Source organism: Amycolatopsis sp. NPDC004169 (assembly GCF_040610315.1).
Taxonomy (GTDB): Bacteria; Actinomycetota; Actinomycetes; order Mycobacteriales; family Pseudonocardiaceae; genus Amycolatopsis.
In genome coordinates, this window is the sequence record NZ_JBEXMD010000032.1 from 1 (window position 1) to 112,933 (window position 112,933).

Here is a 112,933-nt window from a genome sequence, read left to right on the forward strand (position 1 = left end):
CCAGCCGCCGCCTGCCGGTGAGGTGGTCGTCGATCTTGACGTAGAGTGCGGTGAGAAGGGTGTTCAGGTCTGTCGTCACAAACGGATCTTGAACATCCTTCGCCCGTCTCCGGTCACCACCCAGACTTACGCATTACTCGTCTAGCGGCCGGTCACCCCGTCGATCAGCTCCCGGCCGATGTCGACGTGCCCGGCGTGCCGGGCGAAGTTCTGGACCAGGTGGCACAGGACCCACGCGAAGGTGGGGTGCTCTTCGGCACCGCCGCGGCGGGTCGTGCGGGCGGCGCGTGCCCCCAGCGGTGTGACGGCGGCGAGCCTGGCGCAGTTTTCGCGCTCCGCGAGGAAGAAGGCGGTGAGGTCGGCCGAGGGTTCCTCCGGCGCGACGAACCACTCCTGCTCGGCGGTGCGGGGCCAGCTGAAGTCGACGTCCTCCCCGGCGAAGACGTACCGGATCCAGAACCGTTCGGTGCACGCCAGGTGCTTGACCATGCCCAGCGGCGTCCACCCCGAGGGCACCACGCTCCGGCGCAGGTCGTGTTCGGAGAGACCGTCGAGCTTGCGCAGGACGGCGGCGGCGCTGTGGCCGAGGTAGCCCACCAGCAGCGCACGCGGATCGGCCAGGGTCGGCGGGGGTTCGGGCGTCTCGACCATGATCGAAAAGGTACGGGCGGCCGCCCGCGACACCGGGTTCCCGCGCCCTCACGACGGGGTGACCGGCAGTCCCCTTGGCCCCGCAAACCCGGGAGCTATCGAACCAACGACATACTCCTCCCATCTCTGTCGTCATCGGAACGCCATTGCGTCTTCTCGACGGTCGCAACGAGTGCTACGTTCCACGGGAGGAGCCGGATCGAGGCAGAGGAGCGGCGATGAGGCTTTCTCCCAGCGCCCACAAGGACTCGTTCTGCCGCGACCGGCTGCCGCCGGCCGAGCAGTGGCCGCGGCTGGTCTTCGACCTGCCGGAGCTGCACTACCCCGACCGCCTCAACGCCGCGACGGCGCTGCTCGACGAGACCACCGCCCGCCTCGGCCCGGACCGCCCCTGCCTGCGCTCACCGCACGAGACGTGGACCTACGGCGACGTCCTGGCGCGCGCCAACCGCATCGCGCACGTCCTCACCGCCGAGCTCGGTGTCGTGCCGGGCCACCGCGTGCTCCTGCGCGGCACCAACACGCCGTGGCTCGCCGCGTGCTGGCTCGGCGTCCTCAAGGCCGGAGCGGTCGCGGTCACGACGATGCCGATGCTCCGCCGCGGCGAGCTCGACAAGATCGTCGACCGGGCCCGGCCCACGGTGGCCCTCTGCGACGAGCGCCTCCTCGATGAGCTGCCGCCGGACCTGCCTGCCGTGGCCTACGGCACCGAGCTCGCCGAACGCTGCGCCCGCCACCCGGCGACCTTCGCCGACGTGCCCACCGCTGCCGACGACGTCGCCCTGCTCGCCTTCACCTCCGGCACCACCGGGACACCGAAGGCCACCATGCACTTCCACCGCGACCTGCTCGCCATCGCCGACACGTTCTCCCGCCACGTCGTCCGCCCCACCGCGGACGACGTCTTCTGCGGGACACCGCCGCTGGCGTTCACCTTCGGCCTGGGCGGCCTCCTGGTGTTCCCGCTGCGCGCGGGCGCGTCGGTCCTGCTGGTGGAACGCGCGACCCCCCGGGAGCTGGCCTCGATCGTCGCCCAGCACGGCGTGACGGTGCTGTTCACCGCCCCGACCGCCTACCGCGCGATCCTCGGTGCCGGCGACGGCACCCTGCTGGCCGGCGTCCGCCGCGCCGTCTCCGCCGGGGAAGCCCTTCCCGCCGCCGTGGCCGAGCGCTACCGCGACACCGTCGGATCGCCGTTGATCGACGGCATCGGCAGCACGGAGATGCTGCACGTGTTCATCTCCGCGGCCGGCGACGACGCCCGCCCCGGCCGGACCGGCAAGGTCGTCCCCGGCTTCCGCGCCGCCGTCCTGGACGCCGACGGCCGGCCGGCGCCGGACGGCACGCCCGGGCTGCTCGCCGTCCAGGGCCCCACCGGCTGCCGCTACCTCGGCGACCCCCGGCAGACCGACTACGTGCGCGACGGCTGGAACATCACCGGCGACACCTACGTCCGCGAGCCCGACGGCTACTTCCGCTTTGTGGCGCGCAGCGACGACATGATCGTCTCCTCCGGTTACAACATCGCGGCTCCCGAGGTCGAAGAAGTGCTCCTGACGCACCCGGACGTCGAGGAGTGCGCGGTCGTCGGCACGCCCGACCCGGATCGGGGTGCCGTCGTCACCGCCTTCGTCGTGCTCCGGCCCGGCGTCGCCCCGGGCCCGGACGTCGTGCACGCCCTGCAGGAGCACGCCAAAGCCGTTGCCGCGCCGTACAAGTACCCGCGCCGGGTGCGCTTCCTCGACACGCTGCCGCGCAATGCCGGCGGCAAGCTGCAGCGATACCTGCTGCGCGAGCGCCGACGGGGGTGACGGGCCCGCTGCCGAGGTGGGGTGGCGGTGGGCCCGTCACGTCTGAGGGGGGTCGAGGACATGGCACAAGCGTAGCCGAGGATTCGAACACATGTTCAGGGCCGTTCGGGTGGATTGCAACTACGAGCGGTCACCGAAGGCCGCGACTTCTCCCGCGTTGCAACACTTCCGAGTGACAAACAGTCCTCAGTGGACACTGAACGACCACCGCAAACGAGCCGACACCGCCGCGCGGGACGTCGTCACCCGGACCGCCGCAAGCCGCCCGATTCCCCCGCCGTCACCGGCGAAACTCCTCACACCGCCGTGACCTGCACCGAGGACCATCACCCTGGCGTGCCGCCGAGGCGGTGGAAGCCCCGGAGACCCGACCCCATAAAGTCTTCGCGCAGCCATCGGAGGTGACCACCCGCGTGCCCGACGTCGACTACTACGAGGTGCTCGGCCTCCGCCGCGACGCCACGGCGGCCGACGTCAAGACGGCCTACCGCAGGCTGGCCAAGACCATGCACCCGGACGGCGGCGGCACGGTCGGCACGTTCCGGCTGCTGCGCGAGGCCTACGAGGTCCTGGGCGACCCGGTGGCCCGCGCGCGCTACGACGCCGTCGGCGCGGCCGTGGTGCCGGTGCCGGTCCGGCCGCGGCCCCGGCGGCGCTTCGGCGACGAACCCGGCTTCGTCCCCGACCTGCCCGAGCTCGACGCCGAGGACCTGAGCTGGTGGCACTTCGCCGGCGAGGACACCCGGATGCGCCACGGCCGCCGCCGCGGGCCGGGGCACACGCCGGTGGTGGTCGCGGTCGCCGGGATGGTGCTGGTGCTGCTGCCCCTGGTCACCGGGGTCGGGTTCAGCACCCCGGTGCTCATCGTCTGGCTGCTGCTGACCGCGGGCACGGCGTTGCTGGTCCAGCGGCTGGCCCGCGGGTACCTGCGCGCGGCGAAGGCGCGCGAGGCGTACGCCGAGGAGTTCGGCGGCCGCACGGTGTTCGGCTCCCCCGGTACCGAGCGCGACGAGCTGGCCGAGCGGCTCACCGCGGACCTGCTCGAGGGCTACCTGACCCGGCTGCCGGGCGCGCGCATCTTCCACGGCCTCGCCTGGCCGGGCTCGGTGTTCGCCGACGTGGACCACGCGGTGCTGTGCGGCAAGCGGCTGGTGCTCATCGAGTCGAAGCTGTGGCTGCCGGGCCACTACGAGACGGCGGAGGACGGCAGGCTCCTGCGCAACGGCCGCCCGTTCCGCGGCGGTGGCAGCCGGCTCACGGAGAGCCTCGCGGCCTACCGCGACCTGCTGCCGGGCGTGACGCTGCGGGGCGTGATGATCGTGTACCCGAGCCGCAGCGGCGAGCTGACGACGGCGGATCCCGGTGACCTGCCGGTGGCCCCGATGACGCCGGAGGAGTTCCTCCACGAGATCGGCGAGTGGCTGGCCGCCGATCCGTCCACTGTGGACCACGAGACGCTGCGCACGATGCGCGACCAGGTGGTCGGCGGCGGCCGGGCGGCATGAGCAGCCCCCGATTTCCACGCTACCGGAACGCACCGACAGTTCCGGGGCCGGCGGGTCGCGCAGCTCCGAAGTTCACGCATGACCGCGGCGCCGCCGCAACCGGCGAACGCGGCCGCGCGGCGTGAGCCCGGCCGCCACCCTCGGCACCGTCCTCCTCGCCTACCTCCTGGCCGCCGTCTCCCCCGGGCCCAACTTCGTGCTCATCGCGCACACCGCCGCGGCCGGCACCCGTCGCGCGGCGGTCGCCGTCGCGCTCGGCGTCGTCGCCGCCGGCGGGCTGCTCGCTTCCGTGGCCGTGTTCGGGCTGGGTGCCGTCCTGGCCCGCGAACCGTGGCTCGCGACCGCCCTCCGCGTCGTCTGCGGCGCCTACCTGGCCTGGCTCGGTCTCCGCCTGTGGCTGACCGCCCGGAACGCGGAAACCGCGCCACCCGACGCCCACGGCAGCGCCTTCCGCCGCGGCGTCCTGAGCAACCTGACCAACCCCAAGGCCGCGGCGTTCTTCGGCAGCGTCCTCACCGCGACCCTGCCGCCGTCCGAACCCACCGCCGTCAAAGCCGCCGCCGTCGCGCTGATCGTCGCCGCGTCGGCCGCCTGGCACCTGAGCGTGGCGCTGCTGTTCTCCTCCCCCACCACCCAGCGCTGGTACACCCACGCGAAACCGGCCCTCAACCGCGTTGTGGGCACCGTTCTCGTCGTCCTCGGTGTCACCCTCGCCGTAACGCCGTGAAGGCCTCCCCGCGGCAGCGGGGAGGCCTTCACGAACCGGATCGGAACTACCGGGTGCCACCCGAAGCGCGCTGCTTCTGCGCGTGCGCGGAGCGGGTGCAGACCTCGCCGACGTCGACCGTCTGGCCGCGGTCGGCGTAGACGTCCGCCACGCCGACGAGCTTGCCGCTCGGCGAGGAGCAGGTCAGCTGGTAGGCCTCCTTCGTGCCGTACGTCGGCGGGGTCGGCGACGAGAACGAAACGTCGCCGGTCCAGTCGTCGACCGCACTCGGGTCCGCCTGGTCGTAGTTGACCACCACGGCCTTGTAGTCACCCGCGGGCGGGTCGAACAGCACGGCGTGCTCGGACGTCGTGCCGCCGTTCGCCGACGAGCTGACCAGGTTGCCCGCCGAGTCGTAGATGAACAGGTCCCAGTCGGTCGACGTGCTCGCCCAGTTGATGTTGACGCTGAACTTGCCGTTGTCGACCTTCGGCAGGCCGTCGACGTGGAAGGTGAACGTGTCACCCGCCGGGTCGGCCGGGTAGTTCTGGTTGATCGGCGGCACGCCTGCCGGGTTGGTGACCGGGAAGCCCTGCTGCGCCGGACCCTGCGGGTCGCGCCCGTACCGGCCGGCCACGTACGGCCGCGTCGACGGGTTGACCGACCAGGCGAAGCGCCCGCCACTGGCGGTGAACTTCGAGTTCAGGTCGTCGGTGATGTAGATCGGCGGCTTGGTGGAGCCGTCGGGCTGGATCACCGGCGACGTCGGCGTCTGGAACGTCTTGTGCAGCTTGAGCTGGTAGTTCTTCGGCGCCGAGCCGATCAGCGTCGAGTGCTGCTGCGGGTCGGCCGCGTTGCCGAGCATGTCCAGGAACGCCTGGCGGTTGCCGCCCTTGCCGGCACCGGCCGCGGGGGCCAGGCCCTCGTACTCGGCCACGACGCTGTCGGCGTAGGGGCCGTGGAAGCCGTTGCCGCCGACCTCGATGGTGAAGCCCCAGCCGCCGGTGGCCCAGTACGACCAGTCCTCGGTGGTGCCGGTCGTGTCGTAGAGCGCCCAGCTCGGCTCGCTGGTGTAGCCGTTGCGCGAGGCCAGCTTGTCGCCGAGGGCCTTGTAGGCCGGCTCCTCCAGCGGCGGCCGGACGTCCGCCACGCCCGGCGGGCGCAGCACCAGCGCGGCGACGGTGTGCATCGTCAGCAGGTTCGTCACCTGGCGCGAGGACACGATCGAGCGCACGTTCCGGACCTCGGGCTCGCTGAACGGCGCGGACCCGCGGAAGGTGTCGCCGCTCCAGGCCAGCTCGGCGCCGTTGCCGCCCCAGAAGCCGCCGTAGTTGCGGTTCGGGTCGGTGCCGCGCACGCGGCCGCCCGGGTTCGCCTTGCAGACACCGGTCGCGAACTGCGGCGGCGAGTCGTTGACGTTGCAGTTCTTGCGCTTCATCTCGTAGTCGAAGCGCGTGAAGTCACCCTTGGGCTCGGCCTCGCGGGAGATCTCGAAGCCGTCCGGGTTGATGATCGGCACGACGATGTTGCGCGTCTTGCTCACCAGCGACCGGATCGCCGGGTCCTTGGCGTAGCCGTTGATCAGCTCGTACGCCCATTCCATGACGTGCTCGCCGGCCGGCCACTCCCGGGCGTGGTGCACACCCATGGTGAAGTTGACGGGCTTGCCGTCGGTCACGTTCTTGACGTCCGTGGCGATTTCGACGCCGACGACGTCCCGGCCCTCCCACGTCGATTCCGGCATGGTGAACGCCGAAACCAGGCTGGGGTTCTTGCGGGCCAGCTCCTTCATCTCGAAGTTGTACTCGTAGAGGTGCCGGTAGCTGGTCCGCCCGGACGGCAGCGCCGAAGCGGCGGTCTTCGCGGCGTACTGGCGGTCGGTCTTCGCGTCCTGGACCGACTTGGCCGACAGGTCCGCTTCGATGACCTTCGACTTGAAGCCGCTGTCCTTCAGCGTCTTGCGGTCGGCGTCACCGGCGAGCACGACCTCGACCCCGGTCGCGTCACCCTTCTCCGTGACGTCGAGGCCGAGTGCGGTCAGCTTGTTCTTGTCGGCGCGCGTGGGCGTCTCGACGCGGACGAGCTCCGCGCGCTGCGCGGCCGCGGCCGCACCGGTCGGCGTGCCCTGGGGCGTCAGCGCCAGGAAGTCGACGCCGAGCTGGACCTGCCCGGCCGAGCCGCCGTACCGGCAGCCCTGGACGACGAGCTCCTGCCCCTTCTTCACGAAGCTCTCGGCGAGTTCGTGGCTGCGCAACGCGGCCGAAGCGGCGACGACCGCGCCGGTGGCCTTGTCGAAGACGGCGACGTCCCAGTCGCCCTCGGCGCCCGGCGTCGCCTTGAGCCGCGCCTGGACCAGACCGTCCACGGTGGAGGTCAGCTCCCGGCGATCGGTGCCCGAAGTGCCCTTGGGCAGCACTTTTTCGAAGCACGAGCGGGCCACCGACTTGTCGGCGCGCAGGATGTTCTGCGCCGCACCCGCCGTGCCCGACGGCAACGCGACGAAGGTGCCGGCCAGTGCGACGGCCGAAGCCAGCATCACCAGCCGTCTTGGTGAATTCCCCACAGGTAGAGACCTCCTCGACACCATGCCGGCACGCACGGACGTACCGGAACCGAGCGACCATAGTGGAGGAAATCCGGCTGCGGACACCGCCGTAAGTCGTACAGCGTTCAACCCGCTCCGCCCGTTTCACGGGAGTTCAACCACCGGTCGGCTACCGTCGGTCCATGGTCACGTTCCCTGCGCGACGATGGTCGGTCGCGGTTTCGCTGACGGGCATCGCGGCCTTGGTGCTCGGCGCGGCTCTGGTGCTGCTGCTGCAGGTCATCCCGCCCACGGACGAAATCAGCGTCACCCGCCGCACGATCAGCGAATACGGCCTGTCCGACCACAAGTGGGTCTTCGACCTCGCGGTGGTCCTGGTCGCACTCGGCTCGGCGGCCGGGCTGGCGGTGCTGCGCGGCCAGCGGCGGCTCCCGCTGCCCGCGGCCATCCTGGGGACACTGTGGACAGTCGGGCTCCTGGTCATCGTGGCGTTCCCCAAGCCGGACTGGGCCACGGTCTCCCGCGCGGACTTCGGCGGCACGCTGCACCGGATCGCCAGCGTGGTGGCGTTCGTGGCGCTGCCACTGGCGGTGCTGGTCGCGGCGCGCACGGCGTTCCCCTCGTCACCGCGCCGCCGCTGGACGGCGATCGTGCTGGCCCTGCTGTCACTGTGCTGGTTCGCGGTGATCCTGGGCGCGGTGGTCGTCGCGGCGGCGGAAGACGGCCGGTGGTGGACGTTGATCCCACTCGGCCTGGTGGAGCGCGGGATGGCGCTGACGGAACTGCTCGCGCTGGGCGTGCTGCTCGCGCCGGACGGGCAGCAGTCAGGACAGCCCGCGCCCGGCCGTCGATAACCTACACTGTAGGTACGCCGACGGAGGGGGATGTCATGACCGGAGCCCTGGCCTGGACGAAGCCCGTGGTGCGCTGGGGGCTCGGCCACGCGCTCCCCCGGACCGTGCTGCGCCGCGGCGCCAAGCGCGGGGACCTGCAGGGCCGGATGGTGGTCGCCGCGGCCGAAGGGCAGGACCTCACCGGGTTGTTCGAGGAGATCCGCGGGGCTGGCCCGCTCGCGCGCACCCGGTTCGGCTGGATGACCACCACGCACGCCGCCGTCCGGGAGGTGCTCTCCAGCGAGGACTTCCGCGTCGGCGTCCTCGGGTCCGACGGCTCGGCGCTCGGCCGGCTCGTCGAGTGGTCGGCGGGCGAGCACCTGCACCCGGTGCGGCCGCCGTCGCTGCTGGCCGTCAACCCGCCCGAGCACACCCGCTACCGCAAGCTGGTCACCGGCGTGTTCACCGTGCGCGCGGTGGAGCAGCTGCGCGGCCGGGTGCAGGAGATCGCGGACGGCCTGCTCGACGCGCTCGACCCCGGCGCCCCGCTCGACCTCGTCGAGTCCTACTGCGGCCTGCTGCCGGTGACGGTGATCAGCGAAATCCTCGGCGTGCCGCCGTCCGACCTGGGCAAGGTGCTTTCGCTCGGGGCGGCCGCGGCGCCCAGCCTCGACCTCGGGCTCGGCTGGCGCACGTTCCGCGACGTCGAGACCGCGCTGGCCGAGTTCGACACCTGGCTCGGAGAGCACCTCGACCACCTGCGCCGCCACCCCGGCGACGACTTGTTCAGCAAGCTCGTCGCGGCTCGCGACGGCGGCGTCGGCCTCACCGAGACGGAGCTGAAGTCCACCGCGGGCCTGGTGCTGGCGGCCGGGTTCGAGACGACCGTCAACCTGCTCGGCAGCGGTATCGCCCTGCTCGCGCAGGATCCCGGGCAGCTCGCCGTGCTGCGCGAACGGCCGGAGCTGTGGGGCAACGCCGTCGAGGAAGTGCTCCGGTACGACCCGCCGGTGCTGCTGACCGGCCGGGTGGCCACGCGCGCGACCGAGGTCGCCGGGGTGCCGTTGCCCGGCGGGGCGTTGGTCACGACCGTGCTGGCGGGCGCGAACCGCGACCCGGGCGTCTTCGCCGATCCGGGCGTCTTCGACGTCACCCGGTCCGGGGCGCGCGACCACGTGTCGTTCGGCGCCGGCCGCCACCACTGCCTCGGCGCGTCGCTGGCGCGCATGGAGGGCGAGATCGGGTTGCGCACGATCTTCGACCGGTTCCCCGGCCTGCGCGTGCTGCCCGGTGGCCGCCGCCGGTCGACGCGCATCCTGCGTGGCTACGAAACCCTGCCGGCGGTGCTGACGCCGTGACGGCCCGCCGGGGCCGGCCGCCCCAGAGCGTCCTGTCACGCGAACGGATCCTGCTCGCCGGGCTGGCGCTGGTCGACGAAGAGGGCCTGGCCGCGGTGAGCATGCGCAAGCTGGCGCGGCGGCTCGATGTCGACCCGATGAGCCTGTACAACCACGTCGACGGCAAGGACGCGCTGCTCGACGGGATCGCCGAGGTCCTGCTCGCCGCGATCCCGGCGGCGCCGGCCGGGGCGGACCTGCGGGAGACGATGTCGGCGCTGGCGCACGGCTTCCGCGCCGCGATGCTCGGCCACCCCCGGGCGGCGCCACTGGTGCTCACCCGCCGGCTCGCGTCGCTGACGGCGCTCACCCCGCTGGAGGCGGTGCTGGCGCCGCTGCTCGCGGCGGGCTACCCGCCGGACCGGGCGGTGCACGGGCTGCGGGCGGTGCTGGCGTTCCTGATCGGCACGCTGATGCGCGAGGTCGACGCCGCACCGACGTTCGGCGGCAGCGTCCAGCGGCTCGCGGACCTTTCGGCGTCCGGGCTGCCGGCGGTCACCGTGGCGGCTCCCTACCTGGCGGTGTGCGACCACGAGGCGGAGTTCGAATTCGGCCTGCGGATCATGCTGGACGCGCTGGAGAGGCCCTAGCGGATCCGTTCGTGCAGCGCGGCCATCCGCCGATCGAGGTCGGCCGCCGTCCGCGCCGCGGCGGCGAGTTCGCCGGCGAAGTCGGCCGGGACGCTGTCGCGGTACTTGTAGGAGAGCTTGTGCTCGACCGCGGCCCAGAAGTCCATGGCGATGGTGCGCAGCTGGACCTCGACCTTGACCTTTTCCACCCGGTCGGAGAGGAAGACGGGGATGCGGACGATGAGGTGCAGGCTGCGGTAGCCGTTCGCCTTGGGGGTGGCGATGTAGTCCTTGGTGCGCAGCAGCTCGACGTCGTCCTGCGCGGTGAGCATCCGGGCGACTTCGTGCACGTCGGAGACGAACGGGCAGACGACCCGGATCCCGGCGATGTCGTCGAGCACGTGCGCGGCGGACACCCAGTCCCCGCCGAGCCCCCGCCGGCGCACTTTTTCCTTGATCGCCTCCGGCCGCTTGACCCGGCTCGTGATGTGCTCGATCGGGTCGTGCTGGTGGACGAAGTCGAATTCTTCGGAGAGGATCCGCAGCTTCGTCATCAGTTCTTCGATGGCGAACTTGTACATCAGCAGAAAGCGCGGAAGCTGCCCGGCGACGGCGAGCTCGTCGGCCGCCTCGCGCAGGTCCTCGGCCGCCGGGTCGGTGGTCACTGAAGCCTCGTGGTGCTGTCGTCGGTCGTTGTCCGGGCGCCAGGGTACTGCGCTCTGTGGGGAGAACGAACGGGGACGGGGTGAAGTTTCCGCGGGTCACCGGATCGGGTGGCGGGCCGTTGCTGCAGTGGGCTCGGCCACCGGGCTGCTGCTGAAAGCCCCCGGCCCGGACCGGGGCGTGGGGCCGCCGGTCCGGGGTTCGGGGTCGGTCAGCGTCCCGCGGGTGCCTTTCCGGCCGCGGCCACCGCCTCGGCGACGCACTGGACCGCGGCCGCGCCGGCCTGTTCGGCCTCGTCCCCCTTGGTGCCGGCTTTGTTCTCGGCCTTGTTGTTCTGGGCGTTCATGTCCTGCGCACCCTGGTCCTGCGCGTTCTCGTCCTTGGCCTTCTCTTCGGCGGCCATCCCCTGCTGCGCCGCGGCAGCGGGGTCGGCGGCCTGGGCGACGCAGTTCAGGATGCCCGCGCAGTCCTGCGCCGAGAGGACGATCCGGCCCGCGCCCGGCTGCTCGCCGGCCATGCCGTTCTGCTTCGCCGCATCCTTCTGACCGGCGGCTTCCTTCTCGGCGGCCGTGCCGTTGTCCGCCGCCATGCCGTTCTCGGCGGCTGCACCCTGCTGGTCGGCCATGCCGTTCTCCGCGGCCATCCCCTGCTGGTCGGCCATTCCGTGCTGACCGGCCATGCCGTTGCCGTTCGCCATGCCGTTCTCGACGGCGGCGCCGTTCTCCTCGGCCTTGCCGTTCTGGTTCGCCATGGCGTTGCCGTCCGCCAGGGCCGCCGCCTGGGCCACGCACTTCTGGACCACCTCGCAGGCCTGGGCGGCCGCAGCGTTCTGATCGGCCGCCTTCTTGCCCGCGGCCTTCTTGTCGGCCGCCGCCGCTTCCTTGCCCGCCATGCCGTTCTTGCCGGCGCCCATACCGTTCTCGGCGTCCGCACCGCTTCCGGCCGCCATCCCGTTCTCATCAGTGGCGCCGTCGGCCATCCCGTCCTCGGCCGCGGCGCCCTTCTTGCCCGCGGCCTTCTTCCGCCCAGCCGCGTCCTCCCCCGCCACGTCCTGCGACGCCACCACCGCCGCGCACTGCACCGCCACCTCGTTCGCCGCCAGCTGGTTCCCGCACCCCGCCGCCTTGCGGCGTTGCTCCAGCTGGTCCACCGCCGCCTGGCGGTTCGCCATCCGCGCCTCCGACTGGGCGTCCGGAGCCGTGCGCTGGCTCGCGATGAACGTCAGGTTGTTCTGCACCGCCGCGTCGAGACCGCCGCACTGTTCCGTGGCCGCGTTGCTCGCCGGGCTGGTCAGGGCGATGGCCGCGGCCGTTGCTCCGGCCACGCCCACCAGTGCGGCGAGTCCGATCGTCGCGGGTTTGCGGTGTCGTCCGGTCGTGCGCACGTGGGGCATCAGCCCCTCCTCTCGGGTCGCCACCTCACCCGTCCACACGGACAAATCGGCGAAGCGGTTCACCCGGAAGGAAAATTCCTCACGTGTCCACTGTGGACGTCAGAGTTCCGCCAGCTGGGGCACCGTCGGGGCCATGCCCTCGATCCACGCGGCAGGCGAGCCCGTCGTGGGCGTGACGATCGCCGTCTGGATGCCGAGTTTGGCGTAGTCGGCCATCGACCGGACGAAGTCGTCGCGGGTTTCCGGGTTGGGGCGGGGGTTGTTGGCCAGGATCGTCTTGCGGATCGCGTCGTAGTCGCGGCCGACGTCGTCGCAGTGGCGGCGCAGCACGTCCAGCTTGTGCGCGACGTCCTCCGGCGATGACCCGAACAGGTTGCAGGCGTCACCGTATTGGGCGACCAGCCGCAACGTCTTGCGTTCTCCCGAACCGCCGATGAGCACCTTCGGCCGGTTGATCGGCTGCGGCGAGCACAGCGTCTCGGCCAGCTGGTAGTACTTGCCCTCGAACGGGCCGTTGTTCGCCGGGTCCCACATCTGCGCGCAGATCCGCAGCATCTCCTCCAGCCGCTCGAACCGCTCGCCGAGCGGCGGGAACGGCACGCCCATCCCCCGGTGCTCGCGCTCGAACCACGCGGCCCCGACGCCGAGCACGGCCCGGCCACCCGAAAGGACGTCGAGCGTCGTGACGATCTTCGCCAGCAGGCCCGGGTGCCGGTAGGTCACGCCGGTGACGAGCAGGCCGAGGTCGATCCGGGACGTGTGCGCGGCGAGGTAACCGAGCGTGGTGTAGCCCTCCAGCATGTTCGACTCGGCGGGCAGGCCGGTCGGCTCGATCTGGAAGTAGTGGTCCATGAAGGACAGCCAGGTCGCCCCGGCCTCCTCCGCCGCGGCGCCCACGCGGGCGAGTTCGCCCGCGATCGCGGGCGTGCCGCCGTCGATGTCGAAGATGGGCAGGTGGAAACCGAGTTCCATGGAACGCACTCCTGACGTGGTCGGTGTGCCCCCACGCTAGGACCTGGAGCGCACTCCAGGGCAAGTCTCATCCCACGGCCGAGGCGAAGAAGTCCGCGACCGAGCGGTCGGACACCGGGCCTTCGGTCACCGGCACCCCGGCCGCACGCAGGCGCGCCGCGAATTCCGCCGACTTCCGGCCCCCGTTGCCCAGCAGGAACGGCGGTGCGCCCGGGCCGGCGTACGTCAGCGGGCTCGCCGCCTGCCACGTCGAGGGCGCGCGCCCCAGCGCCATCAGCACCGAAGCGCGGGTGAGCGGGTCCTGGCCCGCGAGCTCGAACTCCGCCGGGGCCGCCAGCGCCGCCACCGCGCGGACCGTGCTGTCCTGCCCCTGGTACGGGCCGCTGTCCCGACCTCGCGCGACGCCGAGCAGCGACGCCAGGGTGCCGCCCGTCCCGGTGCCCGCCACCGCGATCCGGGCCGGGTCGATGTCGAGCGCGGCCGCGTTGGCCTTGAGGAACCGGACCGCGCACCGGGCGTCGGCGAGCGGGGCAGGCCACCGCGCGGCGGGCGCGAGCCGGAAGTCGATCACGGCGACCGCGAAGCCGCGCGCCGTCAGCTCGTCCCGCAGAGAGCCGAACCGCGAGCCGGAGAGCAGCGCGCCCGGGCCGGTGAGCTTGCGGTTGCCGAGGACGAGCCCGCCGCCGTGCAGCAGGAGCACCACCGGGGCCGGCGGTCCGCCCGGGCTGCGCCGGTGGATGTCCATGGCCAGCGGGATCCCGTCGGCGCGGCAGTACTCGTACGTGCCGGGGCCGGTGTCGAGCAACGTCGACGCGGCGGGCCCGGTGCTGCTTTCGCCGGCCGCGACGGTGCCCGCCACGCCGGTCGCGAGCACCGCCACGAGCAGGGGGAACAGCACGATCCACGCCGTCACCCGGCGCGCCGTGGACGGCCAGGGGTGCGCTCGCCGCCGGGCCACCACGAGGAAGCCGAACAGGGCGAGGCCGGCCAGCCCGGCCACCACGGCGTCGGTGAAGCCCACCACCGTGTCCGCAGGCTGCCACGGGTCGAACCGCGTCAGCAGCCCGAGCGGCCGGCTGATCACCCACACGGCGAGCGCCGCGGCCGCTGTGAACGCGCCGAAGTGCGCCGTCTTGCGGGTCGGCCACCCCAGCGCCGCGACGGCGGCGACCAGCCCGACCGCGGCCACGAGGCCGAACAGCATCGCGTACAGCTGCCAGACCCGCCACAACGCGGGCAGCGCGGCCGCCGTGGTCACGGCCCCGCCGAGAGCGGCGAAGACGGCCGTGACCAGCAGCGGACCGCGGCGCAGCGCGGCCGGCGGGCTCGTCGGCGGGCGGCGCGTGCCGGGATACCCGTCGACGACCTTCATGCCGCCAGTGTCACCCTCGCCGGGCGAACGCGCACCCTACTTGCGCGCCGCCGTGTAGTTGCGGAACAGCAGGTAGGTGTCGAGGATGTCGGACGACGCGCTCTGCACCGACCGGTAGATCCCCCACTTGGGACGGACGTAGTCGCCCTGGTCGGGCAGGTTCACGTTGCTCATGCTGCCCTGCGCGGCGACCGGCGCGCTCGCCCCGGTGCCGTTGCGGATGACGCAGGCCGCCTTGCCTTTCGAGCCCGGCGTGAACGTCCACTCGACGGTGATCCACTTGTCCCGCAACGGCGCCAGGTCGGTGACCGCGATGCTCGGCGACCCCGAGTTGGCGTACGCGCGCGCGTTGAGCTGTTCCTTGCTGCCGCTGCGGGTCAGGTCGAGCGTCACCCACGGGCCGCCGTTGGTCGACGGCGTCTTCGTCTGGAAGATGTGGGTGAACTTGCTGGTGCCGTGCAGGGACGCGGGGATGTACATCTCGTAGGAGAGCGTCCAGGTTTCGCCGTTGTGCATCTTCAGCGTGGTGCCGTTCTGCACCATGCCCTTCGACTCGGTGCGCTGGCGGTCGCCGCCGCCGGTGGTGTCGCGGTCGTCCTTCCAGATGTTGAACCGGTAGTGGTCGCCTTCGACCACGACGTACTTGCGGTCGGGGTGGTGGTTGCCCCGGTCGGCCTCGATCCCTTCGAAGGCCTTCAGGCCGTCGGTGGCGGGGTTCGGGTGCCACAGCGGGGCCGCGTCGGCGGGCAGCGCCGCGCTCAGGACGAGCGGGACGGCGAGAGCGGAGACGGCGAGCGAGCGCAGGGCCGCCCGGCGGGGGAATTCCGGCATCGTCGGTGTGTCCTTCCTGACGAGCTGTTCGGCAGGGGTGCACATCGGTCGGCGGACGGACCCGGAAAACCGGGCTGGACATCCGATGTCTTACGCCATGAAGCTAGAAGAGGCAGCGCTTTCTGTCAATCCCACCCCGGTTGCCGCCCTGGTTGGCCAAGAATTCATCGGATGCCATAGCCGGCTCAGCCGTAGCACTCGGCCAGCGCGCCGAACGCCGCCTTCGGTTCCCACGGGACGTCGGGGTACACCTTTCCCGTTCCCTCCTCCAGCACCTTCACCACGCCCCAGCTGGCCATGTCCAGGTCGGTCCGCGGGTCGGCCCGGTGCACCAGGCCGTAACACACGAACGTGCAGGCGAACGCGGCGTCGACACCTTCGTCCGTGAAGATCTCCACCAGCTCGCGGAGGTACCGCGCCTGCTCCTCTTCGTCCCGCGTGTACTCGCCCTTCAGCCGGACCGGGACGTCGCCGTCGTACTCGAGGATTTCGCCGCACCGGGCGCCCAGGTCCGCCGCGCCGCGGTAGGGCGTCACCCCGAACTCGGTGATCGCCACCGGTTTGCCCGCCGCGACCAGGTTCCGGACGCCCTCGCGGTAGATGTGCTCGACCTCCTTCGAGCGGTGCGCGTCCACCGAGACGATGTCGAAGGGCGCCCAGTCGACGCGCTCCAGCGGAACCGCCGCGTACGTGACGCGGCCGCCGAACCGGGCCCGGACCACCTCGACCGCGCGGGCCAGGAACGCGTTGACCCGCTCCGGCAGCCCGGCGACGAGTTCCCGTGACGCCAGCAGGTTTTCCAGCCGCTCGGGAAGGCTGCCGCCCGGCAGGAAGCCCCGGCAGAACAGGCTCAGTTCGGCGCCGGTGACGAACACGATTTCGGCGCCCGCCTCGCGGAGCCGCTCGGCACGGGCGGCGCCGTCGGCGAAGAGGGCCAGCAGCTCGTCTTCGTCGCGTTCCCAGGGGAACGGCGAGAACCACACCTCCAGTCCGAGCGCCGCCGCCTCGCGGGCGGCGAACTCGATCCGGTCGAGGTCGGTGCCGATCAGCCGCACCGCCGTGCAGTGCAGGTCGTCGCGGATGATCGCCAGCTCGCGGCGCACCAGGTCCGGGTCGAACGGGCGGTTGAACCGCCCGCCGGTCTCGAGTCCGGTGTCGTAGCCGATGCCCTTGGCCCGCATGTCTGCCTCCCAGATTTAAGGTACGGTCCGTACCGTACCGTACAGCGCTAGAGTAGCCCCATGGCGACACCGAAGACCCGGCGCCGGGGCACCGAACTGGAAGAGGCGATCCTGCGCGCGGCGGCGGCCGAGCTCGCCGAAACGGGCTACCCCGGGCTGACCGTGGGACGGGTCGCCCAGCGCGCCGGCACGAACAAGAACACGATCTACCGCCGCTGGCCGAACCGCGCCGCCCTCGGCGTCGCCGCGTACCGGCACCTGGCCGAGGACACGCTCAAGCCGCCCGACACCGGCAGCCTCCGCGAGGACGCACTGGCGCTGCTGCGCGCGATCAACTGCGGCCAGACCTCGCCCGCCGCGCGTGCGCTCCGCGGCCTCCTCACCGGCGTGGGCGACGAACCGGAGCTCCGCGAGCAGCTGCACCAGCAGGCCGCCGAGGGAGGCGCGGCCGCCTGGCTCACCGTCGTCGGCCGCGCGGTGGACCGGGGCGAGGCCCGGCCGGGCGCGCGGCACCCCCGCGTCGCCACAGTCGCCCTCGTGCTGCTGCGCAACGAATACCTCACCCACGGACTGGCCACAGTGGACGACGACGTGCTCGTCGAGCTCGTCGACCTGGTCTACCTGCCGCTGGTGCGCGCATGACCGACCGGCTCACCCGGCACGACCGGCTCGCCGCCGCACTGGCCGAAGCCGGCGACGACCTCCTCGCCGGGGCACGTCCGCTCGGCACCGGCATCGGCGGGTCGTCCTGGCTGCTGCGGGTGGCCGGGGAACCGGTCTTCGTCAAGCGGGTGGCGCTCACCGACGTCGAACTCGCGAACCCCCGTTCGACGGCCGACCTCTACGGGCTGCCGCCGTGGTCGCACTACGGCGTCGGGTCCGCGGGCGGCGGCGCCTGGCGCGAGCTGGAAGCGCACCTGATGACGACCGCGTGGGTCCGCGGCGGCGAGTGCGCGAACTTCCCGCTCCTGCACCACTGGCGGATCCTGCCCGGCCTGCCCCGTCCGCGCGGCGACATCGACGCCGACGTCGCGTTCTGGCACGGCGACGCCGGTGTGCGGCGCAGGCTGGAAGCGCTGGACGGCGCCACCACCGATCTCGTGCTGTTCCTCGAGTACCTGCCGCACGACCTCGCCGGGTGGCCGGGCGACGACCTCCCGCTCGAAGAAGACCTGCGGCACATCACCGGATTCCTGGCCGCCCAAGGCGTCCAGCACTTCGACGCGCACTTCGCCAACATCGTCACCGACGGCGAACGGCTCTACCTCACCGACTTCGGCCTCACCGTGGCTTCGCGGTTCGACCTCTCGGACGCCGAAGCGGAGTTCCTCGCCGACCACGCAACCCACGACCGGGCCTACGTACTGACCCACCTGCTCAACCGGCACGTCCGCGGCCTGCGCGCGTGGCCGGATGCCCGCTCCCGCAACGACTTTGTCCGCGCGTGCGCCGCCGGCGAGGTGGCGGACCAGGCCCCGCTGCTCCGCCGGTACGCGCCGCTGGCCGCCGTCGTCAACGACTTCTACTTCGCGCTCCACACCGAGAGCCGGAAGACGCCCTACCCGCGTGAGGCGATCGCCGAGCTGCTGGCCCGCCGGCCGCAAGGCTCTTGACCAACGGGACCACGCCGACCTAGAGTCAGCGTACCCGAATCATGTTAACGTTAACATGCGCAGGCCCCGAAGGAACCGACAACGATGAAGTTGTTCTCCCCGCGCCGTTTCGGCGTCGTGCTGGCCGTCGCGGCCGCCCTCGTCCCCCTCGGCAGCGCCGGTGCCGGTGCGGCTCCCGCCGCCGGCGGCAGCGTCCGCGCCGCCGCGAACACGCTGACCGTGACCGGCCTCGACGACGTCCGTGGCAACCTCACGCTGCCGACGAGCGGCCCCGGCGGTACCAGCGTGGCCTGGACGTCCTCCGCGCCGTCGGTGATCACCCCGACGGGCGAGGTCGCCCGGCCGGCGACCGGCGCGGCCCCGGCCGAGGTCGTCCTGACCGCGAAGGTCAGCCTCGGCCGCGAGAGCACCACGCGGCGGTTCACGGCCACCGTCGTCCCCAAGCCGGTCCAGGAACCGTTGGCCGGCTACAGCTTCTTCTACTTCACCGGCGAAGGCACCTCCGACGGCGAGCAGATCTACTCGGCGCTGAGCAAGGGCAACGACCCGCTGAACTGGACCGAGCTCAACAACGGCAGGCCGGCGCTCAAGTCGAGCCTCGGCGAACTGGGCGTGCGCGACCCGTTCATCCTGCGCTCCCCCGACGGCGACAAGTTCTACCTGCTGGCCACCGACCTGCGGATCTACGCCGGCCGCGGCTGGGACGCCGCCCAGCGCACCGGCAGCCGGTCGATCATGGTCTGGGAGTCGACCGACCTGGCGCACTGGTCCCGCCAGCGCAGCGTCGAGGTGTCCCCGCCGACCGCGGGCAACACGTGGGCCCCGGAGGCCTTCTGGGACGCCAAGCGCGGCACGTACGTCGTCTACTGGGCGTCGAAACTGTACGCGGAGAACGACCCGAACCACCTCGGCGACAGCTACAACCGGATGATGTACGCGACCACGCGCGACTTCGTCACCTTCAGCGCGCCGAAGGTGTGGATCGACCCGGGTTACTCGGTGATCGACTCGACGGTGATCGAGAACCAGGACACCTACTACCGGTTCACCAAGGACGAGCGCAACAACACCTCCTCGACGCCGTGCAGCAAGTTCATCACCGAGGAGAAGGCCACCGACCTGCTCGACCCGCACTACGGCTTCGTCGCCGACTGCATCGGCAAGGCCACCGCGACCAGCCCGGGCCTGTCCGCGGGCGAAGGCCCGACCGGGTTCAAGTCCAACACCGAGAACAAGTGGTACCTGTTCATCGACGAGTTCGGCGGCCGCGGGTACGTCCCGTTCGAGACCACCGACCTGGACTCGGGCAAGTGGACGATGTCGACCGGCGCGCACCTGCCCGCGTCGCCCCGGCACGGCACCGTCCTGCCGGTCACGCAGGCCGAGATGAACCGGCTGAGCGCACCCCCGGCGCCGGCGAAGGCCGACGCGAACGGCCTGGTCGCGCACTGGCCGCTCGACGCGAAGTCGGGCACGGTCGCGGCCGACACCACCGGCCACGGCTACGACGGCGCCCTCGCCGGTGACGTCGGCTGGAGTGACGGGGCACTGGCCTTCGGCGGCAAGAACGGGCACGTCCAGCTGCCGAACAACCTGCTCACCGGCGCCTCCGCGGCGACCGTGTCGGCCGACGTCCTGGTCGATCCGAACCAGCAGACGCCGTACTTCCTGTGGGGCCTGGGCAACACGGCCGAGGACGGCACCGGCAACGGCTACCTCTTCACCACCGGCGGTACCGCGAGCGGCGGCTTCCGCGGCGCCATCGCCACCGGCAACTGGACCACCGAGCAGGCGGCCGACGCCGGCGGCGGGCTGCCGCGCGGGGTCTGGAAGAACGTGACCCTGACGGTCGGCAACGGCGTCGAGGTGCTGTACCTGGACGGCGTCGAAGTGGGCCGCAACCAGAACGCCACGATCAAGCCTGCCGACCTCGGCGGCGGCGTCACGGCGGCGAACTACCTCGGCCGCTCGGTGTACGCGGGCGACCGGACGCTGACCGGCAAGATGAAGGACGTGCGGCTGTACAACCGGGCGCTGTCCGGGCTCGAGGTCGCCACGCTCCCGTCGAACAGCACCGCGATCCGCTCGGTGCAGCTCGACGCGCTCAAGACGCCGGCCGTCGTCGACGCCGGCGCCGGCACGGTCGTGCTGCCGGTCAAGCCGGGCACCGACCTGCGGCGGCTGTCGCCGAAGTTCGACCTGGCGCCGGGCGCGAGCATCAGGCCGGACAACGGAAAGCCGGTCGACCTCAGGTCGCCGAAGCAGTTCACCGTGACCGGTGCGGGCGGCGAGCGTCGCGTGTGGACGGTCGAGGCGCACGAGGTGCGCAGCCCGGTCCTGCCGGGGTACCACGCCGACCCGAACATCGTCGCCTTCGGCGACACGTACTACCTCTACCCGACCACCGACGGCTTCGACGGCTGGAGCGGCACGAAGTTCTCGGCGTGGTCGTCGAAGAACCTCGTCGACTGGACGGACGAGGGCGTCATCCTCGACCTCGGCAAGGACGTGAGCTGGGCCGACAAGAACGCCTGGGCGCCGACCATCGCCAAGCGCGGCGGGAAGTACTACTTCTACTTCTGCGCCGAGGCGAAGATCGGCGTCGCGGTGAGCGACTCCCCGACCGGCCCGTTCACCGACTCCGGCAAGCCGCTGATCGCGAAGAACCCCGACGGCGGCCAGGCCATCGACCCGGCGGTGTTCATCGACCACAGCGGACAGCCGTACCTCTACTGGGGCAACGGCAACGCCTACGTCGTCCCGCTCGACGAGGACATGGTGTCCTACGACCCGGCGAAGATCACCCGCCTCGACGGCCTGACCGACTTCCGCGAGGGGCTGTTCATGGTGGAGCGGAAGGGCACGTACTACCTCAGCTGGTCCATCGACGACACCCGCAGCCCGGACTACCGCGTCGGCTACGCCACCGCGCCGAGCCCCACCGGGCCGTTCACCAACCGCGGCGTGATCCTGAGCAAGGACGCCCACCTGGGTGTCCTCGGCACCGGGCACAGCTCGATGCTGCAGGTCCCTGGCACCGACGACTGGTACCTCGCCTACCACCGCTTCGGCATCCCCGGCGGCGACGGCACCCACCGCGAGACGACGATCGACAAGCTGACGTTCCGCCGCGACGGCACGATCGCCCCGGTCGTCCCGACGCTGGAAAGCGTGCGGCCGCAGCGGATCCCGTGGCACTGCGGGGCGGTCCGGGCGAGCTGATCACGGGTGGGCCACTCGATCGGGTGGTCCACCCGATGCGGTGAGACGGAGATCACCAGCGGCAGCGTTTACCCCGCTTCGAGCGGGGTAAACCTCCGCCGTTCGGGTTGCTTCGCCGCTTTCCGCCTCAGGAGTCGTTTGATGACCAGCGTCCTGACCGACAACTTCGGGAACTCGCGTCCGGTGCCTCGGCCGCGCCCGCGTCCGGTCACGTCCGACACGCTCGCGGAACTCGCCCGCCTCGCCGCGCTGGCCGAGCTCGCCCGCCGCTCGTCCCCGTCCCTGATGCACCACGCGATCCTCGCCGGCACGTCCCCGGCCACGGTGGCGGCAGCCGCGAACGTCGACGTCGCCGAAGCCCACATCCGCTGGCACGAATGGGCCGACACGGCAGTCGGGCGCGAAGAGTACCTGCGGGTGCACACCGCGTTCGCCGCGGCCGTGGTCGCCCGCCACGAGGCCCTGGAGGAAGAACCGTGCCCGTGAGCACCGAAGAGACGACCCTGGCCGACCTGGCCGCACTCGGCGACGCGGCCACCGAGCTGCTGGCGGAGATCACCGAGCAGCTGGCCACCGTGGGTTCACGCCGCTGACACCCGCCGGCCTGGCCACGCCGGGGCCGGCCCGGCGCAGCCACGGCGCGTCCGGCTCACAGGACGTCGTCGAGGCGGATCGGGAGCCGGTGGTGGCGCCGGCCGGTTGCGTGGTGGACCGCGTTGGCCACCGCCGCCGCGACGCCCACCATCGCCACCTCGCCGAGTCCCTTGACCCCCACCGGGTTGAACCGCAGGTCGGGCTCGTCCACGAAGTCGACGTCGATCCGCCCGACGTCCGCGTTGACCATGACCGGGTATTCCTCCAGCGTGGCGTTGAGGAAGCCGCCGGTGCGCGGGTCGGCGAGGCTTTCCTCGCGCAGCGCCCCGCCGATCCCCCACACCACGCCGCCGCGGACCTGGCTCGCCGCGGTCACCGGGCTCGCGACCCGGCCGCAGTCGACGACGCTGACCACCCGCGGCACCCGGATCCGGCACGTCGTGGGCTCGACGCGGACCTCCACGAAGTGGGCGACCCAGCTGAACGTGCTGAACTCCGGGTAGACCGGCCCGGAGATGGCCAGGTGCCCGGCCCGCGCCTGCCCGACGGCCTCCGCCGGTTGCCCGGGCCCGACCGTGGCCGCTTCGACCTCGACCGGGTGCCCGATCCGCGCGACGGCCGCGGCGACGTCGACCGCGCCGGTGCCGGCCGCGTCGAGGTGCTTGCGCAGCTCGCGCAGGCCGGCGTGCACGGCGGGCAGCGCGGTCGCGGTGCCCCACGAACCCGCGGTGAGGTGCTGCGCGGCGTACCGGGTGTCGCCGACGCGGACTTCGACGTCCCGGACGTCGATCTCAAGGTCGGTCGCGACGAGCAGCGCGATCGCCGAGCGGATGCCCTGGCCCATCTCGTGGCCGTCGACACCGACCGTGACGCGGCCGTCGGCGGTGGCGGTCAGGTGGGCGACGGCGGGCGCGATGTGGCCCGGGTAGCAGCCCACGGCGACGCCCCAGCCGACGAGTGAACCGTCGTCGGCGCGCATCGAGCCGGGCCGCGGGTCACGGGCGGCCCAGCCGAACCCGGCAGCGCCCCGGCGGAGGCATTCGGCGAGGAACCGGGTGGAGAACGGCCGTCCGGTCACCGGGTCGGTCAGCGTGTCGTTGGCCAGCCGCAGCGCGACCGGGTCCTGGCCGGTGACGTGGGCGAGTTCGTCGACCGCCGACTCGAACGCGAACACCGCCGAGCTTTCGAACGGCGCCCGCATGTAACCCGGTGTCTGGACGTCGGTCTGCACCAGCCGCTGCCGGCCGCGGAAGGCCGGGAAGCCGTACAGCCGCGAGGTGACTTCGGTGTGCATGGCCGGGAACAGGTCGTGGCGGGAGGTCTGCTGGTCGACCTCGTGCACGGCGGCGAGGATCCGGCCGGTCTCGTCCGCGCCGAGGCGGACGCGGTGGCGGGTGGCCGGGCGGAAGCTGCCGTTGTGGAAGGTCTGGCTGCGCGTCAGCACGAGCTTGACCGGACGGCCGAGCCGCTTCGCGACCAGTGCGAGCGGGGCCAGGTGCGGCTGCAGCGAGTTCTTCTGGCCGAAGCCGCCGCCGACGAACGGCGAGCGCACCTCGATCGCGGCCGGGTCGAGGCCGAGCTGCCGGGCGAGCCCGTGGCGGACCGCGGCCGCGTTCTGCGTGCCTTCGTGGACCACGAGGGTGCCGTCCCGCCACTCGACGACGCCGCCGTTGAGCTCCATCGGGACGGCGTGCTGGGCCGCGTGCTCGGAGGTGTGGTCGATCCGGACCGGGCTGGCGGCGAAGGCCGCGTCGGCGTCCCCGACCTTGATGTCGGCCAGGAACGGCAGCGGGATCGCCTCTTCCTGCACCAGGGTGGTCGCGCCCTCGGCGTCGAGGTCGACGGCGACCGGCTCGGGTTCGTAGTCCGCGGTGACCAGCTCGGCGACCTCGGTGGCCGCGACCGGCGTCTCGGCGACCACCAGGGCGATCGGCTGCCCGCGGTAGGCGACGCGGTCGTCCAGCAGCGGCTGCAGGCTCTGGAAGGAGAAGCCGCCGCCCATGATGAAGCCCGGCCCCGTGAGCTCGGCCTCGTCGAACCGGGTCACGACGAGCAGGACGCCGGGCACGGCCTCCGCCGCCGCCGTGTCCACCCGGGACACCCGCCCGCGGCCGATCCGCGCCGGGACGAGGGCCGCGTGGGCGAGGCCGTCCGGGACGCGGTCGGTGCCGTAGGCGGCCCGGCCGGTGACCTTCTCGACGGCGTCGGCACGTGGTGTCATCGGGCAGCCCTTTCCCCGGCCGTGCGCACGGCGTCGGCGACCGTGCGGATGCCGAGTTCGATCCGGAATCCATTGTGGGTGCCGGGACGCGCCCCGGTGAAGGCGATTTCCCCGGCGCGGCGGGCGTTCCCGGGCGTGAGCGGGGCGCCGCGGAGCACGCGCTCGGCCTCCGTGGCCCGCCAGGGCCGCGTGGCGACGCCGCCGAGCGCGATCCGGCAGTCGCCGACCACGCCGTCCTCGACGGTCAGGGCGACGGCGGCCGAGGCGAGGGCGAAGGCGTAGGACTCGCGGTCGCGGATCTTCAGGTACGTCGAGCCGCGGCCGGCGGGTGTCACCGGGACGCGGATGCGGAGGATCAGCTCGTCGGCGGCCAGGGTGTGTTCGCGGGCCGGGTCGTCGCCCGGCTCGACGTGCAGGCCGGCCAGCGGGACGGTGCGGTCACCGCGCGGGCCGGCCACGTCGACGACCGCGTCGAAGGCCAGGAGGGCGATCGCCCAGTCGCCGGGGTAGGTGGCGATGCAGGCGTCGCTGGTGCCGAGCAGGGCGTGGGTGCGGTCGTGGCCGCCGCGCGCGGCGCAGCCGCTGCCGGGTTCGCGCTTGTTGCAGGGGAAATCGGAGCCGCCGCGGAAGTAGCTGCACCGGGTGCGCTGCAGCAGGTTCCCGCCGACGGTCGCCATGTTCCGCAACTGCTGCGACGCGGCCCGCCACAGCGACTCGGCGAGCGCGGGGTAGCCGTCCCGGACGGCGGGGTGCTCGGCGACGTCGGCCATCCGGGCGCCGGCCCCGAAGACGAGTTCGCGCTCGCCGGCGTCGATCGTGGCGAGTTCGGGCAGCCGGTGCACGTCGATGACGGCGGGCGGGGTTTCGACGCCGAGCTTCATCAGGTCGTAGAGCGTGGTGCCACCGGCGAGCACCCTGGTCCCGGGAACGGCGTCACGCAGGGCGGCGACGGCTCCGCTGAGGCTGCCGGGCGCGAGGTAGGCGAAGGGGCGCATCAGGCCTCCCCGGCGGCTTGCCGGACGGCGGCCACGATCCCGGCGTAGGCCCCGCACCGGCAGAGGTTGCCGCTGAGGTACTCACGGGTCTGGTCGTCGTCACCGGCGTGGCCTTCGGCGATGCAGGCGAGCCCGGACATGATCTGCCCGGGCGTGCAGTACCCGCACTGGAGGGCGTCGTGGTCGACGAAGGCCTGCTGCAGCGGGTGCAGGCCACCGTCCGGGCCGGCAACGCCTTCGATGGTGGTGACGTCCTGGTCCGCGGCCTGCACGACAGGCGTCAGGCAGGACACGACCCGGCGGCCGTCGAGGTGCACCGTGCAGGCACCGCAGTGGCCCTGGTCGCAGCCCTTCTTGGTGCCGGTCAGCCCGAGCCGTTCCCGCAGCACGTCGAGCAGCGACTCCCGGGGATCGACGGCCAGCCGCACGGCCTCGCCGTTGACGGTGAGGGCAACGGGGGTTTCTGGAGTGGACACCCGGCGACGCTAACGGCTGCGGCCCGCGCGGCGCTTTCCCGTGATTGCTGCCGGGGACACCGTTTATTGCTCTAGCCGCGCACCGCGGCCCGGTACGCCGAGGGCGACTGCCCGATCTGCGCGCGGAAGGCCGCCGCGAACCGCGACGGTGTCGCGAAGCCGCACGCCTGCGCGATCTCCGTCACCGACAGCTCGCCGCGCTCCAGGTGGCGGCACGCCCGTTCGACGCGGACGCGGGTCAGGTAGCGGTACGGCGTCTGTCCGGTCGCCGCCTTGAACACGCGGAGGAAGTGGAACGGGCTCAGGTCCGCCGCGGCCGCCATGTCGGCCAGGGTCAGCGGGAGGTGGTGGTTGTCGCGGATGAACCGGACCGCGCTGCGCGTGCGCAGCTCGTCGCGGCCGGGTGCGCGCGGCGGGGGCGCCGCCGTGTGGTGGGTCAGCAGGTGGACGGCCAGGAACGCGGCCGCCGACTCCGCGTACAGCTCGTCCGCGCCGGCCACGGCCGCCGCGCCCAGCGCCGTCGCCACCGACGCCAGCACCGGGTCCTCGACGCGGAGGGCGTCCGGGCGGCCGAGGCGGCTCGCGTCGCGGCCCCAGAGGTCGAGGGCCGTGCGGTCGATCAGGGCGGCAGGCAGGTGGATGTGGGTGGTCCGCGTGCGGCCCTCGCCGCGCCAGCGGATGCGGGCCGGGTGGCCGGGCGCGGTCAGGCCGATCGAACCGGGTCCGTAGTCCGCGCGCCGCCAGCGGGCGCCGTGGCGCGACTCGATCGTCTTGGTCCCCGCGCTGACCAGGACCAGCACCTGCTCGTCGACAGACGGCAGGTCCACCTCGGCCACCGCGGCGTTGTCGAGCAGCCGCACGCTCAGCGACGGCCAGCGGCCGCTGAACCGCACGCGGGCGCCTGGGTCGATCGCCTCCGTCACGACCCGACCCTAACTTCAGCCGGCCAGTTCGGGCAGGACCAAGGTGTGGTGGGTGTGGCGGACCTTCGCGTCGAGGTACCGCAGGTTGTCCGGGGTCGCGTGGACGCCGGTGGGCACCGTCCCGGCGACCGTGACACCGCGGTCGCGCAGCTGCCGGACCTTGTCCGGGTTGTTGGTCAGCAGGTCCACCTCGGCGATGCCCAGCGCGGCGAGCATCTGCGCCGCGGCGGTGTAGTCGCGGGCGTCTTCGGGCAGGCCCAGCGCGGTGTTCGCTTGGTAGGTGTCGAGGCCCGCGTCCTGCAAGGCGTAGGCGTCGAGCTTGGCGTACAGCCCGATCCCCCGGCCCTCCTGGCGCAGGTAGAGCAGGACGCCGCCGGCGCCCTCGATGCGTTCGACGGCCTCGCGCAGCTGCGGTCCGCAGTCGCAGCGGGCGGAACCGAACACGTCCCCGGTCAGGCACTCCGAGTGCAGGCGCACCAGCGGCCGGACCGGGTCGCCGAACACCAGGGCGACGTGCTCGGCGCCGTCGGCCAGCCCGTCGAAGGTGACGACTTCGGCCGTCGCCGAGTAGCCGTCGGCGAAGCGCAGCGGAACCCGCATGCGGGTGCGGACGGTGGCGACGGGGATCATGGCGGCTCCTGGGCGTTCAAATTTGAACCTCAAGCCGACCGTACCCCTTGAGTTCGAATTTGAACAACAGGTACCGTTGTGACATGGGTCGTGCGCGGTGGCTGAACGCCGAGGAGAAGCGCGCCTGGAACGCGTTCCTCGGCACCTACGAGCTGCTCAACCGGCGGCTGGACCAGCAGCTGAAGCAGGACTCCGGGATCTCGCACCTCCAGTACGTGATCCTCGCCCGGCTCAGCGGGGCCCCGGACCACGAGCTGCGGATGACCGAGCTCGCCTGCGCGGTCTCGAACACCAAGAGCGGGCTGACCTACCAGATCGGCCAACTGGAGCGAGCCGGCCTGGTGCGCCGCCGGGCCTGCGAGAACGATCCCCGCGCCGTCTACGCCGTGCTCACCGACGAAGGACTGGCCCAGCTGGAGCAGGCCGCCCCCGGGCACGTCGCCCTGGTCCGCGAGCTGCTGATCGACGTCCTCACCCCGGACCAGCTGCGCTCGCTGGCCGACGGCCTCGGCGAGGCGAACCGCCGCATGCTCGCGACGGGCGACACCGCCGAGGGCTGCCCGTGAGTGACCTGTCTCACTTTCCCGCCTGAGCCACCCCCATTCCGGAACCCACCCCGCGCCGCCGGAGAACAGCCCATGACACCGGCTGGATCGAAAGGCGGGCGATGACCCCGGAAGACACCGATGCCGACGACGACGCGAGCGTGATCGCGCGGTCGCGGCACGAGCCGAGCCTGTTCGCGGTCATCTTCGACCGCCACTCGCGGCACATCCACCGCTACCTGACCCGGCGCCTCGGCCCGACGACCGCCGACGACGTCCTCGCGGACACGTTCCTGATCGCCTTCGACAAGCGCGCGAAGTTCGACCCGGCGCGGTCCGACGCCCGGCCGTGGCTCTACGGCATCGCCACGAACCTCGTTTCGCGGCAGCGGCGGACGGAAGTGCGCGAGCTGAAGCTCCGGCAGGCCGTCGGGCCGCCGCCCGCCGAGGAAGGACACGCCGATCGGGTCGCCGACCAGGTCAGCGCGCAGGCACTGGGCGTGCGGCTCGACCGCGCCCTGGCCGCCCTGCGGCCCCGCGAACGGGACGTCCTGCTGCTCACCGCCGCGGAGGGCCTGGGCTACCAGGAAGTCGCCGAAGCGCTCGGCATTCCCGTCGGCACCGTCAAATCCCGCCTCAGCCGGGCCCGCGGCCGCGTCCGCGCCGAGCTCGGCGCCTTCGACCTCGTGAAGGAGACCTCGGGTCATGGATGAACTGGACCTGATCCGCGACCGCGCGGAAACCGTCGGCTTCGCCCCGGCGGAACACCTCGCCCCGGCCCGCGAGCGGCTGCTGGCCGCCGCGCGCGGCGAACGGCGGCACCGGTCACGCCGCTGGGTCTGGGTCGGCGGCGCCTCGGTCGGCCTGGCCGCCGCGATCACCGCCGTCGTCACGCTGGCCCCGGCCGACCAGGTCGGTGTCGGGCCCGCCGTGGCGCACGCCGACCCGGTCAAGGTGCTCACCGCGGCGGCGGACACCGCGCTGAAGGACCCGGGGAAGCCGCCGCGCCCCGACCAGTTCCTCTACGTGAAGACCGAATACACCATTCCACCCAACCGCGAAGTCTGGCTCTCGGTCGACGGCACCCGTGACAGCCTGATCGGCAGCGCCAAGGAGGGGGGCTGCCGCAACGGCAAGGCGCCGATGTACGGCACGAACGACCCGCGCGCGGAGGGGACGCTCCAGGACTGCACCCCCAAGACGATCTACCGGACGGACCTGCCGACGACAGCCGACGCGATGCTGGCCTACCTCTACGGGAAGGAAGCCGATCGCGCCGGCCGGGCCGGCTACATCGGCAAGGCCGTCTACACCCTCGCCTACGAGCAGGTCCTCCAGCCGGCGTCCTACGCGGCCCTGTTCGAGGCGGCGGCGAAAGTGCCGGGCCTGACGGCCCTGGACCACGTCACCGACGGCGCCGGCCGCCCCGGCGTCGGGATCGAGTTCCCGGTGTCCTCCGGTTCGAGCCCGAAGGCGCAGCCGATCGTGCTGGTCTTCGACGCCACCACCTACCAGTTCCTGGGCACGACCGACAGCGCGGTGACCGTGAAGACCTACGTCGACGCCGTGGGGCAGCGCCCCTGACCGGCGCGAACACGGGAGCTTCCCGGTTCTCGCAACCATTCCGGCCTCCCGCCCGTGTATTCGAGGTGTGAGGACCTCTTCGGATCGACGACGGCAGTTCCGGGCACGAGCGGTGGCGGTCGCGGTGCTGGCCGGTGCCGGCCTCGCGTTCGCCCATGCGCTGGCCGGGGTGCCGTTCAGCGGCCCGGTCCTGGCCGCCGCGGCCGGCGGGAACAGCCTGCCCGACCCGGCGGCCACCGGCCCGGCCGCGGCACCGACGGCCACGGCCACCCGGACGGCGGTGAGCCCGGTCCTGCCGTTCAACGCGAAGCTGACCTCCGACGACATCCCCGTCCCCGGCGGCGGGGTGCGCAGCGGCGCCTGCAGCGGGTCGCTGGTCGCGCCGCAGTGGATCGTCACCGCCGGGCACTGCTTCCACGACCTGAAGGACACCCGGATCGGCGGGCGGCCGCCGTACACGATGACCGTCACCGTCGGGCGGCTGAAGGACAGCGACCCCGGCGGGTACACCTCCGAGGTCGTCGACGTCCGGCAGTCACCGGTCAACGACCTGGCGGTGGCGAAGCTCGGCCGCCCGGTCGAGGACGTCACGCCGGTGGCGCTGGCGACGACCCGGCCGCCGGTCGGCCGGCAGCTCCAGTTCGCCGGGTGGGGTTCGCTCTCGGCGACCGTGCTCGGCCCGTCCGACCACCTCAAGCGCGGCCGCTTCACGGTGTCCGGCGTCGGCCAGGTGACCCTGGAGGCGCAGCCGGTGGGCAAGCGCACGGTGGAGAACGGCCCGTGCCCGGAGGACTCCGGCGGGCCGTTCTTCGTCTCCGACGACGACCGCACCGCGACACTGGTGGCCATCGTCAACACCGGGCCGCCGTGCCCGCAGCCCGGGCCGGAGACGATCGCCAGGGTGGACGTCGTGGCGGACTGGATCCGCGAGCAGACCGGCTGAGTCACCGCGGCCGCAGGGCGGCCAGTTCCTCGGTGATCAGCAGGTCCGGGTCGAACTTCATGCCGGCGAAGTGGCCGGCCAGCTCGAGGGAGAGCACACCGTGCAGGCGGGTCCAGAAGGACAGCGCACGGTGCAGGACCGCGGGCGGCGCGGGGTGCCCACCCACCCATTCGCGGTGGGTCTCCAGGTGGGTGTCGAACGACGTCGGCGGCTCCTCGCCCGCCTCTTCGGCGCAGGCTTCGATCAGCGCCGCCATCACTTCGGACGAGATCGCGGTGGTGTCGCCGGGCGCGTGGTAGCCGGGCACGGGCGTGCCGTAGATGAGGAAGTACCGCTGGGGGTCGCTGCGCGCCCAGCCGCCGATGGTGGCCGCCAGGGCGGCCAGGTCCGCCCCGGCGTCGCGCGCCGCGCGGACGGTGTCGGCGAGGCTGCGGTAGGCGTCGCGGATGAGCGCGGTGATCAGCTCGTCGCGGCTCGCGAAGTACCGGTACAGCGCCGGGCCGCTCATGCCCACCTGCTTGGCGATCGCGTTGAGCGACAGGGCGGGCACCCCGGCCTCGGCGATCTGCTCCCACGCGTGGCGCTTGATCTCTTCGCGCACCTGGGCTCGATAGCGCTCTCGAGGGCTCTCGCTCGTCACCGTTAGAGGTTATCACGTTTCCTATTGACACTCACTTCTCTACGGTTATAGCTTCTAACCATCACGACAGGCGCTAACCAATGGAGGACTCCATGATCGGCACCCGGCTCCGCGCCGCCCTGCTCACGCTCTCGGTCACCGCGGGACTCGTCGGCACCGCCGTCGCGGCCGGCGCCACCCCGGCCCCGTCACTGAGCTGCCGCGGCGCCGGCATCGATCCGGCCGCCCAGCTGCACCACCGCACGCAGACGCTGGTCGAGGCGCCGGCCACCGCGGTCTGGCGGCTGCACACCGACGTGGCCGGCTGGCCCGCCTGGCAGCAGGCCGTCACCGGTGCGCGGCGGCTCGACCCCGGCCCGCTGCGCCCGGGTTCGCGGTTCCGCTGGACCACACCGGCCCCGCCCACTCCCACCACCCCGGCGACCACATTGGTCATCACCTCGACCGTCGGGCAGGTGCAGCCGGGCCGCTGCGTCCGCTGGACCGGCCCGGCGATCGGCGCCGGGCTGCGCATCGATCGCGGCGTGCACGTCTGGACCTTCACGCCGGTGCGCGGCGGCGTGCTCGTCCGCACCGAGGAGAGCTGGACGGGTGCGCAGATCGAGGCCGACCCGGCCACCGCCCTCCGCTACCTGGCCGCCGGGCTCGACGCCTGGCTCGCCGACCTCAAGACCACCGCCGAAGCCCGCTGAGCCATCCCGGAGGAGAAGACGATGACTGTCACCACCCCGCCCCGCACCTCGAAGGCCGTGCTCGTCGCGGCCTGGGCCGTCCCGGTCATGGTGGCCGGCCAGTTCGCCCTGCTGTCGGGCGTGCCGATCGCCGTCGTGCTGATCGGTTCGCTGCGCCGCCGGGAGCACCGCCTGTGGGCCGCCGCCCTCGCCGCGGTCTACGCCGGCGTGCTGACGACGTGGCTGGCCGGCCCGAGCACGGCGCCGAGCCTGTCGAAGTACCTCAGCCCGGTGGCCACCGCGTTGTTCACCGCGGCCGGTGTCGTGGTCGCGGTCGCGGTCAGCCGGCGTGCTCGATGACGAAGGCGGTCAGGAAGCCGACGGTGGCGAGCAGCCCGGTGTAGAGCTCGGTGCGTTCGAACGCCTCGGGGATCATCGTGTCGGCGATCATCGCGAGGATCGCCCCCGCGGCCACGGCCGTGATGGCGGCGACGGTCGCGGGGGACGCGGTCCGCAGCAGCAGGTTGCCGACGAGGGCCGCGGCCCCGCTGGCCAGCGCGATGCCGATCCAGACGCCGAAGACGTACCGCGCGCTGCGGCCGGCCGTCTTCATGCCGGCGGCGCTGGAGAGGCCTTCGGGGACGTTCGAGATGAACACGGCGGCCAGCACGGTGACGCCGACGCCCCCGCCGCCGAGCAGGGACACGCCGAGCACGACGGACTCCGGGACCCCGTCGAGCAGGGCACCGACGGCGATCGCGGCCCCGCTGCCCGCGGTGTCCTGTTCGGACGGTTGCTGGTCGCCGGAGCGCTTGCGGTGCCGGGCACCCCGGCGGGCCAGCAGGACGTTGATCAGGACGTAGACGGCGGCGCCGCCGAGGAAGCCACCGGCGGTCGGCCCGAGCCCGCCGGCCCGCTGCGCCTCGTCGACGAGGTCGAAGGCGAGCGCGGAGATGAGCACCCCGGCCCCGAAGGCCATGATCCCGGCCACCACCCGCCGCGGCACCCGCACCCACCAGGCCACCGCGGCGCCGAGCACGAGCGCGATCCCGCCGACGAGCCCCCAGAACCCCGCCTCCACCCACTGCGGCACGAGCAGCCACCTTTCCGCCGAGTCCGTGCTCCTCTCACAAGGGGACTACCCACGCCGGGCCGCGCGAACCCGGATCCGCCCCGACCCGCGGTCCGGGAGATCTCCGGCCTTCCGCCGAGCAAAGGCTTCGTCCGGCTCCTCGAAGGCCGAGCTGTGGCGCGCGTCACGGAATGCGCGGCGATCTTCGGCGCTACACACAGGAGAACCGTTCGTCCACAAGGGAGGGCCATGTCCGCCACCACCACTCCGGAAGAGTCCGTCGCCGTGCCCGAGCTGGAGGACTTCGACTTCCCGCTCACCGATGGCGCCGCCTGCCGCATCGACGACCCGGACTGCGAAGCCTGCCAGTGAGATCAGGCTCCGGCCACGGCGTGACGCTCGTGGCCGGAGCCTGAAGTCCTAGACGTGCATGGCGAGCCACAACGCCATCCAGGCGAGGCACGCCAGCGCACCGCCGACCCCGAAGGCGAGCAGTACGCGGCGCAGCGCCGCGACGACGCCGGCCCGGCCGGTCATTTCGGTGATCCCTGCATCAGCCATGGCCACCAGGTGCCCGCCTCCGGGACCGGCAAACATCAGACGCCCATCACCAGACCTTCGATGGTGTGCTTCTGGGTGATCGGCGTCAGGATGTCGACGACCGGGCAGGCCAGGTGCGCGCGCACCGATTCCGGCAACGACGCCCAGAACCGCTTCGTCACCGCGGTGTCGTGGCGCTCGTCGTTGCCCGCGCCCGGCGCGTCGAGGCCCAGCACCAGCACCGGGCGGGCCTTGGCCGAGTGGTTCGCGGTGCCGCGGTGGACCGTCAGGGCCGACCGGATCGAAATGTCACCCATCCGCGGGTACTTGCGCGTCGCGAGCTCCTGGTAGCGCGGGTACGCCTCCCGCGGCGGGAACATGCCGTGGTCGAAGGCGCTCCCGTCGTCCCAGTGCGTGCCGGGCGCGATCTCGAACGGGCCCATGTCCGGTTCGGTGTCGACGGCGGTCACGTTCACCGCCAGCGACGTCAGCCGCCGCTCGCGCGCGGTTTCGGCGGGCATCGGGAAGTCCCGGTGCCACGGCTGGTCGGCCGCGCCGGCCAGCGGGACGTCGAAGCCCACCTCGACGATCCGGTACTCCGGCCCCAGCACCGCCTCGGCGACCGCGGTGATCCACGGGTGGCTGACGAGCTCGGTGAACCCGCGCAGCTGCTCCGGGTGGATCTCGACGTAGAAGCGGTTCGGGCCGCGGCCGACGGCGCCGTCCGGACGGGCGCGGGCCTCGGCGAACGCCGTGTCGATGTCTTCGCCGAGCTGCCGCACCCAGTCGCGGGAAAAGGCACCGGGCAGGCCGATGATGCCGTCGGCCCGCAGGCGTGCGGTCAACGCGGCGAGTTCGGCGGCGGGCAGGGTCGGGGCGGTCATCCAGGCCTCCTCAGGGGGACACGACGGCGTGCCCGGCCAGTTTGCAACGTGGCATGCCACGTTGCAAGAGGTACGCTGCGCCGGTGAACCCGAAACTGCGTGACGTGGCCGAGCACGCCGGCGTCTCGGTGCGCACGGTGTCCAACGTGGTCAACGGGTTCCGGTACGTGGCCCCGGCGACCCGGGAACGCGTGCAGGCGAGCATCGACGCGCTGGGCTACCGGCCCAACCTGGCCGCCCGCACCCTGCGGCGCGGCCGGACCGGGCTGGTGGCGCTGGTCATCCCGGAAATCGATTCGCCGTACTTCGCCGAGCTCGCCGCGCGGACGGTCCGCATCGCCGGCGCCCGCGGCCTGACCGTGCTCATCGACCAGACCGACGGCGACGCCGAGCGTGAGAAGGAACTGCTGCACGGCCGGCGCAGCCAGCTGGTCGACGGCGTGCTGTTCAGCCCGTGGGCGGTGGCGCCCGCGGAGCTGGCCGCGCGCACCGACCCCGTCCCGCTGGTGCTGCTCGGCGAGCACGACGGCGCCGCGGGCGTCGACCACGTCGCCATCGACAACGTCGCCGCCGCCCGCGAGGCCACCGCGCACCTGCTGGCTTCGGGCCGCCGCCGCGTCGCGGCCCTGGGCATCCAGCCGCGCTCGCTGAACGCGACCGCGCGCCAGCGGCTCGCCGGCTACCGGCAGGCGCTGGCGGAGGCGGGCCTACCGGCGTCGCCGGAGCTCGAGGTGCCGGTGCGGCGCCTGCACCGCGCCGACGGCCACGGCGCGATGCTGCGGCTGCTGGACCTGCCCGAGCCGCCCGACGCGGTCTTCTGCTTCACCGACGAACTGGCGCTCGGCGCGCTCCGGGCCGCGGCCGACCGACGGGTCGCGGTGCCGGAGTCCCTGGCCGTGGTGGGGTTCGACGACATCGAGGACGGCCGCTTCAGCGTGCCGGCGCTGACCACGGTGGCACCGGACAAGGACCGGATCGCCGAGCTCGCCCTGGACCGGCTGGCGCGGCAGGAGGCCGCGCCGGAGCCGCCGCGGTCGATCGTCGCGCCGCACCACCTGGAAGCCCGCGAAACGAGCTGAGGACGAGGCGAGCTCACCGGCCGGCGACCGCCACCCGGTCCCGGCCCGCCTTCTTCCCCGCGTACAGCGCGTCGTCGGCCGCCCGGATCATCTCGTCGAGGCCTGCACCCGGCTGCGCCTGGTGCAGCGCGGCACCGATCGTCGCCGACAGCCGCACCGGCTCGCCCGTCGGCGCCGTGATCCGCAGGGCCCGGATCCGCAGCCGGATCCGCTCGGCGATCGTGCGGACCTCGGTTTCGTCGACGTCGGGCAGCAGCACCGCGAACTCCTCGCCGCCGTACCGGCCGACGGTGTCCCCGCGGCGGACGGCCCTGGTGAGGACCGTGGCCACCTCGGCGAGGACGTCGTCGCCGACCGGGTGGCCGTGGGTGTCGTTGATGCGCTTGAACCAGTCGAGGTCGATCATCAGCACCCCGATGCGGCCGCGGGTGCGCTCGAGCGCGTGCGCGGCCTGCTCGTGCCAGGCGATCGCGTTGAGCAGCCCGGTGCGCTGGTCGGTGCGCGCGGCGAGCTTGAGCCCCTCGAGCTGGACGCACTGGTGCAGCGCGAACGTCGGGATGATCATCAGCAGCGCGGCGGGCGGCCACCACAGCAGCGCGAGCGCGACGAACACGCCCAGCGCGAGCTGGCTGACCTCCAGCAGGTTGTCCGCGGCGCTGCCGAGCAGCCGGCGCGGGTGGTCCACGGTGACCGTCCAGGCGATGGCCGTGCCGACGAGCCCGGTGTTGACCGCCCACTGCACCGCGGCCGCGGCGATCACCGCGGCCAGCTCCTCCCAGCCGGGGCGGGCTCCGTCGGCGAGGTGCTGGTGGACGCCCGTCGCTTGCAGCACGGCGGCCGCCGCGGCCGCGGCGAGCGCGAGCGTGGCGGCGGTGAACACCGTGCGGTGCGGGGGCCGGACCGGGTCGAACCGGTTGACCAGCACCCAGCGGTGGGCGTAGATCGCCCCCACCAGCACCAGTTCGAGCACCAGCGGCAGCACGATCACCCCGGCGAAGATCCACACGCTGCACAGGTCGACGTACGGCGTATCCGCGCGGTCACGGCGCCGGCGTTCGATGACGTGCGAAGCGTGCAAGTGCGGCAACGCCGCGGCCGCGAGCCAGCCCGCCGTCACCCACTGTTCCGGTGTCGGTGCCGCGCGGGCCGCGAGCGCCAGCACCCCGGCCGCCAGCAGGTCCACACCCAGGACGAGGACCAGCACCCGCCCCGGCAACGACCACAGTTTCCACCCCGACGGCGACCGGCCCCCGCCGGTGACCACGTCTTCCCCCATCGCAGCGCCTCCCCCGCGCCGGTGATCCCCCGATTGCCCAGGGTAGTCGCGTCCCGGCCGGATGTCAGGTGATTCCCCGCATCGCGACCCGACCGGGCGGCTGGGACGATTCGGGGGTATCCGGTACCGGACGAACCGCACGGAAGGCGCGCCGATGAGCGACAAGGGCTGGTGAACCCCCACCCCACTCCCCTGCACCCGGGAAGGAGCGCGCGATGCGTGACAAAGGCTGGTGAACCTCAGGCCTCGGCCGGCAGCGCGGCCGAAACGGCGTCCGGACGGCGGCGTGCCCAGGCCGCGGCCGCGGCGAGTGCCACCAGGGCTCCCGCGGTCCCCGCCCAGGCGATCGCCGTCGCCGGGCCGACCAGCTGCGCGAGCACGCCGCCGGCCACGATCCCGAGCCCCTGCCCGGCGATCATGCCGGTCCGCGCGAACCCCAGCGTCCGCCCGCGCAGCCGCGGCGGGGACAGCTGGACGAACGTGGCGCCCGCGGTGACCTGGTAGGCCGAGCAGAGGCCGGACACGAACAGCAGCGCGAGGGCCGTGCCGAGGGTCGGGCGGCCCCAGAAGGCCACGAGCGGCGCCGACGTCCCGACGGCCAGCACGCCGAGCGCGCGCACCCGGACCGGCCGCGCGACCCGCCGCAGCAGCAGCGCGCCGGCGACCGCGCCCGCCGGTTCCGCGGCGAGCAGCACCCCGGTCCATTCGGTCCCCACCCCGGCCTGGTGGGCGAACGGGACCGCGAGCCCCTCCGGGACGACGGTGAACAACGCCAGCCAGCCCAGCCACACCAGCGTGCCCAGCGTCCGGTCCCGGCCGACGGCCACGGCGCCCGCGGCGAGCCGCCGCCACCCCGTCACCTCGCGTTCGGCACCGGCCGGCGGCGGGTGACGGCCGAGGCCGGCGCGGATCAGCAGGGCGGAGGCGGCGAACGTGGCGGCGTCGACGGCCAGCGCGGATTGCGCGCCCACGCCGGTGACCACGAACGCGGCCGCGGCGAACCCGAGCACCAGGCACAGCTGCGTCGTGACCTGCTGGACGGTCTGGCCGGCCTCGTAACGGCCGCCGAGCAGCTCGGGCAGGACGGCGCCCTGCGCGGCCGAGAACGGGGCTTCGGCCAGCTGCACCAGCACGAGCAGCACGGCCAGCAGCGGCAGCGGCACCGCGGGCACGGCCATCACCGCGACCAGGCCGGCCCGGACCACGTCACAGGCGACCATCACCCGGCGGCGCGGGTACCGGTCGGCCAGCCACGACAGCAGCGCGCCGGAAACCAGCGCGGGCAGCATCGACAGGGCGTAGGTCGCGGCGCTCAGCGCGGCGGAGCCGGTGCGCTGGAAGACGAGTATCGACAAGGCGACCCTGGCCAGCTGGTCCCCCACCACCGAAAGCAGGCCGGCCAGCCAGAGCAGGCGGAACCCGCGTACCGCGAACGCGGAACGCGTGGTCACCATCCCCACCCCCGGCGTCACGCAGAGCGTTGCCCAAGACGCTCACCGTAGCGTGCGCCGGTGCCGGGCACCATCATGGCCCGGTTCGGGAGCGCGGGGAAACGGTGCCGCCGAACAGCTTCCGCGTGGAGCACCGGCGGACACGGGGCGTTGCGGACGCCCGTTCGGAGCTTCACGCGTGTCCTGGGAGGCATCAGACGTGATCGGAGGGGCATCTCGCGTGATTGGCGGGGCATCACTCGTGATTGGAGGGACGACACGGTGCGGACCTATGGAGGGCCCCACCACGCTCACTCCACCCGGCCACCGCGCGAACCCGCGGCCTTCTTCTCCGCCCAGCAGCGCGGTCGCGGACACCCGGAAGTCCACATAGGACAGTTTGCAGCTCTCCATGCCCTCGTAGCCGAGCCGCGGCGCCAGGGTACGTGTCGGCGTGGTCCGGTTCCTGCCCCAGCGCGACGATCACCGCCGTCCTTTCGCTCGGCTCGCGCCCCATCACGACAGGCTTTTCCATCAAACCCAGTTGATGTATTGTCCGGGGATGGCCACCGAGCCGCCCGCCTTCGTCCGTCTCGCCGCCCACCCGCTGCGGTGGTCGCTGCTCACCGCGCTCGCCGGCGGCGACCTGCGGGTCCGGGAGCTGGTGGCGCAGGTCGGCGAGCCGCAGAACCTGGTCTCCTACCACCTGCGGCTGCTTCGCGGCGGCGGGCTCGTGACGGCCACCCGCAGCACCTTCGACGGCCGCGACAGCTACTACCACCTGGATCTCGACCGTTGCGCGAGCGCGCTCGCCGAGACCGGCGCGGCCCTGCACCCCGCCCTGCGCCCGGAACCCCCGCCGCCCGGGCGGGTCGCCGTGCTGTTCCTCTGCACCGGCAACAGCGCCCGCTCCCCGATCGCCGAAGCCCTGCTGCGCCGCAGAACGGCCGGGCGGGTGGCGGTGGCGAGCGCGGGCAGCCACCCGAAGGCCGCCCTGCACCCCGGCGCGGTCCGGGTGCTGGCCGGCGAGTTCGGCATCGACGTCACGGGGCAGCGGCCGCGGCACCTGGACAGCGTCGCCGGACGGCGGTTCGACCACGTCATCACGGTGTGCGACAAGGTCCGTGAGATCTGCCCCGAGTTCCCGCACCACCCGCGCCGCCGCCACTGGAGCGTCCCCGACCCGACAGCGGACTCCATGGCCGCGACGGCTTCGGAGCTCGACACGCGCATCCGGCACCTGCTGCCGGAACTGGTACCCGGCAAGGAGGCCCGGTCATGAGTGAGCAGTACGCCAGCGTCCGGTACATCGTCGACGACGTCCAGGCCGCCCTCGCCTTCTACACGACCCACTTGGGCTTCACGGTCCGGATGAGCGCGGCACCGGCGTTCGCCGACGTCACCCGCGGCCCGCTGCGCCTGCTGCTGTCCGGTCCGGCGAGCTCCGGCGCCCGCGCCACCCCGGCCGGTTCCGCCGCCGCCGGGCGCAACCGCATCCACCTCGTCGTCGCCGACCTCGACGCCGAGATCACGCGGCTGACCGAGGCCGGGGTGGCCTTCCGCAGCGAGGCGGTGTCCGGCCCGGGCGGGCGGCAGGTGCTGCTGGCCGACCCCGCCGGAAACCTCGTGGAGCTGTTCCAGCCAGCGCACTAGGCTGCCGCGGGTGCCGCAGACGCGCCTCGACCTCGCCCGGATCCAGGCCGCCCGCCGGGTGATCGACCCGGTCTTCCTCGACACCCCGCTCTACCGCTGCGAGGCACTGGAGCCGGTGCTCGGGTGCGCGGTGAGCATCAAGCTGGAGACGGCGAACCCGGTGCGCAGCTTCAAGGGCCGCGGCACCGAGGTGGTGGCGAGCGGCCTCACCGGGGCGGTGGTGTGCGCCAGCGCGGGCAACCTCGGCCAAGCCCTCGCGTGGTCCGGACGCGGCCGCGGGCTCGACGTCACCGTGGTCGCTTCGCGGCACGCGACGGCGGCCAAGCTGGAGCGCATCCGCGCGCTGGGCGCCCGGCTGGAACTGGTGGACGGCGACCACGAACCGGCCCGCGAACGCGCGGCGGCCATCGCCCGCCACGACGGCATCCGGCTGGTCGAAGACAGCCTGGACCTCGAAACGTGCGAAGGCGCGGCGACCATCGGCCTGGAACTGGTGGACGCCGGGCCGTCGTTCGACGCGGTCCTGATCGCCCTCGGCGGCGGCGCCATGGCCACCGGCGTGGGCCACGTGCTGCGGTCCCGGGCGCCCGGCACCGAGGTGGTCTGCGTCCAGCCGGCGGGCGCACCGGCGATGACGCGCTCCTGGCACGCGCGGCGCGTGGTGACCACCGGCCCGACGGACACGATCGCCGACGGCGTCGCCGGGCGCCGTCCGATCCCGGAGGTCCTGGCCGACCTCCTCCTCGTCGCGGACGACGCCGTGCTGGTCACGGAGGCGTCGATCATCGCCGGGATGCGGCTGCTGCTGGAACACGCCGGGCTGGTGGTGGAACCGTCGGCGGCGCTGGGCATCGCGGCGATCCTCGAGGACCGCGACCGGTTCGCCGGACGGCACGTGGTGACGATCATCTGCGGCGGCAACGTGGACCTGCCCGCCTACCGCGGCTGGGTCGGCTGAGCCGACCCCGAAATTACCAAAGGTAAGTTCTGCCGCCTCCTTGACTTTACCAATGGTCATGGAGGAAGGTACTGCCCACCTGATTCGTCTAGACCAATCGGCGCTCCCCGCGGACGGCATCCCCAGGAGGAGACCCATGTCCATCCGGACCACCACAGCAGCCTTGACGAGCATCGCGACCGCGGCCGCGACGGCCGTCGTCCTCTCCACCGGAGCCGACGCCAGCCCGGCGGCCGCGGCGGCCGGCTGCGGCGTGCTCTTCGACGACTTCCACTACGCCTCGCCCACAGACAGCGCCTTCGGCAGCGCCGGGTGGACCACCCGCAACGACGTCGGCAGCCCCGGCGTCCCCGGCGCCCGTTGGCTGACCGGCAACATCAGCTTCCCGGCCGTGGGCGGCGAACGCGTCGCGCAGCTCACCGCGACCACCGACGGCAGCGCCGCCGGCACCACGCATGCCGAGCTCTACCAGAACCAGCTGCGCTTCTTCGAAGGCACGTACGCCAGCCGCGTCCGCTTCACCGACGCGCCGGACAGCGGCCCCGACGGCGACCACGTCAACGAAACCTACTTCACGATCTCGCCGCTGCGGTACGACCGCGACCCGCTCTACAGCGAGCTCGACTTTTCCGAGTACCTGCCCAACGGCGGCTGGGGCGGCCCGCAAGCGGACTACCAGACCAGCTGGTACACCTACTGGAACAACCCGAGCTGGGACGGCCTGCGCACGTCCACCGCGCAGAACCGCAGCTTCGCCGGCTGGCACGACGTCGTCACCCAGGTCTCCGGCGGGCACGTGAAGTACTACATCGACGGCGTGCTCACCGCCGACCACACCACCGACGCCCAAGGCAACCCGGTGTACCCGCGCACGCCGATGTCCATCAACTACAACATGTGGTTCATCGACACCGCCGGGCACACGAGCGGCAACAGCGTCTACACCGAACAGGTCGACTGGACGTACTACGCGGGCAACCAGGTCGTCTCCCCGGCCGACGCCGTCGCGCAGGCCGGGCAGTACCGCTCGGCCGGAACGTCCCATGTGGACACCGTGACCGGCTGCACGACCCCGACCACCCCGCCGCCGACGACCGCCACCACCAAGCCCACCACGCCGACGACGCCCACCACCCCGACCCAGCCCGCGAACTGTTCCGCAGCACCGGAATGGGACTGGGGCACGGTGTACCTGGAGGGCCAGCGGGTGAAGCACAACGCCCACCTGTGGCAGGCGAACTGGTGGACCCAGGGTTCCGAGCCCGGGCTCACCGCCCAGTGGCGCGACCTCGGCCCCTGCTGACCCGGGAGTTCCCCATGCGCAGAAGCACTCTCGCCGCCGCACTGGCCGTCGCCGCCGTGACCGCCACCGCCTGCGGCACCGACACGCCCGCCCCCGCCGCCCGCGGCGGCACGCTCACCGTCTGGCTGATGAACGGTGACCTCAGCGACAAGGCCACCACGGCGATCAACGCCGCGTTCGAGAAGGCCACCGGCGCGAAGGTCACCGTGCAGATCCAGGAATGGGACAACATCAACACGAAGGTCAGCACCGCGCTGGCCCAGGACACCACGCCGGACGTCATCGAGATCGGCAACACGAACGTCCCGCTGTTCGCCGCCAACGGCGCGCTGACCGACCTGACCCCGCACCGCGCCGAGCTCGCCGCGGGCCAGACCTGGCTGCCCGGACTGGCCGGACCGGCCACTGTGGACGGACAGCTGTACGCTGCGCCGCTGTTCGCGGGCAACCGCGCGGTGATCTACGACAAGCAGGTGTGGGCCGACGCCGGTGTCACCACCCCGCCGAAGACCTTCGCCGAACTCACCGCGGCCCTGGACAAGGTCAAGGCGAAGCACCCGGCGCCGGACTACTCGGTCTTCCACTTCCCCGGCCGGTACTGGTTCGGCGCGCTGCAGTTCGTCTGGGACGCCGGCGGGCAGCTCGCCACGCAGCGGGACGGGAAGTGGACCGGTGCCCTCGAAAGCCCCGAAGCGCTGAAGGGGTTGCAGGCCTGGAAGGACTTCCAGAACGCCTACTCCTCCCCCGCGTCCCGCAACGTCGACACCAAGGCCCCCGACCAGGCCGCGATCTTCTCCTCCGGCGGAGCGTCGGCCATCCTCGACACGAGCGTCAACACCGTGCTCAAGAACAAGCCGGACCTGAAGGACCGGCTGGGCACGTTCCCGTTCCCGAGCGCCACGCCCGGGAAGACGCAACCGGTGTTCCTCGGCGGCTCGGACCTCGCCGTGGCGGCCAAGAGCCGCAACCAGGACCTGGCGCTGGCCTACCTCAAGGCGGCGACGGACCCGGCCGTGCAGCGCGACGCCATCGCCGGCATCGACGGGTGGACGCCGATCTCCACCGAGCTGATCGACCGGATCACGCCCGCGCTGCCGCCGGTCACCGCGGCCTTCGCCACCGCGGCGAAGACCAGCGTCGCCACCCCGGCCGCCCCCGGCTGGGCGACCATCGAGAGCGACAAGTCCATCAACACCTTCTTCGCCGACATCGCCACCGGACGCCGTCCGATCGCCGACGCGGCCCGGGAGTTCGACGCCCACCTGACCGAGGCACTGGGCGCCCGCTGACCGGCGGGGTGGCCCGGCCGACCGCCGTCCCCGCCTGGCCACCCCGCCCCTGCTTCCGCGAAGGAGTCCCCGTGCTGCTCGAAAAACCGCGCACCCGGGAAAGAACGCGACGCCGTTCCCTGCTCCCCTACGGCCTGCTCCTGCCCGCGACCGTCCTGCTCGGGCTGGTGCTCGGCTACCCGCTCGTCCGGCTGGTCGTCATCTCGCTGCAGGAGTACGGCCTGCGGTCGCTGTTCACCGGCAAGACGGGCTTCGCCGGCGGGGACAACTACGCCGCGGTCCTCGGCGATCCCCAGCTGCTGCCGGTCCTCGCCCGCAGCGTCGGGTTCTGCGCCGCCCTGGTGACCGGCACGCTCGTCATCGGCATCGGCGTCGCCCTGCTGCTGCTCCGCCTGGGCCGCCGGATGCGCACGGCAGTGACGCTGTGCCTGATCGCGGCGTGGGCGCTGCCGAACGTGGCCTCCACCCTGGTCTGGCAGTGGCTCTTCCAGCCCGGCTACGGCGTGGTGAACTGGCTGCTGGCCCGCGTGGGCTTCGGGGACTTCGCCCAGCACGACTGGACCACGAGCCCGGCGTCGGCGTTCACCCTCGTCTGGCTGCTGGTCGTGTGGCAGTCGGTGCCGTTCGCCGCGCTCACCCTGTACGCCGGTCTCTCGCAGATCCCGCGGTCCTACTACGAGGCCGCGGCGCTGGACGGCGCCGGGCCGTGGCGGGTGCACCGCACCATCACCCTGCCCTTCCTGCAGCCGATCCTCGGGCTGGTCACCATCCTCTCGGTCATCTGGGACTTCACCGTGTTCAACCAGATCTGGATCCTCACCCAGGGCGGGCCGGCAGGCGGCACGACGACGCTGGGCATCTGGACCTTCACCCGCGCCTTCAGCCGCAACGACTTCGGCCAGGGCGCGGCGATCGCCGTCGTCTCGGTCGCGCTGCTCGCCGCCTTGACCGCCGTGTACGTGCGGCGGCTCGTGCGGTCCGGGGAGGACCTGTGATCCGGCGGTTCGGCCGCAACGCCGCCGCCGCGGTGTTCTGCCTGGTGTGGATCTTCCCGGTCTACTGGATGGTGCTCACGGCGTTCAAGCCGACGGGCCGGATCCTCCAGCCGACGCCGGAGTTCCTGCCCTTCGACGTCACACTGGACAACTTCGCCGGCGCGCTGGCCAAGCCGGGGTTCGTGCAAGACCTCCTCAACAGCGTCGTGGTCGTCGTCGCGGTCGTCGTCCTGTCCATCGTGGTCGCCTTCCTGGCCGCGACGGCGTTGACGCGCTTCCGGTTCTTCGGGCGCCGCAGCTTCCTGGTCGGCGTGCTGGTGCTGCAGATGGTGCCGGTGCCCGCGCTGGTCATCCCGCTGTTCCTGGGCTTGAAGAGCGCGCACCTGCTCGACACGCTCTTCGGGCTGGTCCTGACCTACGTGGCGCTGGTGCTGCCGTTCACGATCTGGACGTTGCGGGGCTTCCTGCACGGCATCCCCGTCGAACTGGAGGAGGCGGCGATGGTCGACGGCGCGACCCGCGGACGCGTCATGCGCTCGGTCCTGCTGCCGCTGGTCCTGCCCGGGCTGATCGCGACCAGCGTGTTCGCCTTCATCACCGCGTGGAACGACTTCCTGTTCGCCTATGTGATCATGAAGGACAGCTCGGGCTACACGCTGCCGGTCTGGCTGGTCTCGTTCAGCACCAGCACGGGCACCGACTACGGCGGCCTGATCGCGGCGTCGACGCTGTTCGCGCTGCCCGTCGTCGTCTTCTTCGCGCTCGTGCAGCGCCACCTGGTCGAGGGCATGACCGCGGGTGCGGTGAAGGGCTGATGCTCATCCCCCGTCCCGCGCGGCTGACCCGCCACGCCGGCTCGTGCGTGCCCACCGGGATCCTTGCAGGCCCCGGCACCCGCGGCCCGGCCCGGCTGCTCGCCGCGTACACCGGCCTCCCGCTCGGCCACACCGGACCGGTCATCCGGCTCGCGCTGCGGCCGGGGTTCGGGCCGGAGGAGTACACCCTGCAGGTCACCCCCGACCGGGCGCTGCTCACCGCGTCCACGGAAGCGGGCCTGCTCGCCGGGGTGCAGACGATCCGCCAGCTGTCCCCGCGGCTGCCGTGCCTGACCATCCGCGACGCGCCCCGGCTGCCCTGGCGCGGCGTGCTGCTCGACGTCGCCCGCCACTTCATGCCGCTGGAGTTCCTCTACGAGTTCGTCGACCTGCTGGCCCTGCACAAGTACAACGTCCTGCACCTGCACCTGACCGACGACCAGGGCTGGCGGATCGAGATCGGCGGCTGGCCCCGGCTCACCGAGGTCGGCGCCTGGCGCGCGGAGTCGATGGTCGGGCCCGCCGGCAGCGGCGTCTTCGACGGCGTGCCGCACGGCGGCTTCTACACCCGGCGGGAGCTGCGCGGGCTGGTCGCCTTCGCCGCCGAGCGCGGGGTCCGGATCGTGCCGGAGATCGACCTGCCGGGACACGTGCGCGCGGCGCTGGCCGCCTACCCGGCGCTGGGCAACCGGCCTTCGGTGCCGCTGCCGGTGTGGACGGAGTGGGGCATCAGCCCGGACATCCTCGGTGTCCACGACGGCGTCTTCGCCTTCTGCCGGGACGTGCTGGCGCAGGTGGCCTCGGTGTTCCCGGCGCCCCACCTGCACATCGGCGGCGACGAGTGCCCGACGACGCAGTGGGAGACCAGCCCGGACGCGCAGGCCACCGCCGCCCGGCTCGGGGTGCGCCCGGCCGAGCTCCACCCCTGGTTCCTCGGCCGGCTGCACGGCATCGTCGCGGACCTGGGGCGCAAGGCGGTGTGCTGGGACGAGACCGGCCACGCCGCAGGACGGCTGCCGGCGGAGCTGGTCGTGACGGCCTGGCGCGACGCGGCCCACGGCGCCATCGCCGTCGCCCGCGGCCACCAGGTCGTCATGGCCCCGCACACGTCGACGTACTTCGACTACCGGCAGAGCGAGGAGCCCGGCGAGCCCCCGCGCGGACCGGTGACGACGCTCGAGGACGTCTACCGCTTCGACCCCCTGGACGGCGGGCTGCCGGTCAGCGACGGGACGAGGCCGGGGGTGCTGGGCACGCAGGCCCAGCTGTGGACCGAGCACGCACCGACCCCGGAGCACGTGCGGCACCTGGCGTTCCCCCGGCTGTGCGCGCTGGCCGAGCGGGCGTGGTCGCCGCCCGGCCGCGGTTATGCTGACTTCCACCGGCGCCTGACCGGCCACCTCGGCCGGCTGCGGGCGCTGGGTGCCCTGCCGAAGGAGCGCGTCCGGTTCGCCGGCGCGCTCGGAGTACCCGGGAAGACGGTGCCTTGACCGCTGGGACATCGGGGGCTTCGCCCCACACCGGGGGCTCCGCCACCCGCAACCGCTGGATGGAAGCCGGGCCACCCGGGGCCGCGTCCGCAGTCCGGAATCCCCGGAAAGAAGCCGGGTCGCCCGTGGCCTCGACCCCCATCGGCGATTCCGCCGCCCGGAACGCGCGGAACCCCGCCGGTGAGCCCGCGGACCGGCCGCCCACCGTGAAGCGCGACCGCGTCCGGCGGCACCTGCTCAAGGTGATCGAGAACGCCGGCCCCGGCACCGGGCTCGCCTCCGAACGGGACCTGGCCGCCGAGCTGGGGGTCTCGCGCCCGACCGTCCGCGCGGCCATCGACGAGCTCACCCGCACCGGGCTGCTGGTGCGCCAGCGCGGCCGCGGCACGTTCACCAGCCCGCAGAAGGTCACCCAGGAACTCGCGACCGGGCTCGCCGTGCCGCCCGCGGACGGCCACTGGACCAGCCGCGTGGTCGCCTTCGCGGTGTCCCCGGCCCCGCGGGCGCTCGCCGGGGAGCTGGAGCTGGAGCCCCGGACGCCGGTGCTGCGCGTGACCCGGGTCCGGCACGTCGACGACGAACCGATCGCGATCGAGCACCTGACGCTGCCCGCGTCCCTGGTCCCCGGCCTGCGCCCGGCGGACCTCGAAACCGGCAACTTCTACCGGCTGCTGCGGGAGCGGTTCGGCATCACCGTGCAGGACGCGGTGCAGACGATCGAGCCCGCGGTCACCAACCCGGAGCAGGCCGAGCTGCTCGAAATCGCCGTGTACGCCCCGATCCTGCACATCGAGCGGCTGACCCGCGACACGACCGGCCGGGCCGTGGAACTGACCCGCTCGGTCTACCGGGGCGACCGCTACCGCATCACGTCGCAACTCCGCTTCGACGCCGAATCCGGCTGACCGGGGTCAGGAAACAGATCTTCACCGACCGGGAAATAGTCTCGATCCGGCGACCACCCGTTACCCGATCGAGTGACGACCGCACGGCATCCGGGTGACGAAAACCGGGATCACCCCTCGTCAAACTTGGTTCGGACAGAGCCGCAGCCCCGACTAATTGCGCTGATCGCATCGCCTTTTCCGCGCCCGGGTGAGAGCACTTCAACGCACTGCCGGTGCGGCATAGGATTTTCCTTCGGCCGGGAAAACGATTCCCGTGCTTTTCCTTCGAAAGAATCGAGGACCATTCATGCGAAGACGCATGCCGGGAGCGCTCCTGGCCCTGGTACTCGCCTCGGCCGCCGCCGTGCCGTTGCCCGCGGCCGCCGATCCCGCGCCGCCGGTCTCGGCACTGACGAAGTCCGTGCAGGGCACCGGGTCCCCCGCCGACCACGGGGCGACCGCGAAGTGGGTCGTCGGCTACGAAGACCACGCGACCACGACCGGCGCCGCCACCATCACCGACGCCGTCGGCGCCGGGCAGTCCTACCAGTCCGGTTCCCTGCACGTACCGCCCGGCTGGACGCCGGAGTGGTCGACCGACGGCAGCACCTTCGCCGGCACCGAACCGGCGTCCGGGGTCACCGCCGTCCGCGCGACCAACCCCGGCGCCGGCCCCGACGCGACGCAGCTGTCCGGCGCGCTCACCCCGCCCGTGCAGGCGGTCACGACCGCGACCGGCGGTGACGGCTTCTCCCCGATCCTGTACCGGACGCCGGGCGGGGCGCTGCAGGCCTGGAACATCTACCACCACCTGGCGGCCGCTTCGCCGAAGGTGGTCTGCACCGACCTCGCCTCCGGGGCCCGCTGCCCGGGCGGCCCGTGGCCGAAGCCGCTCAACACCGCGCCCGGTCCGCTCGGCACCGGGGCGACCGGCGACATCGCGACCACGATGGTCGAGCAGTACGTGCGCGACCCCGCCGCGCCCGCGAAGGTCTACTACCCGGCCGTCACGGCGGCGTCCGTCGGCGTCGGCTGCCTCGACCTGGCCGCCGCGGCCAACTGCGGGTACTGGCCGCTGGCCGCCACCGGCGGCTCCCCCGCGGTGAACAGCATCACCGGGCTCGTCGAGACCGGCGGCAACCTCTACGGCCTGATCAGCAGCGGCGCGGTCGTCTGCTGGACCATCGCCACGCAGAGCGCCTGCGGCGGCCAGCCGTACGCCCCGATCGCCCCGGCGATCAGCGGCAACGCCTACATCTACGGCGCCGTGGACGTGGTCGCGGGCAAGGTGTTCGCGTCGTCGTCGAACCCGAGCACCGCGCAGCAGCCCTCGCTCGGCTGCTTCGACCCGGCGACGGCCACGGCCTGCGCCGGCTGGGCGTCCTGGCGGACGACGGGACCGGCGGGCAACTTCACCTTCAACGCCTACACGGCGTTCAGCACGGCCGGCACCCCGGTCGGGGTGTGCTCGTCGACGACGGGCGGGACGAACACCACGGCGTGCTTCGCCCTCGACGGCTCGGCCTCGGCCGCACCGCCGGGCGCGGCCGCGCTGCCGAACGGGACCTACGTGTTCAACCCGGAGGTCGTCACCGACCCGGGCGGCCACGTGCGCAGCTACCTCCCCGTCTGGAACGGCGGGATCGCGGGTGCCGCGGTCTGCCACGACTGGACGACCGGGACGGCGTGCGCTGGGCTGCCGGCGCGGATCACCCACCCGTCGGTGAACGGCGGCGCCACGCGGGACTACGGGTACGCCTACGACCCGCCGTCGGGCTGCCTGATCGGCCTCGGCGACGCGGGCGTGCTGTTCTCGATGGACCCGGCCACCGGGGCCACGCCGTGTGTCCGCTCCGGCGGGCAGGTGACCCTGCGTCCGGGTGACTTCTACTGCGACGGCGGAAGTCACGTCCAGGGCTACACGTCCGCGCGGCTGACGGGCGTCGACCCGGCGAACGTGGACTTCGCGGCTTCGCGGGTGACGGTCGTCGACTCCGATGGCGCCGTGGTGCCCACGCCGGGCTTCGCCCCGGACGGCTCGGTCGACCTGACCGGCGTCTCCGTGGCGGCGCACCCGTCGATCACGGTGACGACGACGCTGGTCCTGCGCAGCGCGGCGGGCTTCAGCGGCTCGCTGGTGGTCGACTTCGCGGGCGACGCGCCCCAGCTGTGCTTCCGCACGACGATCTCGCCGGACTGCGCGGTGACGTCGGTGGCGAACACGGCGACGGGCACGGACTCGACGGGGTCGTTCACGTCCAACACGGTGACGCTCCCGGTCGCCCCGGGCGCGTCCTGCACGCCGAAGGTGAGCGTGGAGAAGGAGATCTGCACGGCGGTCCACCCGGCCGACTGCGGTCCGGGCGGCGCCGGTCCGTGGGCGAAGCAAGCCCCGGTGGGTCTGCTCGGCGTGCTGGCGGCGTCGGCGTACTGGCGGATCACGGTGACGAACCAGGGTCCGGTCGGGATCACGTCCGCGCAGGTCGTGGACACCGTGGAGCCGACGTGCCAGACGGGCCCGTTCACGCTGGCGGCGGGCCAGGTGAAGCAGGTGTACTGCGCGACCTACGCCCTGCTGAACCTGTTCCCCATCACCAACAAGGCGAAGGTCACCTACGTGCCGGTGAACGTGCCGCCGGGAACCCCTCCGTCCACAACGGACTGGTCGTCGGCCAAGGCGTGTTCGCTGCTGTGCAGCGTCTGAGGAGGTGAGACAGCCGGGCCCGCGGGATCCCTCCCGTGGGCCCGGCTCACACCGTGACGGCGTCTTCCGCGACGGGCTCGGCGGCCTGCGGCGAGACCGCCGGGGCCATCAGGACCGCGCACAGCGGCACGGCCATCGCGATCGCCGCCAGCACGAACACCGGGAACAGGAAGGAGAACACCTCGACGCCGGCCGGGTCCGGGGCGTTCATGTCCATGTTCATCCGGACCGCCGCCATGCCCGTGTAGTGCATGCCCGTCACCGCGGCGCCCATCACGAAACCGGCCAGCAGCCGCAGTGAGAGGCGGTCGAGGAAGACCGCGAACCACAGGGCCGCCGTCGCCGCCACCACCGCGATCACCACCGAGAGCGCCACCAGGCCGCCGTCGTAGCCGAAGTCGCCCTTCACCCGCAGGGCCGACATCCCGGTGTAGTGCATGAGGTTGACCGCCAGGCCGGTGATGACGCCACCGACGGCGAGGCGCCACCAGCCGAACTTCGCGCGGCCGCCCACCACCAGCAGGCCCGCGAACACCGCCGTCACCGAGAGGATCGCCGAGAGGACCGTGCGGAAGATGTCGTAGCGGACCGGCATGCCCGGGGTGCTGAAGCCGAGCATCGCCACGAAGTGCATCAGCCAGATGCCGACGCCGCCGATCGAGATCGCGGCCAGCACGAGCCAGCGCACGCGGTGGCGGGGATCGGCGGCGTGGCGGGCCTGGACCGCGCACGCCAGGCCGAGCGCGCAGCCGACCACCGACGTCAGGTACGCGAGCACCAGCAGCCAGTGCCCCAGCGCGAAATGCTCCATGGCGAAGTCCTCTCTACAGGTCGCGCAGCCCGTGCAGCACGCGTTCCATCAGGTCGTGGCGCTCGTCCCAGGTGGCCGTGTCCGACAGCGTGTCGCGGACGATCACCAGGTTGTCCTGCATCAGGTCCGAGACGAGCACGCGGACCACGCCGAGCGGCAGCGCCAGCAGCGCGGCGATCTCCATCAGCGACCGCGGCCGGACGCACAGCTCGAGCACCTCGGCCAGCGCGCTCGACGTCTGGTAGGCGGCTTCCGCCCGGCCGTCGGCGGTGGTCTCGACCAGTGCTTCGACGGCGATCTCGACCGCCGGGGCCGTCCGGCCTTCGGTCCACGCGTAGGGGCGGGCCAGCGCCGCGCTGCGGCGCGGCTCGTCCCCGCGCGCGTCGTCGATCACCGGTGGTCCTGGGCCACCGGCATCTCGCGCGCGGGCACGTCGACCTTCTGCCCGACCCGCTCGACCAGCATCGTCATCTCGTAGCCGACCAGCCCGATGTCGCAGCCGGTGGAAGCGAGCACGACGAGGTTCGAGCCGTCCCCGACGCTCATCAGCAGCAGGAACCCCTGCTCCATCTCGATCACCGACTGCACCACCCGCCCGGCGGTGAACAGCTCCGCGGTGCCCAGCGACAGGCTGGACAGGCCGGCGGCGATGGCGGCGAGCTGGTCGGCCCGTTCCCGCGGCAATGCCTCGTCGGCGGCGACGAGCAGGCCGTCGGCGGAGACGAGCACGGCGTGCGCGACTCCCGAGACGTCCTGGACGAACCCGTTGACCAGCCAGTTCAGCGTCGCGGACCGTTCCGGTGGTGCGGGCGGCATCGCGCTGAAGGGGCGAGCCGCCTGTTCGCCGGCGGCGCGCCGGTGGTGCAGTTCCGTCATCGCGGGTCCACTTCGTCCTTCCGGGGTTGTTCGGCGCGCGCGGCGGTTTCCAGGCGGGCGGCGCGCATGCCCTGGTAGTGCCGCGAGAGACTGCTGCGCACGGCGGCGGCGTCGCGGAAGCTGCCGCCGGTCTGTTCCCGGACGCGGGGGACGACGGCACCGGGGGCGAGCTGCGCCCCGGGCCGCCGCGTGGGCAGCCCGGCATCGGTGAGCCGCTGGGCGGGGGCGGGCTCGAGAGCGCTTTCGGCGGCCCGCCGGGTCCGGTCGGCGGGGGTGTCCCAGTCGCCGACGGCCACCGGTTCGGACCGGGTGGGCGCCGGTCGGTCGGGGTTGTTCGCGGTTTCGGCGGAGGCCGGGGACGCGGTCGGGTCGGGGCGGGCCGCGGTTTCGGCCGGTTCTGCCGCAGAGGGCCCGGCGGCCGGCGCAGGGGCCGCTTCGATCCTCGCCACCTGCCCGGCTTCTTCCTGCGTCGCGGAGTCCCCCGCCTCGGGGGCTCGGTGTGCCGCGGGAGTCTCGAGCTGACCGGACCACCCCGCTTCCGACGGCTCGGCCTCCTCGGCCCGGTGCGCCGCAACCGACCGGCCCGCCCCGCCCGGAGATTCCGCCGGGCTCTCGGTGCCGGCAGCTCCGGCGTGACCCGAAGGCCCGCGGTCCACAGTGGGGCTGTCCGTGCGGTCCACCCCGGCGTACCGCGGCAGCTCGCCCGAAGGCCCGTGCCCCACCGCCGGCCACTTCACCGTCGTTCCGTTGCGCCGCACCGCCGGTTTGGCCGCCGGCTCGGTGAACCAGCTCGTCACCACCTGCTCGAAGATCGGCGTCGATGCCTGTGCCGGCACCTCCGGTGGGCGCTGGGCCGCGCGCGCCGCCGCCGGGGTCAGGCGGCCCGCGCCGATCGGGCGGGCCAGGTCCGCGATCACCAGGGCGCCCGGGACGTGGACGCTCGCCGTCACCCCCGCGTGGCGGGCCGCCGTTCCCGTGGCGCGCAACCGGACCGTCACCCCGTGCAGGGCCGCGAGCCTGCCGACCACGAACAGCCCCATCCGGCGGGTCGTCTCCGGGCCGACCGTGCCGGCCGCCGCCAGGCGGTCGTTCACCGTGGCCAGCTCCTGCGGGGTCATGCCGAGGCCCTGGTCGACCACCTCGATGAGCAGGCCGCCGTCGGCGCCGCGGTCGGCCGTCAGCGCCACCTTCTGCTCCGGCGGGGAGAACCGGGTCGCGTTCTCCAGCAGCTCCGCCAGGATGTGCACCACATCCGCGGCCGCCTCCGGCTGCACCGAGCTGCGCGGGGCGTTGCCCAGCGCCACCCGCCGGTAGTCCTTGACCTCCGACGTCGCCGCGCGCAGCAGGTCGCGCGTCGGCACCGGTTCGCGGCCGTGGCGGACCGGGCGGCCGCCCGCCAGGACGTGCAGGTTCTCGCCGTTGCGGCGCAGCCGGGTCGCGATGTGGTCGATGCGGAACAGCTCGTCGAGCCGGCGCGGGTTCTGCTCCCCCGCCTCGAGGTCCTCGATGATCGACAGCTGCTGCTCGACCAGCGACTGGCTCCGCCGCGACAGCGTCATGAACATCTCGCTGACCTGCTTGCGCAGCTCGGCCTGCTCCACGGCCAGCCGCACCGCCTGGCGGTGCATGTCGTCGAACGCGCGCGCCAGCTGGCCGATCTCCTCGTCGGTCCGCACGCCGGAGCCGGGCACCGCCCGCCAATCGACGTCGTGGCCTTCGCGGATCTGCCGGACGGTCGACGGCAGCTGCTCGTTCGCCGCGCGCAGGGCCTCCGCGCGCAGCCGGCGCACCGGGGTGACCAGCGACCGCACCACCAGCAGCGCGATCGCGAGCGCACCGAGCAGCGCGCCGAGGACCAGCGCGGTGTCGCGCAGCGAGTCGGACCGGGCGCGGTCGGCCGCGGCCGAAACGTCGTCCGCCAGCTTCGCCGAAACCTCCCCGAGCACGGCCGTCACGCCGGTCGTCTCGGCGGTGATCGAGGGCAGCAACGCCGCGAGCGGGCGGCCACCGCCCGACTCCTGCAGGGCGTCGAGCCGGCCTTCGGCGCCCTCGGCCGCCGCGGTGAACCGGGCCAGCGGGCCGCCGGTCAGCTGGTGTTCCACCTGCTCGGCGAGGACTTCCTGCTCGGCGGTGGTCTGGATGACGGCCGGGCGCAGCGACGCGTCGTCGGGGCTGGCCTGCGCGGCCCGCCGGTAGGTCTCCTCGGTGGCCAGCTCGCCGCGCAGGTGCACCAGCAGCCGCGTGGTCTCGGCGTTGCCGGCGTCGGCGGAGACGATCGCGGGCACGAGGTCGCCGAGGGTGCTGATGATGTCGTTGTAGCCGGCGGCCTTCGTGCGGACGTCGCCCCCGCCGGCCCCGGCGGCGCGGATCCCGGCGAGCTTGCCCAGCGCGGTGTTGAGCGCCCGGCCGGTGTCGCCGGGCAGCGGCGCGAAACCGGTGTCGCGCTGGACCGCCGCCACCTTCGCGTCGACGGCCGCGGTCAACGTGTCCGGCGCCCCGGCCGGGACGGCGACCGCGGCGACCATTTCCTCGCCCAGCGACGCGGTGAGGTCGATCGTGTCGTGCAGCACCGGCAGCCGGTCGCGGGCCGCGCTGAGCGCGGTGGCCCGGTCGAGTTCGCCCTGGATCCGGATTTCCGCGAGCGCCACCGCGACCAGGACCGGCAGCAGCAGGACGACGCTGATCTTGGTGCGGACGCTCCAGTGCGCCGGCCACCACGCGGCGTCCGCCGGGCGGCGGGGCGTGGCTCTGCTTTCGTGCATGGCGGAATCGCTCGATTCCCAGCCGCGCGGACGGCTGACGTCGAACTCGGACAGAACTCGGTCAGGACGAGGGCCCCAGTGCCGATCACGGACGCCGGAGGAGAACCGGATGCCCGGCTCCCGGACCGGGCACGACGTGGCGTTGATCGAACCGAACAGCAGAGAACATCACCCCCTGCGTGCTTGTCAACCCTGCACAGCGGCGTTTCGGAACGCGAGGGTGAAATTATTTCGAAAGCGCTCCCGCAGTTCACACATAGTGTTCCCGCGGTCGCTGGTTGCACACCGTTCAAGGGTGTTGCCGCAGCTCCGGCGGCTACTTGGGGGTAGCCGGAATTCTCCTGCGCACTGTCGGCAGAATTACCCTCAGCAGTCACCGGGACGAATTCGGCCGCCGTTCGAACAGTGGGTTATTAATTCCCGCGAGTGCCCGGGTGGAACTCACGGCCCGGCACCCGGCAGAATCGCCGCCGTGACCGAAGTGGACGAACGGGGCGGCAAGCGGGTCGGGTGGGTCGAGCTGTACTTCGACCTCGTCTTCGTTTTCGCGGTGGGACAGGTGGCGCACGGCGTCGTCGCGGACCCGCACTGGGCGCGCGCCGCCGCGGCGCTCGGGTTGTTCGCGACGCTCTGGTGGACGTGGATCGGCTTCGCCGTCCTGTACAACCGCCGCGGCGACGACAGCCGGGTCGCCGACCGGCTGTTCGTGCTCGCCGGCACGATCCCCTGCGGGATCGCCGCGACGCAGGCGCACCACGTCTTCGAGGGGCACGCAGAGATCTTCGCCGCGGCGATGGCCGGCGTCCGGCTCGTCCTGGCGGCGGCCCACCGCTGGCCCCGCGACTCGCGCGGCCAGCAGCGGTTCAGCTGGGGCTACGCGTTCTCGGCCGTCCTGTTCGGCGTGTCGGCGGTGCTGCCGCGCTACGGGCTGCTGCTGTGGGCGTTCGCGCTGGTGCAGGAGGCCGGGTTCCTCCTGCTCGACGACCGCCGCCGCGAACGGCACCGCGGTGAACGGCCCACCCGGGCGGCGCGGTGGCGGACCTTGCTCTCCCCGCCGCGCGACCCGAACCTGGCGATCGACTCGGCGCACCTCGCCGAACGGTTCGGGCTGTTCATGATCCTGCTGCTCGGCGAGCTGGTGATCACGGTCGGCACGGCGGCGCTCGAACGGCCGGCCGACGACCTGGGGTACTGGCTGGCCCTGGCCGGCGGGCTCGTCCTGGCGGGGGCACTGTGGTGGGTGTACTTCTCCTCCGCGGTGGAGATCTACGAGCGCATGCTCGGCTTTTCGGGCGGCAACCCGGCGTTGGCGTATTCGCTGTACGCGGGCGGGCACCTGCCGCCGGCCTTCGCGTTGCTGCTGATGGCGGCCGGGGTGAACCTGTCCCTGCACGAGTCCCCACCGCCCACGGCGACCTGGTTCACGACGGCGGGCCTGGCGATCTACCTGGCCGGGACGCGCGTCTTCGCGACCGGGTCCCGGCACTGGTACTTCACACTGGCCCGGGTGGCGGCCCTGGCGGCGACGGTGAACCTCGCGTTGCTGAGCCGGGTGCTGCCGGCCCCGGCGGTGGTGCTGGTCGTCGCCGCCTGGGCGGTGGCGGCGGCCGTGGTGACGGCGGTGGTCCGCCACCGGACCCGCACCCGCCTCGGCGAGGACCCGCTGACTTTCCTGCAGCAGGTCGCCGAGCGCCACCACCGGGAGCCGCAAGGGGGTGCCTGAGGAGCTATCGCCGGTTGTCCCCATCTCGGCCGGGTTGTGGACAGGCCGGGGCGAGCGGTTGTTTCGGGGGAATTTTCGTCGGGGCGGGTCGATACGCTGGAGCGGGGACGGTCCCCCAGGGAGGGCGGGCCCTGCGGGCAGGCGGAGCGCTCCTCGCCGGTCGGCCTGGCGCATGATCACGCGGTACCCGGGCGCCCCGCGGCCGACCTAGCCGGTCAGGATCTGCGGCGAGAGCACCTTGGGCGTCGCGTTCGTCCACTTCAGCTGCCGCAGCGTCCGCGGGCCGGCTCGGTCTCCTTCGCCGCCTGTGCGCCCTGGTCGAGCGACGCCCCGCCGCGCGGCGGTGAAGGGGGCGCAGGTCCGCCGGCAGCAGGCCCAGCTTCACCGCGCCACCTCCTCGTCGACGCTCGCCGGAACCGGCTCGGCAAGCATGATCGACGAGGAAAGCGGGTACGCGCCTTCGTGAGCGACCACGGAAGGAGGCGTCCGCGCCGGTGAAACCGGAACCCGGGCACGTCGAGGCGTCGGCCCTGCGCGACTACGTCGAGACCGTCGCCGAGCTGCTGCGGGTCGAGCCGGCCGCGTCCTGGAGCGAGTGCGGCAGTCCCTCGACCGCCTACATCGCCCTCGCCGCCCGGCACGCGGGCCGCTTCCTCATGCTGTCGTGGACCGACGGCCGCGGGTGGTGCCTGGCCGTGGAGCCGGACTGCGCGGAACCGCCCGCGGTGCTGGCCCGGTGGCCCGAGCCGGCGCGGCCCCGGCCCGCCGTGGTGGCCCGCCGGGTGCACGAGGCGCTCACCGAAGCCGCACCGCACGCCCAAGGGAGTACTCATGAGCCAGACAGTCGGTGACCACCTGCTCCAGCGCCTGCGCGAGTGGGGCGTGGACCAGGTCTTCGCCTACCCCGGCGACGGGATCAACGGCCTCGTCGCCTCGTTCGGCAAGGCGGACAACCAGCCCCGCTTCGTGCAGACCCGGCACGAGGAGATGGCGGCCTTCGCCGCGGTCGGCTACGCGAAGTTCAGCGGCAAGGTCGGGGTCTGCATGGCCACCTCCGGCCCGGGCGCGATCCACCTGCTCAACGGCCTCTACGACGCCAAGCTCGACCACGTGCCGGTGGTGGCGATCGTCGGCCAGACCGCGCGCAGCGCGATGGGCGGCAGCTACCAGCAGGAAGTCGACCTGCAGGCGCTCTACAAGGACGTCGCGAGCGAATACCTCGTCGAGGTCAACGTCGCCGAGCAGCTGCCGAACGCGCTGGACCGGGCGATCCGGATCGCCGAGGCGTCGCGCTGCCCGACCGCCCTGATCATCCCCGCCGACCTGCAGGAGGAGCCGTACTCGCCGCCGCAGCACGCGTTCAAGCAAGTGCCGTCCAGCCCGCCGGGCACGGCGTGGTCCCGTCCGGTGCCGTCCGAGGCGGAGATCGACGCGGCGGCCGAGGTGCTCAACGCGGGTGAAAAGGTCGCCATCCTGGTCGGGCAGGGCGCGCGCGGGGCGGCCGAGGAGGTCCGCCAGGTCGCCGAAGTCACCGGTGCCGGCGTGGCGAAGGCGTTGCTGGGCAAGGACGTGCTGCCCGACGACCTGCCGTGGGTGACCGGCTCGATCGGGTTGCTCGGCACCCGGCCGAGCTACGAGCTGATGCGCGACTGCGACACACTGCTGATCGTCGGCTCGAACTTCCCGTACAGCCAGTTCCTGCCGGACTTCGGCCAGGCCCGCGCGGTGCAGATCGACCTCGACGGCCGGCTCATCGGGATGCGCTACCCGACCGAGGTCAACCTGGTCGGGGACAGCGCGGCCACGCTGCGTGCGCTGCTGCCGAAGCTGGCGAGCAAGCCGGACCGGTCCTGGCGGGAGACGATCGAGAAGAACGTCGCCTCCTGGTGGGACACCGTCGAGAAGGAAGCGGCGGTCGACGCGCAGCCGGTGAACCCGATGGCGATCGTGTCGGAGCTGTCGAAGCGGATCCCGGAGGACGCCATCGTCACCGCGGACTCCGGTTCCTCGACCAACTGGTACGCCCGCAACCTGCGCATCCGCGGCGAGATCCGCGGGTCGCTGTCCGGCACGCTGGCCACGATGGGCCCGGGCGTGCCGTACGCGATCGGCGCCAAGTTCGCCCACCCGGACCGGCCGGTGATCGCCCTCGTCGGCGACGGCGCCATGCAGATGAACGGCCTCGCCGAGCTGATCACCATCGCCCGCTACCAGCACCTGTGGAGCGACTCGCGGTGCGTGGTCTGCGTCTTCCACAACAACGACCTCAACCAGGTGACGTGGGAGCTGCGCGCGATGGGCGGCGCCCCGAAGTTCGAGGAATCCCAGACGCTGCCGGACGTGGACTACGCCGGTTTCGCCCTGTCGCTGGGCCTCGCGGCCGTGACGGTCGACAAGCCGGACCAGCTGGCCTCGGCCTGGGACACGGTGCTCACCGCGCGCAAGCCGGCGGTGCTGGACGTCCGCTGCGACCCGGACGTGCCGCCGATCCCGCCGCACGCCACGTTCGAGCAGGTGAAGTCGGCCGCCCAGGCCGTGCTCAAGGGCGACCCGGACGCGTTCCACCTCGTCGCACAGGGCGTGAAGACGAAGCTGCAGGAGTTCCTGCCCGGGAAGAACCGGTGACGAGGATCGGCGGGTGCCGCGGTGGTGCGGTGGCGCGGGCGGTGTGGGGCGCCGGGCTCGTGGTGCTGTCGCGCTCCCTGCCGGTCCCGCGGAAGGTGGCACTGGCGCTGGGAATCCGTCACCTGGTCCAGGCGGCGGCCGTCCTGCGGCGGCCGGACGGCCTGGTCGCCCGCCGGGGCTGGACGATCGACGTGGCGCACGGCGTGAGCATGCTCGGCCTGGCGGCGGTGACCCCGCGGTGGCGGGGTGCAGCGCTGGTGAGCGCGGTGGGCGCGGCGGCATGGTGCCGCACGGCCCGCCCGGGGAAGCGGAGGTAATCATGAGTCAGGTCGTCGTGGTGACCGGGGCCAGCGGGGGCATCGGCCGCGCCGTCGCGCGGGCGTTCGGCGCCCGCCAGGACCGGGTGGCGCTGCTGGCCCGCGGGAAGGAAGGGCTCGAAGCGGCGGCGGAGGACGTCACCCGCCTCGGCGGGACGGCCCTGGCCATTCCCACCGACGTCGCCGACTTCGACCAGGTCGAGGCCGCCGCCGCCCGGACCGAGGCGGAACTCGGCCCGATCGACGTGTGGGTGAACGTGGCCTTCACGTCGGTGTTCGCGCCCTTCACCGAGATCGAGCCGGACGAGTTCCGCCGCGTCACCGAGGTGAGCTACCTCGGGTACGTCCACGGCACGATGGCGGCGCTGCGCCGGATGAAGCCGCGCGACCGCGGCACGATCGTGCAGGTCGGTTCGGCGCTGGCGTACCGCGGAATCCCGTTGCAGAGCGCCTATTGCGGCGCGAAGCACGCGATCCAGGGCTTCAACGAGGCCCTGCGCTGCGAGCTCCTGCACGAGCGCAGCCACGTCCGCACGACGATGGTGCAGATGCCGGCGATGAACACGCCGCAGTTCTCGTGGGTCCGGTCGAAGCTGCCGGACCAGGCCCAGCCGGTGCCGCCGATCTACCAGCCGGAGGTGGCGGCTCGGGCCGTCGTGCACGCGGCGGGCCACCCGCGCCGCCGGGAGTACTGGGTCGGCGGGAGCACGGTCGGGACGTTGCTCGCGAACGCCGTCGCGCCGGGTGTCCTCGACCGGTACCTCGCCCGGACCGGCTACCGATCCCAGCAGACCGGCACGAAGAAACCGCCGGACCAGCCGGAGAACCTGTGGTCACCGGCGGACCGCGAGCGGGATTTCGGGGCGCACGGCCGGTTCGACGAGCAGGCGACAGCGCGGAGTGCGCAGCTGTGGGCGAGCCGGCACCACGGCGTGGTCGCGGCCGCGGGAGGCGCGTTGGCCGCAACGGCGCTGGCGGTGTGGCGGCGGGCGCGGGCGTGACCGCGCTCAGGCCGGCCGGGTGCCGCGGAGCCTGACCGGCCGACGCGACGCACCGCCGGGCATCGGCCGAAAGGACGAGGCAGCAGCCCCGGAACCGCCCCTTCGGCCGAGGTGACCAGGCCCTTCCCCGCCCTAGCTTGATCACCGGGTGGGAGGAGGGACCATGGAGTTCACCGCCAAGCGGGTCGTCATCGCCGCGGCCGTGGCCGGGGTGGCGGTGGTGGCCGTCGGGGCCACCGTGATGGCCACCGCCGCCGATCCCGTCTCGCCCGAGGTCACCGGCGCGACCCCCGCCGACGCCGGTCACCCCGGCGAAGGCAAGTACACCACCGGGGATTACGTGCTCACCGTCCACGAACTCGACGACGACGGCGAAGGCACGAGCACGGCGATCGGGCCGCACACCACGTACTACTCGAAGACGTTGCACGGCAACGGAACCCGCCGGCACACGGTGGTCAAGTTCTCGGCCGGGACGGACGGCGACGGCGCGATCGTCTTCAGCTACCCCGTGCCCGCCCCCGGCCGGGTCGTCGACTGCGTGGCCGCCGGGACCGAGGCCGCGCCGCAAGTGCGGTGCGAGACCAGGTTGCCCGCCGGGTGATCGGCTCGGTACAGTCCGAAGCAACGCCGCGTTGCCCCTTCGACCCACAGGAGCACGACGTGCGTTCCCTCCTCTGCCTCACCGCTGTCCTTCTCGCCCTGCCCGTCGGCAGCGCGGAAGCCGCCACCACGCAGAAATGGCCCGGTGATCCGGCCGTCGCGGTCGCCGATCCCGCCGGGGTGCTCGGCGACAACGTCAGCGGGCTCTCCTTCGACGGCCCCGACGTGCTGTGGGCGGTCAAGAACGGCCCGGGCACCCTCTACCGGCTCGTCCGCGACGGCAGCGGCTGGCGGCCCGCCGGCAACTGGCCGCTGCGCTACCGGAACGGCGAAGGCGACCCGGACGCCGAAGGGGTCGTCCGCACACCCGACGGCGTGCTCGTCGCCACCGAGCGCGACAACGACGGCGACGGCAGCCTGCTGAAAGTCCTGCGGTACGCCCCGGGATCGACCTCCGGCGCCCTCGACGCCGCCGCCGAATGGGACCTCACCGACGACTTGCCCGCCGTCGACGACAACGGGGGCTTCGAAGGCATTTCCTGGATCCCGGACAGCTTCCTGACCGCCGGCGGCTTCCGCGACGACCGCACCCAAGCCGCCTACGACCCGGCCCGCTACCCCGGCCACGGGACCGGCCTCTACTTCGTCGGCCTCGAGGACACCGGCAAGGTCTACGCCTACGCCCTCGACCGGGCCGGCGGCGGGTTCAGCAGGGTGGCGTCCTTCTCCAGCGGCTTCCCGAAGGTCATGGAGCTGGAGTTCGACCCGGCGACGGGCAGCCTCTGGTCCGTCTGCGACGACACCTGCTCCGGCAAGACGGCGACGTTGCGGCTGAGCGGCGGCAAGTTCGCCGTCGCGGCGACCTACGCGCGCCCGGCGAAGATGCCGAACTACAACAACGAAGGGTTCGCCATCTCCCCCGCCTGCGCCGCCGGGCACCGCACGGTCGTCTGGGCCGACGACGGCAACGACGGCGGTCACGCGCTGCGCAGCGGGATGTTGCCCTGCTGAAGCCTCACAACCCGAGCGCGCTCACCAGCAGGGCCGCCACCGCGGTGCGGTGCTCGGGCCGGTCCGCCCACCGCAGCCGGCGGCCGGCCTCGACCACCACGCCGAAGCCCGCGTGCACCAGCACCCGGGCCTGGCGCGCGTCGAGGTCCGGGCGGGCTTCGCGCAGGTGCTGCTCCCACACCGCGATGTGCTCGCGCTGCGCCGCCACCAGCGGGCGGCGCAGCGCGTCCGGCAGGCCGGCGATTTCGGCGTTGGCCACGCTGTTGAGGGCGCTGTGCTCGAAGCTGTACGCCACGTACGTCGCCGTCAACGCGTTCAGGGCGTCGTGCGGGCCGGTCGTGCCGCGGAGGTTGTGCTCGACCGCCTGGGCCAGCAGGCCGGCCGCCTGCAGGCAGGCTGCCGCCAGGATGTCGGCCTTGCCCGGGAAGTAACGGTAGAGCGCCGACGGGACCAACCCCACCGCCTCGGCGATCCGGCCGTTCGTCACGGTCGCGAACCCGTCCCGTTCGAACAACGGGACAGCGGCGGCGAGGATCTCCGAACGCCGGGTCCGGGGCACCGGCGGGGCGGGGATCTCCACCGCGGGCGCGGCCGCGGTGACGGGGCCGGTGGCGGCCACGCGCAGGGCCGCCGCGCGCAGCAATTCCCCGACCCGGCGCGGCGCGATCGCGTTGTGGTGGGTCGTGACGGACCCGATCGCCCCCAGCGCCCCGACGGCCCGCAGGTGCTCGCCGGGCCCCGGGTGCTCGCGCCGCACCGCTTCCGCCACGCGCTCGACGACGTGCGCGAACTTGCCCGCGAGCAGCCGCCTGTCCTCGCGTTCGAGGTAGCGGGCCTCCCAGCGGTACACGCCGCCGGTCTCCCGGTGCGCGACGGTGACCGTGGTGACGGCGCCGAAGACCTCCGCCAGTGACGCGTCCGCGGGCACTTCGGCGAGCGCGGCGACGAGCCGGTCCGCCATGACGTTCGCGCACTCGGCGAACAGCGCGTACTTGTTCGGGAAGTGCCGGTACAGCGCGGCGGCGGTGATGCCCACGCGCGCCGCGATCTCCTCCATCGACGCCGCGTGGTAGCCGCGCTCGCTGAACACCGCGGCGCCCGCCTCGACGATGAGCTGCCTGCGGTTGCGGGGCCGGACGGCCGCGGCCGGCTCGGCGGTCACCGGGCTGAGGGGTGCGGAAGTCGGGCCATGAGCTCAGTCAACCACAGGCCAGCCGGGTCTTGCCGACGCGCGAGTCACCTTCTATGTTAATCAGGAATCTCCTCTCGAAGAGCCCATTACCTATCAAGGAAGCTAGGTAAGTGAATGAGCAATCTCAGCAGGAGGAACGTTCTCTCCCTCGGTGTCGCGCTCGGTCTGGCGAGCGCGGCGAGCGCCGTCCCGGCCTGGGCCGCGAGCGCCGACCCGTGGTGGGTCTGGGACGACGAAGTCGACACCCTGCTGGCCGGGCTCGTCGACGGCGGCGGGGTGCCCGCAGTCAACACCGCGCTGCGGAGCTGGGTGAACAACGCCGACCCGCTGCCGGCCGGCCTGCCCGCGGACCTCACCGGCTGGCTGCAGCGGGCCAACCGGCTGCCGTCCTGGGCCGACCCGGTCAAGCTGCGCCGCGCCGCCGACTTCAACCGGCGCAAGGACACCTACCTGTTCCTGCTCTACGGCCTGGGCAGCGGCATCATGAGCACGGTCATCCCGCGGGAGGCCCGGTCGGTCTACTGGTCCGCAGGCGGCGCGAACATGCAGGACCGCGCCGCAAAGACGTTCACCTTCGGCTACGACCTGAGCGAGCTCGGCGCGTTCGAGCCCTCGGGCCAGTTCGTCGTCACGGCCAACAAGACGCGCCTGGTGCACGCGGCCGTGCGGCACCTGCTGCCGCAGTCGCCGCACTGGCGGGCCGTCGCCGACGAGCGGATCCCGATCAGCAACGGCGACATCCTGGTCACCTTCCACAGCCTCGGCACCTTCGTGCACCGGAAGCTGCGCGAGTGGCACGTCCCGATGTCGGCCGCGGACGAGGACGCCTTCCTGCACCAGTGGCAGGTCGCCATCCACCTGCTCGGCGTCCGCGACGAGTTCGTCCCGCAGACGTGGGCCGCGGCCGACGCGCAGTCCGCCCAGGTGCTCACCCCGCTGCTGTCCCCCACGCCCGAAGGCAAGGAACTCGCGGCCGACCTGCTCGGGCTGACCGCGCAGATCGACCTGGGCGTGACCCGCGGTTTCCTCAACGAGTTCGTCCGGTACGTGCTCAGCAACGAAGTGGGCGACTGGCTCGGCCTGCCCCGCGACTACGCGGCGGCCACCCTGATCCGCACCGGGTGGCCCGCGTACATCGCTTTCCGGGAAGGCCTGCTGCCCATCGCCCCGGCCGGCTTCTACGTCTTCGATCAGTTCGTCCGCGCGCTCGCCATGCTGTTCCTCAACAAGGGGACGTCGTCGACGACCACCCCGATCACCATCCCGACCGGCAACCGGCCGGGTGCGTGAAGTGCGTCAGGCCGGTCCCCGGCCCCACAGCCGCCAGGTCTGGTTGAGCGGGCTGTTCTGGGTGACCGGCTTGCACGTCCACTGGATCACCGCACCACGGGCGGCGGTGGACACCCCGCTGACGTCGACGCACTTGCCGCTGTGCCGGGCGACGAGCTGGTAGTCGTGGACGTCGTTGCCGCTGTAGGTGACCCGCCGCGGCGCGAACTGCTGGTTCGTCGCACCGTCGGTGCAGGTGCGCTGCTGGACGGCGGCCCCGTCGTCGGCCGAGGCACCGGCGACCTCGAGGCACTTGCCGCTCTGCTGGTTGACGACGGTGTAGGTGCCCGCGACGCCGGGCACCGGGCGGAAGTTCCACTGCTGCTGGGCACCGCCTTCGCAGAAGTCCTGCTGCTGCCGGTTGCCGTCGGCGGTGCTCAGGTCGGTGTTGTCCAGGCACTGCTGGGAATGCTGGGCGACGGCCACGGTCTGGAACCCGCCGTCCGACGGCGGCAGCAGGGTGACGCTGAGCGCGTCGTCGACACTGGCGTGCGGGACGGTGACGGTGACGGCGTTGCCGGAGACGGCCACCACCGAGTCCCGGATGGTCACCGGCCCCGCCACGGCGGCCCCACCGTTGAACGGAATCTGCTGGACGACGATCCGCACCTGGTTGTTCTGGACGATGCCGGAGGTGGCATCGAGCCGCTGCAGGGCGACAGAGACGTTCCCGGTGGTGCCCCCACCCCCGACGAGGACTTTGGCCACTCCGGCGGCCTTCGTGGCGAACGGGTCGTAGGCCGGGCTGGGCTTCGAGGAGACGATCTGGCCGGTCTGCGAGCCGTAGAAGCGGTAGGCCCACCACTCGCCCTTGGGCAGGTACCGGCCGGTGGAGTTGCGGACGAGCAGGTTGCCGAGATCGTTGTGCAGGTTCCCGCCGCTCGCCCAGTTCGCCCGCAGCCCATCGGCCCCGGCCCGCTCGAGCCGGGCGATGTACCAGGAACCATCACCGGGATTCTGTTCGTTCGAGGCCCCGTACTCGTTGATCTGGTAGGGCCGCGGGTGGGCAATCCCCCGCGCCCCGAGCGACGAGTCGGCCGCGGCGACGTTCGCCACCGGATCCCCGGGAAGTGAGTGCCAGCTGACGATGTCGGGGACCGTGTTCGAGCCGCGGACGAAGTCGAGGTACTGCGTCCACCAGCTCGTACCGGTGGAGGGCACCCCGGCCAGGCTCGGCCCGACGATCGCCTGCGCGGGGAAGGCGGAACGGACGCGCTGGTAGGCGCGCTGCCACATGGCGAAGTACTGGCTCTGCGGCCGGTTCCAGAAGGTGGTGATGTTCGGTTCGTTCCAGAGGTCCCACTCCACCGGGGCACCGGTCGCGCGCACGTCGTTGATCAGGCGGGTGAGGAAGGCGTCGTAGTCGGACCAGTCACCGTTGTCGCCGGGGAACCGGGAGATCGGGTAGCCGTCCGCGCCCCAGAGATCGTGCACGAGCAGGACGAACTGCCCGCCGAGCGAACGGGTGCGCAGCAGCTGGGCGCGGGTGGCGTTCCACCGCCGGTCGTACTTGCCGGACACCCAGCCGCCCGGGCTGTCGAGCTGCGCGCCGCCGGCCCGCATCGCCTGGAAGTTCACGTCCCGGAAGAAGTGGTCGGGCGGGTTCGCGGCGTTCTCGGTCATGCCGTAGATCCACCCGGAGGCCCGATAGGTGGGCGAGCTGCCGGCGACGGAGAAATCGACGGAAACCGACTCGTCAGCGGCTCGGGCCGGCTCGGCGAGGGCGACGGCGGAGGCACCGGTCAGCGCACCGGCAACGAGGAAGGCGGCCAGGCCACGACGGGCACGGGGCCGCGGACACGAGAGGTCCACAGACGACTCCTTTGGCGGTGGACGGCGGGGCCGAGCCATCGTCGAACCGGTTCGACCACCACGGACAGTACGCCGCAGGCTATTCAGCGACAATCGACCGAACGGAGGCGAACCGGTTCGCCGAGTGTCATGGGTGGTGAAGCCATCGAAAAGGGGCTTTCCCCGCGGCACCCCGCGAGGAAAGCCCCTTCCCGTCCGCTCCGGCGGGCTCAGCGATACCCGGCAGCAACCACGTTCGCCTGCACCGCGTTCTCCGTCGCGTCCGAGGGATATCCCGCGACCATCGCACCCTCGTAGAACGTCCCCGCGCTCAGGTTCGCCCCACCACCGGGCTTGCAGCAGTCCCCGCCACTGCCCAGAATGATCGCACCCTGCTTCTTCATCGGGCTGTACCCGCTGGGCAGCCCCCCATCCCACATGGTCGTGAGACTCCCCGACTGGGCGTTGCTCCCCTTGAGCGCAAACCGCGAAGTGCCGTTGTTCTTCAGCATCGCCGTGACGAACTTGCTCGGCAGAGCCCGCTGGTTCGGATTCCACTGCTGGCTACCACCCGGGTAGAGCCCCCACTCGAGGTCGGCCTGCACCCAAGGCCCCCCACCGGAACACCCGCCGAACCAGCACTCGGTCCCGAAGTTGATCGCGTCCATGGCACCGGCCGCATCGGCTTTCCGAGTCGTCTCGCTGTTCCCGTAGTCGAAGCAACAGCCGCTGTTGACGTGCGTCCCGCTGGTCACCATGTACATCCCCTCGGGCGCACTCCCGGTCGGAACCCCGGTCAGGTGCCCATCCCGCCAATAGCTGTTACCAGGGTTGATGTACAGCGAATACGCCTTCGACCCGCCAACGGTGAGCGACTCCGAAGCAGCCTTCGCCGGGCTGCTCTGGCTGGACCCCGGAACCACGGTGGATCCCTGGTACCACAGGTCGTTCCCCCGCCCGGACTGGTCGTAGACCACCGTGACGACACACGAAGTACCGGCACAGAACGAATCCTGAGCAGCAGCATCGGCGGAGCCGCCGGCTTTCAGCACCCCGATGTTCCGGCTCGTGTTGTCGGACGACCGCCGAACCTGGTACAGGCTGCCCGCATAGGAACCGTAAAGTGCCCGCACCATGCTGTGCGCCGCAACGCACGGCGTCCCACCGGAGGCGTAGATGTCGCACGGCGCCGTCCCGGTCGGGGGTGGCGGCGTCGACCCACTACTCCATTGCTGATTGCCCTGACCGTTGCAGGTCCACAGCTCGACCGCGGTACCGTTGGCCGTCCCGGCGCCCGTCACGTCGAGGCACAGTCCCGATTGGACACCGGTGATCGTCCCATCGCCGTTCTGTCGCCACTGCTGGTTGGCCTGACCGTTGCAGGACCAGATGATCACGGCAGTCCCCGGCGCGGTCCGCCCACCGTAGGCGTCCACGCACCGGGTACCGTTCAACGTCCGAAGCTCGCCCGCCGAGGTGAACTCGTACGCCTGCCCGGCCTGGCCGGAGCAGTCCTGGATCTCCAACGCCGTCCCCGGCGCATCGGTGCCACCCTTGACGTTCAAGCAGCGGCCGGAAGCCGCGCTCACCAGCGGAGCGGACGCGGCCGCAGCCGGCACCGCCCCGGCCACGACCGCCGCCAGCATCGCGGCCACCACGACGAACACACGCACGATTCCTCCTCGGTTCTCGGGTGGGCATCAGGCCGACTTCCGCGGCACCAGCTCGGTGTCGAGCACCGTGCTGCGGCGCGGAGCCGCGCCGTCGATCATCGCCAGCAGCTCGGCGGTCATCCGCGCGCCCATCTCCTCGATCGGCTGGCGCACGGTGGTCAGCGGCGGGTCAGTCCAGCAGCTGATCGGCAGGTCGTCGAACCCGACGAGCGCGACGTCCTCGGGCACCCGCCGCCCCGCGCGGCGCAGCGCGCGCAGCGCCCCGACCGCCATCATGTCGGAGGCGGCGAAGATCCCGTCGACGTCCGGGCGGCGGCTCAGCAGCCGGGACGCGGCGTACTCGCCGGACGCCTGCCCGAAGTCACCGCACACGACCAGGCTCTCGTCGTACCGGCCCGCCCGTGTCATCGCCTGCCGGTAGCCGAGCAGCCGGTCGGCGCCCGCGGTCATGTCCTGCGGCCCGGCGACGGTCGCCACGACCTGGCGGCCGCCGTCGAGCAGCCGCTGGGTCGCCAGCCGGGCGCCGCCCTGGTTGTCGGCGTCCACGTACGGCAGCCGGCCCGTCCGGCCCGCCTGGCCCGGCCGCCCGCCGAACACCACCGGGATGCCGAGCCAGTCGAGGTCGAGCGGGCGGCGGCCGTGCATGCCGACGACGAGAGCGCCGTCGACGTGCCCGCCGTCGAGGTACCGGACCACCGGCGACTGGTAGTCGTCGGTGGCCGGCACGGTGAGCAGCACCAGCTGCACCCCCACCGCGGCCAGCTCCCGGCCCACACCCGCGGCGATCCGCGGGAAGTACGGGTCGGTGAACAGCCGCGGCACCTCCTCGCACACCACCAGGGCGATCGAGCCGGTGTGCCGCGCGCTGCTCGCCTTCGCCGCCCGCTGCCGGGCGTAGCCCAGCGACAGCATCGCGGACTCCACTTGCTTGCGCCGTTCCGGGCTGACCCGCGGGAAGCCGTTCAGCACCCGGGACGCCGTGGCGATCGAGACCCCGGCCTCCCGCGCCACGTCGGCCAGGGTGGGCCTCAGCCCCGGCGACGGCTCGACGACGGTCATCGGCTCAGGCACGCTGGAGCTGGAACCGCTGGTTGGGGTTCCCGGTGAACGTCCACTGGGAGATCCGCGCGCCGTCGGCGGTCGACACTCCCCAGACGTCCAGCGCCAGCCCGCTCAACCGGTTCACCAGGCTGATCGCGCCGCTGCCCTGGTCGACGACCCGCCACTGCTGCGCGGTGGCGTTGGTGTCGGCCTGCTGGCCGATGTCCGCCCCGCTGTTGGCGTTGGCGGCCTGGAGCACCAGCCCGCTGTGCCGCGCCCGGACGCGGTAGTAGCCGTCACCGGAGTCGACGAAGTCGAACTGCTGGCTGAGCCCGCCGTTGGCCGACTCCTGCTCGATGAGCGCACCGGCCGCCGTCGAGGCGCCGGTGATCCCGACGACCTTGTTGCTGTGCTGGGCGGTCAGCCGGTAGTTCACGCCGGTCTGGACCGGCGGCGTGGGCGGCGTGCCGGTGCCGAACTGGGTGATGAACTTCCACACCTCACCGGAGGTCCAGGTCTGCCACCCGCTGCCGCCGCCGTCCTTCGGCCCCGGGTCGTGCCCGCCGTCGAAGGCGCCCCAGACGACCGGGTACCCGGCCCGGCAGCCGGAGTAGGCGGTGACGATGTGGGTCCGGCTGCCGCTGGCCGGCTCCGGCGGGTTCTGCGGCGTGCAGCCGTTGTTGCGCACGAACTGGTCGCGCAGCGCGCGTCCGGACGAGATCGGCAGGACGTTGTCGGCGATGCCGTGCATGCCGATGTAGGCGACCGGCTGGGTGCCGCCGTTGCAGCCGCTGAGGTTCGCGCCGGAGTAGACGGCCACCGCGCGGAACACCGTGGGGCGGGCGCAGGCGAGGGCGTAGCTCATGGCGCCGCCGTAGCTGAAGCCACCGGCGAACACTTGCGTGGTGTCGACGCACAGGCCGGCCTCGAGCTCGCGCAGCAGGTCGTCGATGAAGGTGACGTCCTGGCCGTTCGGGTTGGCCCAGCCGTTGCCGTTGCCCTGGGGCGCCACGAAGATCGTGTTGTTGCCGGAGCTGTCGGCCAGCCGGCGCAGCCCGTAGTAGGACCAGTTGTAGCCGTCGGTCCCGCCCGAGTCGACGTCGTTCATCGTGCCGCCCCGCCAGTGGAGGCCGACGAACAGGCGGTAGGAGTGGTTGTTGTCGTAGTTGGCGGGCACCCGCAGGATGTAGCTGCGGTTCTGGCCGCCGCTGGAGATCGTGTGGTTGCCGCTGGCCAGGCCCGGTGCCTTCCCGCAGCCCGCGGTGCCGGCGGCCGCGGCGGCCGGCGCCTGCACCTCGGCCGGGGCGGCCTGCGCGGTGCCACTCACCCCCAGCGCCAGCACGGCTCCGATCACGGCGGAGGCGAACAGGGATCTCTTCACCATCAAACGGCTCCCTCTGCTTGTAAACAGCACTGTCTACGGACGTCGTCGTCCTCCCGGGCCGGGGGAGCTCCCGGGAGCGTAAGGGTCCACAATGGAACGTCCGGCGGACGTGGTCACCGGCCGAAGAGCCGGCGCTGGATCTCCCGCCGGTAGTCCTCCAGCGTGTTGTCCAGGTGCACGCCGGTGGCGTGCGCCGCGGCGTCCGGGTCACCGGCCCGGATCGCCTGGTAGATCGCGGCGTGCTCCTCGATCGCGCCCGCCGCGTGCCCGCCGATCGCACCGGACATCCCGATGATGTTCGACTGGCGTTGCAGGCGGCGGGACTCGCCGATGGCCGCCACGAGGAACTGGTTGTGCGACGCGGCGGCGATCCCGGCGTGGAAGTCGTCGTCGCCCCGGTCGAACAGCACGATCTGCCCGGTCAGGTGGCCGTGCCGGCAGGTCTCGGCGGCGGCCTCGATCGCGCGCAGTTCCGCGGGGGTGGCGTTGGCCGCGGCCAGGCGGCTGGCCGCCGTCTCCTGGATCCGGCGGAATTCGAAGAGCATGTAGACGTGGTCGAGATCGGCGGGCAGGAAGAAGCCGCCCCACCGGGAACCGCCCAGCATGCCCTCGTCGTCGGAGACATACAGCCCACGTCCTTTGTGCGCTCGCACCCGGCCGATGGCCGAGAGGATCTTGACGGCCTCCCGCACCATGGTCCGGCTGGTGCCCATCCGCGCCGCCAGCTCGTTTTCGGTCGGCATCCGGTCGCCGGGCCGCAGTTCCAGTTCGGCGATCAGCCGGAGGATCTGCTCCGCCACGACTTCGTAGCCGGGGCGGTACGGGACTGGCGGTGCTACTTCCTCGTCACGGGTCACGCAATGAGTATGACTCAGCAGGCCCGGGCAGCACCTTACCTCGCTGACCCGCCACCCGGTCAATCTTTGTCAGGCCAACCTGTAAGTTACAGCCCCCGTGCGCGAAGGGACGACGGTCCGGAGCAATGGTCCTGCTCGCAGCTTGACGCCGGGCAGGCACGCTGTTCTCATGGATCTCCGACGCACCAACGGAAAGCTGCCGGACGGCCTCGAAAGTTTCGAAGCGCGCCCGGCACCCGCCCGCCTCGGATGAGTCGTACACATCCTGCCCGGTCCACCGCCGGACCGAGCCGCCCGGCACCGCGCCGCGGCCGGCCGGGCGCCGGTACCAGTACACAGTGGACGGTCCGGCGCGCCCGATCGCCGCCGTCACGGAGAGGTCCCCGCCCATGCCGCCGCGCAGCACCGCCGCCGCGCTCGTCACCGCCCTCGTGGTGACCGCGTTCGTCACCCCGTCCGCGCACGCCGCGACGGTCACCATCTCCGTCGCCCCGGACGGTGACGACTCGAACCCCGGCACGTCCGCACAGCCGGTCGCCACCCCGGCGAAGGCCCAGCAGCTGGCCCGCGCCCAGTCGGCGGGCGGCGACGTCGTCGTGCAGCTGGCCGGCGGCACCTACCGGCTGTCCGCGCCGCTCCGGTTCACCAGCGCCGACTCCGGGCAGAACGGCCACACCGTCACCTGGCAGGCCGCGCCCGGCCAGAAGCCGGTCCTCTCCGGCGGCAGCCAGGTCACCGGCTGGTCGGTGCAGGACGCCGGCCAGAACATCTGGGTCGCGCCGGTGCCGGTGGGCGCCGACTCGCGGCAGCTGTTCGTCGACGGCGCGCTCGCCCCGCGCGCGGGGATCACCCTCTCCCGCAACGACGTGCAGTTCACCACGTCCGGGATGACCATCACCAACTCCGCGCTGAACTACCTGGCCACGCTACCGCAGCAGAACCGGATCGAGGTGGAGAGCCAGAACTCCTTCACCGACCGGTACTCCCCCGTCGACCGCATCAGCGGCACCTCGATCGTCATGCAGCAACCGGCGTGGAACAACAACAACTGGGGCTACGACACCCTCGCCAAGCCGTTCGGCGGCGGGCAGCTGTTCCTGGAGAACTCCTACTCGTTCCTGAAGAACACCGGCCAGTGGTACCTCGACCCGCAGGCCGGGAAGCTGTACTACAAGGCACCCTCCGGCTGGGTGCCGGGCAGCCACGACGTCGAGCTCCCGCGGCTGACTTCGCTGCTGCAGGTCGGCGGCACCTACGACAGCCCGGTGCGCGACATCTCCTTCAAGGGGCTGAACTTCGAGCACACCACCTGGCTCACGCCCAGCACGTCGGTCGGGTACGCGAACCAGCAGACCGGCACGTTCCTCGCGGCCGCCGCGTCGATGCCGTCCGACTTCCTGACCTCCTGCCAGTCGGGCTGCCGCCAGTTCGAAGGCGCCCGCAACAGCTGGGCGCAGGCGCCGGCCGCCGTCCAGATCTCGGCCGCCAGCGGGATCACCCTAAGCGGCAACACCTTCACCCACCTCGGCCAGGTGGCGCTGGGCATCGGCAACGACGCGAACGCACACGCCTCGGGCGTCGGGCTGGGCGCGTCGTCGATCACCGTGGACCACAACACGTTCACCGAGGTCTCCGGGGGCGGCGTCATCGTCGGCGGCGTGCGCCCGGACGCCCACCACCCGTCGAACACCGCCATGACGAACCGGGACGTCACCATCTCGTACAACACGGTCAACCGGGTCGCCCTGGACTACCGCGAGATGGCCGGCATCCTCTCCACCTACGCGACGCACACCGTCATCACGCACAACGACGTCTCGAACCTCACCTACGACGGCATCGATGTCGGCTGGGGCTGGGGCGCGAACGACCAGGGCGGCAGCCAGGACTACCGCAACCGCGGCCTGTACGACTACCAGCCCGTCTACTCGACGCCGACCACGCTGCGGGACACCGTCGTCAGCTACAACCGGGTGCACGGCACGAAGAAGCTCATGCACGACGGCGGCAGCATCTACAACCTCTCCGCCAACCCGGGCAGCTCGATCGACCACAACTACATCTACGACAACAACCGCACGGTCGGGCTGTACCTCGACGAGGGCTCCCGGTACGTGACGCTGTCGGCCAACGTGATCCAGGACTCCGGGGTCTGGGCCTTCACCAACGCCAACGGCAGCAACAACACCAACGACAGCACCTTCAGCGGCAACTGGTACAACGGCGGCGCGACGCAGGTGGCCACCGGCTCGCCGCACAACAACGTGCTGACGGGGAACGTGCAGGTCAGCGGCACGAACTGGCCGTCGGGCGCCCAGCAGGTGATCGCCGCCGCCGGTACCGGCGGGAGCACCACCCCGGCGGCCGGCCCGGTCCGTGCCCTCGGCAAGTGCCTGGACGTCAACGGCGTCTCGACCACCCCCGGCGCCGCGGTCCAGCTCTGGGACTGCAACGGCGGGACCAACCAGGCCTGGGCCCGGACCGGCGCCGGTGAGCTGACCGTCTACACCGGCACGCGGTGCCTCGACGCCAGCGGCCAGGGCACCAGCCCCGGCACCAAGGTCGTCATCTGGAACTGCAACGGCCAGGCCAACCAGCAGTGGCAGGTCACCGCGAGCGGCGCGATCACCGGGGTCCAGTCCGGGCTGTGCCTCGACGTGACCGGCTCCTCGACCGCGAACGGCACGCTGATCCAGCTGGCCACCTGCACCGGCGCCACCAACCAGAAGTGGACTCTCGGCTGACGGACGAAGGAGTTCGGCCATGGTCTTCCGCAAGCGCTCGTTGCTCAGAACCGTCCAGGCCGTCGTGGCGGCCGCCGTGCTGGCCACCGGAGCGGTGGCCGCCACCGGCACCACGGCCCAGGCGGCCACCCAGGAGGCGTGCGACCTCTACGCCGCAGGCGGCACGCCGTGCGTCACGGCGCACAGCACCACCCGCGCCCTGTTCGGGGCCTACAACGGCCCGCTTTACCAGCTCCAGCGGGCCTCCGACCAGCGGTACCTCGACATCGGCCTGCTGGCCGCCGGCGGGGTCGCCGACTCGGCCCCGCAGGTCTCCTTCTGCGCCGGCACCAAGTGCACGGTCACGAAGATCTACGACCAGACGGCCAACCACAACGACCTGCCGATCTCGTGGGGCGGGTTCTGGAAGGGCCCCGGCCCGAACGGCTCGGACATCGGCGCGGACGCGATGGCGCTGCCGGTGACCGTGGGCGGGCACCCGGTGTACGGGATCAAGGTCACCCAGGGCGTCGGCTACCGGATCGACAACGCGAGGAACGTGCCGGTCGGGGCGCAGCCGGAGGGGATCTACATGATCACCTCGTCGAACTACGTCAACCAGTGGTGCTGCTTCGACTACGGCAGCGGCGAGATCTCCCACAACGACACGGGCAACGCCACCATGAACGCCATCTACTGGGGCACCGCCTGCTGGTTCAACGGCTGCACCGGAACCGGCCCGTGGGTGGAGGCCGACCTCGAGAACGGCATGTACCACACCGGAACCGGCTCGAACAAGGATCCGAACAACCCCGGCGTGCACCACCCGTTCGTCAGCGCGTGGGAGAAGAACAACGGCACCGGCAACTTCACCCTGAAGTACGGCGACGCCACCACCGGCGGCCTCACCACGCCGTACTCCGGCGGGCTGCCGCGCGGCTACGCGCCGATGAAGCTGGAGCCGTCGATCCTGCTGGGCACCGGCGGCGACAACAGCAACTCCGGCGTCGGCGAGTTCTTCGAAGGCGCCGTGACCAGCGGCTTCCCGACGGACGCCACGGAGAACGCGGTGCAGGCCAGCGTCACCGCGGCCGGCTACGCCAGCGGCGGCGGTTCGACGAACACCGGCGCGGTGCACGCGGTGGGCGCGAACAAGTGCCTCGACGTCAACGGCATCAGCACCACCCCCGGGACCGCGGTCCAGATCTGGGACTGCAACGGCGGCACCAACCAGACCTGGACCCGCGGCGGCTCGGGTGAGCTCACGGTCTACGACGGCGGCAACATCCGGTGCCTCGACGCCAACGCCCGGGGCACCACACCCGGCACCAAGATCATCATCTGGAACTGCAACGGGCAGAACAACCAGCAGTGGACGTTCAACACCAACGGGACGGTCACCGGTGTCCAGTCCGGGCTGTGCCTCGACGTCGCCGGCTCCGGCACCGCGAACGGCACCGCGGTGCAGCTGGCCACCTGCACCGGCGCGAACAACCAGAAGTGGTCCCTGAGCTGAAAGGTCACCGGATGTCTTCGTTCGAGCTGTCGCGGCGCCGGCTGATCGTGGTGGCCGGGGCCGCCGCGGCCGCCGGCCTGGTCCGCGTCCCCGCCGGGTGGGCGACCCAGGGACCCAGCAGCTACACGCCGAGCTGGGCGTCGGTCGACCAGCACCCACCCGCGCCGGAGTGGTTCCAGGACGCCAAGTTCGGCATCTACTACCACTGGGGCGTGTTCAGCGTCCCGGCGTACGGCAACGAGTGGTACCCGCGGAACATGTACATCGACGGGTCCAACGAGAACAACCACCACAAGCAGGTGTTCGGCGACCCGTCGGCGTGGCCGTACCAGAACTTCATCAACGGCGCCCGCGACAAGGCGGGCAACTGGGTGCAGTTCGCGCCGAAACTCAAGTCGGCGGGCGGGAACTTCGACCCGGCGGAGTGGGCGCAGCTCTTCGCCGACGCCGGTGCGAAGTTCGCCGGCCCGGTCGCCGAGCACCACGACGGCTACTCGATGTGGAACAGCAGCGCCAACGAGTGGAACTCGGTCAAGACCGGGCCCAAGCTCGACCTGCTCCGGCTGCACGCGGACGCCATCCGCGCCAAAGGCCTCAGGCTGCTGGCGGCCCTGCACCACGCGTACCACTTCACCGGGTACTACGACCACGTGCCGGCCCAGTCGACCGATTCGCTGCGCCGGCTCTTCGGCCAGAACGGCCGGACGGCGGAGAACCAGCTCTGGTTCGACAAGCTCCGGGAGGTCGTCGACGGCTACCAGCCCGACCTGGTCTACCAGGACTTCAACCTGACCCAGGTCGACGAGACCCAGCGGCTGAACTTCCTCTCGCACTACTACAACCAGGCGGTGGCGTGGAACAAGGACGTCGTCGCCACCTACAAGGACGGGTTCGACAACCGCGGTGAGGTCTTCGACTTCGAACGCGGCGGGCCGGGCGACCTGCTGAGCCCGTACTGGATGACCGACGACAGCATCTCCAGCTCCAGCTGGTGCTACACCACCGGCATCGGCTACTACTCGATGAAGGCCATCCTGCACTCCCTGCTCGACCGGGTCAGCAAGAACGGCACCATGCTGCTGAACATCGCGCCGATGGCCGACGGCACCATCCCCTCCGGCCAGCGCACGATCCTGCTCGGCATCGGCGACTACCTCAAGCGGTTCGGCGAGTCCGTCTACGGCACCCGCGCGTGGGCGGTGTACGGCGAGGGGCCGACGAAGATGGGCGGCGGCTCGTTCACCACCCCGGTGGAGGGGACGAAGACCGACGTCCGGTTCACCCGCAGCAAGGACGGCACGGTGCTGTACGCGACCGTGCTGGGCTGGCCGGGCAGCACCTTGCCGATCACCACGCTGGGCTCGAACCGGATCAACCTCGGCACGCTGCTGTCGGCCCAGTTGCTCGGCCCGAACGGCACCCCCACCACCCTGCCCGCTCCCGTGCAGGACGCCTCCGCGCTGCGCGTCGCGCTCCCGTCGGCCACCCCGCCGTTCGACGCGCCCGCGTACGTGGTGAAGCTGACGTTCTCCGGCCCGGTCCCGACGCCCGGCTCCGGTCCCCTGCCGACCGGCTGGGCCAGGATCGCCAACGGCAGCACCGGCCTGGTGCTGGACAGCGGCGGCAACGTCGCCGCCGGGTCGCCGCTCAAGCAGTGGAACTGGGACGGCAGCACGAACCTGCAGTGGCAGCTGACCGACGCCGGCGGCGGGTACGTCCGGATCGTCAACCGCACCAACGGGCTGGTCGCCGACAGCAGGGGCAACACGGCCAACGGCGCCACCTGCGCACAGACGGCGTGGACCGGCGCCACCAGCCAACAGTGGAAGCTGACGAGCCTGGGCAACGGCCGGTACCAGATCGTCAACCGGGCCACCGGCACCGCGCTCGACGGCATGGGCAACACCGCGGCCGGTTCGAGCGTGGGCCTGTGGACGCCGAACAGCAGCACCAACAACCAGTGGACCATCACCGCCGTCTGACGGCGGATCATCGAGGAGAAGAGATGCGCACACGGCTCGGGTGGCTCGCCGCCGCCGCGGCGGTACTGGCCGGCACCCTGCTGCCGGGCACCGCCGCCGCCGAATCGAACGGTGGGGTACGGGTGATGCCCCTCGGCGATTCCATCACCGAAGGCACCCAGGTGCCCGGCGGGTACCGGATCGGGCTCTGGCAGCGGGTCACCGCGGGCGGGTACCAGGTGGACTTCGTCGGCTCGCAGTTTAACGGGCCGGCGTCCCTCGGCGACCACGACCACGAGGGCCACCCGGGCTGGCGCATCGACCAGATCGACGCGAACATCGTGTCCTGGCTGCGCACCAGCACCCCGCACACGGTCCTGCTGCACATCGGCACCAACGACGTCCTGCAGAACTACAACGTCGGCGGCGCGCCGACCCGCCTCTCCGGCCTGATCGACCACATCACCGCGACGGCACCGGACGCCGAGGTGTTCGTGGCGACGATCATCCCGATCGCCAACAGCGGCCAGGAGGCGGCGGCCCGCACCTTCAACGCCGCCATCCCCGGGATCGTGCAGGGCAAGCAGAACGCCGGCAAGCACGTGCACCTGGTGAACATGCACGACGCGCTGACCACCGCCGACCTGATCGACGGCGTCCACCCCACGGCAGGCGGCTACGACAAGATGGCCGCGGTCTGGTACGCGGCGCTGCAGACGGTCCCGGGCAGCATCGGCACCCCAGGGCAGACCTCGGCCCGGCAGCTCGTCGGCACGCAGTCGGGCCGCTGCGCCGACGTTCCGAGCACGGCCGACGGCACCGCGGTGCAGCTGGCGGACTGCGCCGGAGCGCCGTGGACGCCCAGCGGCAAGCAGCTGACCACCGCGGGGAACAAGTGCCTCGACGCCTCCGGGCAGGGCACCGCCGACGGCACCCCGGTGATCATCTGGACCTGCTCGGGCCAGGCCAACCAGCAGTGGAACGTCAACGCCGACGGCACGCTCACCGGCGTGCAGTCCGGCAAGTGCGTCGACGCGACCGGGCAGGGCACCACCGCCGGGACCAAGCTGATCCTGTGGACCTGCAACGGGCAGGCGAACCAGAAGTGGACCCTCCGGGCGGCCGCCTGACCGGGAGCGCTCCCAATTCTGCGGCTCGACGACAACGCACTTCGGGAATTGATCACCGCGACCCTCTTTGCACCGGCCCGTCGCTGTGGTTACATCGATACCGCCTCAGATTGAGAGCGCTCCCAGAAAACGCCACAACGACGTGGAGGACACCCATGAAGCTGAGGAACGCCTTGTCCGCGGCACTGCTCGCCGCGGCCGGGCTGGCGGCGCCGGTCGCCGTCGCCCCGGCCGCGCACGCGGACACCCTGATCTGCGACCAGTACGGCTCGACCACCATCGGCGGCCGCTACGTCGTCATGAACAACCGGTGGGGCAGCAGCGCGCAGCAGTGCATCAACGTCACCGGGAGCGGGTTCCGGATCCAGACGCAGCAGGGCTCCACCAGCGGCGGGGCGCCGCTGTCCTACCCGGCCGTCTACCTCGGGTGCCACTACTCGAACTGCTCCCCCGGCTCGCCGCTGCCCCGGCAGCTCAGCCGCATCGGCAGTGCGCCGTCGTCGATCTCCTACACCTACGCCGGCGGCGTCTTCGACGCCTCCTACGACATCTGGCTGGACCCGACGGCGAAGACCAACGGCGTCAACCAGATGGAGATCATGATCTGGTTCAACCGCACCGGCGGCGTGCAGCCGGTGGGCGGCCGGGTCGGCACCACCAGCATCGGCGGCCGTGGCTGGGAAGTGTGGCAGGGCAACAACGGCGGCAACGACGTGGTGTCCTACGTGGCCCAGTCGACCCTGTCGGGCTGGTCGTTCAACGTGCTCGACTTCGTCAACGACGTCGACAACCGCACCCGCGTCGACCGGTCCTGGTACCTCACCAGCATCCAGGCCGGGTTCGAGCCGTGGAGCGGCGGGGTCGGTCTCGCGGTCAACTCGTTCTCCCAGAGCATCAATTAGCACGGCGAAAGTTTCCGAAACCCATCGAAATGTAATTTACACCCGATCCGGTCCCCGAAGGATTCCGATGAAAATCGCGCATTTCCTGATCGGCGTGCTGGCGGCCATCGCCGCCTCGGTGGTCGTCCCCGGGACCGCGGCAGGCGCCGCCGCGGTCCCGGTCATGCCGCTCGGGGACTCGATCACCCAGGGCGGCTCGATCGGCGGCTACCGCCTCGACCTCGGCGCGAAGCTGCGGGCCGACGGGCGCTCGATCGACTTCGTCGGCTCGCTGGCCGACGGGCCGGCGAGCATGCCCGACCGCAATCACGAAGGTCACCCCGGCTGGACCATCGCCCAGATCGACGCGAACGTCACCGGCTGGCTGAACACCTACAAACCCCGCACGATCCTGCTGCACATCGGCACCAACGACATGTACGGCAGCGACCCGGCCGGTGCGCCGCGGCGGCTGTCGGCCCTGGTCGACAAGATCACGAGCCAGTCCCCCGGGACGGACCTGTTCGTCGCCACCATCATCCCGATCAGCTTCGCCGACCAGACCGTCCGCACCTTCAACGCCGCGATCGCCCCGGACATGCGGGCCAAGGCCGCCGCCGGCAAGCGCGTCCACCTGGTCGACATGTACCCCTCGGTGGCCGTCTCGGACCTGCCGGACGGCATCCACCCCAACGCCGCCGGCTACAGCAAGATGGCCACCACCTGGTACAACGCGCTGAAGGCGGTGCCCGGCAGCATCGGCGGCGACGACCCGCAGCCCCCGGCGGGCGGCCCGTGCACCGCGACCCCGCGGATCGTGGGCAGCTGGAACGGCGGCTTCCAGGGCGAGGTGACCGTCACCAACAGCGGCACTGCGGCCTTCACCGGGTGGACCGCGAAGTTCAGCCTGCCCAGCGGCCAGGGCATCACGCAGATCTGGGGCGGCACGGCGACCGGCACCGGCTCGGTGACCGTGCAGAACGTCGCCTACAACGGCGCGCTCGGCGCCGGCGCCTCGACGACCTTCGGCTTCCTCGTGTCCGGACCCGGCGCGGCGAGCCTCGGCGCGGCCACGTGCACCAGCCCGTGACCGCGCACCCGTTCCCCACGAAATGAAGGTGTACACATGAAGATGACATCGCGGTCGTTCTCCCGAGCCGCGGCAGCTTCGGCTTTCCTGGCCACGTCGCTCGGGGTTTCGCTGGTCCTCGCCCACTCGGCGGCCGGCGCGGCCTCCACGCTGGGCGCGGCAGCGGCCCAGAGCGGCCGGTACTTCGGCGCCGCCGTCGCGGCCGGGAAACTCGGCGACTCGACCTACGTGAACATCCTCAACCGGGAGTTCAATATGGTCACTCCCGAAAACGAGATGAAGTGGGACGCCACCGAGCCCAACCGCGGGCAGTTCAACTACAGCGGCGGCGACCGGATCCTCAACCAGGCGGTGAGCACCGGCAAGCGGGTGCGCGGGCACGCGCTGCTGTGGTACCAGCAGGAACCGGGCTGGGCGCAGCGCATGGAGGGTTCCGACCTGCGCTCGGCCATGATGAACCACGTCACCCAGGTCGCCACCCACTACAAGGGCCAGATCTACGCCTGGGACGTCGTCAACGAGGCGTTCGCCGACGGCGGCAGCGGCGGCCGGCGCGACTCGAACCTGCAGCGCACCGGCAACGACTGGATCGAAGCCGCCTTCCGCGCCGCGCGGGCCGCCGACCCGAACGCGAAGCTCTGCTACAACGACTACAACACCGACGGCGTCAACGCCAAGAGCACCGGTGTCTACAACATGGTGAAGGACTTCAAGTCACGCGGCGTCCCGATCGACTGCGTCGGCTTCCAGTCGCACCTGTCCGGCAACCCGCCCGGTGACTACCAGGCCAACCTGCAGCGGTTCGCCGACCTCGGCGTCGAGGTCCAGATCACCGAGCTCGACATCTCCGGCTCCAACCAGGCGAACGCCTACGCCGCGGTGACCCGTGCCTGCGTGGCCGTCGCGCGCTGCGCCGGCATCACCACGTGGGGCATCCGCGACACCGATTCCTGGCGCACCGGCGAGAACCCGCTGCTCTTCGACGGCAACGGCAACAAGAAGGCCGCCTACAACAGCGTCCTCGACGCCCTGAACTCCGCCACCCCGACCACGCCGACCACCCCCACCACCCCGACGACCCCGACCACGCCGACGACTCCCACCACGCCGACCACGCCGACGACCCCGACCACGCCGAACCCGAGCGGCTGCACCGCCTCGGTCACGCTGAACCAGTGGAACGGCGGCTTCGTGGCCAACCTGAAGGTCACCGCCGGATCCACCGCCCTCAACGGCTGGCGGGTGACGACGAACCTGCCCGGCGGCGCGGCCGTGACCAACGGCTGGAGCGCCACCAACAGCGGCACCACCGGCAGCGTCACCTGGTCCAACGTGTCCTACAACGGCAGCGTCGCGGCCGGGCAGTCGACCGAGTTCGGCTTCCAGGGCACCGGCAGCGCCGACGGCATCACGGCGACCTGCGCCGCGAGCTGACCCGCTCCCCCGACGAAGGAGACCATCGTGCACCACCGAAAGCGCGTGCTCGCCTGGATGACCGCGGCCCTGTGCGCGATGGCGCTCCTGCCCGGCACCGCGCACGCCGACAACCCGATCGTGCAGCACATCTACACCGCCGACCCGGCCCCGCTCGTCCACAATGGACGTGTCTACCTCTACACCGGGCACGACGAGGACGGCTCGACCTACTTCACCATGAAGGACTGGCGGGTCTGGTCGTCGGCGGACATGGTCAACTGGACCGACCACGGCTCGCCGATGAGCCTGGCGACGTTCAGCTGGGCCAAGCAGGACGCGTGGGCCGGGCAGGCCGTGGAGCGCAACGGCAAGTTCTACTGGTACGTCCCGGTGGTCAACCGCGCCACCGGCCGGATGGCCATCGGCGTCGGCGTCGCGGACAGCCCCACCGGGCCGTTCCGCGACGCCATCGGCCGTCCGCTCGTCGAGAACGGCGAGATCGACCCGACCGTCTTCATCGACGACAACGGCCAGGCGTACCTGTACTGGGGCAACCCGAACCTGTCCTACGTGCGGCTCAACACCGACATGACGTCGTACTCGGGCGGGATCAACCAGATCCCGCTCACCACGGCCGGGTTCGGCACCCGCCCGAACGGCGGCAGCCGCCCGACGCTGTACGAGGAAGGGCCCTGGGTCTACAAGCGCAACGGCACGTACTACAACGTGTTCGCGGCCAAGTGCTGCTCGGAGTTCATCGCCTACTCGACCGCGCCCGGCCCGACCGGGCCGTGGACCTACCGCGGCACGGTCATGCCCACGCAGGGCAGCAGCTTCACCAACCACCCCGGGGTCATCGACTACAAGGGCGGCTCGTACTTCTTCTACCACAACGGCGCTTTGCCGGGCGGGGGCGGCTACACCCGCTCGGTGGCCGTGGAGAAGTTCGCCTACAACGCCGACGGCAGCATCCCCACCATCACCATGACCACCAGCGGGCCGCCGCCGGCCGACACGCTCGACCCCTACACCCGGCAGGAAGCCGAGACGATCAACTGGGAGTCGGGGATCGAGACCGAGCCGGCCTCCGAAGGCGGCATGAACATCGGCTGGATCGAGAACGGTGACAACGTCAAGGTCCGCAACGTCGCCTTCGGGGCGGGCGCGAAGACGTTCACCGCCCGGGTCGCCTCGGCGGGCTCCGGCGGCACGATCGAGGTCCGCCTCGGCAGCGCCACCGGCACGGTCGTGGGGCGCTGCACGGTTCCCGGCACCGGCGGCTGGCAGACGTGGACGTCGGTCTCCTGCCCGGTCAGCGGCGTGACCGGCACGCAGGACCTGGTCCTGCGGTTCACCGGCGGCAGCGGCTACCTCTTCAACGTGAACTGGTGGCAGTTCGCCGCCTGAGACGGAAAGGACAAACGTGGTGTCACGCCGACGATCCCGGGCGGCCGCTTCGGCCCTGCTCGCCGCGACCGGCCTCGCCGGCGCCGTCCTGGTGGCGACCCCGGCCGCGCACGCCGCGGCCGGGTGCTCGGTCACCTACACGAAAACCTCCGAATGGCAGGGCGGCTTCGGCGCGTCCGTGTCGATCACCAACCTCGGTGACGCGATCGACGGCTGGACGCTGACCTGGTTGTTCACCGGTGGCCAGCAGGTGGGCCAGCACTGGAACGCGACCATCACCCAGTCCGGGACCACCGTCAACGCGAAGAACGTCGCCTACAACGCGGCCATCCCCACCGGCGGCAAGGCGGAGTTCGGCTTCAACGGCTCGTTCACCTCGGCCAACCCGACGCCGTCGGAGTTCCGGCTCAACGGCACCCTCTGCACCGGCGGCGTCGAGCCCACGGCGCCGTCGACGCCGACGACCCCCACCACCACGCCGACGACCCCGACCACCACGACCACGCCGAACCAGCCCACCACCTTCACGAACCCGGTGCTGTGGCAGGACTTCGCCGACGTCGACATCATCCGCGTCGGCAACGCCTACTACTACTCGGCCTCGACGATGCACTACTCCCCCGGCGCCCCGATCCTGCGCTCCTACGACCTGGTGAACTGGGAGTTCGCCGGCCACTCCGTGCCCAAACTGGACTTCGGCGCGAAGTACGACATGAGCGGCGGACGCGGGTACGTCCGCGGCATCTGGGCGTCGTTCTTCAACCACCGGGCCGGCAACGACACCTACTACTGGGGCGGCTGCATCGACTTCGCCAAGACCTACATCTACACCGCCACCGCCGTGGACGGCACCTGGTCGAAGCTCTCGACCATCGACAAGTGCTACTACGACGCGGGCATGCTCGTGGACGACGACGACACCATGTACGTCGCCTACGGCAACACCACCCTCAGCGTCGCCCAGCTCTCCAAGGACGGGAAGACCGAAGTCCGGTCGCAGCAGGTCTTCCAGACGCCGTCGAACATCGGCACGCTCGAGGGTTCCCGGTTCTACAAGCGCAACGGCAGCTACTACATCTTCGTGACGCGCCCGGCCAACGGCCAGTACATCCTCAAGGCGAGCAGTCCCTGGGGGCCGTACACGATCCAGCAGGTGCTGCTGGACCTGCCGGGCCCGATCTCCGGCGGCGGCGTCCCGCACCAGGGCGGCCTGGTGCAGACGCAGAACGGCGACTGGTACTACCTGGCCTTCGTCGACGCTTACCCCGGCGGCCGCGTGCCCGCGCTCGCCCCGGTCACCTGGACGGCCGACGGCTGGCCGAAGCTCCAGACGGTCAGCGGCCGCTGGGGCACGACCTACCCGAAACCGAACCTGCCGCCGCCACCGCGCCAGGTCGAGCCGATGACCGGCACCGACACCTTCCCCGGCCCGGCGCTGAGCCCCCAGTGGGAGTGGAACCACAACCCGGACACGACGAAGTTCTCGGTCGGCAACGGGCTCAAGCTGTCGACGGCCACGGTCACCAACGACCTGTATTCCGCCCGCAACACGCTGACCCACCGCATCCAGGGGCCGTCCTCCACGGCCACCGCCACGCTCGACCTGACGTCGATGCGCGACGGCGACCGCACCGGACTGGCGATGCTGCGGGACTCCTCGGCCTACATCGGCGTCAAGCGCGACGGCGGCCGCAACCGGGTGGTGATGGTCAACGGCCTGACCATGGACGGCAACTGGAACACGACCGGCACCGGCACCGAGGTGGCCGGCGCCGACCTGCCCGGCAGCAAGATCTGGTTGCGCGCCAACGCCGACATCCGTCCCGGCACCGGGCGCCAGGCCCGGTTCTCCTACAGCACCGACGGGGTGAACTTCACGCCGCTGGGCACGGCGTTCACCCTCAACAACGCCTGGCAGTTCTTCATGGGCTACCGGTTCGCCGTCTTCAACCACGCCACCCAGGCGCTCGGCGGCTCGGTCACGCTTCAACGGTTCGACCTGACGGCGCCATAGCGGGCGAACTTCGACGGCCCGGCTGCTCGCCGGGCACGGTGAAGGTCCGGTCGACCTGCCAGAACGCCTGGGTGGGCGGCTCCGGCACCGGCCGGAGCCTGCCCTTCCGCAGCGGCTGGGTCCGCGGTGTGGGCCTGGCACATCGCGCTCACCGTCGCGCCGTCGCCGAGCACGACGCGCTTGCCGATGTCCATGCCGATGCGGCACAGGTAGAGCGGCAGCATCAGCTGCCGCACCGGCAGTCGAAGGGCTCGGCCATGTCGTACTCGGTGCTGGCGTAGTGGAAGGTGATCTTTGGCCCAGGCCGGGATCGGCTAGCTCGCCTTCGAGGATGGACAGCAGGGTGCCCGCCGGCACGGCCTGGGTGGTGACCAGCCGGCCTGCGGGCAGCCCATCACCCGCGCGGGCGATCAGCGGGAGCGGACGGCCACGGCGGAAATCCACAGCATCGCGGTGATCACGCCGGCGGCGAGGGTCAGGCTGCCGGCCCGGCCACCGCTCATCGCCCAGGCGTTGCCGAGCAGCAGCGCGGTGCCGGCGAGCACGGAGAACGCCGCGTCCCGGCGGTTCCCGGCCCGGGCGAACCGGCGGCCGAGGACGTAACAGGCGGCCATCAGCGCGAGGAAGGAGACGCTGCCGGCCGCGAGGTGGCCGTACCCGTGCCACGACAGGGCCGACGGCGGCCCGGCGGGCGTGCCGGCCGGGAAGCCGTCGCCCGCGTCCGGTGGCAGCAGACCGGCCGCGATCATCCCGGCGCCGTAGACCGCGAGCAGCCGGGAGACCGCTCCGCCGAAGCCGGGCGCGCCGATCAGCACGAGCACGCCGGCGACCACGAAGTTCGTGATCTGCACCCAGCCGAGGCTGCCGGTGCCGAGCGCGCTGAGCGGGTGCCGGGTCAGGTCGAAGCCGTCGCGGGTGGCGGCCTGGGTCAGCGCCACCGTGGTCCACAGTGGAGCCGCGAGGGCCAGGCAGGTCAGGCGCGCGGAGCCGGCCGGGCGGGCGAGGGTGATGTCCATGGAAGTTCCTTTCGGGGGTTTTCAGAAGGTGACGCCGGCTTCGGCGGCCGCGTCGTCGTCGAGGAAGTCCTGCTCGATGCGCGGGGAGGCGTGGATGCACATCATCCGCAGCGGTTCGGGGCCGACGGCCCGGAACGCGTGCGCGGTGCCGGCGCCGACGACCACGACGTCGCCTTGGCCCGCCAGGCCCTCGCCGTCGGCGGTGCGGAAGAGCGCCTGCCCGGCGAGCACCACCCAGGTCTCCGAGTACGGGTGGACGTGGGCGTCCGGGCCCTGCCCTTCGGTGTTGTGGACGTGGAAGAAGGAGACGCCGGAGCCGTAGGCCCCGCCTTCGAACCGGGCGGTGCGCCCGCTGCCGATGCGCAGGTCGTCTTCCTTCGCGATGACCACCATGGTGGGTTCCTCTCCGGTCGGTTTTCGTTCCGGAGTGATCTTCGGGCCGGCCCGGGGCCGGGGGCATCCGTGGAGATCACGGAATCCGCCACGGAGATCCACCCGGGTGCGGCATACTCGGGCCATGCCGACCGCGCCGACGATCTCGCCGCGCGAGCGCGAGGTGCTGCTGGCCCTCGCGGACCGGTTGACCAACGCGGAGATCGCCGAACGGCTCTACGTGTCGGTGCGGACCGTCGAGAGCCACGTGTCGGCGCTGCTGCGGAAGCTGGACGCCCGTGACCGGCGGGAGCTGGCCGCGCGGGCGCCGGGGCCGGCCACCCCGGCGGGCCTGGTCACGGGGACGCCGCGGCCGCCCACGAGCTTCGTCGGGCGCGCGGCCGAGTGCGACGCGCTGGTGCGGCTGGTGGCCGAGAGCCGGGTCACGACCGTGCTCGGCCCGGGCGGCATGGGCAAGACCCGGCTGGCGGTGGCCGCGACCGAGGCGGCGGCATCGCAGTTCCCGGACGGCGCGACGTTCGTCAACCTCGTCCCCAGCCGGCCCGGTTCGGTGCTGGAATCGGTGGCGGCCGGGCTCGGCGTGCTCCCCCACCCGCAGCAGCCGCTGCCCGACGCGGTGGCGGCGCAGCTGGCCGGCCGGGCGCTGCTGGTGCTGGACAACTGCGAGCACGTCGCCGACGACGTCGCCGACGTCATCACCGCCCTGACCTCGGCGAACCCGGCGTTGCGGGTGCTGACGACCAGCCGCGAGCGGCTCGGCGTGCCCGGCGAAACGGTGCTGCAGCTCGGCCCGCTGCCGGCCGCGGCCGAGCTGTTCGCGGAACGGGCGCGGGCGGTCGACCCGGCGTTCGACGCCGATCCCGCGCAGCTCGCCGCACTCTGCCGCGAGCTGGGCGGCTCACCGCTGAACATCGAGCTGGCGGCGGCGCGGGTGGCCTCGCTGGGCATCGAGGCGCTGCGCGCGGGGCTGGCCGACGACCCGCTGCGCGTGCTGGCCACCGGCCGCGGCCCGGACCGGCACCGGTCGCTGCGGTCGGTCATCGAGTGGAGCCACCGGTTGCTGGACGCGGAGGAGCGCACGGTCCTGGCCCGGGTATCCCGCTTCCGCAACCGCTTCGCGCTGGCCGACGCGGCGGCGCTGGCCCCGGACCTGTCGCTCGGCGCGGTGTCCGACGTGCTGGGGCGGCTGGTGGACAAGTCCCTGGTGACGGCGCACCGGGAGGAGGGCGTCTGGACGCTGTTCGACGGCGTGGCGCGGTTCGCCCGGGAGCAGCTGGCGGCTTCCGGCGAGGCGGTGGAGGTGGGGGTTCGCCACCGGGAGTGGGCGGCCCGGCGGGCCCGGGAGCTGACCGGCCGGTTGGGTGGCGACTGGCGTGACGAGTTCGACCGCGTCGCCGACGATCTGCGCGCCTGTGTCGCCGAAGGCGAGCCGGCGCACGACCTCACCGCGGACCTCGCCCGCCTCGCCTACGCGCGCGGGTTCCTGGCGGAGGCGGTGGCCCACTGGCGCACGGCCGCGGACCGGGCCCCGTCCGCCGCGGTCGCCGCCGCCGACCTGGCCAGGGCCGGCAGCGGCGTGCACCTGCTCACCCACGCCCGCGACCACTTCGACCTGCTGCTCGTCGCGGCCGGACGCGCCACCGGCGACCCCGCGACGCGGGCGTCCTGCCTGGCCGCCGCGGTCGTGCTGGCCGAACGCTTCCGCGGCTCCGGGTTCATCACCGACCCGGTCCCGGACGCCGAACTGGACCGCCTGCTCGCCGAAGCCGCCGAAGCACCGGCGGCCGGTGTCGCCGTCGCCCGCGCGTGGCGGTCCGGATCCGGCCCGCAGTCGGTCGACCCCGAGGCGGCCGAGCGCGCCGTGGCGGCGGCGTCCGGGGACCCGCTCCTGCTCAGCGCCGCCCTGGACGCCCGGTGCACGGCGCAGGCACTGGCAGGCCGTCCGGACCAGGCGTACCGCACGACCGAGGAACGCCTCGCCCTGGTCACGACGCTGGACCGCACCGACCCGCACGCGGCGGTCGAGGTGCTGGACGCGTTCCGGGCCGCGATCACCTACGCCGTGGCCACCGGGGCGCTGTCGGACGCACTGGCCCTGAGCAGGCGCGCGGCGGGCGACCCGGCCCTGGCCGGCCACCCGTACTGGGGCACGAGCGGCCTGGTCACCACCCTGGCCCTGACCGGCCGCTTCGCCGAAGCCCTTGAAGCGGCCGACGAGCTGTGGCGGGCGAGCCTGCCCCGCAACGCAACGCTCGGCGTCCCCCTGCTGGCGGCAGCGCTGGCGGCGGGGTTGTCCGGCGACGAGCCGTCGATGGCGGCTTGGCGTGCCCGCGCGGCGGCGGTCGCGGGCGTACCCACCCCGGCCGGCTCGGCCAACCTGGCCCCGTTGGACGCGTTCGTCCGGGCCAGGGTGGCCCTGCACACGGGCACGGGCTTGGCCGAGCGGCTACCGGAAGCGGGCGCAAGGTTCACCCCGGGCCGCTTCAACGGCTACGCGGCGGGCGTGGCGGCCGAGCTGGCGGTGGTCCTCGACGCCCCGGACGCGGAGGAGTACTTGAGCCGAGCCGAGCACCACGCAACCCACAACACCTGGACGGCGGCGGCGGTGACCCGCGCACTGGCCCGCCGCAACGGCGACGCAGAGTTGTTCGCGGCGGCGGCGAAGCAGTTCGGGGAGCTGGGCGCGGTCTTCGAAGCAGAGGCCGAGTGATCCCGGACCGGCGGCGGTTACGTCACGGTCGGCTGACCACCGAGAGCACGATCCTCCCGCCCCGCGATCGAGCCGAAACCCGGTAGCCGTCGAGTTCGAGGTCGGCAGCCACCGGGGTGCCGGCCTCGTCGGCCGACGTCACCAGCGACCTGACTTCCAAGCCACCCTCCGGAATGTCCGGCACGATCGGCCGGCGAGAATAGGCGTCCACCGGCCAGAGGTAGTCCGGGATCTCCGTGTCCGGCCGCCGTTCGACCCGCAGGGACCAGTCCGTCCACACGGTGCACACCACCGACGTGCCGTCCAGCAAGGCGATCTGCAACGCTTCCGCTTCGCCGTCGTCGTCGATGATTTCCAGGACCGCCACGGCCCTGGATCCGCTGATGACTTCCCCCATCACAAGGCACTGTAGCGCCGCCGGCCACAACGGCGAAAAGTCGGGTCTGTCCACCTTGGAGAGTCCCCCGTTTGTCCGGACCACGAGCGGGTATCCCGGCGAAGTGACTGCGTTGCGCCGAACCCGGCTGTGCGCGGCGGCGGCCGTCGTCGCGGTAACCACCCTGGTGACAGCCTGCAGCACCGACCCCCAGGCGGACACCGTGCACGCCGGACGCGAGATCCGTGGCCAGCTCGAACTCCTGCGGCTCGTCGTCACCGCCGACCGTGACCCAGTGCCGCCGGTGCCGAGCCTGTCGATCACCGTGCGGGACGCCGTCGATGAGCTCGCCTCCGCCGGGCAGGACGTCGGGAAGCTGACCGATGACCGGGCCCGCGCCGCCCTCGCCTCGATCACCGATCGCGCCGTCGCCGTGGCCCACCGGCTCGACGACGGGCTCGGTGACGGCACCGACGCCGGGCTCGACGAGGTCGACGCCGAACTGCAGGGGCTCATCGGCGAGCTCGCCCGCTGGGGCGTGACGTCGTGAGCAAGAAGCTGCTCGCCGTCACCCTCGGCATCCTCACCGCGGTCGGCGGGTTCGTCGACATCGGCGACCTCGTCGAAAGCGGTGTTGTCGGCGCCCGCTACGGGATGGCGCTGGTCTGGGTGACCGCCCTCGGCGTGCTCGGGATCTGCGTCTACGCCGACATGTCCGGGCGGATCGTGGCGGTGTCCGGGCGGCCGGTGTTCGACCTGATCCGCGAACGCCTCGGCCCGCGGATGGCGCTGCTCAACCTCGCCGGGTCGTTCCTCATCACGCTGCTGACCGTGTGCGCGGAGATCGGCGGCGTCGCGCTCGTCATCGAATTGGCCTCCGGGGTCGACCGGCTGGTCTGGGTGCTGCCGATCGGCGTGCTCGTCTGGCTGGTGGTCTGGCGGGTCGGCTTCGAGCGGATGGAAACCGGCTTCGGCCTCGGCGGGCTGGCGATCGGCGTGTTCGCCGTCGCGGTGTTCTTCCTCCACCCGGACTGGTCGTCGCTCGGGGCGCAGGTCGCCGGGCTCGCGCCGCCGCCCGACCAGGCGCTGCCGACCTACGCCTACCACGCGGTCGCGCTGTTCGCGTCGGCGATGACGCCGTACGAGGTGTTCTTCTTCTCCTCAGGCGGCGTCGAAGAGGGCTGGAAGGTCAAGGACCTGCCGGTGCAGCGCGCCAACGTGCTGCTCGGGTTCCCCCTCGGCGGGCTGCTCGCCATCGCGGTGATGGCGTGCGCGGCGACGGTGCTGTTCCCGGCGGGCGTCGACGTCAGCCGGCTCAGCCAGATCGTGCTGCCGGTGACGCTGGCGCTCGGCACCGCGGGCCTGGTGATCGTGCTGATCGGCATCTTCGCGGCCACCTTCGGCGCGGCGCTCGAGACCGGCTTGTCGTCGGGGTACATGCTGGCGCAGTACTTCGGCTGGGACTGGGGCAAGCGCCGCGCGCCACGCAACGCCGCCCGGTTCCACCTGACCGTCGGCGCCGGCCTGCTGGTCGCGGTGCTGGTGGTGCAGACGGGTCTCGATCCGGTCGGCCTGACCGAGATCTCGCTGATCTTCTCGGCGGTGGCGCTGCCGCTGACCTACCTGCCGGTGCTGATCGTCGCGAACGATCGCGAGTACCTCGGCAAGCACGCCAACGGCCACTTCAGCAACATCGTCGGGAGCGTCATGCTGGTCGTGATCGCCGTCGCGGCACTGGTCGCGATCCCGCTGATGATCTTCACCGGAGCGGGGCAATGAACCCCGACCGCGGGCCCATCGACCTGGTCGACGCGCTGCTCGACCGCCAGATCGTCGGCGAAGACGGCACGGTGGTCGGCAAGGTCGACGACCTCGAGCTGCGCGCCGAGGGCGGCACGTACGTCGTGGATGCGCTGCTCGTCGGCCCGGAGGCGCTGGCCGACCGCATCGGCGGCCCGATCGGACGGCTCCTGCACCACATCGGCCGCGGGTTCCGCGCCCAGGCGCCGCAACGCATCCCGATGAACGCCGTCCGCCGCATCGAACCGACGATCGTGGTGACGACGGCGGTGGCCCAGGCGACGGAAAGCCCGTCGGAGGACTGGCTGCGCCGCCACGTCATCGGCCGGATCCCGGGAGCGAACCGTGCGAGCCGGTGACCTGATCGGCCGCCGGGCCCGCGACGTGACGGGCCGCGACCTCGGCGCGATCCGCGAGATCCGCACGGAAGCGGTGCCGGGAAAGAACGGCCTGCCGCGGCTGGTGGTGCGCGGCGTGATCGTGGGGCGCACCCGCGTCCGGCTGTTCGGCTACCAGCGCCACGACCAGCGCGGCCCGGCTGCGCTGGTGGCCCTGATCCGGTGGCTGCACCGGCACAGCCGGTACGTGGCCTGCGAGGACGTGGACCTGTCGGGCCCGGAGGTCCTGGTGCGGCGGCCGTTCGGGGAGCTGGCGCCGCTCGACCGGGGCTGAGCGGCCGGAAGGCGCGTCAGCTCAAACTGTGGATCTCCGTCGCCCGTTCCCACCCGGACGGCAGCCGGCTCACGTTGAGGGCGTGGTCCAGGCCGCTCGCCGACAACGCCCGGCGCACCACCCGGTTGTCCCCCGTCACGATCCGCAGGGTTGCGTTCTCGCGGGCCACCCGCGCCTGGATCCCGCCCAGTGCTGCGAGACCCGCGCTGTCGAGGAAGTCGACCTCCGACAGGTCCAGCACCAGCACCGGGAACCGGCGGTGGGCCCACGTGCTCAGCGCCGAACGCACTTGCGGTGCGCTGTCCGCGTCGAGCGCGCCGCGGATGCGGACCATCACCGCACCGAAGTACGGGCGGATGACTTGGATGTCGAACGGACTGCGCTCTTCGCGCTTCGACGGCGCTACGGGGATCGCCGTCGCGGGGGGCTGGACGACCAACATTTCTCCACGCCTCATTCGCAGATGACGTGACGAGCGGGTCTCGGCGACCCGCTCGATCGCGGGCAAGTCGGGGGACGAAAGTTACAGCGGAACCGCACTTAGCAGCGTAGTCCTTGATCCGAACGGCGCAACCCCGCCAACGGCCGAACCCCACACCCCCGCACGCGACCCGTATGCACACAAGTCAAACCACCCATCCGGGTGAACGTGCCGGGAACGGCGGACCCGTCCCCGGCACGCACCTCACCCCACGTGGTCGGCGAAGACGTCCGACGGCCCGCTCCCCGCCACCGGCCGCGCCACGCCGAAGTACGCCGTCAGCGTCGGACCGGTGGCCGCCAGGCCGGAGTAGTCACCGAGGAAGTAGCCGCCGGCGTCCGGGGCCGTTGTGTAGTCGAACGACGCCGCCGTCAGCTTCGCCTGCCCGTTGACCGCCCAGTTCGCCGGGTTGCCGCAGTCGCTCGTGGCCGCGTGGCAGTGGGCCAGGAAGGCGTCGGTGAGGCCCGGCTGCGCCGGCGTCGCGTTCTGCAGGTCGTAGTAGCTCAGGCCGATCGTGCCGTCGGCGGTGACGCGGATCTGCGGCACGAACGCGGGCGTGTCACCCGGCGACTGGTCGACGCGGATCGTGGCACCCCACGTCAGGCCGCCGTCGGTGGACTGGGCGAAGGCGATCTTCGCCGTGCCGGCCGGGCTGAACCGGGCGTCCTGCCAGACCGCGTACACGTACCCGTTGACCGGGTTGACGGCGAACTCGGGGATCTCGTCGCTGGAGCGGACCGGGTGACCGGCGATCGCCACCGGGGCGACCTGCTGGGTGTCGATGCCGATCGCGCCGGACCACGTCGTCCCGCCGTCGGTGGACCGGATGACCGCCGCGGTCGACGTCGACGAGCCGCGGCAGTGCTGCCCGCCGTGGGTGAACGGGCAGGCGCCGCCCTTGTTGGTGATCAGGTCGAAGCCGTCGATCAGCACCCCGCGTCCCGGGCCGGTGGTGGGCACCACGATCTGGTTGCCGATCGTCTGGTCGTTCTGCCCGGGGTCGAAGACGATCCGGCCGGTGCTCCAGGTCGCGCCCTTGTCGGTGGTGCGGGAGAAGTAGCTCGGGCCGCGGTAGGTGAACGCGTGCGTGTACGCGCTCGGGTTCGCGTGGCTCTGCGGCGAGACCAACTGGTCCCACACCGCGTAGGCGCGGTCGGGGAGCAGCGGGTCCCCGGTCACCGTCTCCTTGTCGTTGAGCACCTGCGTCGAGGTGTCCAGGCGCGCGACGACCGGGGTTTCCCAGTGGTCGCCGCCGTCGACCGACCGGCTGATCAGGATCGCGCTCGCCCCGCCGAAGGCCGGGCCGTCGGCGTTGAACGAGTCGGCGATCGAGTACACGACCCGGCCGTCGGCGGAGAAGCCGACCCACGGGTCGGTGGTGCGCTGGAAGTACCCGGGCGAACCGGCGGCGGCGCCCGCGCAGATGCTGAACCGCGGTTGCCCGGCGGCGGGGGTCCAGGTCGCCCCGCCGTCCCGGGAGACGACGTTGGTCAGCCCGTTCGAGCCGCCGTCGTTCCACCGGTCCTGCTGCGCCGAGCCGACCAGGTGGCGCGGGTCGGCCGGGTCGGCGGCGACGTACGGCTCGACCTCGGAGGCCGGGTAGTTGACGCTGCCGCGGGCCTGCTGCTGCGCCACGAGCGCGGCGCAGGCCGCCCCGCCGCCCAGCGGGTGGTCGGGCACGGCGACCGGCACACCGGCGGCGAAGGTGGTGGCGACGGCGACACCGGCGCCGGCCAGCAGGGTGCAGACCGCGACGCCGGGCGGCAGGGACCGGCGGGCGATTCGCCGGACATTCTTCGGGTTCACGGGTGACCTCTTTTCCGACACCTCCGGTGGGCCGGGCGGAACGGACACGACCCTTTCCCGGGCACGCTGGAGTCGGCGTTTCCCTTGCGGCCGTTACGCATCCGGGCCGATCCGGGCGATTCATCCGGTTCACCGGTGAAAAACTCGTCCGTCCACACGGGAACGGTTAACGGACGGCCAAAAGAATCGACCGGAAATCCCGTCACAGCGGCCGGCGCCGCGGCCCCTTGACACGGACCCGCCGACGACCGCATCCTGGCTATCTCAGGGTTCCTGATATACAGCTCGGTGAGGAGTCGAACCCATGACCGCAGTCGAGGAGCGGCCGGGCACCCGGCCCCGCCCGGAGGTGGCCGCGGCTCGGCAGGCGGCCGCCGGCCGGGCCCCGACACCGGGCCGGGAGCGGGCCCGGGTGCCGCACCGGGTCGCGGACCCGGTGCGGGCGAACGCGGACGAGCTCGCCACCCTCGAGAGCACCGGCGCCGGTCATGACGCCGCAGCCGAGCGGGGCGAGCAGCTCCGGCGGCGCGTCCGCGGCGGCCTTGACGACGCTGCGCCGGCCGGACCCGTCGCCGCCGGCCGGTTCCCGCTCGGGAAGCTGGTCACCCACCACGACTTCGGGCAGATTCAACAGGCAGCCGACGACATGGTCGGCGGCCGGACGAGCAAACCGGTGCTGCGCTGGTGAAGGAGACCGTGGTGAACCTCCCGGATTTCGGCTTGGGCAGCTGGCCCGCGCGGCGGGCGCGGATCAACCCGGACCGCACCGCGCTGGTGCAGGCGGACCGCTCGCCGACCTACGCGGAGCTGGCCGGCCGGGTCGAGCGCCTCGCCGGCGCCCTGATCCGGCGAGGCGTGCGGCCGGGCGACCGCGTGGCCTACCTGGGCGTCAACGACATCACGGTGTTCGAGACGCTCTTCGCGACCGCCCGCTGCGGCGCGATCTTCGTCCCGCTCAACTACCGCCTCTCCCCCACCGAGATCCGGTACATGCTCGACGACTGCGGTGCTTCGGTCCTCGTGCACAGCCCGGACACCGCCGAGCTCGTGGCGGCGGCCGGTGCGCTCCCGGACGGCGTCGTCATCGCGACGGACCCGGCCGCCGGGACCTTCGAGGCGGAGATCGCCGAGGCCGGGCCGGCCCCGGACACCGCAGTGGGGCTGGAGGACCCGTGCCTGCTGCTCTACACCTCCGGCACCACCGGGCGGCCGAAGGCGGCGGTCCTCACCCACGGCAACCTCACCTGGAACACCGTCAACCAGCTGGCGCACCTCGACGTGCTGGGCACCGACAAGGCGCTGTGCATCGCGCCGCTGTTCCACTGCGTCGGGCTGGGCCAGATCACGCTGCCGACGCTGTTCAAGGGTGGCAGTGTGGAGCCGGTGGCGAAGTTCGACCCGGGCACCATCCTCGCCCGCATCGGCGCCGCCGGCATCACCAGCTTCTCGGCGGTGCCCACGATGCTGGAAATGATGTGCCGCCACGAGGACTGGGAACGCACCGACCTGAGCTCGCTGACGTGCGTGCTCTACGGCGGGTCCCCGGTGGCCGAGCGCGTTGCCCGCGCGTGGCTCGACCGCGGTGTGCAGCTCCTGCAGGGCTACGGCATGACCGAGGCCGCACCCGGCGTCTCGATGGCCACCCACGAGGGCACGCCGGCCCACCCGGTTGCCGCCGGGGTGCCGCACTTCTTCACCGACGTGGCGGCGCTCGGCCCCGACCTGGCGCCGCAGCCCCTCTCCGGGACGCCGGCCGAGCTGCTCGTCCGCGGACCGCACGTCTTCGGCGGCTACTGGAACCGGCCGGAGGAGTCGAAGGCGAGCTTCGTCGACGGCGACTGGTTCCGCACCGGTGACGTCGTCCGGGTCGACGACGACGGCTGGGCCCACGTGGTCGACCGGGTCAAGGACATGATCATCTCCGGCGGGGAAAACGTGTACCCGGCCGAGATCGAGGCGGTCGCCGCCCGGCTCGACGCGGTCGACGCCTGTGCGGTGGTCGGGGTGCCCGACGACCGCTGGGGCGAGGCCGGTGCGGCGTTCGTCGTGGTCCGCCCCGGGGCGCAGCTGGACGAGCCGCAGTTCCGCGCCCACCTCGAACGGCACCTGGCCCGCTACAAGATCCCGAAGCACATCCGGTTCACCGACACCCTGCCCCGCAACGCCACCGGCAAGATCCGCCGCGTCGAACTCCGCGCGCTGGCCGCCGAAACCTTCACGAACGGACCCGCATGACCGCCCCACTCCTGCCCCCGTCGCTGCGCCTGGAGCTGCGGGACGACGTCGCCGTGCTGTGGCTGGCCCGTCCCGAAAAGCGCAACGCCCTCGACGACGCCACCGTGCTCGGCCTCGAGTCGTTCTTCGGCAGCCCGCCGCCGGGGATCAAGGCCGTCGTCCTCGACGCCGTCGGCGACCACTTCTCCGCCGGGCTCGACCTGTCCGAGCTCACCGAGCGGGACGCCTTCGAGGGCCTGGAGCACTCGATGATGTGGCACCGCGCCTTCGAGCGGCTCGAACGCGGCCGCGTCCCGGTGGTCGCGGTGCTCAAGGGCGCGGTCGTCGGCGGCGGCCTGGAACTGGCGGCCGCCGCGCACATCCGCGTGGCCGAGCCGTCGGCGTTCTACGCCCTGCCGGAGGGCCAGCGCGGGCTGTTCGTCGGCGGCGGCGCGTCGGTGCGGGTGCCGCGGCTGATCGGCGCGCACCGGATGGCCGACATGATGCTCACCGGCCGCGTGCTCGACGCCGACGAAGGCCACGCCGCCGGGTTGTCGCACTACCGCGTCGAAAACGGCCTGGAGCACGCGCTCGGCCTGGCCCGCAAGATCGCGGACAACTCGCCGATCACGAACTTCGCCGTCCTGCAGGCCCTGCCCCGCATCGCCGAGGCCAACCCGGCCGAGGGCTACCTGATGGAGGCGCTGATGGCCGCCATCGCCGGCGGCAGCGCCGAGGCGAAGGAACGGATGCAGGCGTTCCTCGACAAGCGCGCGGGGAAGGTGGGCCGGTGATCCTGCGCCCGGTCGCACCCGACGTCCGCGAAACCACCGAGATCGGCCGGTACCTGCGGTGGCTGGCCGACCGCGGGCACTCCTTCGACGGCTACGCGGACCTGCACCGCTGGTCGGTGACCGACCTCGCCGGCTTCTGGTCCTCGATCCGGGACTTCTTCGGCGTCCGCTTCGCCACCCCGGCCACCGCGGTGGTCCCCGACCGGACCATGCCCGGCACGGAGTGGTTCCCCGGCGCCACCCTCAACTACGCCGAACACGCGCTCGGTCATGGGCCGGGCGACGCGGCCGCGGTCATCGCCTACTCCCAGACGCGCGAACGCACCGAGCTGACCTGGGACGAGCTGCGCGACCAGGTCGCCCGCGCCCGGGCCGGGCTGGCCCGGCTCGGCGTGCGCCGCGGCGACCGCGTCGTCGCGTACCTGCCGAACATCCCGGAAGCCGTGGTCGCCTACCTCGCGGTCGCGAGCCTGGGCGCGGTCTGGGCTTCCTGCGCGCCCGAGTTCGGCGCCCGGTCGGTGCTCGACCGGTTCGGCCAGATCGAACCGCGGGTCCTGCTCACGGTGTCCGGCTACCGCTACGGCGCCAAGGACGTCGACCGCCGGGCCGAGGTCGCCGGGATCCGCGCGGGCCTGCCCACCGTCGAGCACGTCGTGCACGTCCCCTACGGCGACCACGACCTGACCGGCACACTCGCCTGGGACGACCTGCTGACCGAGAGCGCGCCCGGCTTCGAGCCGGTCGGCTTCGCGCACCCGCTGTGCGTGCTGTTCTCCTCCGGCACCACCGGCAAGCCGAAGGCGATCGTGCACGGCCACGGCGGGATCCTGCTGGAGCACCTCAAGAACCACGGCCTCAGCTGGGACCTGCGCCGGGGCGACCGGATGCTCTGGTTCTCCACCACCGCGTGGATGATGTGGAACGCGCTGGTTTCGGGCCTGCTCACCGGCACCTCGATCGTGCTGGTCGACGGCAACCCGCTGCACCCGGACCTGGCCTGGCAGTGGCGGCTGGCCGCGCAGACGCGGGCGACGCTGATGGGCGCGAGCCCGGGATTCCTGATGGCGTGCCGGAAAGCGGGCCTGGACCCGGCCGCCGAATACGACCTGTCGGCGCTGCGGCAGCTCGGCGCGGCCGGCAGCCCGCTGCCCGCCGAGGGCTTCCACTGGGTGCACGAGCGGTTCCCCGGTGTCCTGCTCAACGTCGGCAGCGGCGGCACCGACGTCTGCAGCGGCATCGTCCAGGGCAGCCCGCTGCAGCCGGTCCGGGCGGGCGAGATCTCCGGGCCCTGCCTCGGCGTCGACGCGAAGGCGTTCGACGAGCACGGCACCGAAGTGGTCGGCGAACTCGGCGAGCTGGTGATCACCGCGCCGATGCCGTCGATGCCGGTGGGGTTCTGGGGTGACGACTCGGGCGAGCGCTACCGCGAAACGTACTTCTCGACCTACCCCGGGATCTGGCGGCACGGCGACTGGATCCGGTTCACCCCCGAGGGCGGCTGCGTGATCGCCGGCCGCTCGGACGCCACGCTCAACCGCGGCGGCGTCCGGCTGGGCACCGCCGAGTTCTACGCCGTGGTCGAAGAGCTGCCGGAGATCGAGGACTCCCTCGTCGTGCACCTGGAAGACCCCGCCGGCGGCAACGGCGATCTCCGGCTCTTCGTGGCGCTGCGCCCCGGCGGCGAGCTCGACGACGCCCTGCGCCGCAAGATCACGACGGCCCTGCGCGGGGCGCTGTCGCCGCGGCACGTGCCGGACGCGATCACGGCCGTGCCGTCGATCCCCCGCAACCGCACCGGGAAGAAACTGGAGCTGCCGGTGAAGAAACTCCTGCGCGGCGCCCCCGTCGACGAGGTCGTCGGCCGGGACGTGCTGGCCGATCCCGCCGCCCTCGACGCGTTCCTCCGGGAGCGCGCATGACGACCGTGGCGATCGTCGGCACCGGGGTGATCGGCGCGAGCTGGGCCGAGCTCTTCCTGGGGCACGGCCTCGACGTCGTCGCCACCGATCCGGCGCCCGGCGCCGAAGAGCGGCTGCGGAGTGCCCTCGAAGACGTGCCGACGGACCGGCTGCGGTTCGTCGCCGACCCCGGCGAAGCGGCCGCCGCCGCGGACTTCGTCCAGGAGAACGGGCCGGAGCGCGAGGACGTCAAGCACGCCTTGTTCGCCGTCCTCGACGAGGCCGCACGGCCGGACGTGGTCCTGGCGAGCAGCTCGTCCGGGCTGCTGCCGAGCGTCATCGCGCGGGGCTGCCCGAAGCACCCCGAGCGCGTGGTCGTCGGGCACCCGTTCAACCCGCCGCACCTCATCCCGCTCGTCGAGGTCGTGCCGGGCCGCGAGACCGCGCCGGAGGTGGTCGATCGGGCCGTGGCGTTCTACGCCTCGGTCGGGAAGCGGCCGATCCGGCTGGCGCAGGAGGTACCCGGCCACGTCGCGAACCGGCTGCAGGCCGCGCTGTGGCAGGAGGCGTACTCCCTCGTCGAACGCGGGGTCGCGACGGTCGCCGACATCGACACCGCCATCGCCTACGGGCCCGGCCTGCGCTGGGCCGTGCTGGGCCCGTTCGTCAACCAGCACCTTTCCGGCGGCGCGGGCGGGCTCGCGCACGTCCTGGCCCACCTCGGGCCGCCCACCGAACAGTGGTGGCGCGACCTCGGGCGCGTCCACCTCACCCCGGAACTGGCCGAAACGCTCGTCGCGGGTGTCGACGCCGAACTGGCGGGCACCGACGACCGGGCACTGGTGACGGCCCGCGACACCGTCCTGAACGCCCTGCTGGCCGCCAAGGCCGCGCAACCCGACCTGCCCTGACCTGGAGTTCTTCGTGGACTTTTCCTCCCTGACCGCCATCGACGTCCACACGCACGTCGAGCAGGACGGCCACGGCTGCTTCGCCCTCGACCAGGAACTGCTGGACGCGTCGGCGAAGTACTTCCGCGCCGGCCAGGACCGCACGCCGACGGTGACCGCGATCGCCGAGCACTACCGGGCGCGGAACATGGCCGCCGTCGTCTTCACGGTCGAGGCGCCGGCCGCCACCGGGCACCCCGCGCTCTCGAGCGAAGAGATCGCCGACGCCGCCGCCGAGCACGCGGACGTGCTGATCCCGTTCGGCTCGGTCGACCCGCACGCCGGCAAGGCGGCCGTGCTGCGCGCGCGGAAGCTGGTCGGCGAACACGGCGTGCGCGGGTTCAAGTTCCACCCGAGCCTGCAGGCGTTCGAGCCCAACGACGTCCGGTACTACCCGCTCTACGAGGCCATCGCCGAGCTGGGCGTGCCCGCCCTGTTCCACACCGGGCAGACCGGCATCGGCGCCGGCCTGCCGGGCGGGCACGGGATCAAGCTGCGCTACTCGAACCCGATGCTGCTCGACGACGTCGCCGCCGACTTCCCGGAGCTGACGGTGATCCTGGCGCACCCGTCGGTGCCGTGGCAGGACGAGGCGATCTCGGTCGCGACGCACAAGGCGAACGTGTACATCGACCTCTCGGGCTGGTCGCCGAAGTACTTCCCGCCGCAGCTGGTGCGCGCGGCCAACACGCTGCTGAAGCGGAAAGTCCTGTTCGGCTCCGACTTCCCGGTGATCACCCCGGACCGCTGGCTCGCCGACTTCGCCGAACTGGACCTCAAGGACGAGGTGCGGCCGCTGATCCTCAAGGACAACGCCATCGAAGTACTCCGGCTGACCTGACCGCGCTCCGACGTTTGTCCGCTACGTCCCCGGGCAACCGGAGCCCTTCGGGTCTCACGTCGGGAGGCGAAGTCGTGGCGGAGGGTGACGTTCACACCTACTTCGAAGACGGGCTGTGGAAGAACCGCGTCGAAGGCGGCCTGCGGGCGTCCAACACCTCCCCCCGCCGGATCGACGCGGTGCTCGCGGGGCGGCAGATCGCGCGGAAGCGGCGGGTCGGGCACTTCGTCCACACACCGGAGGGCGAGATCGAGACCGAGCGCGACTACCGGCCCCGCCGCTCGGTGCGATGACCTGCGTCACGACGGGTGTAACGGATCACCCTTTCGGACGATAGCTCCTTCGTGTCCGGGGACGCCCCGGCCTTCACGAACGGACTACCCATGGCTCGCCTTCGCCTGGCCGCGCTCCTCACGGCCGGTTCCCTCGCCATCGCCGGCTGTTCCGGCGCCGCGGAAACACCCGCTCCGGCCGCGGCCGGCACCAGCGCCCCGGCGTCGTCCACGGCTCCGGCGGCACCCGCCCTCGACGCCGCCGACGTCGGCACGGCGATCAACGACGCCGCCAAGCAGGCGTCGGCCGTGCACGTCAAGGGCACGATGACCCAGGAGGGCAGCGCGCTCAACCTCGACCTGCAGCTCAACGCGGACAGCGCGAGCGGCACGGTGGTCAAGGACGGCCTCGAGATCCCGGTGCTGCGGATCGGCGACAAGTACTTCTTCAAGTTCACCGATTCGCTGGTGAAGCAGGCCGGCGCCCCCGCCGCGCTGGCCAAGCAGCTCACCGGCAAGTGGGTGTCGTCGACGGCCAAGATCGGCCAGAGCATCGGGGCCGCGTTCAAGACGTTCCTCGACTACAAGTCGTTCACCCAGGGCACGCTGGGCGAGTTGCAGAAGACGACGTTCAAGCCGGGCGAGCAGACGACCCTCGCAGGTGCGCCGGCCCTGAGCTTCGCGAGCACGGACGGAACGGCCACGGTGGCCGCGACCGAGCCGCACTACCTGCTGCGCATGGCGGACCCGAAGAACGGTGCCATGGAGTTCAGCGACTGGAACAAGCCGTCGCCGGTGTCCGAGCCGTCGGCCGCGGAGATCTACTCCGGCCCGGGCGCCTGACCGGTTCCCGGGTGGGAAGGCGGCCACCGGTGTGGCGGCCTTCCCTCTCGTGCTTCAGCGGGCCAGCAGCGCCCACACGGTCTTGCCGCCCGAGCGGGACCGGCTGCTCCCCCACCGCTTCGCGACCTTGGTGACCATCCGCAGGCCCAGTCCCGCCTCGGCCAGGTTCAGCGCCTCCCGCAGCACCGCCGGCCGCGTGCTCTCGTCGGAAACCTCGACCGACAGCGTCCCCCGGCGCAGTTCCAGCGCCAGGTGGGGCGCGGAACCGGTGTGCCGCAGCGTGTTCTCGACCAGTTCGGTCGCGACGAGCTCCGCGTCCTCGACCAGCTCCGGCACCATCCACTCGGCGCAGATCGCGCGGACGAACCCGCGGGCGCGCGCCGACGTGCGCGGCAAGCGGTCGAGCACCCGGCTCGCCCGGCGGCGGGCAGGGCTGGGCAGCGCCGCCCGTGCCGCGGCCGCGTCCGGGTAGACCGGCACTCCGCTCCCGACGAGCACCGCCCGCTGGTCCGGACGGCCCGTCACCAGGGCGAACGGCACCGCCGGCCAGTCACGGACCCGCAGGGCGACCAGCGTGAACACCCGGACCAGCGCCCGATCGCGCAGTTCGAGGCGCTCGACGTCGATCAGCACGCCGTCCGCGGAGTCCACCGCGAACTCGAGCAGGCCGTCGCGCAGCTGCGCGTACGTGGTCTGGTCCAGCACGCCGACCACCGAGGCCCGCGCCGGGACGCCCTGCCGGGGCACCAGCCACACCGAGTTGTGCCGGGCGAGCACGGGCGACCACCTCCTCCACGACGATCACCCGTTCGAATAACCGGTCCGGAACCCGTCAAACGCGGCGGATCCCCGGTTGAGCCGGTTCTCCGGGGGAACCCCGCGGGCTCGGAAGGGAGACGACGTGTTCCGTCACACGAAGCTGCTGCAGTTCGAAGCCAAGCCCGAAAAGCCCAACCCCGTGTACGCCCGCAAGCTCCAAGAGCTCATCGGCGGCGCCTTCGGCGAGATGACCGTGACCATGCAATACCTCTTCCAAGGCTGGAACTGCCGCATCGAAGGCAAGTACAAAGACCTCATCATGGACACCGCCACCGAAGAAATCGGGCACGTCGAAATGCTCGCCACCATGGTCGCCCGCCTCCTCGAAGGCGCCCCCGCCACCGTCACCGCCGAAGCCGTCAAAGACCCCGTCATGGCCGCCACCCTCGGCGGCATGGACGTCCAGCAAGCCATCGTCGCCGGCGGCGGCGCCCTCCCCGCCGACAGCAACGGCTACCCCTGGAACGGCAAATACATCATCGCCTCCGGCAACCTGCTCGCCGACTTCCGCGCCAACGCCGCCGCCGAAGCCCAAGGCCGCCTCCAAACCGCCCGGCTCTACAACATGACCGACGACCCCGGCGTCAAAGCCATGCTGAAGTTCAACCTCGCCCGCGACACCGTCCACCAGAAACAGTGGCTCGCCGCCATCGAAGAACTCAAGGCCGACGGCCTCGAAGGCGACATCGCCCCCGGCGCCCTGCTCGACGAAGAGGACCAGACGCACAACCACACCATCTGGCACCTGTCCGACGGCCCCGACGGCGCCAAGGGCGCCAGCTGGACCACCGACGCCGGCATCGAATACCTCATGGACCCCGAACCCCTCGGCGGCCCCGGCACCGCACCCAAACCCGACCCGGCGCTCTTCGGGACTTACCAGACGGTCGAGGAAGAATCGGCGCTCGAACCGGCCGACGGCGACGTCGAAACGTTCTTCGACGGTTCGGTCTGGAAGAACAAGGTCGTCGGCAACGCGCGGGCGTCCGGCAGCGCGGAGACGAAGTCCGAGGCGGTGGCGGACGGCCGCAAGCTCGCGCTCAAGCGCGGCACGGCCCATTTCATCCACACCAAGGACGGCCGGATCGGCGAGCGCCGGACCTACCCGCGGGCCCGCGCCTGACCTCGCGCGGCCGGCCACGTGTACTTCCGGCCGGTCGGGGGTATCCGGAGCACCCTGCGCGAAACACCGGGAAACTGCACCGACCCGAGGAGCCTGTCATCGCCACCGCGGTCCTGTTCGACGTCGACGGCACGCTCGTCGACTCCAACTACCTCCACGTCCACGCCTGGCGCCGGGCGTTCCACGAGCTCGGCCGGGACGTCGACTCCTGGCGCGTGCACCGCGCGATCGGCAAGGGCTCCGGCAAGCTGCTGCGCACCCTGCTGGGCGACGACGACACCGAGCGGATCGGCGACCGGGCCAAGGAGCTGCACAGCCGCTACTACCTGGAGACCGCCGGGCTGCTGCGGCCGTTCGACCGTGCGCCCGAGCTCGTCCGGGAACTGGCCGGGCGCGGGGTGCGGGTCGTGCTGGCGACGTCGGCGGGGCCGGACGAGCTGGAGGTGCTGCGCAAGGTCCTCGACGTCGACGACGTGGTCGCCGGGATCGTCTCCGGCGACGACGTCGAGGCGACGAAACCCGATCCGGAGCCGGTGTACGCGGCGCTCGACAAGGCCGGTACGGCACCGGAGGAGACGGTCTTCGTCGGCGACGCGGTCTGGGACGTGCAGGCCGCCACCAAGGCCGGCGTGCGCACGGTTTCGGTGCTCTCCGGTGGCGTCGGTGCCGCGGAGCTGTCCGACGCCGGCGCGGTGGCGGTCTACGACGACGCCGCGGCGCTGCTCGCCGGGCTGGCCGACAGCGTGCTGCTCGGCTGACCTTCCGAACGGGCGGTCCCGGCCGGACACCCGGCCGGGACCGCTCCGGTTCACTCGACGTCCGCCGCCGCGCTCAGGATCACCTCGGCGACGACCTCAGGCTGGGACACCGCGACCGCGTGCGAGGCGTCGATCCGGCGGACCGTCGACGACGCGCGCTCGGCCATGAACTCCTGCGCCGCGGCCGGGATCGCGTTGTCCTGGTTCGCGATCAGCGTCCACGAAGGCAGCTTCGTCCACGCCGGGGTGCCCTCGAACGGCGCGGCCAGCGCCTGCTGCGCGACCGCCCGCTGGGTCACCGCCATGACCGCCGCGGTGGCCGCGGGGACGTCGGCCGCGAAGACCTCGGCGAAGTCCGCCGGCTTGATCGACAGCTCGGGTTCGCCGGCGTGCACCAGGACATTCGTGGTCTCCGGGCCGAGCTTGGCGCCCGGGTAGCGGCCGGACAGCTCGAACACGCTCTCCCCCGCGTCGGGCTGGAACGCGGCGATGTAGACGAGGGCCTTGACGTTCGGCGTCTCGGTGGCCGCGCGGGTGATCAGGGCACCGCCGTAGGAGTGGCCGGCCAGGACGACCGGGCCGTCGACGCTCTCGACGACGCTCTTCACGTAGGCCGCGTCCGACTCCACACCACGCAGCGGGTTCGCCACCGCGACCACCGGATAGCCCTGCTCCTGCAGCTTCGCGACGACCCCGGTCCAGCTGGACGAGTCGGCGAACGCGCCGTGGACCAGGACGATGGTGGGCTTGCTCATGACTGGCTCCTTCAGAGAGAACGATCGGTCTTTCTGTCAGCTACTCTGGACCTCCACAGCCGCCGTGGCAATGTGACGAAGCCGATCTGGCAGAACGATCGGTCTTTCTCTAAGCTGGGGGGATGAGTACCGCCGAGCCGCACCCGAAGGACCGGCTGCTCGCGACCGCCTCCCGGCTCTTCTACGCCGAAGGCATCCACGCCGTCGGGGTGGAGCGCCTGGTCTCCGAGGCGTCCGTGACGCGGGCGACGTTCTACCGCCACTACCCCACCAAGGACGACCTGGTGGCCGCCTACCTCGCGGAGACCAGCCGTCAGATCCGCGCCGCCGTCGACGCCGCGCGCGCGGGCCGGCCGCCGCGGGAGGCGCTGGCCGAGACCCTGGCCGTGGTCGGCGACGCGACCTGCGGGGAGGACTTCCGCGGCTGCCAGTTCCTCAACGCCGCCGCCGAGTACCCCGACCCGGTGAACCGGGTCCGCCGGGTCATCGACGACCACCGGCAGTGGTTCTTCGGCGTCCTGCGCGAGCAGGCGGCGGACCTCGGCCACCCGGATCCGGACCACGCGGCGCGCGTGCTGGTCCTGCTGCGGGACGGCGCCCTGCACGGCGGCGAACTCGACGACGCCGAAACGGTGCGCGCGACGCTGCGACGGGCCGTCGACGACTTCCTGCGTGCTTGAGCGGCACGCCGAACAGGCGTTCAAGCCGCTTTCACCTGCACAAATCCAGCTAATCTAGGCCGAACGGGTTACCTTGGGCGCAGAAGGTGACGGAGGTCCGAAATGGCGGCAGACGACGCGTCGCTCGTCCCGGCCTGGCTGGAGCCGATGCTCGCCAAGCCCGACGGCGGCCGGCTGCGCACCGGCCCGGAGTGGGCCTACGAGTACAAGCTCGACGGGTACCGGGCGGCCATGCGCATCGCCCCGGACGGCACCACCGTCCTCACCAGCCGCAACAACATCGACTTCACCGCGGAGTTCGCCGACCTCGCGGGCGTGCTCGCCCCGGCGCTGGAGGGCCGCGCCGCTTACCTGGACGGCGAAGTCGTCGTCTACGGCGAAGACGGCCGGATCGACTTCGAGCGGATGCAGGAGCGCCGCGGCCGCTACGTCCGCCACCAGAGCGGGCCGAAGGGGCTGGAGTTCAAGGACGTCCCGGTCCGGTTCCTGGCGTTCGACCTGCTCCAGCTCGGGGACCGGAGCCTGCTGGCGCTGCCGTACGACGAGCGCCGCCGGCTGCTGGACGAGCTGCCGATGCCCGACCCGTACCGCGTTTCGGTGGTCCGCGCGGTCACCTTCGACGAACTCGCGGCCGACCGCCGGACCCCCGCCGACTTCCTCGCCCACGCCGCGTCCGCCGGGTACGAAGGCGTCGTCGCGAAGCTGCGTTCCTCGGCCTACTACCCCGGGCAGCGGCCGGACTCGTGGCTCAAGCACCCGCTGGTCCGGACGCAGGAGGCGATCATCTGCGGCTGGCGGCCCGGTCAGCGCAGCTTCACCGGCACGCTCGGCGGGCTGCTGCTCGGCGCGCACGACCCCGCCACCGGCGACCTGGTCTACATCGGCGACGTCGGCACCGGGTTCAGCCAGGCGAGCCGGGCGGATCTGAGGGCGCAGCTGGAGGCGATCGAGCGGCGCACCCATCCGTTCGTGACGACGCCGCCGCGGGAGGACATCGTCCGCGCCCGCTGGGTGGAGCCGCGCCTGGTGGGCGAGATCGTCTACCGCCAGTTCACCCGCGGCGGCCGGGTCCGCCACACGGCCTGGCGGGGCCTGCGCCACGACAAGGACCCGGCCGAGGTGCTGGCGCCACGCCCGGTACCGCACGACGAGGCCACACCCCCGCCCGCACCCGCACCTTCGTCGCCGTCTGCGCCCGAACCCGCCGGGCAGCGGATCACCGTCCAGGCCGGGAACCGGCGGCTCACCCTGTCCAATCTGGACAAGGTGCTGTACCCGGCGACCGGGTTCACCAAGGGCGAGGTGATCAACTACTACTCGCGGGTCGCGGAGGTGCTGCTGCCGCACCTGGCCGGCCGTCCGGTGACGTTCATCCGCTACCCCAACGGGGTCGACGGCCAGAAGTGGTTCGAGAAGAACGTCCCGAAGGGTGCCCCGGACTGGCTGCGCACGGTCCGGGTGACCGCCACCGGCGGCACGATCGACCACCCGCTCCTGGACGACCTGCCGGGCCTGGTGTGGGCGGCGAACATGGCGGCGCTGGAGCTGCACGTTCCCCAGTGGACGGTGGAGTCGGGCACCAGAAGGCCCCCTGACCGGCTGGTGTTCGACCTGGACCCGGGCCCGGGCACGACGATCGTCGACTGCTCCCGGGTGGCGGAGCGGTTGCACGACGTCCTGGTGGCGGACGGGCTGACCCCGTACGCGAAGACGTCGGGCTCGAAGGGCATGCAGCTGTACTGCGGAATCCACACGGAGGACCCGGCGGCCCCCTCGGCGTACGCGAAGCGGCTCGCCCAGCGCCTGGCGCGCGAGACCCCGGAGACGGTGACGGCGGTGATGGCGAAGGCCCAGCGGACGGGCCGGGTGTTCATCGACTGGAGCCAGAACAACCCGGCGAAGACAACGGTGGCCCCGTATTCCCTCCGCGGCCGCGACCGCCCGACGGCCTCGACCCCGGTGACGTGGGACGAGGTGGCAGCCTGCCGCCACGTGAACCACCTGACGTTCACGGCCGACGAGGTGCTCGACCGGATCGAGGAGCACGGGGACCTGCTGGCCGGGTTGTTCAAGGACGCTGCGCCGCTGGGGTGAGGTCAGGAGCGCTGGAAGAGCCGGCGCAGCTTGCCGATGAGCCCGGGGTTCCGTTCGGGTGGCGGTGAGGTGAAGTTGGCCGCGGGCTTCGGTTGCGGGTCGGTTTGCGGGCGCGCCTCGGCAGCGCGGGGGTTCTCGGGTACGGGGGCGCCTTCCGGAGCGAAGGTGCCTGCCGAGGCGGGAGCGCTTTCCGGAACGGGGGCGCCTTCCAGGGCGAAGGTGCCTTCCGCCCCGTGACCGCTCTCCGGGGCGGGAGTGCTTTGCCGCGTGAAGGTGCTTTCCGGCGCACCCGCCTCGACCGGGAGCGCGTGCTTCGGCTGCTGCGGCGCCCGCACTCCGGCCGGGTTTTCCTGTGCTGCAGCGGAATCGGGCACCGGATCGGCGGTCGACTGCACCGCATTCGGCCGAGCGGAGGCCCACTCCGGCGCGGGCCCTGCCGCCGCGTGCCGCGGCACCCCACCCGCGGGCGCCTGCTCCCAGTGGGCGTTCGCGGGCGGCACACCTTGCCGCGGCAAGTCGGATACCCCCGGCACAGCAATTTCGGCCGCCGGCTGCGCCCTTCCCGGCGTCCCCTCGGAAACTCCTGGCGCCGCCGAACTCGCCGCCTCGCCCCACCACCCCACCGAAACCCCGGCAGGCACCCCCGGCCCACCCGACTGCGGCCGCGGCGCCGGGATCTCCCCCGCCATCCGCCCCTCCCCCACCGGCTCCGGCCGCGGCAGCTCCGGGCGCGCCAGCATCTCCGGGGTGATCGCCGGTGTCATCAGCGGGGTGTGCGCCGCGTCCGCGTTCGGCAGCACCGGCTCCCGCGCCGCCGGGTAGCGGGCCAGCGGGTCGTCTTCCACCACCGTCCCGTCCGCGCGATGGCCGCGGATCAGGCCGCACAACCCCAGCAACCCGAGCAAGCCCGCCAGGCCCCACCACACCGTCATGACGCTCCTCCGTTTCCTCGCTCCTCGAATAACCGGCCCCCGGGCGGGCCAACCGAGCGTGACCCGGGTGGGTGACACCGTCAGCCCAGCCGGGGCACGTCGCCCGGGAACGTGATCGGCAGCTCGTACAGGCCCCTCGCCGTGCGGCCGCCGCCCAGCCAGCCGTGGAAGTAGATGTGGCCGTCTACCACGTCGGCGCCGCCCGGGGCGTCCACCTTGCCGCCGAGCAGGTCCGTCGACAGGAGCTTGCCGTCCGCCTTCACGAACGCTCCGCCCAGCGACGGCGCCGACGCGTAACACGTGTGGTACCCCGTGCTCTGGAACGTGTCCGCCGAGTAGAACAGCAGGTACCGGGACCCCGTCTTCACCACCGAAGGCGCCTCCACGACCGACATCTCGGCCGTGAGGTCCGCCCGCAGCAGCTCCGTGCGGGGCCCGGTCAACGTCCGGCCGTCGGCCTGCAGCTTCTGCAGCCAGATCGCCGAGGGTGGCCCCGTCGGCGCGCCGTCACTCTTGTAGAGGAGATAGCGTGACCCGTCCGTGTCGAGGAACGTCTGGGGGTCGATGTCCCCGTGGTCGCCGGGCTCGCACACGAGCGGCCGGTCGCCGGCCGGCGTGTACGGGCCTTCCGCCTTCTTCGCCGTCGCCGTGCCGAGGCACATCTCGCCGCCCGCCGTCTGCGGGGCCGCGAAGTACAGCACGAACGTGCCGTCGGCCAGCTGCGTGACGTCCGGTGCCCAGAACCCGCCGTCCGGTTTGGCCCACGCGGGTACGGCCGCGAGCGCATCGCCGCCGACGCGCCACGGCCCCTCCGGCGCCGCGGCGGCGGCGGTCCGGATCCGGGTCGGCCCGGCGCCGGTCGCGAAGGCGAAGTAGCCCCAAGCGGTCTTGACGACGTCCGGGTCGGGGAAGTCCTGGTTGATCAGCAGCCGCGGCGCGCTCGCGGCCGCCGCCGAAGGGGCCATCACGAACGAGGCCACGACGACCGGGACGAGCAGGAGAGCCTTCAAGCGCATAGGCGATTTTCCCGGCGTGACAACGATTCCGGCAACGCCAGCCCGGCGACGTCACCAGGACGCGTGGACTTGCCCGCGTGCCCCGAACGGGTGGATTCCGGCCGTACCCCGCCGGGTAGCCGCCCACCCATGCACGCAACCAGCGGCCGCGGAGCGTACCGCGCCGGGCACCCCGTCGGCGAGGCCGAGGGCACGGCGGCCCGGCAGGAGAAACCGTTGGGAGTGCCGGGAAAACCCCTGGATCGCTGCACGCCGTTCCTCACCGGGCTGCTCGCCGCGGCCGGCGTGCTCGTCACGATCGCGGTCGCCGAGCTCCTCCTCGCGGCCTCCGACGTGTTGCTGCTGATCGGCATCGCGTTCTTCCTCGCCGTCGGGCTCGAGCCGGTGACCGCCCGGCTCACGCGCCGCGTACCGCGCGTGCTCGCCACCGCGGTGGTCGTCGTGACCGGCCTGGGCGTCCTCGGCGGCGCGATCGCCGCGGCCGCCGTTCCCCTGGCCGACCAGGCGGCGCAGCTGCAGGACGGCGCACCGCGGTACCTGGCCCTGCTGCGCGACCACAGCACGCTGCTCGGCCGCGCCAACGAGGTCTTCGGCCTGGAAGCGGCCATCCGGTCCGTCGAAGTGTCCGACGTCGCGAGGTCGCTCGCGGCGGTGCTGGGCGACGCCGTGATCGTCGTCGTGCTCGCCACTTACTTCGTCGCCGACTTCCCGCGGATCCGCAGCGCGCTCTACCGGTTGGCGCCGCGGTCGCGGCGGCCGCGGGTGATCCTGATCGGCGACGCGGTCTTCCGGAAGGTGGGCGCGTACCTCGTCGGCAACGTCGTCGTGTCGCTGGTCGCCGGAACCGCCGCCTTCGCCTGGCTCTGGGCGTTCGACGTGCCCTACCCGCTCGTGCTCGCCGTGCTCGTCGCCGTGCTCGACCTGGTACCCGTGGCGGGCTCGGTGGCGGCCGGGGCGGCCACGACGCTCGTCGCGCTCACGGTCTCGGTGCCGGTGGGACTCGCCACGCTGGGCTTCTTCGCCGCCTACCGGCTGGTGGAGGACTACGTGCTGCTGCCGAAGATCGTCGGTCGCGCCGTCCGCGTCCCCGCGCTCGTCACCGTCGTCGCGGTGCTGCTCGGGTTCGCGCTGCTCGGCGTCGTCGGCGCGTTCGTCGCGGTGCCCGTGGCGGCCGCGGTACTGCTCGTCGTGCGGGAAGTGGCCCTGCACCGGCTCGACCGGGCATGACGAACCGCCGCGCGGAACCCACCCGCGCGGCGGTCGGACCCGGAAGGGTCAGTTGCCCTGAGCGGTCCCGCCGTCGGCGATCTCACCGGCGGCGCAGTTGTCGGGGTTGGAGCCGGAGGCCTCGTGCTCGCCCGGGGAGAGCACCGGCACGCCGATGCCGTTCGCGGTGTCCTGGACCGGCACCTGGACGCCGAGCACGTTGATGTTGTCGTCGCACACGCCGCCGACCACGTTCAGGTTGTGCACGGCGTCGAGGTTCTGCACGTTCCCGACCAGGCCGAACTGGTCGGTGGAGTCGACCGGGTGGCCGGCGACGGTCACGTTGGCCGCGGACGCGGATCCGCCGAGCACCGCCATCCCGGCGGCGAGGGTGGTGGCGACGAAGCCGAGCTGCTTGATCACGAGAAAAATACTCCTTCTGGGAACCCGCCGGAGGAGCCCGGCGGGGGATCGGGGAAAGGGAACGGGCCCGGCTTCGGTTCGCCGGGCCCGCGAAGATCCGTTAAGGTGCGCTTCAGGCCGGGTGGGACCGGCGCACTTCTCCAGCGTCGTGGCCGGTCCCACCCGGGTCGGCGCCGTCCGGCGTCGCGGCGTGCCGGGAACGCGGAACCGGAGTGTGCAGCTCGCTCCGTGTTCCCGGCACGCAGTGCGCGTCGGCTCTGGCGGCCGATTTCCCCGTGCCCGGCTTCGGCTTCCGCACGCACGAGCCGGGCACGGGAACTCAGTGGCCCTGGCTCGTGCCGCCGTCGGACAGGCCGCCCGAGGCGCAGTTCTCCGGGTTCTCACCGCTGGCCTCGTGCGAGCCCGGCGACAGGATCGGCACGCCGATGCCGTTCGCGGTGTCCTGGACCGGCACCTGGACGCCGAGCACGTTGATGTTGTCGTCGCACAGGCCGACGACGGCGTTGACGTTGTGCAGGACGTCGGTGTTGTTCAGGTTCACCAGGCCGACCTGACCGGTGTAGTCGTAGCCGCCGTGGGGGTAACCGTGGTGGTGGTCGTGGTGGCCGGCCGGGGTGCCGGCCGCGGCGACGCCGGCGGCCAGGAACGCGCCGGCCGCGGCGGTGGCCGTCACGAAGCCGATCTTCTTCAGCATGGATTGCTCCTCGGTCAACGATATTCGGAGAACGGGACGGCAGTGAAGGTGTGTTCTCCGTCCCGTGTGAGGGAAACGTACTGATGCCGGGCCACGGATTCCACTTCGTGCCACCATCGTGTGGGTACCGCGAGCCCCTGACCGCGCCGCGTGTGGTCCGATCGGGTTATTCCGGTTCTTTTTGCCGGCAACCGGTTCCCCCGTCTGCCCAGGGATATCGCTTGTGGGGCAAGAAATGTTTCCGGGCACGCGAAAGAGCCCTGCGCCGGGCGGCGCAGAGCTCTTCGCGGGGTTTCCCTTATTCGGGCCAGGCTTCGGCTTCGGCCGTCAGCGCGGTCGTGACGTCGATTTCGCCCGACCGCACCCGCCACG

At 72.3% G+C, this 112,933-nt stretch carries 104 protein-coding genes and 2 pseudogenes (1 of these 106 cut by a window edge); 65 read left to right on the forward strand and 41 right to left on the reverse strand.

Annotation, left to right across the window (positions count from 1 at the left end):
* Window positions 1-141 precede the first annotated feature (141 nt).
* Entirely contained in the window at window positions 142-651 is a 510-nt protein-coding gene (locus tag ABZX11_RS33335; protein ID WP_176170150.1) for a DinB family protein, read from the reverse strand.
* Window positions 652-869: 218 nt separating this feature from the next.
* Between ABZX11_RS33335 and ABZX11_RS33340 the strand changes: the two genes are divergently transcribed.
* The 3 genes from ABZX11_RS33340 (at window position 870) to ABZX11_RS33350 (ending at window position 4,694) form a co-directional block, all read left to right on the forward strand.
* The gene (locus tag ABZX11_RS33340; RefSeq protein WP_354920524.1) at window positions 870-2,462 is read left to right on the forward strand and encodes an AMP-binding protein; all 1,593 of its coding nucleotides are present in this window, start codon (window positions 870-872) and stop codon (window positions 2,460-2,462) included.
* Window positions 2,463-2,875: 413 nt separating this feature from the next.
* Entirely contained in the window at window positions 2,876-3,967 is a 1,092-nt protein-coding gene (locus ABZX11_RS33345) for a DnaJ domain-containing protein (protein WP_354920778.1), read from the forward strand.
* Between the two features lie 121 nt (window positions 3,968-4,088).
* Complete coding sequence (locus ABZX11_RS33350; RefSeq protein WP_354920527.1) at window positions 4,089-4,694, forward strand: LysE family transporter; 606 nt, start codon at window positions 4,089-4,091, stop codon at window positions 4,692-4,694.
* Window positions 4,695-4,740: 46 nt separating this feature from the next.
* Here ABZX11_RS33350 and ABZX11_RS33355 read toward each other — a convergent pair whose 3' ends face one another.
* Entirely contained in the window at window positions 4,741-7,209 is a 2,469-nt protein-coding gene (locus ABZX11_RS33355) for a M14 family zinc carboxypeptidase (protein WP_176177683.1), read from the reverse strand.
* A 191-nt stretch (window positions 7,210-7,400) separates the two neighbouring features.
* Between ABZX11_RS33355 and ABZX11_RS33360 the strand changes: the two genes are divergently transcribed.
* The 3 genes from ABZX11_RS33360 to ABZX11_RS33370 are packed head-to-tail and all read left to right on the forward strand — an operon-like array spanning window position 7,401 to window position 10,038.
* Window positions 7,401-8,072 (forward strand): DUF998 domain-containing protein, encoded by a 672-nt coding sequence (locus ABZX11_RS33360; protein ID WP_354920530.1) that lies wholly within the window; start codon window positions 7,401-7,403, stop codon window positions 8,070-8,072.
* A gap of 35 nt (window positions 8,073-8,107) precedes the next feature.
* Window positions 8,108-9,409 (forward strand): cytochrome P450, encoded by a 1,302-nt coding sequence (locus tag ABZX11_RS33365; protein WP_354920533.1) that lies wholly within the window; start codon window positions 8,108-8,110, stop codon window positions 9,407-9,409.
* The gene (locus tag ABZX11_RS33370) at window positions 9,406-10,038 is read left to right on the forward strand and encodes a TetR/AcrR family transcriptional regulator C-terminal domain-containing protein (RefSeq protein ID WP_354920536.1); all 633 of its coding nucleotides are present in this window, start codon (window positions 9,406-9,408) and stop codon (window positions 10,036-10,038) included. Before ABZX11_RS33365 ends, ABZX11_RS33370 begins: the two co-directional genes overlap by 4 nt.
* Here the strand turns inward: ABZX11_RS33370 and ABZX11_RS33375 are convergent.
* From ABZX11_RS33375 to ABZX11_RS33400, 6 genes are all read right to left on the reverse strand, one after another.
* Entirely contained in the window at window positions 10,035-10,682 is a 648-nt protein-coding gene (locus tag ABZX11_RS33375) for a GTP pyrophosphokinase family protein (RefSeq protein WP_176170155.1), read from the reverse strand. The two genes, ABZX11_RS33370 and ABZX11_RS33375, sit on opposite strands and share 4 nt — an antisense overlap.
* Before the next feature lie 209 nt (window positions 10,683-10,891).
* Complete coding sequence (locus ABZX11_RS33380; RefSeq protein ID WP_354920539.1) at window positions 10,892-12,073, reverse strand: hypothetical protein; 1,182 nt, start codon at window positions 12,071-12,073, stop codon at window positions 10,892-10,894.
* A 99-nt stretch (window positions 12,074-12,172) separates the two neighbouring features.
* Window positions 12,173-13,045, reverse strand: coding sequence for an LLM class F420-dependent oxidoreductase (locus ABZX11_RS33385; protein ID WP_354920542.1), 873 nt, complete (start codon window positions 13,043-13,045; stop codon window positions 12,173-12,175).
* A gap of 67 nt (window positions 13,046-13,112) precedes the next feature.
* Window positions 13,113-14,417, reverse strand: a complete 1,305-nt coding sequence (locus ABZX11_RS33390) for an alpha/beta hydrolase (RefSeq protein WP_354920545.1) — start codon at window positions 14,415-14,417, stop codon at window positions 13,113-13,115.
* 36 nt (window positions 14,418-14,453) lie between these two features.
* Window positions 14,454-15,248 (reverse strand): hypothetical protein, encoded by a 795-nt coding sequence (locus ABZX11_RS33395; RefSeq protein WP_176170159.1) that lies wholly within the window; start codon window positions 15,246-15,248, stop codon window positions 14,454-14,456.
* A gap of 185 nt (window positions 15,249-15,433) precedes the next feature.
* On the reverse strand, window positions 15,434-16,429 hold the full coding sequence (locus tag ABZX11_RS33400; RefSeq protein WP_354920548.1) for a hypothetical protein: 996 nt from the start codon (window positions 16,427-16,429) through the stop codon (window positions 15,434-15,436).
* 60 nt (window positions 16,430-16,489) lie between these two features.
* Between ABZX11_RS33400 and ABZX11_RS33405 the strand changes: the two genes are divergently transcribed.
* The 4 genes from ABZX11_RS33405 to ABZX11_RS33420 all read left to right on the forward strand — a co-directional run bounded on the left by ABZX11_RS33405 (window position 16,490) and on the right by ABZX11_RS33420 (window position 21,750).
* Complete coding sequence (locus ABZX11_RS33405; RefSeq protein ID WP_354920551.1) at window positions 16,490-17,071, forward strand: TetR/AcrR family transcriptional regulator; 582 nt, start codon at window positions 16,490-16,492, stop codon at window positions 17,069-17,071.
* Complete coding sequence (locus ABZX11_RS33410) at window positions 17,068-18,042, forward strand: hypothetical protein (protein ID WP_354920554.1); 975 nt, start codon at window positions 17,068-17,070, stop codon at window positions 18,040-18,042. Before ABZX11_RS33405 ends, ABZX11_RS33410 begins: the two co-directional genes overlap by 4 nt.
* A gap of 84 nt (window positions 18,043-18,126) precedes the next feature.
* A complete protein-coding gene (locus ABZX11_RS33415; RefSeq protein ID WP_354920557.1) occupies window positions 18,127-21,264 on the forward strand; it encodes a family 43 glycosylhydrolase in 3,138 nt (1,045 codons plus the stop codon).
* Window positions 21,265-21,405: 141 nt separating this feature from the next.
* Window positions 21,406-21,750: a hypothetical protein gene (locus ABZX11_RS33420; RefSeq protein ID WP_354920560.1), complete on the forward strand. Its 345-nt coding sequence runs from the start codon at window positions 21,406-21,408 to the stop codon at window positions 21,748-21,750.
* Between the two features lie 163 nt (window positions 21,751-21,913).
* Here the strand turns inward: ABZX11_RS33420 and ABZX11_RS33425 are convergent, their stop codons facing one another.
* The 5 genes from ABZX11_RS33425 to ribA all read right to left on the reverse strand — a co-directional run bounded on the left by ABZX11_RS33425 (window position 21,914) and on the right by ribA (window position 27,103).
* A complete protein-coding gene (locus ABZX11_RS33425; RefSeq protein WP_354920563.1) occupies window positions 21,914-24,079 on the reverse strand; it encodes a xanthine dehydrogenase family protein molybdopterin-binding subunit in 2,166 nt (721 codons plus the stop codon).
* Window positions 24,076-25,074, reverse strand: a complete 999-nt coding sequence (locus ABZX11_RS33430; RefSeq protein WP_354920566.1) for a xanthine dehydrogenase family protein subunit M — start codon at window positions 25,072-25,074, stop codon at window positions 24,076-24,078. The genes ABZX11_RS33425 and ABZX11_RS33430 overlap by 4 nt, the downstream gene beginning before the upstream one ends.
* Window positions 25,074-25,550, reverse strand: a complete 477-nt coding sequence (locus ABZX11_RS33435) for a (2Fe-2S)-binding protein (protein WP_354920569.1) — start codon at window positions 25,548-25,550, stop codon at window positions 25,074-25,076. The genes ABZX11_RS33430 and ABZX11_RS33435 overlap by 1 nt, the downstream gene beginning before the upstream one ends.
* Window positions 25,551-25,621: 71 nt before the next feature.
* Entirely contained in the window at window positions 25,622-26,473 is an 852-nt protein-coding gene (locus tag ABZX11_RS33440) for an AraC family transcriptional regulator (protein WP_354920572.1), read from the reverse strand.
* Window positions 26,474-26,488: 15 nt separating this feature from the next.
* The gene (gene ribA / locus ABZX11_RS33445) at window positions 26,489-27,103 is read right to left on the reverse strand and encodes a GTP cyclohydrolase II (RefSeq protein ID WP_354920575.1); all 615 of its coding nucleotides are present in this window, start codon (window positions 27,101-27,103) and stop codon (window positions 26,489-26,491) included.
* Between the two features lie 83 nt (window positions 27,104-27,186).
* Between ribA and ABZX11_RS33450 the strand changes: the two genes are divergently transcribed.
* From ABZX11_RS33450 to ABZX11_RS33465, 4 genes are all read left to right on the forward strand, one after another.
* Complete coding sequence (locus tag ABZX11_RS33450; RefSeq protein ID WP_176170170.1) at window positions 27,187-27,669, forward strand: MarR family transcriptional regulator; 483 nt, start codon at window positions 27,187-27,189, stop codon at window positions 27,667-27,669.
* Window positions 27,670-27,770: 101 nt separating this feature from the next.
* Complete coding sequence (locus ABZX11_RS33455; protein ID WP_176170171.1) at window positions 27,771-28,361, forward strand: RNA polymerase sigma factor; 591 nt, start codon at window positions 27,771-27,773, stop codon at window positions 28,359-28,361.
* Window positions 28,354-29,232, forward strand: coding sequence for a CU044_5270 family protein (locus tag ABZX11_RS33460; protein WP_354920579.1), 879 nt, complete (start codon window positions 28,354-28,356; stop codon window positions 29,230-29,232). Before ABZX11_RS33455 ends, ABZX11_RS33460 begins: the two co-directional genes overlap by 8 nt.
* Before the next feature lie 67 nt (window positions 29,233-29,299).
* On the forward strand, window positions 29,300-30,175 hold the full coding sequence (locus ABZX11_RS33465) for a trypsin-like serine protease (protein ID WP_254896696.1): 876 nt from the start codon (window positions 29,300-29,302) through the stop codon (window positions 30,173-30,175).
* A 1-nt stretch (window position 30,176) separates the two neighbouring features.
* On the opposite strand, the gene ABZX11_RS33470 is transcribed toward ABZX11_RS33465, so the two are convergent.
* Window positions 30,177-30,815 (reverse strand): TetR/AcrR family transcriptional regulator, encoded by a 639-nt coding sequence (locus ABZX11_RS33470; RefSeq protein ID WP_354920583.1) that lies wholly within the window; start codon window positions 30,813-30,815, stop codon window positions 30,177-30,179.
* 92 nt (window positions 30,816-30,907) lie between these two features.
* Between ABZX11_RS33470 and ABZX11_RS33475 the strand changes: the two genes are divergently transcribed.
* Together ABZX11_RS33475 and ABZX11_RS33480 are read left to right on the forward strand one after the other, a co-directional pair.
* Window positions 30,908-31,507 (forward strand): SRPBCC family protein, encoded by a 600-nt coding sequence (locus ABZX11_RS33475; RefSeq protein ID WP_354920586.1) that lies wholly within the window; start codon window positions 30,908-30,910, stop codon window positions 31,505-31,507.
* Between the two features lie 21 nt (window positions 31,508-31,528).
* Complete coding sequence (locus ABZX11_RS33480; RefSeq protein WP_354920589.1) at window positions 31,529-31,846, forward strand: hypothetical protein; 318 nt, start codon at window positions 31,529-31,531, stop codon at window positions 31,844-31,846.
* Here the strand turns inward: ABZX11_RS33480 and ABZX11_RS33485 are convergent.
* Window positions 31,827-32,579: a ZIP family zinc transporter gene (locus tag ABZX11_RS33485; protein ID WP_354920592.1), complete on the reverse strand. Its 753-nt coding sequence runs from the start codon at window positions 32,577-32,579 to the stop codon at window positions 31,827-31,829. The two genes, ABZX11_RS33480 and ABZX11_RS33485, sit on opposite strands and share 20 nt — an antisense overlap.
* 228 nt (window positions 32,580-32,807) lie before the next feature.
* Here ABZX11_RS33485 and ABZX11_RS33490 point away from each other — a divergent pair, with 228 nt between their 5' ends.
* The gene (locus ABZX11_RS33490; protein WP_255410490.1) at window positions 32,808-32,930 is read left to right on the forward strand and encodes a hypothetical protein; all 123 of its coding nucleotides are present in this window, start codon (window positions 32,808-32,810) and stop codon (window positions 32,928-32,930) included.
* A gap of 48 nt (window positions 32,931-32,978) precedes the next feature.
* Here the strand turns inward: ABZX11_RS33490 and ABZX11_RS33495 are convergent, their stop codons facing one another.
* Window positions 32,979-33,119, reverse strand: coding sequence for a hypothetical protein (locus ABZX11_RS33495; protein WP_199191080.1), 141 nt, complete (start codon window positions 33,117-33,119; stop codon window positions 32,979-32,981).
* A gap of 35 nt (window positions 33,120-33,154) precedes the next feature.
* The gene (locus ABZX11_RS33500; protein ID WP_354920596.1) at window positions 33,155-33,982 is read right to left on the reverse strand and encodes a phytanoyl-CoA dioxygenase family protein; all 828 of its coding nucleotides are present in this window, start codon (window positions 33,980-33,982) and stop codon (window positions 33,155-33,157) included.
* 83 nt (window positions 33,983-34,065) lie between these two features.
* On the opposite strand from ABZX11_RS33500, the gene ABZX11_RS33505 reads away from it, so the two are divergent.
* Complete coding sequence (locus ABZX11_RS33505) at window positions 34,066-35,061, forward strand: LacI family DNA-binding transcriptional regulator (RefSeq protein WP_354920599.1); 996 nt, start codon at window positions 34,066-34,068, stop codon at window positions 35,059-35,061.
* A gap of 13 nt (window positions 35,062-35,074) precedes the next feature.
* On the opposite strand, the gene ABZX11_RS33510 is transcribed toward ABZX11_RS33505, so the two are convergent.
* Both ABZX11_RS33510 and ABZX11_RS33515 read right to left on the reverse strand, forming a co-directional pair.
* Window positions 35,075-36,337: a GGDEF domain-containing protein gene (locus ABZX11_RS33510; protein WP_254896697.1), complete on the reverse strand. Its 1,263-nt coding sequence runs from the start codon at window positions 36,335-36,337 to the stop codon at window positions 35,075-35,077.
* Window positions 36,338-36,576: 239 nt separating this feature from the next.
* Window positions 36,577-37,791: an MFS transporter gene (locus ABZX11_RS33515; RefSeq protein ID WP_354920602.1), complete on the reverse strand. Its 1,215-nt coding sequence runs from the start codon at window positions 37,789-37,791 to the stop codon at window positions 36,577-36,579.
* Between the two features lie 538 nt (window positions 37,792-38,329).
* On the opposite strand from ABZX11_RS33515, the gene ABZX11_RS33520 reads away from it, so the two are divergent.
* The 10 genes from ABZX11_RS33520 (at window position 38,330) to ABZX11_RS33565 (ending at window position 49,861) form a co-directional block, all read left to right on the forward strand.
* Window positions 38,330-39,049 carry an ArsR family transcriptional regulator gene (locus ABZX11_RS33520; protein ID WP_354920605.1) on the forward strand — a complete coding sequence of 240 codons (720 nt, stop codon included), beginning with the start codon at window positions 38,330-38,332 and terminating at the stop codon, window positions 39,047-39,049.
* Window positions 39,046-39,420 carry a VOC family protein gene (locus ABZX11_RS33525; RefSeq protein ID WP_354920608.1) on the forward strand — a complete coding sequence of 125 codons (375 nt, stop codon included), beginning with the start codon at window positions 39,046-39,048 and terminating at the stop codon, window positions 39,418-39,420. The genes ABZX11_RS33520 and ABZX11_RS33525 overlap by 4 nt, the downstream gene beginning before the upstream one ends.
* 10 nt (window positions 39,421-39,430) lie before the next feature.
* Entirely contained in the window at window positions 39,431-40,378 is a 948-nt protein-coding gene (locus tag ABZX11_RS33530; RefSeq protein ID WP_354920611.1) for a pyridoxal-phosphate dependent enzyme, read from the forward strand.
* Between the two features lie 136 nt (window positions 40,379-40,514).
* Window positions 40,515-41,681: a carbohydrate-binding protein gene (locus tag ABZX11_RS33535; protein ID WP_354920614.1), complete on the forward strand. Its 1,167-nt coding sequence runs from the start codon at window positions 40,515-40,517 to the stop codon at window positions 41,679-41,681.
* A 14-nt stretch (window positions 41,682-41,695) separates the two neighbouring features.
* The gene (locus ABZX11_RS33540) at window positions 41,696-42,970 is read left to right on the forward strand and encodes an extracellular solute-binding protein (protein WP_354920616.1); all 1,275 of its coding nucleotides are present in this window, start codon (window positions 41,696-41,698) and stop codon (window positions 42,968-42,970) included.
* A gap of 71 nt (window positions 42,971-43,041) precedes the next feature.
* Window positions 43,042-43,965, forward strand: a complete 924-nt coding sequence (locus ABZX11_RS33545) for a sugar ABC transporter permease (RefSeq protein ID WP_354920619.1) — start codon at window positions 43,042-43,044, stop codon at window positions 43,963-43,965.
* The gene (locus tag ABZX11_RS33550) at window positions 43,962-44,780 is read left to right on the forward strand and encodes a carbohydrate ABC transporter permease (RefSeq protein WP_176170185.1); all 819 of its coding nucleotides are present in this window, start codon (window positions 43,962-43,964) and stop codon (window positions 44,778-44,780) included. Before ABZX11_RS33545 ends, ABZX11_RS33550 begins: the two co-directional genes overlap by 4 nt.
* The gene (locus ABZX11_RS33555) at window positions 44,780-46,270 is read left to right on the forward strand and encodes a beta-N-acetylhexosaminidase (protein WP_176170186.1); all 1,491 of its coding nucleotides are present in this window, start codon (window positions 44,780-44,782) and stop codon (window positions 46,268-46,270) included. Before ABZX11_RS33550 ends, ABZX11_RS33555 begins: the two co-directional genes overlap by 1 nt.
* A 125-nt stretch (window positions 46,271-46,395) precedes the next feature.
* Window positions 46,396-47,175: a GntR family transcriptional regulator gene (locus tag ABZX11_RS33560; protein WP_354920622.1), complete on the forward strand. Its 780-nt coding sequence runs from the start codon at window positions 46,396-46,398 to the stop codon at window positions 47,173-47,175.
* Between the two features lie 289 nt (window positions 47,176-47,464).
* Window positions 47,465-49,861, forward strand: coding sequence for a hypothetical protein (locus ABZX11_RS33565; RefSeq protein WP_354920625.1), 2,397 nt, complete (start codon window positions 47,465-47,467; stop codon window positions 49,859-49,861).
* Window positions 49,862-49,907: 46 nt separating this feature from the next.
* On the opposite strand, the gene ABZX11_RS33570 is transcribed toward ABZX11_RS33565, so the two are convergent.
* The 4 genes from ABZX11_RS33570 to ABZX11_RS33585 are packed head-to-tail and all read right to left on the reverse strand — an operon-like array spanning window position 49,908 to window position 54,310.
* Window positions 49,908-50,672, reverse strand: coding sequence for an MHYT domain-containing protein (locus ABZX11_RS33570; RefSeq protein WP_354920628.1), 765 nt, complete (start codon window positions 50,670-50,672; stop codon window positions 49,908-49,910).
* A 13-nt stretch (window positions 50,673-50,685) separates the two neighbouring features.
* Window positions 50,686-51,066: a DUF742 domain-containing protein gene (locus ABZX11_RS33575; protein ID WP_176170190.1), complete on the reverse strand. Its 381-nt coding sequence runs from the start codon at window positions 51,064-51,066 to the stop codon at window positions 50,686-50,688.
* A complete protein-coding gene (locus ABZX11_RS33580; protein WP_354920781.1) occupies window positions 51,063-51,488 on the reverse strand; it encodes a roadblock/LC7 domain-containing protein in 426 nt (141 codons plus the stop codon). The genes ABZX11_RS33575 and ABZX11_RS33580 overlap by 4 nt, the downstream gene beginning before the upstream one ends.
* Before the next feature lie 56 nt (window positions 51,489-51,544).
* On the reverse strand, window positions 51,545-54,310 hold the full coding sequence (locus ABZX11_RS33585; RefSeq protein ID WP_354920631.1) for an ATP-binding protein: 2,766 nt from the start codon (window positions 54,308-54,310) through the stop codon (window positions 51,545-51,547).
* 472 nt (window positions 54,311-54,782) lie between these two features.
* On the opposite strand from ABZX11_RS33585, the gene ABZX11_RS33590 reads away from it, so the two are divergent.
* The 7 genes from ABZX11_RS33590 to ABZX11_RS33620 all read left to right on the forward strand — a co-directional run bounded on the left by ABZX11_RS33590 (window position 54,783) and on the right by ABZX11_RS33620 (window position 61,590).
* The gene (locus ABZX11_RS33590) at window positions 54,783-56,033 is read left to right on the forward strand and encodes a low temperature requirement protein A (protein WP_354920634.1); all 1,251 of its coding nucleotides are present in this window, start codon (window positions 54,783-54,785) and stop codon (window positions 56,031-56,033) included.
* A gap of 494 nt (window positions 56,034-56,527) precedes the next feature.
* On the forward strand, window positions 56,528-56,884 hold the full coding sequence (locus ABZX11_RS33595; protein ID WP_354920637.1) for a DUF6292 family protein: 357 nt from the start codon (window positions 56,528-56,530) through the stop codon (window positions 56,882-56,884).
* Window positions 56,865-58,658 carry a thiamine pyrophosphate-requiring protein gene (locus ABZX11_RS33600; RefSeq protein ID WP_354920640.1) on the forward strand — a complete coding sequence of 598 codons (1,794 nt, stop codon included), beginning with the start codon at window positions 56,865-56,867 and terminating at the stop codon, window positions 58,656-58,658. The genes ABZX11_RS33595 and ABZX11_RS33600 overlap by 20 nt, the downstream gene beginning before the upstream one ends.
* A complete protein-coding gene (locus ABZX11_RS33605) occupies window positions 58,655-58,975 on the forward strand; it encodes a hypothetical protein (protein WP_354920643.1) in 321 nt (106 codons plus the stop codon). The genes ABZX11_RS33600 and ABZX11_RS33605 overlap by 4 nt, the downstream gene beginning before the upstream one ends.
* 2 nt (window positions 58,976-58,977) lie before the next feature.
* Window positions 58,978-59,976, forward strand: coding sequence for an SDR family oxidoreductase (locus ABZX11_RS33610; protein ID WP_354920646.1), 999 nt, complete (start codon window positions 58,978-58,980; stop codon window positions 59,974-59,976).
* A gap of 163 nt (window positions 59,977-60,139) precedes the next feature.
* A complete protein-coding gene (locus ABZX11_RS33615; RefSeq protein WP_354920649.1) occupies window positions 60,140-60,580 on the forward strand; it encodes a hypothetical protein in 441 nt (146 codons plus the stop codon).
* A 59-nt stretch (window positions 60,581-60,639) separates the two neighbouring features.
* The gene (locus ABZX11_RS33620) at window positions 60,640-61,590 is read left to right on the forward strand and encodes an esterase-like activity of phytase family protein (protein ID WP_354920652.1); all 951 of its coding nucleotides are present in this window, start codon (window positions 60,640-60,642) and stop codon (window positions 61,588-61,590) included.
* 4 nt (window positions 61,591-61,594) lie between these two features.
* Here the strand turns inward: ABZX11_RS33620 and ABZX11_RS33625 are convergent, their stop codons facing one another.
* Window positions 61,595-62,752 (reverse strand): TetR/AcrR family transcriptional regulator, encoded by a 1,158-nt coding sequence (locus ABZX11_RS33625; protein ID WP_354920655.1) that lies wholly within the window; start codon window positions 62,750-62,752, stop codon window positions 61,595-61,597.
* Between the two features lie 144 nt (window positions 62,753-62,896).
* Between ABZX11_RS33625 and ABZX11_RS33630 the strand changes: the two genes are divergently transcribed.
* Entirely contained in the window at window positions 62,897-64,072 is a 1,176-nt protein-coding gene (locus ABZX11_RS33630) for an oxygenase MpaB family protein (RefSeq protein ID WP_354920658.1), read from the forward strand.
* A gap of 6 nt (window positions 64,073-64,078) precedes the next feature.
* On the opposite strand, the gene ABZX11_RS33635 is transcribed toward ABZX11_RS33630, so the two are convergent.
* The 5 genes from ABZX11_RS33635 to ABZX11_RS33655 all read right to left on the reverse strand — a co-directional run bounded on the left by ABZX11_RS33635 (window position 64,079) and on the right by ABZX11_RS33655 (window position 70,857).
* The gene (locus tag ABZX11_RS33635; protein WP_354920661.1) at window positions 64,079-65,923 is read right to left on the reverse strand and encodes an RICIN domain-containing protein; all 1,845 of its coding nucleotides are present in this window, start codon (window positions 65,921-65,923) and stop codon (window positions 64,079-64,081) included.
* 209 nt (window positions 65,924-66,132) lie between these two features.
* Window positions 66,133-67,575: an arabinofuranosidase catalytic domain-containing protein gene (locus ABZX11_RS33640; protein ID WP_217709547.1), complete on the reverse strand. Its 1,443-nt coding sequence runs from the start codon at window positions 67,573-67,575 to the stop codon at window positions 66,133-66,135.
* A 27-nt stretch (window positions 67,576-67,602) separates the two neighbouring features.
* A complete protein-coding gene (locus ABZX11_RS33645; RefSeq protein WP_354920664.1) occupies window positions 67,603-68,634 on the reverse strand; it encodes a LacI family DNA-binding transcriptional regulator in 1,032 nt (343 codons plus the stop codon).
* 4 nt (window positions 68,635-68,638) lie between these two features.
* Window positions 68,639-70,000 carry an RICIN domain-containing protein gene (locus ABZX11_RS33650; RefSeq protein WP_354920667.1) on the reverse strand — a complete coding sequence of 454 codons (1,362 nt, stop codon included), beginning with the start codon at window positions 69,998-70,000 and terminating at the stop codon, window positions 68,639-68,641.
* Between the two features lie 113 nt (window positions 70,001-70,113).
* Window positions 70,114-70,857, reverse strand: coding sequence for an FCD domain-containing protein (locus ABZX11_RS33655; RefSeq protein ID WP_354920670.1), 744 nt, complete (start codon window positions 70,855-70,857; stop codon window positions 70,114-70,116).
* A gap of 389 nt (window positions 70,858-71,246) precedes the next feature.
* On the opposite strand from ABZX11_RS33655, the gene ABZX11_RS33660 reads away from it, so the two are divergent.
* From ABZX11_RS33660 to ABZX11_RS33705, 10 genes are all read left to right on the forward strand, one after another.
* A complete protein-coding gene (locus ABZX11_RS33660; protein WP_354920673.1) occupies window positions 71,247-73,601 on the forward strand; it encodes a ricin-type beta-trefoil lectin domain protein in 2,355 nt (784 codons plus the stop codon).
* A 19-nt stretch (window positions 73,602-73,620) separates the two neighbouring features.
* Window positions 73,621-75,096, forward strand: a complete 1,476-nt coding sequence (locus ABZX11_RS33665; RefSeq protein WP_354920676.1) for an arabinofuranosidase catalytic domain-containing protein — start codon at window positions 73,621-73,623, stop codon at window positions 75,094-75,096.
* An 11-nt stretch (window positions 75,097-75,107) separates the two neighbouring features.
* Window positions 75,108-77,078 carry an alpha-L-fucosidase gene (locus ABZX11_RS33670; protein ID WP_354920679.1) on the forward strand — a complete coding sequence of 657 codons (1,971 nt, stop codon included), beginning with the start codon at window positions 75,108-75,110 and terminating at the stop codon, window positions 77,076-77,078.
* Between the two features lie 23 nt (window positions 77,079-77,101).
* Complete coding sequence (locus tag ABZX11_RS33675; protein ID WP_354920682.1) at window positions 77,102-78,187, forward strand: ricin-type beta-trefoil lectin domain protein; 1,086 nt, start codon at window positions 77,102-77,104, stop codon at window positions 78,185-78,187.
* A 155-nt stretch (window positions 78,188-78,342) separates the two neighbouring features.
* The gene (locus ABZX11_RS33680; protein ID WP_254896702.1) at window positions 78,343-79,089 is read left to right on the forward strand and encodes a glycoside hydrolase; all 747 of its coding nucleotides are present in this window, start codon (window positions 78,343-78,345) and stop codon (window positions 79,087-79,089) included.
* A 67-nt stretch (window positions 79,090-79,156) separates the two neighbouring features.
* Entirely contained in the window at window positions 79,157-80,158 is a 1,002-nt protein-coding gene (locus ABZX11_RS33685; protein WP_354920685.1) for a cellulose binding domain-containing protein, read from the forward strand.
* 36 nt (window positions 80,159-80,194) lie between these two features.
* Window positions 80,195-81,592, forward strand: a complete 1,398-nt coding sequence (locus ABZX11_RS33690; protein ID WP_176170207.1) for an endo-1,4-beta-xylanase — start codon at window positions 80,195-80,197, stop codon at window positions 81,590-81,592.
* A gap of 57 nt (window positions 81,593-81,649) precedes the next feature.
* Window positions 81,650-82,981, forward strand: a complete 1,332-nt coding sequence (locus ABZX11_RS33695; RefSeq protein WP_176177692.1) for a glycoside hydrolase family 43 protein — start codon at window positions 81,650-81,652, stop codon at window positions 82,979-82,981.
* A 16-nt stretch (window positions 82,982-82,997) separates the two neighbouring features.
* Window positions 82,998-84,995 (forward strand): family 43 glycosylhydrolase, encoded by a 1,998-nt coding sequence (locus ABZX11_RS33700; RefSeq protein WP_354920688.1) that lies wholly within the window; start codon window positions 82,998-83,000, stop codon window positions 84,993-84,995.
* A 38-nt stretch (window positions 84,996-85,033) separates the two neighbouring features.
* Entirely contained in the window at window positions 85,034-85,276 is a 243-nt protein-coding gene (locus tag ABZX11_RS33705; protein ID WP_354920691.1) for a hypothetical protein, read from the forward strand.
* A 129-nt stretch (window positions 85,277-85,405) separates the two neighbouring features.
* Here the strand turns inward: ABZX11_RS33705 and ABZX11_RS33710 are convergent, their stop codons facing one another.
* Together ABZX11_RS33710 and ABZX11_RS33715 are read right to left on the reverse strand one after the other, a co-directional pair.
* Window positions 85,406-86,011 (reverse strand): DUF998 domain-containing protein, encoded by a 606-nt coding sequence (locus ABZX11_RS33710; RefSeq protein ID WP_354920694.1) that lies wholly within the window; start codon window positions 86,009-86,011, stop codon window positions 85,406-85,408.
* Window positions 86,012-86,032: 21 nt separating this feature from the next.
* On the reverse strand, window positions 86,033-86,404 hold the full coding sequence (locus ABZX11_RS33715; RefSeq protein WP_176170210.1) for a cupin domain-containing protein: 372 nt from the start codon (window positions 86,402-86,404) through the stop codon (window positions 86,033-86,035).
* A 124-nt stretch (window positions 86,405-86,528) separates the two neighbouring features.
* Here ABZX11_RS33715 and ABZX11_RS33720 point away from each other — a divergent pair, with 124 nt between their 5' ends.
* A complete protein-coding gene (locus ABZX11_RS33720) occupies window positions 86,529-89,114 on the forward strand; it encodes a LuxR C-terminal-related transcriptional regulator (RefSeq protein WP_354920697.1) in 2,586 nt (861 codons plus the stop codon).
* Window positions 89,115-89,136: 22 nt separating this feature from the next.
* On the opposite strand, the gene ABZX11_RS33725 is transcribed toward ABZX11_RS33720, so the two are convergent.
* On the reverse strand, window positions 89,137-89,511 hold the full coding sequence (locus ABZX11_RS33725) for a hypothetical protein (protein WP_354920700.1): 375 nt from the start codon (window positions 89,509-89,511) through the stop codon (window positions 89,137-89,139).
* Between the two features lie 103 nt (window positions 89,512-89,614).
* On the opposite strand from ABZX11_RS33725, the gene ABZX11_RS33730 reads away from it, so the two are divergent.
* The 4 genes from ABZX11_RS33730 to ABZX11_RS33745 are packed head-to-tail and all read left to right on the forward strand — an operon-like array spanning window position 89,615 to window position 91,962.
* Complete coding sequence (locus tag ABZX11_RS33730; RefSeq protein ID WP_354920702.1) at window positions 89,615-90,040, forward strand: hypothetical protein; 426 nt, start codon at window positions 89,615-89,617, stop codon at window positions 90,038-90,040.
* On the forward strand, window positions 90,037-91,269 hold the full coding sequence (locus ABZX11_RS33735) for a divalent metal cation transporter (RefSeq protein ID WP_354920705.1): 1,233 nt from the start codon (window positions 90,037-90,039) through the stop codon (window positions 91,267-91,269). The genes ABZX11_RS33730 and ABZX11_RS33735 overlap by 4 nt, the downstream gene beginning before the upstream one ends.
* Window positions 91,266-91,649: a hypothetical protein gene (locus tag ABZX11_RS33740; protein ID WP_354920708.1), complete on the forward strand. Its 384-nt coding sequence runs from the start codon at window positions 91,266-91,268 to the stop codon at window positions 91,647-91,649. Before ABZX11_RS33735 ends, ABZX11_RS33740 begins: the two co-directional genes overlap by 4 nt.
* A complete protein-coding gene (locus tag ABZX11_RS33745; RefSeq protein ID WP_354920711.1) occupies window positions 91,636-91,962 on the forward strand; it encodes a hypothetical protein in 327 nt (108 codons plus the stop codon). Before ABZX11_RS33740 ends, ABZX11_RS33745 begins: the two co-directional genes overlap by 14 nt.
* 16 nt (window positions 91,963-91,978) lie before the next feature.
* Here ABZX11_RS33745 and ABZX11_RS33750 read toward each other — a convergent pair whose 3' ends face one another.
* Both ABZX11_RS33750 and ABZX11_RS33755 read right to left on the reverse strand, forming a co-directional pair.
* Window positions 91,979-92,404: an STAS domain-containing protein gene (locus ABZX11_RS33750; protein ID WP_176170215.1), complete on the reverse strand. Its 426-nt coding sequence runs from the start codon at window positions 92,402-92,404 to the stop codon at window positions 91,979-91,981.
* A 243-nt stretch (window positions 92,405-92,647) separates the two neighbouring features.
* Window positions 92,648-94,249 (reverse strand): sialidase family protein, encoded by a 1,602-nt coding sequence (locus ABZX11_RS33755; protein WP_354920714.1) that lies wholly within the window; start codon window positions 94,247-94,249, stop codon window positions 92,648-92,650.
* 304 nt (window positions 94,250-94,553) lie between these two features.
* Here ABZX11_RS33755 and ABZX11_RS33760 point away from each other — a divergent pair, with 304 nt between their 5' ends.
* The 8 genes from ABZX11_RS33760 to ABZX11_RS33795 all read left to right on the forward strand — a co-directional run bounded on the left by ABZX11_RS33760 (window position 94,554) and on the right by ABZX11_RS33795 (window position 102,061).
* Window positions 94,554-94,937 (forward strand): hypothetical protein, encoded by a 384-nt coding sequence (locus ABZX11_RS33760; protein WP_354920717.1) that lies wholly within the window; start codon window positions 94,554-94,556, stop codon window positions 94,935-94,937.
* An 11-nt stretch (window positions 94,938-94,948) separates the two neighbouring features.
* Window positions 94,949-96,484 carry a long-chain fatty acid--CoA ligase gene (locus ABZX11_RS33765; protein ID WP_354920720.1) on the forward strand — a complete coding sequence of 512 codons (1,536 nt, stop codon included), beginning with the start codon at window positions 94,949-94,951 and terminating at the stop codon, window positions 96,482-96,484.
* Window positions 96,481-97,257, forward strand: coding sequence for a crotonase/enoyl-CoA hydratase family protein (locus tag ABZX11_RS33770; protein ID WP_176170218.1), 777 nt, complete (start codon window positions 96,481-96,483; stop codon window positions 97,255-97,257). The genes ABZX11_RS33765 and ABZX11_RS33770 overlap by 4 nt, the downstream gene beginning before the upstream one ends.
* Window positions 97,254-99,176 (forward strand): acetoacetate--CoA ligase, encoded by a 1,923-nt coding sequence (locus tag ABZX11_RS33775; RefSeq protein ID WP_354920724.1) that lies wholly within the window; start codon window positions 97,254-97,256, stop codon window positions 99,174-99,176. Before ABZX11_RS33770 ends, ABZX11_RS33775 begins: the two co-directional genes overlap by 4 nt.
* On the forward strand, window positions 99,173-100,066 hold the full coding sequence (locus tag ABZX11_RS33780) for a 3-hydroxyacyl-CoA dehydrogenase NAD-binding domain-containing protein (RefSeq protein ID WP_354920727.1): 894 nt from the start codon (window positions 99,173-99,175) through the stop codon (window positions 100,064-100,066). Before ABZX11_RS33775 ends, ABZX11_RS33780 begins: the two co-directional genes overlap by 4 nt.
* Window positions 100,067-100,079: 13 nt before the next feature.
* Entirely contained in the window at window positions 100,080-100,946 is an 867-nt protein-coding gene (gene couO, locus ABZX11_RS33785; RefSeq protein ID WP_176170221.1) for a 4-hydroxyphenyl-beta-ketoacyl-CoA hydrolase, read from the forward strand.
* A 74-nt stretch (window positions 100,947-101,020) separates the two neighbouring features.
* Complete coding sequence (locus tag ABZX11_RS33790) at window positions 101,021-101,239, forward strand: DUF2188 domain-containing protein (RefSeq protein ID WP_176170222.1); 219 nt, start codon at window positions 101,021-101,023, stop codon at window positions 101,237-101,239.
* Between the two features lie 90 nt (window positions 101,240-101,329).
* A complete protein-coding gene (locus tag ABZX11_RS33795) occupies window positions 101,330-102,061 on the forward strand; it encodes a hypothetical protein (protein WP_354920731.1) in 732 nt (243 codons plus the stop codon).
* Between the two features lie 54 nt (window positions 102,062-102,115).
* Here ABZX11_RS33795 and ABZX11_RS33800 read toward each other — a convergent pair whose 3' ends face one another.
* Window positions 102,116-102,838 carry an ATP-binding protein gene (locus ABZX11_RS33800; protein ID WP_354920734.1) on the reverse strand — a complete coding sequence of 241 codons (723 nt, stop codon included), beginning with the start codon at window positions 102,836-102,838 and terminating at the stop codon, window positions 102,116-102,118.
* 124 nt (window positions 102,839-102,962) lie between these two features.
* Between ABZX11_RS33800 and ABZX11_RS33805 the strand changes: the two are divergent.
* The 3 genes and pseudogenes from ABZX11_RS33805 to ABZX11_RS33815 all read left to right on the forward strand — a co-directional run.
* Window positions 102,963-103,760: pseudogene (locus ABZX11_RS33805) on the forward strand (manganese catalase family protein); the annotation flags it as partial.
* 72 nt (window positions 103,761-103,832) lie between these two features.
* Window positions 103,833-104,003, forward strand: a pseudogene (locus tag ABZX11_RS33810) (DUF2188 domain-containing protein); the annotation flags it as partial.
* 113 nt (window positions 104,004-104,116) lie between these two features.
* Window positions 104,117-104,761, forward strand: a complete 645-nt coding sequence (locus ABZX11_RS33815) for an HAD family hydrolase (RefSeq protein ID WP_354920784.1) — start codon at window positions 104,117-104,119, stop codon at window positions 104,759-104,761.
* Between the two features lie 50 nt (window positions 104,762-104,811).
* Here ABZX11_RS33815 and ABZX11_RS33820 read toward each other — a convergent pair whose 3' ends face one another.
* Window positions 104,812-105,516: an alpha/beta hydrolase gene (locus tag ABZX11_RS33820; RefSeq protein WP_354920737.1), complete on the reverse strand. Its 705-nt coding sequence runs from the start codon at window positions 105,514-105,516 to the stop codon at window positions 104,812-104,814.
* A 122-nt stretch (window positions 105,517-105,638) separates the two neighbouring features.
* Between ABZX11_RS33820 and ABZX11_RS33825 the strand changes: the two genes are divergently transcribed.
* Together ABZX11_RS33825 and ligD are read left to right on the forward strand one after the other, a co-directional pair.
* Window positions 105,639-106,196, forward strand: coding sequence for a TetR/AcrR family transcriptional regulator (locus tag ABZX11_RS33825; RefSeq protein WP_176170226.1), 558 nt, complete (start codon window positions 105,639-105,641; stop codon window positions 106,194-106,196).
* Between the two features lie 102 nt (window positions 106,197-106,298).
* Window positions 106,299-108,290, forward strand: a complete 1,992-nt coding sequence (gene ligD / locus ABZX11_RS33830) for a DNA ligase D (RefSeq protein ID WP_354920741.1) — start codon at window positions 106,299-106,301, stop codon at window positions 108,288-108,290.
* A 2-nt stretch (window positions 108,291-108,292) separates the two neighbouring features.
* On the opposite strand, the gene ABZX11_RS33835 is transcribed toward ligD, so the two are convergent.
* Together ABZX11_RS33835 and ABZX11_RS33840 are read right to left on the reverse strand one after the other, a co-directional pair.
* Entirely contained in the window at window positions 108,293-109,222 is a 930-nt protein-coding gene (locus tag ABZX11_RS33835) for a hypothetical protein (protein ID WP_354920744.1), read from the reverse strand.
* Between the two features lie 80 nt (window positions 109,223-109,302).
* Window positions 109,303-110,238, reverse strand: a complete 936-nt coding sequence (locus ABZX11_RS33840) for a glycoside hydrolase family 43 protein (protein ID WP_354920747.1) — start codon at window positions 110,236-110,238, stop codon at window positions 109,303-109,305.
* Window positions 110,239-110,367: 129 nt separating this feature from the next.
* On the opposite strand from ABZX11_RS33840, the gene ABZX11_RS33845 reads away from it, so the two are divergent.
* Window positions 110,368-111,465, forward strand: a complete 1,098-nt coding sequence (locus tag ABZX11_RS33845) for an AI-2E family transporter (RefSeq protein WP_354920750.1) — start codon at window positions 110,368-110,370, stop codon at window positions 111,463-111,465.
* Between the two features lie 48 nt (window positions 111,466-111,513).
* On the opposite strand, the gene ABZX11_RS33850 is transcribed toward ABZX11_RS33845, so the two are convergent.
* From ABZX11_RS33850 to ABZX11_RS33860, 3 genes are all read right to left on the reverse strand, one after another.
* Complete coding sequence (locus tag ABZX11_RS33850) at window positions 111,514-111,867, reverse strand: hypothetical protein (protein WP_176170230.1); 354 nt, start codon at window positions 111,865-111,867, stop codon at window positions 111,514-111,516.
* Window positions 111,868-112,186: 319 nt separating this feature from the next.
* Window positions 112,187-112,561 (reverse strand): hypothetical protein, encoded by a 375-nt coding sequence (locus ABZX11_RS33855; RefSeq protein WP_354920753.1) that lies wholly within the window; start codon window positions 112,559-112,561, stop codon window positions 112,187-112,189.
* A gap of 298 nt (window positions 112,562-112,859) precedes the next feature.
* Window positions 112,860-112,933, reverse strand: partial view of a hypothetical protein gene (locus ABZX11_RS33860; RefSeq protein ID WP_354920756.1) — the 3' end only. The gene runs 268 nt beyond the window's last position; the window shows 74 of its 342 coding nt (coding positions 269-342); its start codon lies beyond the right edge, outside the window; its stop codon occupies window positions 112,860-112,862.

Bases quoted from the DNA above. Each gene is read 5' to 3' on its own strand.
- ABZX11_RS33780 (WP_354920727.1), top strand. From the start codon at position 99,173: ATGACGACCGTGGCGATCGTCGGCACCGGGGTGATCGGCGCGAGCTGG.
- ABZX11_RS33355 (WP_176177683.1), bottom strand. From the start codon at position 7,209: ATGCTGGCTTCGGCCGTCGCACTGGCCGGCACCTTCGTCGCGTTGCCG.
- ABZX11_RS33670 (WP_354920679.1), top strand. From the start codon at position 75,108: ATGTCTTCGTTCGAGCTGTCGCGGCGCCGGCTGATCGTGGTGGCCGGG.
- ABZX11_RS33600 (WP_354920640.1), top strand. From the start codon at position 56,865: ATGAGCCAGACAGTCGGTGACCACCTGCTCCAGCGCCTGCGCGAGTGG.
- ABZX11_RS33510 (WP_254896697.1), bottom strand. From the start codon at position 36,337: ATGGGGGAAGACGTGGTCACCGGCGGGGGCCGGTCGCCGTCGGGGTGG.
- ABZX11_RS33835 (WP_354920744.1), bottom strand. From the start codon at position 109,222: ATGACGGTGTGGTGGGGCCTGGCGGGCTTGCTCGGGTTGCTGGGGTTG.
- ABZX11_RS33385 (WP_354920542.1), bottom strand. From the start codon at position 13,045: ATGGAACTCGGTTTCCACCTGCCCATCTTCGACATCGACGGCGGCACG.
- ABZX11_RS33720 (WP_354920697.1), top strand. From the start codon at position 86,529: ATGCCGACCGCGCCGACGATCTCGCCGCGCGAGCGCGAGGTGCTGCTG.
- ABZX11_RS33770 (WP_176170218.1), top strand. From the start codon at position 96,481: ATGACCGCCCCACTCCTGCCCCCGTCGCTGCGCCTGGAGCTGCGGGAC.
- ABZX11_RS33335 (WP_176170150.1), bottom strand. From the start codon at position 651: ATGGTCGAGACGCCCGAACCCCCGCCGACCCTGGCCGATCCGCGTGCG.
- ABZX11_RS33395 (WP_176170159.1), bottom strand. From the start codon at position 15,248: ATGCCGGAATTCCCCCGCCGGGCGGCCCTGCGCTCGCTCGCCGTCTCC.
- ABZX11_RS33630 (WP_354920658.1), top strand. From the start codon at position 62,897: ATGAGCAATCTCAGCAGGAGGAACGTTCTCTCCCTCGGTGTCGCGCTC.
- ABZX11_RS33645 (WP_354920664.1), bottom strand. From the start codon at position 68,634: ATGACCGTCGTCGAGCCGTCGCCGGGGCTGAGGCCCACCCTGGCCGAC.
- ABZX11_RS33480 (WP_354920589.1), top strand. From the start codon at position 31,529: ATGACTGTCACCACCCCGCCCCGCACCTCGAAGGCCGTGCTCGTCGCG.
- ABZX11_RS33760 (WP_354920717.1), top strand. From the start codon at position 94,554: ATGACCGCAGTCGAGGAGCGGCCGGGCACCCGGCCCCGCCCGGAGGTG.
- ABZX11_RS33845 (WP_354920750.1), top strand. From the start codon at position 110,368: ATGCACGCAACCAGCGGCCGCGGAGCGTACCGCGCCGGGCACCCCGTC.
- ABZX11_RS33665 (WP_354920676.1), top strand. From the start codon at position 73,621: ATGGTCTTCCGCAAGCGCTCGTTGCTCAGAACCGTCCAGGCCGTCGTG.
- ABZX11_RS33685 (WP_354920685.1), top strand. From the start codon at position 79,157: ATGAAAATCGCGCATTTCCTGATCGGCGTGCTGGCGGCCATCGCCGCC.
- ABZX11_RS33825 (WP_176170226.1), top strand. From the start codon at position 105,639: ATGAGTACCGCCGAGCCGCACCCGAAGGACCGGCTGCTCGCGACCGCC.
- ABZX11_RS33535 (WP_354920614.1), top strand. From the start codon at position 40,515: ATGTCCATCCGGACCACCACAGCAGCCTTGACGAGCATCGCGACCGCG.
- ABZX11_RS33675 (WP_354920682.1), top strand. From the start codon at position 77,102: ATGCGCACACGGCTCGGGTGGCTCGCCGCCGCCGCGGCGGTACTGGCC.
- ABZX11_RS33515 (WP_354920602.1), bottom strand. From the start codon at position 37,791: ATGGTGACCACGCGTTCCGCGTTCGCGGTACGCGGGTTCCGCCTGCTC.
- ABZX11_RS33740 (WP_354920708.1), top strand. From the start codon at position 91,266: ATGAACCCCGACCGCGGGCCCATCGACCTGGTCGACGCGCTGCTCGAC.
- ABZX11_RS33400 (WP_354920548.1), bottom strand. From the start codon at position 16,429: ATGCGGGCCAAGGGCATCGGCTACGACACCGGACTCGAGACCGGCGGG.
- ABZX11_RS33540 (WP_354920616.1), top strand. From the start codon at position 41,696: ATGCGCAGAAGCACTCTCGCCGCCGCACTGGCCGTCGCCGCCGTGACC.
- ABZX11_RS33715 (WP_176170210.1), bottom strand. From the start codon at position 86,404: ATGGTGGTCATCGCGAAGGAAGACGACCTGCGCATCGGCAGCGGGCGC.
- ABZX11_RS33425 (WP_354920563.1), bottom strand. From the start codon at position 24,079: ATGACACCACGTGCCGACGCCGTCGAGAAGGTCACCGGCCGGGCCGCC.
- ABZX11_RS33750 (WP_176170215.1), bottom strand. From the start codon at position 92,404: ATGTTGGTCGTCCAGCCCCCCGCGACGGCGATCCCCGTAGCGCCGTCG.
- ABZX11_RS33725 (WP_354920700.1), bottom strand. From the start codon at position 89,511: ATGGGGGAAGTCATCAGCGGATCCAGGGCCGTGGCGGTCCTGGAAATC.
- ABZX11_RS33405 (WP_354920551.1), top strand. From the start codon at position 16,490: ATGGCGACACCGAAGACCCGGCGCCGGGGCACCGAACTGGAAGAGGCG.
- ABZX11_RS33570 (WP_354920628.1), bottom strand. From the start codon at position 50,672: ATGGAGCATTTCGCGCTGGGGCACTGGCTGCTGGTGCTCGCGTACCTG.
- ABZX11_RS33380 (WP_354920539.1), bottom strand. From the start codon at position 12,073: ATGCCCCACGTGCGCACGACCGGACGACACCGCAAACCCGCGACGATC.
- ABZX11_RS33430 (WP_354920566.1), bottom strand. From the start codon at position 25,074: ATGCGCCCCTTCGCCTACCTCGCGCCCGGCAGCCTCAGCGGAGCCGTC.
- ABZX11_RS33525 (WP_354920608.1), top strand. From the start codon at position 39,046: ATGAGTGAGCAGTACGCCAGCGTCCGGTACATCGTCGACGACGTCCAG.
- ABZX11_RS33855 (WP_354920753.1), bottom strand. From the start codon at position 112,561: ATGCTGAAGAAGATCGGCTTCGTGACGGCCACCGCCGCGGCCGGCGCG.
- ABZX11_RS33420 (WP_354920560.1), top strand. From the start codon at position 21,406: ATGACCAGCGTCCTGACCGACAACTTCGGGAACTCGCGTCCGGTGCCT.
- ABZX11_RS33500 (WP_354920596.1), bottom strand. From the start codon at position 33,982: ATGACCGCCCCGACCCTGCCCGCCGCCGAACTCGCCGCGTTGACCGCA.
- ABZX11_RS33795 (WP_354920731.1), top strand. From the start codon at position 101,330: ATGGCTCGCCTTCGCCTGGCCGCGCTCCTCACGGCCGGTTCCCTCGCC.
- ABZX11_RS33585 (WP_354920631.1), bottom strand. From the start codon at position 54,310: ATGCACGAAAGCAGAGCCACGCCCCGCCGCCCGGCGGACGCCGCGTGG.
- ABZX11_RS33695 (WP_176177692.1), top strand. From the start codon at position 81,650: ATGACCGCGGCCCTGTGCGCGATGGCGCTCCTGCCCGGCACCGCGCAC.
- ABZX11_RS33650 (WP_354920667.1), bottom strand. From the start codon at position 70,000: ATGGTGAAGAGATCCCTGTTCGCCTCCGCCGTGATCGGAGCCGTGCTG.
- ABZX11_RS33455 (WP_176170171.1), top strand. From the start codon at position 27,771: ATGACCCCGGAAGACACCGATGCCGACGACGACGCGAGCGTGATCGCG.
- ABZX11_RS33460 (WP_354920579.1), top strand. From the start codon at position 28,354: ATGGATGAACTGGACCTGATCCGCGACCGCGCGGAAACCGTCGGCTTC.
- ABZX11_RS33495 (WP_199191080.1), bottom strand. From the start codon at position 33,119: ATGGCTGATGCAGGGATCACCGAAATGACCGGCCGGGCCGGCGTCGTC.
- ABZX11_RS33565 (WP_354920625.1), top strand. From the start codon at position 47,465: ATGCGAAGACGCATGCCGGGAGCGCTCCTGGCCCTGGTACTCGCCTCG.
- ABZX11_RS33450 (WP_176170170.1), top strand. From the start codon at position 27,187: ATGGGTCGTGCGCGGTGGCTGAACGCCGAGGAGAAGCGCGCCTGGAAC.
- ABZX11_RS33490 (WP_255410490.1), top strand. From the start codon at position 32,808: ATGTCCGCCACCACCACTCCGGAAGAGTCCGTCGCCGTGCCCGAGCTG.
- ABZX11_RS33360 (WP_354920530.1), top strand. From the start codon at position 7,401: ATGGTCACGTTCCCTGCGCGACGATGGTCGGTCGCGGTTTCGCTGACG.
- ABZX11_RS33475 (WP_354920586.1), top strand. From the start codon at position 30,908: ATGATCGGCACCCGGCTCCGCGCCGCCCTGCTCACGCTCTCGGTCACC.
- ABZX11_RS33520 (WP_354920605.1), top strand. From the start codon at position 38,330: ATGGCCACCGAGCCGCCCGCCTTCGTCCGTCTCGCCGCCCACCCGCTG.
- ABZX11_RS33610 (WP_354920646.1), top strand. From the start codon at position 58,978: ATGAGTCAGGTCGTCGTGGTGACCGGGGCCAGCGGGGGCATCGGCCGC.
- ligD (WP_354920741.1), top strand. From the start codon at position 106,299: ATGGCGGCAGACGACGCGTCGCTCGTCCCGGCCTGGCTGGAGCCGATG.
- ABZX11_RS33660 (WP_354920673.1), top strand. From the start codon at position 71,247: ATGCCGCCGCGCAGCACCGCCGCCGCGCTCGTCACCGCCCTCGTGGTG.
- ABZX11_RS33680 (WP_254896702.1), top strand. From the start codon at position 78,343: ATGAAGCTGAGGAACGCCTTGTCCGCGGCACTGCTCGCCGCGGCCGGG.
- ABZX11_RS33615 (WP_354920649.1), top strand. From the start codon at position 60,140: ATGGAGTTCACCGCCAAGCGGGTCGTCATCGCCGCGGCCGTGGCCGGG.
- ABZX11_RS33410 (WP_354920554.1), top strand. From the start codon at position 17,068: ATGACCGACCGGCTCACCCGGCACGACCGGCTCGCCGCCGCACTGGCC.
- ABZX11_RS33580 (WP_354920781.1), bottom strand. From the start codon at position 51,488: ATGCCGCCCGCACCACCGGAACGGTCCGCGACGCTGAACTGGCTGGTC.
- ABZX11_RS33340 (WP_354920524.1), top strand. From the start codon at position 870: ATGAGGCTTTCTCCCAGCGCCCACAAGGACTCGTTCTGCCGCGACCGG.
- ABZX11_RS33365 (WP_354920533.1), top strand. From the start codon at position 8,108: ATGACCGGAGCCCTGGCCTGGACGAAGCCCGTGGTGCGCTGGGGGCTC.
- ABZX11_RS33690 (WP_176170207.1), top strand. From the start codon at position 80,195: ATGAAGATGACATCGCGGTCGTTCTCCCGAGCCGCGGCAGCTTCGGCT.
- ribA (WP_354920575.1), bottom strand. From the start codon at position 27,103: ATGATCCCCGTCGCCACCGTCCGCACCCGCATGCGGGTTCCGCTGCGC.
- ABZX11_RS33390 (WP_354920545.1), bottom strand. From the start codon at position 14,417: ATGAAGGTCGTCGACGGGTATCCCGGCACGCGCCGCCCGCCGACGAGC.
- ABZX11_RS33555 (WP_176170186.1), top strand. From the start codon at position 44,780: ATGCTCATCCCCCGTCCCGCGCGGCTGACCCGCCACGCCGGCTCGTGC.
- ABZX11_RS33840 (WP_354920747.1), bottom strand. From the start codon at position 110,238: ATGCGCTTGAAGGCTCTCCTGCTCGTCCCGGTCGTCGTGGCCTCGTTC.
- ABZX11_RS33820 (WP_354920737.1), bottom strand. From the start codon at position 105,516: ATGAGCAAGCCCACCATCGTCCTGGTCCACGGCGCGTTCGCCGACTCG.
- ABZX11_RS33415 (WP_354920557.1), top strand. From the start codon at position 18,127: ATGAAGTTGTTCTCCCCGCGCCGTTTCGGCGTCGTGCTGGCCGTCGCG.
- ABZX11_RS33710 (WP_354920694.1), bottom strand. From the start codon at position 86,011: ATGGACATCACCCTCGCCCGCCCGGCCGGCTCCGCGCGCCTGACCTGC.